The sequence below is a fragment of the Serratia sp. PL7 genome (genome assembly GCF_945957435.1).
Genome location: NZ_CAMFLB010000001.1, coordinates 1,482,910 through 1,594,136 on the forward strand (window position 1 = coordinate 1,482,910; position 111,227 = coordinate 1,594,136).

Below are 111,227 nucleotides of genomic sequence, written 5' to 3' on the forward strand. Positions count from 1 at the left end.
CCGGCGATCTCGGCGGCCCGGACTGGGCAGCGCTGAAGCGCCTGATCGGCATCGGCATGCCGGTGGCGCTGGCGCTGTTCTTCGAAGTCACGCTGTTCGCCGTGGTGGCGTTGCTGGTTTCGCCGCTCGGGATCGTCGCGGTCGCCGGCCACCAGATCGCGCTTAACTTCAGCGCGCTGATGTTCGTGCTGCCGCTGTCGCTGGGCGTCGGCGCCACCATCCGCGTCGGTTATCGTCTGGGGGAAGGCTCGGTCGAAGGCGCGCGCGTCGCCGCCTATTCCGCCATCGGCGTCGGCATCACCATGGCCGTCTGCACCGCGCTGTTTACCGCCACCTTGCGCGAACCGATCGCCCTGCTGTACAACGACAGCCCGGCGGTGGTGGCTATGGCCTCGCAGCTGATGCTGTTGGCGGCGCTGTACCAAATTTCGGACTCGATCCAGGTGATCGGCAGCGGCGTGCTACGTGGTTATAAAGACACCCGAGCGATCTTCTTCATCACCTTTATCGCTTATTGGGTATTGGGCCTGCCGAGCGGCTATCTGCTGGCGTTAACCGACGTGGTGGTGCCGGCAATGGGGCCAAGCGGCTTCTGGATCGGCTTTATCATTGGCCTGACCTTCGCCGCCATCATGATGGCGCTGCGTATGCGCTGGCTGCAGAAACAGCCGACCGCCGTCATCCTGCAGCGATCCACGCGCTGAATTCGCTCCCGGCCGGTTTCATCCCCGGCCGGGCTGCGGTTTGCGGAAAAAAACGCCGGACTGCGCACAACCTCAGCAATCGCGTGAAATACCGAATAAAATTGCGCTTTTCCCCTTGCCAGCGCGCAGGTAGCTCGTTAATATTCGTCCCCGCTGTCAGCCATGACAGACAGGAAAAGATGCGTCCGTAGCTCAGTTGGTTAGAGCACCACCTTGACATGGTGGGGGTCGGTGGTTCGAGTCCACTCGGACGCACCAAATTCCAGAAGCAGTACAGTGCGTCCGTAGCTCAGTTGGTTAGAGCACCACCTTGACATGGTGGGGGTCGGTGGTTCGAGTCCACTCGGACGCACCAAATTCCAGAAGCAGTGCAGTGCGTCCGTAGCTCAGTTGGTTAGAGCACCACCTTGACATGGTGGGGGTCGGTGGTTCGAGTCCACTCGGACGCACCATATTGCTGATTTATCTCTCCCCCTATCGCGTTATACTTCCCGTTGTTTCGTCTCTGCTCGACCGCTCGATTTCTCATGTCGATTGCGCCGAACTACCGCCATCCACCATCAGGAACGCCACATGACCACCTTCACCGCCAAAACCGCCTTTTTACCGCTCGACAATGGCCTTGCCCGCCGTGAAGGGGTGATGAGCGACGGTTCGCCGGCGGCGGAAGTGCGTTTCGAGGCCGGCGCCTTTGGCCAACTGCAAAAGCCCCCGCATGCGCTGCAAACCCGGGTGATATCGGGTGAATTCGAGTTCACCCTCGGCGGCGATACGCGGACAGTACGGGCCGGCGAGAGCCTAATCCTGCCGGCCAACGTCGCCAGCGGCTGCTTCTGCCTGAGCGCCGGCGTGCTGCTGGAAATCCCGCAAACGCGCTAAGCCGTATTTACAGCAAGGTTATTTGCGCAACAAGCTGTACGCAACGCGTTGCATTTGCGCCACATTTGCCCCCGTTTTGACATATCCGCCACACCGCTGCGGTTTTTTATTTTGTTTCCCGCCGCTTAGCCTTTATAATGCGCAACGTCTATCAGTTGAATGGTTTCAGCCCTTGATCTGCGAAAACGCAATAACAACACGATTTCATCTCACCCCGTTGCGCAGCATCTCCGCGCCCCCGCGCGGGCTGAATTTTTCCGCCCCACTTCAACTGTCGTCACCTATCCTTAACTATGTTTTTCACCACCAGGCACGGCTCAAATTCCCTATCGGCGTAAATAGCGCCGGTCAAATTCGTTTTTTTATCCATCACAACTTGTAGAAAACTCCGCCATGAAAAAGACCAAAATTGTTTGTACCATCGGTCCAAAAACCGAATCGGAAGAAATGCTGACCAACCTGCTCAATGCGGGCATGAACGTGATGCGTCTCAACTTCTCTCACGGCGACTATGAAGAGCACGGCAACCGCATCAAGAACATGCGCGCCGTGATGGCGAAAACCGGTATCAACGCCGGCATCCTGCTGGATACCAAAGGCCCGGAAATTCGCACCATGAAATTGGAAGGCGGTAAAGACGCCTCGCTGGTCGCCGGCCAAACCTTCACCTTCACCACCGACCAGAGTGTGATCGGCAACAGCGATCGCGTAGCGGTCACCTATGCCGGCTTCGCCGCCGACCTGAAGATCGGTAACACCGTGCTGGTTGACGACGGCCTGATCGGCATGGAAGTCACCAACGTGACCGAGAACGAAGTCGTTTGTAAGGTGCTGAACAACGGCGATCTGGGCGAGAACAAAGGCGTCAACCTGCCGGGCGTGTCCATCCAGCTGCCTGCGCTGGCCGAAAAAGACAAACGCGACCTGATCTTCGGCTGCGAGCAAGGCGTCGACTTCGTGGCGGCGTCCTTCATCCGTAAACGTTCCGACGTGCTGGAGATCCGCGAGCACCTGAAAGCGCACGGCGGCGAGCAGATCCAGATCATCTCCAAGATCGAGAACCAGGAAGGCCTGAACAACTTCGACGAAATCCTCGAAGCGTCCGACGGCATCATGGTTGCCCGCGGCGATCTGGGCGTGGAGATCCCGGTCGAAGAAGTGATCTTCGCCCAGAAGATGATGATCGAAAAATGCAACCGTGCGCGAAAAGTGGTGATCACCGCCACCCAGATGCTCGATTCCATGATCAAAAACCCGCGCCCTACCCGTGCGGAAGCCGGCGACGTTGCCAACGCCATCCTGGACGGTACCGATGCTGTCATGCTGTCCGGCGAGAGCGCCAAGGGCAAATATCCGCTGGAAGCGGTCAACATCATGGCGACCATCTGCGAGCGCACCGATCGCGTGATGCCAAGCCGCATCGACTCCCTGAACGATCGCCGCAAGCTGCGCATCACCGAAGCGGTGTGCCGTGGCGCGGTTGAAACCGCCGAGAAACTGGACGCGCCGCTGATCGTCGTCGCCACCAGCGGCGGCAAGTCAGCGAAATCCGTGCGTAAATACTTCCCGAACGCGGTGATCCTGGCGCTGACCACCAATGAGACTACCGCGCATCAGCTGGTGCTGAGCAAAGGCGTCATCCCGCAGATGGTCAAGGAAATCGCTTCTACCGACGACTTCTACCGCATCGGTAAAGAAGCCGCGCTGGCCAGCGGCCTGGCGCAAAAAGGCGACGTCGTGGTGATGGTTTCCGGCGCGCTGGTGCCGAGCGGCACCACCAACACTGCCTCGGTACACGTGCTGTAATATAAAACGTGACATAATTGCCTTGATCAAAACGCCGCTTTGCGGCGTTTTTTTTATCAGCAGTAACCTATTTTTCTCAAAACGCAACCGCGGACCGCTCATTATTTAGCTAATAAAGAATCGGAGTAGTCCCATGGAAGCCGGCTGTTTTCCCTCGTTTTTTTAACTAATTTGTAAAACCAGATGCAAGTTTGAGCGAACGATCAAAATAAAGCACCTCAACACTAAAAAATTATTCTCTTTCGAAAAAAGTTTGTGTAATACTTGTAACGCTACATGGAGATTAACTCAATCTAGAGGGTGTTATAATGAATCGTACTAAACTGGTACTGGGCGCGGTAATCCTGGGTTCCACTCTGCTGGCTGGCTGCTCTAGCAACGCTAAAATCGATCAACTGTCTTCTGACGTTCAGACTCTGAACGCTAAAGTTGATCAGCTGAGCAACGACGTGAACGCAATGCGTTCTGACGTTCAAGCTGCTAAAGACGACGCAGCACGCGCTAACCAGCGTCTGGACAACCAAGCTCACGCTTACAAAAAGTAAGATAGCTTTGGTTATTGAAAACGGCGCACATTGTGCGCCGTTTTTTTTCGCCTGTATCCTGGACTGATTTTTCCTGCATAGCGGGCAAAAAAAGAGGTTCAGCACGCTGAACCCCTCTTCGACCGCTCAATCTTGCAAACTTAGTTCACCGAACTGATTGGCGCTGCCTTGAATGGGCTCTTATTCGCCGCAGGCGCCGCTGCAGGCGTTAAACTCACCTCAGACGGACTCTCCCCTACGTTGACCAGCACCGGCATGCCAGAACGGCGTACAACCGCGCTATCGAACACGGCGCGATCGGTCTGACCATCCGCAGCAAAGGCTTTCTCCGCTTTAGACAACGCGATCGGCATGGTCTGCGGATCGTCGCTTTCTACCCGCGACAGCGGCTGGTGCACTTCCACATAGCGTTTGCCGTCCGGCTCAACCGAAATCTTCACCGGATCGTTGATCACCTGCACCCGTGTACCACGCGGCACCTGATTGAACAGCGCTTCGATGTCCGTCGGACGCAGGCGAATGCAGCCGGAGCTGACACGCATGCCGATACCGAAGTTGGCGTTGGTGCCGTGGATCAGGTATTCACCGCGCCCCATCGCCAGACGCAGGGCGAACAGCCCCATCGGGTTCTCAGGCCCGGCCGGCACCACTGCAGGCAGCGTCACGCCCTGGGACTGATAGCGCTTGCGGATGTTGGCGGTGGGCGTCCAGGTCGGGTTAGGGATCTTCTGGCTGATGGAGGTCACTTCCAGCGGCGTGTGCATCCCGGTCTGGCCGATGCCGATCGGATAGACGATCACTTTGTTCTCGCCTTTCGGGTAGTAGTAAAGACGCAGCTCGGCCAGATTGACGATAATCCCTTCACGCTTAGTGTCAGGCAGCAGCATTTGGGTCGGAATGGTCAGTACCGTGCCTGGCTTGGGCAGGAACGGGTCGGTGCCAGGGTTGGCTTCCAGCATGCCCAGCAGGCCAATCTTGTAGTCGGCGGCGATCGCCTCCAGCGGACGGCCGTCGTTTGGTACGGTATAAGTGGTGTTTTCACCGATCAGACGGCTGTCTGGCGGCGGCAGCGGGTACTCGGTCGCACTGGCGGCCTGCGTGCCGGCCAGTACGGTGGCGAAGACCATGCCCATTAAACTCAACGCACGTTTCATTATCATCCCTATATTTTTTATGACGGTTCGCCCCCAAGGCTAACGAGCGCCCGACGGTGGGTAAATCAGACAATACCTGATTAATACTAGCAACGCTGGCATCAAAGGCAATAAGTTCTCTAAAAATCAACACGTTATAACGTAATCACCATCGTTGATTGTCAACGAAACGTCAATAGGTAAGCTGCTGAAATATCACTGAATTGGGGGATGGTTCCTGGGGAAAACAACGGATTGTAAAGACTCATTGACAAAGCGAATATATCAATGAGCCTTGAGGAGAAAGGCGTTAAGGATCAGGCCAGCTGCGCCGCTTTACTGCGAATGGCACGGATCATCGCCTCCAGCCCCTGCGAGCGTGAAGGCGTCAGATGTTGGCTGAGCGCCAGTTCGCCGAAAAACGGCCGCACATCGAGCTCGACAATCTGCTGCGGCGTCAATTGGCGATACAGAATAAACACCACCGCCAGCAGGCCTTTGACGATCGCCGCATCGCTGTCGCCGTGAAACTCGACCTGCCCCTGCTCATCGAGACGCATCACGATCCACACCTGGCTCTGACAGCCGGAAATCAGGTTGCCGGCCTGCCGCTCGGCCTCGTCCAGCGGCGGCAATTTGGCGCCGAGTTCAATCACGTACAGATATTTCTCCTCCCAGTTCAGACAGCGGGAGAAATTACGCACCAATTTATCTTTGTCCGGCAAATTCGCCATGGGGATCCTTTTGTACCGCCGGGGACGCGCCCCGGCCTAACCTAATAGCTGATGAATGCGTTGCAGCCCGGCCACCAGCCGGTCCACCTCTTCGCGGGTATTATATAACGCCAGCGAAGCGCGGCACATGCTCGGCACCTGATAAAACGCCATCAGTGGCATGGCGCAGTGATGGCCGGTGCGAATGGCGATGCCATACTGATCGAGGAAGCTGCCGACGTCATAGGCGTGGTGTTCTCCCAAATTAAAGGCGATCACCCCGGCCCGATGTGCCGGACCATAGATTTTCAGCGTCGGCACCTGCTTGAGCGCCTCGAGCGCGTAGTGCATCAGCGACTGTTCATAATCGTGGATCGCATTCAGACCCAGGGCTTCGACGTAATCGAACGCCGCCCCCAGCCCCATGATGCCGGCGGTGTTCGGCGAACCCGCCTCGAAGCGCCACGGCGGATCGGCGAAGGTGGTGCCCGCCGTCAGGCTGACCTGGCGGATCATCGAGCCGCCCCCTTCCCACGGTGGCATCTGCTGCAGCAGCGCCTGGCGGCCATACAGCATGCCGATACCGGAAGGGCCGTACAGCTTGTGGCCGGAAAACACGTAAAAATCGCAGTCCAGCGCCTGAACATCGACGCGCTGGTGCATCACCGCCTGCGCGCCGTCCACCAGCACCGTCAGATCCGGCGCCAGGGCTCTGGCGCGGGCGATGATGTCGCGCACCGGGTTGACGGTGCCTAGCACATTGGAGACCTCGGTCAGCGCCAGCAGTTTGCAGGACGCGTCGACCAGCTCCGGCAACCGCGCCAGATCCAGCGTGCCGTCGGGCTGCAGCGGCCAAACCCGCAGCTGCAACCCACGCTCCTGCGCCAGCATCTGCCAGGGCACGATGTTGGCGTGGTGTTCCATCTCGGTGATGAGAATCGCATCGCCCGGCTGCAGCAGGTGGCGGCCAAAGCTGTTGGCCACCAGGTTGATGCCTTCGGTGGTGCCCTTGACGAACACCATCTCTTCCGCCGAGGCGGCGTTGATAAAGCGCGCCGCCTGTTCCCGCACCGCTTCCATCTGCTGAGTCGCCTCAGCGCTCAAGGTGTGAATGCCGCGATGCACCGCGGCATAGCCGTGGCGATAGAAATCCAGCTCGCGGTCGATCACCACCTGCGGTTTCTGCGCGCTGGCGGCGCTGTCGAGATAGGCCAGCGGTTGGCCGTTCACCTCACGCGCCAGCAGCGGGAAATCGCCGCGCACGCGTTCAATCGGATAACTCATGCAGCCTCCCCCGGCAGGCGCTGGGCGATGCGTGCCAGCACCCGCTCCCGGATGATGTCGTTGGCGATGCCTTCGGTCAGCTCGGCGGCGAAGGCGAAGATGATCATCTGCTGTGCCGCGTGCTTGTCGATACCGCGCGACTGCAGATAGAACAGCTGCTCTTCATCGATGCGCCCTACGGTGGCGCCGTGGCTGCACTTGACGTCGTCGGCGTAGATCTCCAACTGCGGCTTGGTGTCCACTTCCGCCACCTTACCCAACAGCAGGTTATGGTTGGTCATCTGGCCGTCGGTTTTAATCGCGTGCTTGGCCACTTTGATCATGCCGTTGAACACCGCCTTGCCGCGATCGCTGACCACGGTTTTATGCAGCTGGCGGCTTTCGCAATAGCCCTTGTTGTGCTCCAGATAGGTACGGGTATCGCAGATCTCTTTGCCCACCGGCAGCACCAGGCTGTTGATTACCAGGTTCGCGCCTTCGCCGTTCAGCTGCGCGCTGGTGTTATGCCGCGTCAAGCCGGCGCCCAGCAGGAAGCTGTCGCTTTTCACCCGCGCGTCGCGGCCAATGACCAAATCGTTATGGGCAAAGTGGTAGCTTGGCTGGCTCTCAAACGCCAGCTTGCAATGCAACAGTCCGGCGTTGTCCGCCACGTTGGCGGTCAGGCGTGCGCCGGTGAAGTGCGCGGCCTCGCCCAGGCTGACGTAGTGTTCGATCACTTCCGCCTCGGCCCCGCGCCCAATCTCCAGATGATGGCGGTGATGCACGGTGTTCACTTCCCCGCTGGCGCCGCGTCCGCTGCTGATATGCAGCAGGTACAGCGGGCGAACCGGGGCCTTGCCGGCCGGCAGGCGAATCAGGCTGGTTTCCTGCGCCAGGCTTTCGGTCAGGTGCAGGAAAATTTCCGGTTGGATCGCCTCCGGCAGCGCCTGTGGCGTGCCGTAGGCGGTCAACTCGAACTGGTAATCACCCAGATCGTCATCGCTCAGCGCGGCGCTGTAGCGGCCGTCGATAAACACCAGCCGGCAGGCATCGATGCCGAGCGCCAGCGCCTCGAGCTGCTCTGCGCTCACCAATGCGGGCTGCGGCTCGAGGAACTGCTGCTCCAGCAGGCTCTCCAGCGGCGTGTATTTCCAGTTTTCATGCTTGCGCGTCGGCCAGCCGAGGCGCAGCGCCTGCTGCCAGTGCGCCAGCGCATGCGGCGAACGCTCGCCACCGCGGCCTTCGAACAGGCGATACAGCTGCTGCAGCGCGTTTGAATTACTGTTGGTCGGTAAGCCAGCCATAGCCCTGCTCCTCCAACTGTTTTACCAGCGAGAAATCGCCGGATTTGACGATGCGCCCCTGGGACAGCACGTGTACGTAATCCGGCTGGATGTAGTCCAGAATGCGCTGGTAGTGGGTGACGATGATAAAGGCGCGCTTGCCGTCCCGCAGCGAATTGACGCCGTTGGCGACGATCTTGAGCGCATCAATGTCCAGACCGGAGTCGGTTTCATCGAGAATGCACAGATCCGGCTCCAGCGCCGCCATCTGCAGAATGTCGTTGCGCTTTTTCTCACCGCCGGAAAAGCCGACGTTGACCGAACGGGTCAGCAGGTCGGCCGGCATGTCCAGCAGCGCGATTTTCTCTTCGATGAAATCGGCGAAGTCAAAGCGATCCAGCGGCTCCTGCTCGCGGTATTTGCGCACCGCGTTGACCGAGGTCTGCAGGAAGAAGTGGTTGCTGACGCCGGGGATCTCCACCGGGTACTGGAAGGCCAGAAACACGCCCTCGCCGGCGCGGTCTTCCGGATCAAGCTCCAGCAGATCCTTGCCCTTGAAGGTGACTTCCCCTTCGGTCACTTCGTACTCTTCACGCCCGGCCAGCGTGGCGGACAGCGTGCTCTTGCCCGAGCCGTTCGGCCCCATGATGGCATGCACTTCGCCCGGCTTGATCTCCAGATCCAATCCCTTGAGGATCTCGTTGCCTTCCACGCTGACTTTCAAATTCTTGATGCTTAACATGCTGTGTCCTCAGATAGCGCCGACGGCGCTAAAAATGCGGCGATTAACCCACGCTGTGTTCCAGGCTGATGGCCAGAAGTTTCTGCGCCTCGACGGCGAACTCCAGCGGCAGCTCGGAGAAAACGTCCTTGCAGAAACCGTTGACGATCATCGAAATGGCGTCATCCTCGCTGATGCCGCGCTGCAGGCAGTAGAACAGCTGGTCGTCGCCGATCTTCGAGGTGGTGGCTTCGTGCTCCAGCTGAGCGCTGTTGTTGCGCGCTTCAACGTAAGGGAACGTGTGGGCACCGCTGTCCGGTCCGATCAGCATCGAGTCGCACTGGGTAAAGTTACGGGCGTTTTCCGCCCCCGGCAGGATTTTCACCAGGCCGCGATAGGTGTTCTCGCTGTGGCCGGCGGAGATGCCTTTGGCGATGATGGTCGACTTGGTGTTTTTGCCGATGTGGATCATCTTGGTGCCGGTGTCCGCCTGCTGATGGCCGCTGGTCAGCGCCACCGAGAAGAATTCGCCGATCGAGTTGTCGCCCTGCAGGATCACGCTCGGGTATTTCCAGGTGATGGCCGAGCCGGTTTCCGACTGGGTCCAGGACATTTTCGAGCCGGCGCCTTCGCACAGCGCGCGCTTGGTGACGAAGTTGAGGATACCGCCCTTGCTCTCACCGCCGGAGAACCAGTTCTGCACCGTCGAGTATTTCACTTCGGCGTCTTTATGCAGGATCACTTCCACCACCGCCGCGTGCAGCTGATAGCTGTCGCGCACCGGGGCAGAACAGCCTTCGATATAGCTGACATAGCTGCCTTCGTCGGCGATCAGGATGGTGCGCTCGAACTGGCCGGTTTTGGCGGCGTTGATACGGAAATAGGTCGACAGCTCCATCGGGCAGCGCACGCCTTTCGGCACATAGACGAAGGTGCCGTCAGAGGCCACCGCGGCGTTCAGCGCAGCGAAGAAATTATCGTTGGACGGCACTACGCGCCCCAGGTACTGACGCACCAGATCCGGGTATTCCTGAATCGCTTCGCCGAACGAGCAGAAGATCACCCCGCTCTCCGCCAGTTTTTCACGGTAAGTGGTAGCGACCGATACTGAGTCGAAGATGGCGTCCACCGCCACCTCGCTGCCCTCGCGCACCGGCACGCCGAGCTGATTGAACGCCAGCTCCACTTCGCTGGTCAGGTAATCTTTTTCCGTCGCCGCGCCCGGTTGCTGCTCGGCGCCGGGTTGCGAACCGCAGGCGTCGTCGCAGCTGCCGCAGGACGGCGCCGAATAGTAACTGTAGTCCTGGTAGTTAAGGCGTTCGTAATTGGCCTTCAGCCAGTGCGGCTCTTCCATCTGCAGCCAGGCGCGGTAGGCCTCGAGGCGGAATTCCAGCATCCACTCGGGTTCGTTGCGCTTGGCCGAGATGGCGCGAACCACCTCTTCGTTGATGCCTTTGGCCAACTCATCGGTTGCCAGCTGGGTGAAGAAACCTTCTTTGTAGCGACCTTCGCTGACCCAAGCCTGCACTTCATTAGGCATTTCTACATTGCTTCGTGTCATGTTGATTGCATCGCTCAAACGCCAAAGCTCTCGCCGCACCCGCAGGCATGCTGAGCTTTAGGGTTGTTGAATTTGAATATCTGATTCAGCCCTTCGCGGACGTAATCTACCGTGGTGCCATCGATGAACGGCATGGCCTTCAGCGGCACATAGAGTTTGGCGCCGTCGCGCTCAAACAGCAGATCGTCATCGGCGGGTTCGCGGGTCAGATCCAGCACATAGGCAAAGCCGGCGCAGCCGGATTGTTTCACCCCTAGCTGCAGCCCTTTCACCTGCGGATCCTGCTGCATCAGTTTCGTTATTTGTCGTACGGCGCTGTCGCTGAGCGAAATGCCTTGCCAGACATTTTCATCCAGAGAAAAGGTGCCGACATTTTCCGTTTGCATAGGGTCTACCTCACACTCGTGTTTGGCCACAGCCAATCTGGGTTGCTTATATGTTAGTGATAACGATTATCACTTCAACCGTTTGTTTTGCGGGGGTATCCACCGCGAGCGCGGTTTTTCGCTGCGGCGTGCGGCAAGCCAGCGGGACATTCGTGGTGGCTTGCGGCATCTGGCGGCAAGGTGTGCATGCTATCCCTATGAATTTGTTCTTTATCCTGCATCACCGTACCGCACTCCCCGGTGGCCCGTCAGCGTTACAGTGCCGCGGTACACTGCCGATCTAAACATTCATAGAAAATACCTATTTCTGCATTCTGTCTGTCGTAAATGTGCGTTTATCGGCATTTCGTGGCGCGGCACCAGCGCGCGCCCCTCAGGTTAAAGTTTAGTCGCTCAGGATTAAATTGGGTCGTCGGCGGCCTTTTACACCCCCACGATGAAAAAACGCCGCGCCGGGGATTGATCGGCAACGCGGCAATTTATATGATAATGATTATCATTCAATTTGAATTTGAGCGCGAAGCCAATGACTCTTTCGATCAACGCATGGTTGCTGGGCAAGATTGATGACTACAAATTCAGCGTGCGCGACGCCACGGTGGACTTTTATATGGCCGAAGCGGCGCTGCGGCGCCCGGAATGCAATATCGACCACCTGAAGCGGTACAACAGCGTCAGCCTCACCATGGCCAATCTGTGCCTGGAGAACGGCGATGACGACAGCTACCTGCACGCGCTCAGCAAGCTGCACAACCGGCTGATCGTCGAGATCAACAATCCGCAGCGCTGCCAGCTGTTTCGGGTGCAAAGCTACCACTTCGCCCGCCACACGCTGACGCTGATCTGCCAAAAATATGCGATGGAAGGCACCTGGGAGAAGGCAAACGCGTTTCAGAAGGACTTCGTCAAACGCGTGCCGTTTCAGCTGTAAAGCGAAAGGCTCCGCAGGCCGGCAGCCTGCGGAAACCGGCGAGAATCAGTCGATGACCGCCGTGGTCAGACGCGAGGTGCAGCACAGCCGATCGCGCGCGTCGAAGATCTCGATTTGCCACACCTGATGGCGACGGCCGACGTGCAGTGCGCGACATACCCCGCGCACCTGGCCATCGAACACCGCGCGCAGGTGGTTGGCGTTGATCTCCAGCCCCACCACTTTCTGCTCGCCCTCACTGCACAGGTAACCGGCCATCGATCCCATCGATTCCGCCAGCACCACCGACGCCCCGCCGTGCAACAGCCCGAACGGCTGGCGGGTACGGCCATCGACCGGCATGGTGGCCTCGAGGAAATCCTCGCCCAATTGGGTAAACTCGATGCCCACATGGCTGACCATGCAGCCGTCGCCGGCGCGGTTCAGCTGCTCCAGCGATGTTTCACGTTTCCACAATTTCACTCAATCATCTCCAGAAGTGCCTGTAATGGGTGGCGCACGCCATTGCCCTCGATGCGTTTCACCTGACTGCGGCAGGAATAACCGGTCGCCAGGCAGCGCTGCCGCGGCAAACGCTGTAGCGTCGGGTGCCATGATAGCTCATAAATGCCGAGCGAGTTTTGCAGGTTCTTGGCTTCATGGCCGTAAGTCCCCGCCATGCCGCAGCAGCCGACGCTGACATTCTCCAGTTTGGCGCCGAAACGGGCGAAGATCGCCGCCCACTGTTGGCCGCTGGCCGGCAGCGCGGTGGTTTCGGTGCAGTGACCGAACAGATACCAGGGTTCGCCGGTCGCCGGCTGTTCGGCGCGATCCGCGATCCGCTGCTGCAACCATTCATGCACCAGCTGCACCTGGAAATCGCCGCGCTCAGCGCCGAGGATCTCGCGGTATTCGTCGCGATAGCACAGCACCAGCGCCGGATCGACACCCACCAGCGGCATGCCGAGCTGCGCCACGCGGTTGAGGAAATCGGCGGTTTTGCGCGCGGTGCGGGCGAACCGCGTCAGGAAGCCCTTCACATGCTGCGCCTTGCCGTTCGGCGAGAACGGCAGCAGCACCGGTTTATAGCCGAGCTTTTCCACCAGCCGAACGAAATCCGCCACCACTTTGGCGTCGTAATAGCTGGTGAACGGATCCTGAACAATCAGCACGTGTTCTTCGCGTTGCTCGGCGTTCAACCCTTCCAACTGTTCCAGCGTCAGCGTGGTCGCGCGGTGGCCGGACAGCTGCTGACGCAGCGTCGGGCTGGACAACAGCGGCAGATCGACCATGCCGACGGCGTTGCGGCTCATCTCCCGCAGCCACGGCTGGCGGAAGAAGAAGTTGAACACCTTCGCCGCGCGGGCCATCAACGGGGTATAGCTCTCCACGCCGGCGACCATGTAGTCGCTCACCGGGCGCAGGTAGCGGGTATGGTAAAGCTGCAGGAAGCGCGAACGGAACCCCGGCACGTCAATTTTGATCGGGCACTGGGTGGAACAGGCCTTGCAGGCCAGACAGCCGGACATCGCCTCTTTCACTTCGTGCGAAAAGTCGTACTCCCCCTTGCCGGCATGCCAGCTGTTGCGGGTCTTTTCGATCAGGCCACGCAAGCTGAGGCGCTGCTGCGGCAGCTGTTTCTCCAGCGCCAACGGATCGACGCCCTGCTCGGCCAACAGACGCAGCCACTCGCGCACCAGCGTCGCCCGCCCTTTCGGCGAATGGATGCGGTTGCCGCTGATCTTCATCGACGGGCACATCGGGCTGCGCACGTCGAAGTTGAAGCACAGACCGTTGCCGTTACACTCCAGCGCGCCGCGGAACGAGGTGCGCACCTCGACCGGGATCTGGCGATCGAAGGTGCCGCGTTTGACCGCGTCCACCTGCATCATCGGCGCATCCACCGCCAGCGGCGAACAGATCTTGCCCGGGTTAAGACGGTTATCCGGATCGAACGCCGTCTTGATACGGCGCAGCTCCTCGTACAGCGTTTCCCCGAAGAATTCAGGGCTGTACTCGGCGCGGAACCCCTTGCCGTGCTCGCCCCACAGCAGGCCGCCGTATTTGGCAGTGAGCGCCACCACCCGATCGGAGATCTGCTTCATCAGCACTTCCTGCTGCGGGTCGCACATGTCGAGCGCCGGGCGCACGTGCAACACCCCGGCGTCGACGTGGCCGAACATGCCGTAGCTCAGGTTGTGGTCGTCAAGCAGTTGACGGAATTCGACGATATAGTCCGCCAGGTGTTGCGGCGGCACACAGGTATCCTCGGCAAACGGAATCGGCTTGGCGCGCCCCTTGGCGTTGCCCAGCAGCCCGACCGCCTTCTTGCGCATGTTGTAAATGCGCTCGATGCCAGCCAGATCGCCGCAGATCTGGTACCCGATCACGCCGCCCTGCCGCTGCGCGATCAGTTCATCCAGCCGTTGGCACAGAGCCTCCATCTGGCCGTCGATCAGCGCCCGATCGTCGCCGGCGAACTCGACGATGTTCAGCCCGAGCATTTCTTTATCCGGCACGTCGGCGATCAGTTCGTTCACCGAGTGCCAAACAATGTCTTCACGCGCCAGATTCAGCACCTTGGAATCGATGGTTTCCACCGACAGCGCCTTGGCCTCGACCATAAAGGGCGCATTGCGCAGCGCCGAGTCGAAGGAGTCGTACTTCACGTTGACCAGGCGGCGCACTTTCGGCAGCGGCGTGATATCCAGCCGCGCCTCGGTGATAAACGCCAGCGTGCCTTCGGCGCCGGTCAGGATGCGCGTCAGATCGAAGGTTTGCAGATCGTCGCTCAGCACGTGGCGCAGATCGTAACCGGTGAGGAAGCGGTTGAGCTTGGGGAATTTCTCCAGGATCAATGCGCGCTGCTCACGGCAGCGATTGAGCACCGTGCGGTAAATGCGCCCTTCCGCGGTCTCTTCCAGAGCAATCGTTTCCGCCAGCGCCGTCGGCATGGCGCGGGTATCGATCATCTCGCCGCCCAGCAGCACCGCCCGCAGGCCCAACACGTGATCGGAGGTTTTGCCGTATACCAGCGAACCTTGGCCGGAGGCGTCGGTGTTGATCATGCCGCCCAGCGTGGCGCGGTTGCTGGTGGACAGTTCCGGCGAGAAGAAGTAGCCGAACGGCCGCAGGTATTGATTCAGCTGATCCTTGATCACGCCGGCTTCGACTTTCACCCAGCCTTGTTCGACGTTGATCTCCAGAATGCGGTTCATATGGCGCGACATATCGACCACGATGCCGGTATTGAGCGACTGGCCGTTGGTGCCAGTGCCGCCGCCGCGCGGGCTGAAGGTCAGCGTATTGAATCGCTCTTCCCCGGCCAGACGCGCAATCAGCGCCACGTCAGCGGTGGAACGGGGGAACACCACCGCATCGGGCAACAGCTGATAGATACTGTTGTCGGTGGCCATCGTCAGGCGGTCGGCGTAGCTGGTGGCGGTATCGCCGTTGAATCCGTTTTGCTTCAGTGCTTCCAAAAAGTCGAGCACCCGTTGAACGAGGCCGGGCGCCTGAGAAATCTGTGGGATCATTCGCTTTTTTGACCCTGTCCGTCTATTTTTTATGCGCTGATGTACGCTGAATCGGGCCTTTAATTCAGACCCACCCTATTTTTTAGTGACACTAAAAACTAACATACTCGTTTAGTGAAGGCATTCACATTATTACCGCCCTGCGAGCGCCGCCACAGGCGGCCGCCCGGCGGCGATAAACCGACCGACAGGCACCCCGATTCGCCGGTGCCAGGGATTTAATTGACCAGGATGAGAAGCCACTGATGCCACTCCCGCAATCGCGTTACGACTTACCGCGAATTATTTTCGGCGTGCTGTTTATCGCCATCATGATCGTTGCCTGTTTTTGGGTGATCCAACCGTTTATTCTCGGCTTCGCCTGGGCGGGCATGGTGGTGATCGCCACCTGGCCGTTGCTGCTCAAACTGCAAAAGCTGCTGTGGGGCCGTCGCTCGCTGGCGGTGTTGGTCATGACCCTGCTGCTGATCCTGCTGTTCATTCTGCCGATTTCCCTGCTGATCAGCAGCGTGGTGGATAACAGCGCGCCGCTGATCGCCTGGGCCAGTTCACCCGGCAAGCTGCACATTCCCGATCTCGCCTGGTTGCAGTCCGTGCCGATGATCGGCGACAGGCTCTATACCAGCTACCACACATTGGTTAACGCCGGCGGCGCTGCGCTGCTGGCGAAGGTACAGCCGTACTTCGGTCAAACCGCCACCTGGTTCGTGGCGCAGGCGGCGCATATCGGCCGTCTGCTGCTGCACTGCGCGCTGATGCTGCTGTTCAGCGCCTTGTTGTATGCGCGCGGCGAGCAGGTGGCGCTGGGTATCCGTCACTTTGCGGTACGCCTCGGCTCCAAACGCGGCGATGCGGCGGTGCTACTGGGCGGCCAGGCGATCCGCGCCGTCGCGCTGGGCGTGGTGGTGACGGCGTTGGTGCAGTCGGTGCTGGGCGGCATCGGTCTGGCGGTGAGCGGCATACCAGCCGCCACCCTGCTGACGATGCTGATCTTTATCTGCTGCGTGGCACAATTGGGGCCGCTGTTGGTGCTGGTGCCGGCCATCATCTGGCTGTACTGGCACGGCGACACCACCTGGGGCACCGTACTGCTGGTCTGGAGCTGCGTGGTGGCCACGCTGGATAACGTGCTGCGCCCGGTGCTGATCCGCATGGGCGCCGACCTGCCGCTGCTGCTGATCCTGTCCGGCGTTATCGGCGGTTTGCTGGCCTTCGGCATGATTGGCCTGTTCATCGGCCCGGTGGTGTTGGCGGTATCTTATCGCCTGCTGACGGCCTGGATGGATGAAGCCCCGGAGCCGACCACCGCGCCGGAGCAAGTCATCGAAGATCTGGAAAAACGCTAATCCCCCCCTTCCGCCCGCATCGTCGGGCGGAACATTTCACTCAGGTCATTATTCCTACCTCATTCGAGTAATATCTCCGCCAAATATAATGCCGCCCTATATTGATTACGGTACAGCGAATGAAAGGTGCAATGTAAATCCCTGTTTGTTGCAAGCGGCAAAAAGAGATAACTCCCACAAATAAAATGTGATGGCGCTATCGATTAGGATGATTCTTAATGACTAGTCGTGTTCAAAAATCTAGTATTATGGCCATCTATTGCTTCAAATCACTGATTTTAAAGCAACCTTTCTGAACAATGTAATGCCATACATGTGAATTGCTGTGTGTAGTCTTTGCCCATCTCCTACGGTGGGCTTTTTTTTATTCTTTTTTCGTCGAATTGATTATTTTACGCGCCGTTATTTACATTCGGAAATAAAAAGGCCGCAGCGTTAACTGCGGCCCGGCGTTAACGCCTCAGCGAGGCCGAGACATTATTTCTTTTTCGACAAATTGATCCAGGTCTGCACCACGGTGTCTGGGTTGAGCGACAGGCTGTCGATGCCCTGCTCCATCAGCCACTCGGCGAAGTCTTCATGGTCAGACGGGCCCTGGCCGCAGATGCCGACGTATTTGCCGTGGCGTTTGGCCGCCTGAATCGCCATCGACAGCAGCGCTTTCACCGCCTCGTTGCGCTCGTCGAACAGTTCCGACACCACGCCGGAGTCACGATCCAGCCCCAGCGCCAGCTGGGTCATGTCGTTGGAACCGATAGAGAAGCCGTCGAAGTGCTCGAGGAACTGATCCGCCAACAGCGCATTGGACGGGATCTCGCACATCATGATCACTTTCAGCCCGTTTTCACCGCGCTTCAGCCCCTGACGCGCCAGCTCCGCCACCACCGCTTCCGCCTGGGCCACGGTGCGCACGAACGGCACCATGATTTCGACGTTGGTCAGCCCCATTTCGTTACGCACGCGTTTCACCGCCTCGCACTCCAGCGCGAAGCAATCGCGGAAGCTGTCGGCCACGTAACGGCCGGCGCCGCGGAAGCCCAGCATCGGGTTCTCTTCGTGCGGTTCATACTTATCGCCGCCCACCAGGTTGGCGTACTCGTTGGATTTGAAGTCGGACAGGCGCACGATCACACGCTTCGGCCAGAAGGCGGCACCCAGCGTCGCGATCCCTTCTGTCAGGCGGCCAACGTAGAACTCGACCGGGTGGTCGTAACCCTGCATTAACGCGCGAATTTCGTTTTGCAGCGCCGGCGTCTGCTGATCGAACTCCAGCAGCGCGCGCGGGTGCACACCGATCATGCGGTTGATGATAAATTCCAGCCGCGCCAGGCCCACGCCTTCATTTGGCAAACGCGCAAAGTCGAAAGCGCGATCCGGGTTGCCGACGTTCATCATGATCTTCAGCGGCAGATCCGGCAGCTCGGTCACTTCGGAGCTCTGCACGCTGAAATCCAGCATGTCGCTGTAAACGAAGCCGGTGTCGCCTTCCGCACAGGAAACGGTGACTTTCTGGCCGTCTTTCAGCACATCGGTGGCGTGGCCGCAGCCTACCACCGCCGGGATGCCCAACTCACGGGCGATGATCGCCGCGTGACAGGTGCGCCCGCCGCGGTTGGTGACGATCGCGGCGGCCTTCTTCATGATCGGCTCCCAGTCCGGGTCGGTCATGTCGGTCACCAGCACGTCGCCCGGCAGGATGCGATCCATTTCGCTGATGTCGTGGATCACTTTCACCGGACCGGCGCCGATGCGATGACCGATGGCGCGGCCTTCCACCAGCACCGGGCTAGTGCCATTCAGCTGGTAGCGCTCCATGGTTTGTTCGTTGGAGCGAACGGTTTCCGGACGCGCCTGCACGATCAGCAGCTTGCCGGAATGGCCGTCTTTCGCCCATTCGATATCCATCGGGCGGCCGTAATGTTTTTCGATCAGGATCGCCTGCTGCGCCAGCGCCTGCACTTCGTCATCCGTCAGCGAGAAACGGCTGCGCTGCGCTTCAGGCACGTCTTCGATGCGCACCTGTTTGCCGTGATCCTGCGACGGTGCGTACACCATGCGGATCTTTTTCGAGCCCAGGTTGCGGCGCACGATCGCCGGCTTGCCTTTTTGCAGCGTCGGTTTGTGCACGTAGAACTCATCCGGGTTCACCGCGCCCTGCACCACCATTTCACCCAGACCGAAGGCGGAGGTGATGAACACCACCTGATCAAAGCCGGACTCGGTATCGATGGTGAACATCACGCCCGAGGAGGCCAGATCCGAGCGCACCATGCGCTGTACGCCCGCCGACAGCGCCACGCCGCGGTGGTCATAGCCCTGGTGCACGCGATAAGAGATAGCGCGGTCGTTGAACAGCGAGGCGAACACGTGCTTGATCGCCACCATTACGGCGTCGATGCCCTGCACGTTGAGGAAGGTTTCCTGCTGGCCGGCGAAGGACGCGTCCGGCATGTCTTCCGCCGTGGCGGAGGAGCGCACCGCAAAGGAAGCTTCCGGTTCGCCGTCGGCGAGCTGTTGGTAAGCCTGATGAATTTCACGCTCGAACTCGGCGTGGAACGGCGTGTCGATCACCCATTGGCGGATCTGGGCGCCGGCCTTGGCCAGTTGGGCAACGTCGTCAACGTCGGTCTGATCCAGTAGCTGATAGATGCGCTGGTTAACACCGCTTTGTTCGAGGAAATCGTTAAACGCCTGTGCGGTGGTGGCAAAACCGTTCGGCACGGCCACGCCCAAATCGGAAAGATTGGTGATCATTTCACCGAGGGAGGCGTTTTTGCCGCCGACACGGTCAACGTCGTGCATGCCAAGCTGGTTGTACCAAAGCACATTACGCAAGTCTGGGCCATTGTTGGACATCGAGACAATCCTTATTGCTATCAGTAGGGTAAAGACGGATTTAATTCGCTTGCTTTACGGCGCCGCTAACACGGAGCCGAATCAGACTAGCACACTGATCTGAGGAAAATGGAAAGGTGAATCGATCAACCCACTGAAGAAAGTGGTTTTTAAGAGAATGTCCTAACCGGCTGATTTGGCAGGGAACCGTTCCCAATCGCACGAAAAGCTTAGTTCTCAACAAATTACGTTCTTTTTAAACTTCTGTTTTAATGACCGCGCAAACGCTACCGTTTTTGGTGAAAATAACGGCAAATTTACGTTTCGGGTCGAAAAACCTCGTTGCGCCACAATTTTTACCGCCGGCAAAACGCGCTTTTCTTCACGCGCCGGCGCAAAGCGCTTTACCGTCCCGCCGTCACAATTTTTTCCCTCCCCCCTTTACCGACGGATCGTCCGCGGCCCATGATATTGACAGTGATGACAGCAGGAACACCGTTTTCAGGTAAGGAGCCTCGGGTGGAAAGAAGCGTTTTTTATATTTCGGATGGTACGGCGATCACCGCCGAAGTGTTGGGGCACGCGGTGCTGTCGCAGTTTCCGGTCACGGCGACCACCTTTACCCTGCCGTTCGTCGAAACCGAGGCGCGCGCGCGTGCAGTTCGCCAGCAAATCGATGATATTTATAATCAAACCGGCGTGCGGCCACTGGTGTTTTACTCCATCATCTCGCCGGAAGTGCGCGATGTGATCGTGCAGAGCCAGGGCTTCTGCCAGGATATCGTGCAGGCGCTGGTCGGCCCGCTGCAGGGCGAGCTGGAAGTGGAACCGACGCCGGTGCCGAACCGCACCCACGGCCTGACCGCCAGCAACCTCGGCAAGTACGACGCGCGCATTGCCGCCATCGACTATACCCTGGCGCATGACGACGGCATTTCGCTGCGCAACCTCGATCAGGCGCAGGTGATCCTGCTCGGCGTGTCGCGCTGCGGCAAAACCCCCACCAGCCTTTATCTGGCGATGCAGTTCGGTATTCGCGCCGCCAACTATCCGTTTATCGCCGACGATATGGATAATTTGCACCTGCCGGCCTCGCTGAAACCGTTTCAGCATAAATTATTCGGCCTGACCATCGATCCGGAACGCCTGGCGGCGATCCGTGAAGAGCGGCGTGAAAACAGCCGTTACGCTTCATTACGCCAGTGCCGCATGGAGATCGCCGAGGTCGAGGCGCTGTTCCGCAAAAATCAGATCCGCTACCTCAATACCACCAATTATTCTGTCGAAGAGATTTCCACCAAAATCCTCGACATCCTCGGTATGAGTCGCCGCATGTTCTGATCATTTTCTCGCGGGGCCGCCGTGCCCCGCCGCCTGCCGTTTATTTCAACAGCAGCTGATTTTTTTGTGCTTTTTTTCGCGGTTTTGATCAACAGAACACAATCTCTACGGTTGAATTCAGCGCTTTTTGCGTTATTGTGATCGCCATCACTTCCCGGCACTCCTGCCGCAGAGAAGAACAGTTTCCAGGGAACAACATGCACAAAACAGATGAACTGCGGACCGCGCGCATCGACAGCCTCGTCACGCCGCAAGCGTTGGCAGACAAGCTGCCGATCTCGGCGGCCGTCGCCGACAACGTGACAGCGTCACGAAAACGCATTGAAAAAATCCTCACCGGTGAAGACCGCCGCCTGCTGGTGGTGATCGGCCCCTGCTCCATCCACGATCTCGACGCCGCCGTCGATTACGCTGGCCGGTTGAACGCCCTGCGCGAACGCTACCAGGATCGTCTGGAAATCGTGATGCGTACCTACTTCGAAAAACCGCGTACCGTCGTCGGCTGGAAAGGCCTGATCTCCGATCCGGCGCTGGACGGCACCTTCCAGGTCAACCGCGGCATCGAAATGGCGCGCCGCCTGCTGCTGGAAGTGAACCAGCTCGGCCTGCCGACCGCCACCGAATTCCTGGACATGGTCGTCGGCCAATACATCGCCGATCTGATCAGCTGGGGCGCCATCGGTGCGCGCACCACCGAAAGCCAGATCCACCGTGAAATGGCCTCGGCGCTCTCCTGCCCGGTCGGCTTCAAAAACGGCACCGACGGCAACACCCGCATCGCCATCGACGCCATTCGCGCGGCGCGCGCCGGGCACATGTTCCTGTCGCCGGACAAACATGGCCAGATGACCATCTACCAGACCAGCGGCAACCCGTACGGCCACATCATCATGCGCGGCGGAAAAACGCCGAACTACCACGCCAGCGACATCGCCGCCGCCTGTGACTGCCTGCGCGAGTTCGATCTGCCTGAACACCTGGTGATCGACTTCAGCCACGGCAACTGCCAGAAAATGCACCGTCGCCAGCTGGAAGTGGCCGACAACGTCTGCCAGCAGATCCGCGCCGGCTCCGCCGCCATCACCGGCGTGATGGCGGAAAGCTTCCTGGTGGAAGGCACGCAGAAAATCGTCGCCGGCCAGCCGCTGACCTATGGCCAGTCGATCACCGATCCTTGCCTGAGCTGGTCCGACAGCGAGCAGTTGCTGGCGATGCTGGCGGATGCGGTTGATAGCCGTTTCTAACCCAGTAGAGGCCGGGGCCACGCCCCCGGCTTTATTCCTTCTGCCCCGCTCATCTATACTGATTGCAACGCTTTAGCGCCCGCCGAAACGCACTGGGAGCCCCGGCATGATTCACTCTCTGTTATCCATCCCCTGCGTCACGCTGCAGGGCGAGCAAAAAACGCTGGGCGATTTCCCGGCGCGCGCTTACCTGGTGGTCAACACCGCCAGCAAGTGCGGCTTCACCCCGCAATACCGTGGGCTGGAAAATTTGTGGCAATACTATCGCGAACGCGGCCTGGTGGTGCTCGGCTTCCCCTGCAACCAGTTTGGTTCTCAGGAGCCGGGCAGTCCGCTGGAGATCGCCAACTTTTGCAGCCTCAACTACGGCGTCAGTTTCCCGCTGTTCAGCAAGATAGACGTTAACGGTCCCGGCGCGCACCCGCTGTTCAATGAGCTGAAACGCCTGGCACCCGGCATTCTGGGCAGCCGCCGCATCAAGTGGAATTTCACCAAATTCCTGCTCACCGCCGACGGCCAGCGTATCACGCGCTTTGCGCCGATCACTAAGCCCGAGCGTTTGTTTGACCGCATCGAAACCCTGCTGAAATAACGCCCCTTTTTTACGGGCCGAGTGCGCTCGGCCCGCCGCCGGATGTCCGTTCGACAAAAAGGTTCCATCGGTAAGAAAATTTTCCTTGATGTAACCTTTCCTTCACATGATAATGATTCTCAGTTTGATATTAATTACCATTTAATGGTCTGTTTTATAAGCACAATGATGATGGATACTGCCAACACGCCTACCCCCGCCGCCGCGGCCCCGACCGAGCACAGCGCAAACGCGCCGCCCAGCTACGACAGCGCACAGCTGCTCGGCACCGACGGCATCGCGTTCATTACCCATCAGGGCCAGCGCTATCAGCTGCGGCAAACCAAAGCCGGGAAATTGATCCTGACCAAATAACCATAGAACCCTCAAACGCCAGCCACCCCGATCGGTTGATCCAGGCAGCCAGCAAATCTATTGATATGTTTTATTACATACGGAGAGTTGCACCATGCCTCTGACATTTTCCACCCGGCTGCGTTTTTCCGCTTTGAGTCTGGCGATTGCCTGCGCTCTGCCTACGGTGGCCTTGGCACAAAACACCAGCACAACACCCTCTTCCAACGCGGCGCCGGCTAAAAAAGCCAAAGCCGCCGACGAGACCATGACCGTGGTCGCCACCGGCAACCAACGCAGCAGCTTTGAAGCGCCGATGATGGTCACGGTCATCGAAGGCAACTCGCCAGAAAGCCAGACCGCCACCTCGGCCGCCGATATGCTGCGCCGCGTGCCGGGCATCACCGTGAACGGCACCGGGCGCAGCAACGGTCAGGACGTAACGATGCGCGGCTACGGCAAAAACGGCGTGCTGACGCTGGTTGACGGCATCCGCCAGGGGACCGATACCGGCCACATCGGCGGCACCTTCCTCGATCCGGCGCTGGTCAAGCGCATTGAAATCGTGCGCGGTCCCTCTGCGTTGCTGTATGGCAGCGGCGCGCTGGGCGGCGTCATCGCCTACGAGACCGTCGATGCCGCCGATCTGCTGCTGCCGGGCCACGATACCGGGTTCCGCGTCTACGGCACCGCCGGCAGCGGCGATCACAGCCTGGGCATGGGCGCCAGCGCCTACGGCAAGACCGATAACCTCGACGGTTTGCTGTCGTTCGGCACCCGCGACGTCGGTAATCTGCGTCAGGGCAACGGCTTCGATGCGCCTAACGACGAAACCATCAGCAACGTGCTGGCAAAAGGCACCTGGAAAATCGACGACAATCAGTCATTGAGCGGCGATCTGCGCTACTACAACAACAGCGCCCAGGAGCCGAAAAACCCGCAGACGCCGGGCAGCTCGAGCGGCAACCCGATGACCAACCGCTCCACCATCCAGCGTGATGCCGCTCTGAGCTATAAGCTCAAGCCGGTCGGCCAGGATTGGCTGGACGCCACCGCCAAGCTGTACACCTCGGAAGTCAAAATCAATGCGCACAACGCCGGTGCGACCGACGAATTCCGCAAGCAGACCACCAACGGCGGCAAGCTGGAAAACCGCACGCGTCTGTTCGCCGACAGCTTTGCGTCACACCTGCTGACCTACGGCTCCGAAGTGTATGAACAGAAACAGCAGCCGGGCGGCGCCACCACCAGTTTCCCGCAGGCCAAGATCAACTTCGCCTCCGGCTGGCTGCAGGATGAAATCACGCTGCGCGACATTCCGATCACCGTGCTGGCCGGCACGCGCTACGACGATTACAAAGGCAGCAGCCAGGGCCACGAAGACGTCAAGGCCGACAAATGGTCGTCCCGCGGGGCCCTGAGCTACTCGCCGACCGACTGGCTGATGCTGTTCGGCTCCTATTCCCAGGCCTTCCGCGCCCCGACCATGGGCGAGATGTACAACGATTCGCGTCACTTCCCCGGCAACTATTGGGTGCCTAATCCGAATCTGCGGCCGGAAACCACCAGCACCACCGAAGCCGGTTTCGGCTTGCGCTTCGACGATCTGCTGCTGGCGGATGACAGCCTGCAATTCAAGGCCAGTTACTTCGATACCGACGCCAAAGACTATATCTTCATGTATGTCACTCGCACGCAGACCGCCTCAGCGAATATCTCTCGCGCCAAGATTTGGGGTTGGGACACCTCGCTGAACTACCAGACCAAGTGGTTTAACTGGGATCTGGCTTACAACCGCACACGCGGCAAGGACAAGTCTCGCAATGGCGAATTGAACGCGAAAAGCGGCGATTGGCTGGCCGACATCAGCCCGGATACCGTCACCAGTTCGCTGGACGTGCCGCTGGGCGAAACCGGTTTGTCCGCCGGCTGGGTCGCCACCTTCGCCGAACGCGCCACCCGCGTACAAACGGGGACGCCGGAGCAAGGCGGCTATGGCGTCAACGACTTCTATCTGAGCTACAAGGGCCGCGATCGACTGCAGGGCATGACCACCACCGTGGTACTGGGCAACGCCTTCGACAAAGAATATTACTCGCCGCAGGGCGTCCCGCAGGATGGCCGCAACGCCAAACTGCTGGTCAGCTACCAGTGGTAATCATTTGACTATCTGGCGGACAACCCGGTTGTCCGCCGTTCGCATTACAGCGCAGGAGAATCCCGCATGAGCAACACCCTATACGAACGCTACCAACAGGCCAAAATCGACCACCCCGGCAAATACGCCCGCGATCTGGCGGCGATCCTTGGCGTCAGCGAAGCGGAGCTGACGCACGCCCGCGTCGGCCACGACACTCGCCGCCTGCAGGCCGACGCGCGCACCCTGCTGACCGAGCTTGAGCAAGTGGGCGTCACCAAATCCATCACCCGCAACAGCTATGCGGTGCATGAGCAGATGGGCCGCTACCGCAACCAGCACCTCAACGGCCACGCCGGGCTGATCCTCAACCCGCGCGAGCTGGATCTGCGCCTGTTCCTCAACCACTGGACCAGCGTTTTCGCTATGAGCGAAACCAACAAACGCGGTGTGCGCCACAGCATCCAGTTCTTCGACCAACAGGGCGATGCGCTGCACAAGGTCTACACCACCGAAGAGACCGATCTGCCGGCCTGGATGGCGCTGGTGGAGCGCCACCTGAGCGAAGAAAACCCGGCGCTGGCGCTGCAACCCGCCGAGGTGAGCACCGCGGATGAAACGACGCAGGATCATGCCAAAATCGACGGTGAATGGCGCGCGATGACCGACGTTCACCAGTTCTTCCAGCTGCTGAGCCGCAATAAGCTCACGCGTCAGCAGGCGTTCCGCGCCGTCGGCGACGATCTGGCCTATCAGGTAGACAACAGCGCGCTCTCGCAGCTGCTGCAAGCGGCGCAGCAGCAGCAAAACGAGATCATGATCTTCGTCGGCAACCGCGGCTGCGTGCAGATCTTCACCGGCCAGATCGAACGTTTGATGCCGCAGGAAGGCTGGATCAACGTGTTCAACCGCCGCTTCACGCTGCACCTGATTGAAGACGCCATCGCCGAAAGCTGGATCACCCGCAAACCGACCAAGGACGGCATCGTCACCAGCCTGGAGCTGTTCGCCGCCGATGGCACGCAGATTGCGCAGCTGTATGGCCAGCGTACCGAAGGGCAGCCGGAACAAACCCAGTGGCGCGAGCAGGTTGCCGCGCTCGCCGCCAAGGACATCGCCGCATGAAATCTTCCTTGATCCGCCGCCTGACGCTGATGATGACGCTGGCGCTGCCGCTCACCGCCGCGGCGGCGCAGCGCATCGTCTCGATCGGCGGCGACGTGACGGAAATCGCCTTCGCGCTCGGCGCCGGCGACGACGTGATCGCCCGTGACAGCACCAGTCTGCATCCGGAGGCGGTGAAAAAGCTGCCGGACGTCGGCTACATGCGCCAACTGAACGCCGAAGGCATTTTGGCGCTGAAACCGACGCTGGTGCTGACGACCGAGCTGGCGCAGCCGGCGCTGGTGCTCAAACAGTTGGCGGACAGCGGCGTCAAAGTGGTCAGCGTGCCGGGTGACACCACCCTGCAGGCGGTGCCGCAGAAAATCGCTACGATCGCCGCCGCGTTGCAACGCGTTGAGCAAGGCAAACAGCTGAGCGAGCGCTATCAACAGCAGCTGGCGGCGGTCGATACCTCTCCGCTGCCGGTCAAGGTGCTGTTCGTGATGAGCCACGGCGGCATTACGCCGATGGCTGCCGGGCAACACACCGCCGCCGACGCGGTGATCGCCGCCGCCGGACTGAAAAACGCCATGCAGGGCTTTGACCGCTACCGTCCGCTGTCGCAGGAAGGCGTCATCGCCAGCGCGCCGGATCTGTTGCTGGTCACCACCGACGGCGTGCGCACCCTCGGCGGCGAACAGCAGCTGTGGACGCTGCCGGGCCTGGCGTTGACGCCGGCGGGCAAGCAGCGCCGCGTACTGATCGTCGATGACATGGCGCTGCTGGGCTTCGGTCTGGAAACGCCGGCGGCGCTGGCCAAACTGCGCCACGCGGCGGAGCAAAAGTAATGCGCAGTCGCACTTCGCCTCAGTTGGCCATCATCGGCCTGCTGGTGCTGCTGACGTTGCTGGCGCTGGTCGCCGCCAACCTGGGCGCGCTGACGCTGTCGTTTCGCACCCTGTGGCGCGAACCCTTCAGCGACGCCGCCTGGCACATCTGGCTGAACATTCGTCTGCCGCGCGTGCTGCTGGCAGTAGTGATCGGCTGCGCATTGGCAGTGTCCGGCGCGGTGATGCAGGGGCTGTTCCGCAACCCGCTGGCGGATCCGAGCCTTCTGGGCATCAGCAGCGGCGGCGCGCTGTTTGTCGCCCTGTTCATCGTGATGCCGCTGGCGTTGCCGGTGACGATCGCGCTATACGGCCATATGCTGGCGGCGTTCCTCGGCAGCCTGCTGGTATCGCTTTTGATCTACGGCATCAGCCGCAGCGGGCACGGCAATCTGTCGCGGCTGCTGCTGGCGGGCATCGCCATCAACGCCCTGTGCATGGCGGCCATCGGCGTGCTCTCCTACATCAGCAGCGATCAACAGCTGCGCCAGTTCTCGCTGTGGATGATGGGCAGCCTCAGCCAGTCGCAGTGGCCGACGCTGGCCGTTTCCGCCTCGCTGATCCTGCCTACGGCGCTGCTGACGCTGTTGCAGGCGCGCCGGCTGAATCTGTTGCAGCTGGGGGACGAAGAGGCCCACTACCTCGGGGTGAACGTCCAGCGCGCCAAGCTGCAGCTGCTGTTGCTGAGCGCCCTGCTGATCGGCGCAGCGGTAGCGATGAGCGGCGTGATCGGCTTCGTCGGTCTGGTGGTGCCACATCTGGTGCGCATGCGCCTTGGCGGCGATCACCGCTGGCTACTGCCCTGCTCCGCGCTGGGCGGCGCCTGCCTGCTGCTGGTCAGCGATACGCTGGCGCGCACACTGGTGGCGCCGGCCGAAATGCCGGTAGGCTTGATGACCAGCCTGATCGGCGGTCCTTACTTCTTATGGCTGGTGATGCGCCAGCGGGAGCGAACCGGTGGATAACGCCGCCTGCCTGACAGCCCGAGAGCTGCGTTACAGCCTCGGTACGCGCCGCTTGATCAACGACGTTTCGCTCAGCCTCGCCAGCGGTGAGATGGTGGCGATTATCGGCCCTAACGGCGCCGGCAAATCGACGCTGCTGCGCTTGCTGACCGGCTATCTGACGCCGGACTGCGGCGAATGCCGGCTGCTCGACCGCCCGCTGGAACACTGGGCGCCGCAGCAGTTGGCCAAAGTCCGAGCCGTGATGCGCCAATACAGCGATCTGGCGTTTCCCTTCAGCGTGGAAGAAGTGGTCAGCATGGGGCGATCGCCGCACGGCAAACGCGACGAGCATCAGGCGATCCAACAGGTGATGGAACAAACCGACTGCCTGGCGCTGGCGCAGCGCGATTACCGCCGGTTGTCCGGTGGCGAACAGCAGCGGGTGCAGTTGGCGCGGGTGTTGGCGCAGCTGTGGCAACCGCAACCGTCTCCCGCCTGGCTGTTTCTCGACGAGCCGACCTCGGCGCTGGATCTGTATCACCAGCAGCACACCCTGCGCCTGCTGCGCTCGCTGACACGTCAACAGCCGCTGGGCGTCTGCTGCGTGCTGCACGATCTCAATCTGGCGGCGCTGTACGCCGATAGGATCCTGCTGTTGCATCAGGGCCGCCTGGTGGCGAGCGGCACGCCGCAAGAGGTCCTGCAGACGGAGATCCTCACCCGCTGGTATCAGGCCGATCTCGGCGTGGTGCATCATCCCGAAGTGTCTCTGCCGCAGGTCTATCTGCGACAATGAAACGTTCAAGGGCGCCATGAGGCGTAATGCCGCTCAGTTAATCCTGAGTGGCATTTTTTTATCCAGCCTCTGGGCGTTCTGTGCTGGGGAATTGCCGTAAATGTCCGCATTTCTCTGTGGCCAATATGAACGGCAATTGGAGGGGCCGATGGCGCGACCCCTCCACCCGCGCCTTCGCTTAACACCATCTGTCCGCTACGCGGATACCCTCGCCGCGTCTTCGTTGTCGGGCGGGTCTGCTGCGACAAACGTCCCTGTTAGTCTCGCCTCAACTGGCCTTCCCTGGCCGGTTGACCCTGACAACGCCGTCTTGCTCGGCAGCCGGTGATGCGCGCCCAAGGTCAACACCTGAGCTGGCTGCTACCGGGAAATCTGTCGCTTATGAGGTTCTGGTAGAGAAGTTGGAGATGAGCGCGGTGTTGGGCGCCCTTGAAGACGCCGAACGCAGGCATAGCGCATTAGGCGAAACCGCCATGGACGGCGGTTTCAGGTGAGACAGGCAGGGACGCCTGTCGCAACCGGCCTCAATGCGGTATGGCGGAGAGAGGGGAGTTGGCAAAGCCAACCGTCTGATAGGGCAAAGGCGCGGGTTGCCAGGGGCCGCGCCTTCGGCCCCTGGCTCGGTCGAGGTGTGAGAGCCACATGGGGCATCTCACTTTTATCGACCGAAAATTTCACGAACGCCTGCATAAAAACGCTAACTGACCAGCATTACGCCATGAGGCGCCCTTTTTCATCTCAACTGGAGCAGGAAATCTCCAGATGTTTGCCCCAATCCGGCGGCAGCGCAGCAAGATAGTCATACTCCGGCGCATCGTCGAACGGTCTCAGCAGAGCCTGATGCAACCGCTGCAAACGGCCCACGTCGTCTTTCTCCGCATCCTCAATCGCCTGCTGCGCCAGATAGTTGCGCAGGATCAGGCGCGGGTTCACCGCCTTCATCGCCCGTTGCCGTTCCGCATCGCTGACCTGTTCCTGTTGCAAGCGCTGACGATACTGCTGATACCAGGCGTCGAACGCCGCACGGTCGATAAACTCGTCGCGCAGCGGCGACTGCGCCTGCTGCTGTTCGGTCTCGCTCAACAAGCGGAACGTGCGGGTATAGTCCCGCCCTTCCTGCGCCATCAGGCTCAACAGACCGGTGAGCACGTCATTATCCTGCGCCGTCGGCGTGAAGAAGCCGAGTTTGGCGCGCATCTGTTCACCGTAGGCGCGCATCAGCGCCGGCTCATATGCCGACAGCGCCTGCTGCAGCTGCTCGGTGGTCATCAACCCAGACAGGGTTTGTGCCAGGCGATGCAGGTTCCACAGCGCCACCGCCGGCTGATTGTCGAAGGCGTAACGCCCCTGGTGATCGGAGTGGTTGCAGATATAGCCGGGCTGGTAGTCGTCCAGGAAGCCATAAGGGCCGTAATCGATGGTGATACCGAGAATCGACATATTGTCGGTGTTCATCACGCCGTGGGCGAAACCGACGGTTTGCCAATGGGCGATCAAACGCGCCGTGCGTTCGACCACGTCGGTAAACCACAGCAGGTAACGCTCAGCCAGATCCTGCAACTGTGGCCAGTGACGGGCGATGACGAAATCCGCCAGCTGCCGCACTTGCTCCGGCTGTTTACGGTAATAAAAGTGTTCGAAGTGGCCGAAGCGCACATGGCTTTCCGCCACTCGCATCAGCATGGCGCCGCGTTCTGGCTGCTCGCGATATACCGGTTGCTGGCTGGTGACGATAGTCAACGCTCGGGTGGTGGGGATCCCCAGATGGTGCAGCGCCTCAGAGGCAAGAAACTCGCGGATAACCGAACGCAGCACCGCGCGGCCATCCCCCATGCGTGAATATGGCGTTAGCCCGGCCCCCTTCAAGTGCCAATCGCGGTGGCTGCCATCCGCCATGACCTGTTCGCCCAGCAAAATGCCGCGGCCATCACCCAGTTGCCCGGCCCATACGCCGAACTGGTGGCCGCTGTACACCTGTGCCAGCGGCTGCATGCCGGGCAGCAGCGATTCTCCCGCCCAAATGGGGGTTTTATCCTGGGTAAACCAGCTTTCATCCAGCCCCAGCTCGCGTGCCAGCGGCTCGCTGTGGTACAGCAGGCGTGCATCCTTGAGCGGTGTCGGGTTCAGGGCGGTGTAGAAACCGGGTAACTGTTGGTAGTAAGCGTTATCGAACTGCGGCATAGGCCCTCCGTTTCAGCGTAGTGTAGAGCCTGAACGGGCGGATTAACACCGAAGGAATGCAGGGAGAACGCATCCGCCTGTCACCAGGGCGGATGCGGGGAGTTTGGCGTTGCCCCTCAGCTGAGGAAACGCGCTTTAACGTCGGCTGACAAACGCAGTTATCAGCATAAAGCGATGGCGAATAACGGCGACGGGATCACAGTAACCTCACCCCGTGCATTATTTACCTCATTGTGTGTAGTTTTTTATATCACTTCTTAATTATTGAACTCGCTGGGCCTCGCCAGCAAAGCTTGCAGATTATCCACACCAACGCTGGGCCATAAAAAACCTTGCAGGCCTAAAACACCGGCGTATCTGAGTTTATTAAAGTACTCTTTTTTCTCTATTCCTCCGACGATTACGCCTTTACATAACAGGTTGATATTCTTTAACAACGAGTCGATGACCACGTCATATCCCTGATGGGTAAACAGCTGCCAGTAAAAACGCTTGTCTATCTTTACATAATCAAACAAACCATCGTACAGCGCGGTCAACGTGGCTTTACCGGAACCGAAATCATCGAGCCACAGCGAAAACATTTCGCTTAATCGCCGCACGCTCGGGTTGTTCCTCCCGGCCGAAAGATTCGGAAAACTCTCACTGATTTCAAATGCAATAAAAGGATATTGCCCGATCCGTTGACATAACGCCGAATCAGAAAGAATAAGTTCGACGATGGTTTCTTCGATATTGATGGTCAACTGCACGTTGTTACCGGTAAACCAAGCCGCATGCTGCTCCGCAAGTTTCAATTGCTCATTAAATAACTCAATCCTTTGTTCAGACGTCAATAAATTAATCCCAATTTCGGCCGGCATGGCTAAATCACCGTCGAGACTGTTGAAACGGCTCAACATTTCAACCGCCAACAGCCCGCCCTCCATTGAGTAAACAGGTTGCAAAACATAGCTACTAATAAAGTCAGCTTCGAGTTGGATGTTCATTTTAATGCCACAGGATGAATGGCTAGCGTATCATCGTATATCAATATATTTTATCGATCAATCCCTCTGGGATTAATCGGAAATATCAATGTAAATACCCATGAAATATCATTTAATTGATAGATTAAAGCTATACGACAATCGTGAAAGGCGCAAAGAAAAGCAGCCTGACTTATGCCATAGCGATCGCCAAACGCGTTATGTGAAAAGGTATTTGGCTTAAGTTGAATGGATTGGCGGATAAATTTGACTTATCTCCCTTGTTTTATTTAAGAAAAATCTTAAATAAAGTAAAATAATCTTTCCTCCTTAACGCGGATTTTTCCTACCGTTAACGACGACTGATTAAATTTAATAACGCATCAATTCCGCCCGTTATTCTCGGCATTGAAAATGTAAAAAAGTGCCCATCTTGATTTTCAGAAAATCTGCGCTACGCCCCTGCTAAACGCCGATTTCAGCGATAAAAAAAGGGATGAGCACGCTCATCCCCTTCACCATTCCCACTCCGGTTAACGGATCGTTTCGCTCAGCCATTGCCGCAACTCGGCTAATTCGGCCGCCTGTTGAGGATACTCCGCCATCAGTCGGTCACAGCAGGCGGCGACGGGCTCACTGCGGTACGCGCAGCCCACCAGCATGTCCGCCAACCGCTGCAGCGGAGCGGGATTCAGGCTATCGGTGAACACCTGCGCGCGAACAATCGCCCCCTTCTCCACATCGAAGAACAAGTCTACGCCGCCCCAGACGAAACGCTCGTTAAGCAAGTGGCTGAACGCCGGCGCCTTGCCAAAATTCCATTCCCAACTGCTCTGTTTGGTGAACTGCGCGGCAAAATCGGGCAGATCGGGGAACACGTCCGGCGAAATAATCTCCGGCTCGACCGTCTCGCCATAGTGGGCGAAGAAGGCCTGTACGATGGCGTCGCATACCTGCGCATGGCTGATGCCCGGCAAAAACTCCGCCAGATTGGCGACGCGCGAACGCACCGAGGTAATTCCCTTGGCCTGCAGCTTTTTGGGATCCGGATTGAGATAGTCCGCCAACCGTTCCAGATCGGCATTCAGCAGCAGCGTACCGTGATGGAAACCGCGATCCTGCGTTTCTCGATAGGCCGAGCCGGATATTTTGCGCGGCCCGTCGGCGGTTTCCATCACCAGATCGTTACGCCCCGACGCGCTGGCCGCCACGCCCAGCTCCCGCAGCGCTTGCAGAATGATGTCGGTCGAGACGCTCTTGTCGTAGCCCGGCTTGCCGGCCATAAAGGTGAAGCAGGTATTGCCCAGGTCGTGAAATACCGCCCCGCCGCCGCTGCTGCGCCGCGCCAGCCGAATGCCATCCTGCTCCATGCGCCGGGTATTGCACTCTTTCCAGGGGTTCTGCGACTGACCAATCACCACCGTTTCGGCATTGCGCCACAGGAAGAGAATTTTTTGCGTGGTCATTTCGCGGAAGATGCACTCTTCCACTGCCAGGTTGAACCAGGGATCGTAGGAGTCGGAGATCAGTAAACGCAGGCTGTTCATGGCAGGCACCGTTCAAAACACGAGATGCCGCCATGATACACCAAATCAACGGGTTAAGGTTAAATGCGTCGCGCCTGCCAGTACACACGCTTCCAATAGACGTTATCGAGCGAGGAGCGGATCACCCCGCGGCTGGTCGAAGCGTGGATAAACTGGTCATTGGTATCGTAAATGCCGACATGCAGGCCGTTCTCACCGCCGCCGGTTTTGAAAAACACCAGATCGCCCGGCATCAACTCATCGCGTGAGACCTTGGTACCCAGTGAGGTCTGTTCTTCGGTCGAACGCGGCAGTTGCATGTCGAAGCGATCGCGGAACGTGCGGTAAACAAAGCCGGAGCAATCTACGCCGCCGCGATCCAGGCCGCCGTAACGGTATGGCGTACCGTACCACTGGCGCAGTTGTTCATTGAGTTGGGCCACCACCACGATAGAATCCGCCAGGCGGCCGCTGGGCGGCGGCGCATGGCTGCTGCAACCGGCGAGGATCAAACTGGCTAATAAAAACCACACACGCATCCGCATAATATCCCTTCATTGAACACGTTGCCGCATTATGCCATCCGGTACACCACCACACCGCCTGCGAGGCAAAGCCGGCACCACGTAAGGAGAGCGCTATTTGGCGTTAATTTATCTCCCGCACGGGGAAAAAGGCAAGCGCCATGAGGGAGATAATAGCAGGATCGCCGGTTTAGCCCCTATTCCGGCGATTTTGTCTCGGATTTGCTGTTAATCAGCCCGACGCCGAACAGAATAAACAGCGTGCCCAACGTTTTCAGCAGCGTAGCGGACTCGTTAAACCACGGCAGGATCACCGCCGCCAGGTAGACCAGCGCGTAGCTAACGCTCAACAGAGGATAAGCACGATTTAACGGCAGATGGCGCAGCGCGAAAAACCAACACAGCATCGACAGCGCATAGCCGAAGATGCCGCCGCCCACCGCCAGCAGCGGTAGCCAGTAATTGCCGATCAACGCCAACGAGACATCGGCGAACGACATCAGCGGGATCTGCACCATGCCCCACTTCATCAGCAACTGCGCCAGCGTCACCAGCAGTACGCTGGCGGCGCCCCAGGCATAGCCCTTCATGAATGCACGCTCATCAGCAGGATCCCCAGCATAATCGACGCCACGCCGCACCAGTGGCGAGCGCTCGTCGGCTCATGAAACAGCCAGCGCGCCGCCAGCGTCACCATCACGAAGTTAAGGCTGAGCATCGGGTAAGCCAGGCTGAGCGGCAGACGCTGCAGCACATTGAGCCACACCGCCATGCCCAGCCCCAGCAGCAGCACCGCCAGCGCCAGCCAGCGCAGCGTCTGTTTCAGCCGCGCCTCGCCCGCCCGTTCCCAACAGTGCGCCGCCTGTTTCTGGCACAGCTGCCCACCACAGGTGAGCAGACTGACCACTATCACCAACAGAAAACCGATCATGGTTGCTGTTTATACCACATCAGCACCAGGCGGTTCATGCGATCCACCTTGTCTGCGGCAGGCAGTTCCTGCGGCAGCGCTTCGCCACGTGACAGTTGCAGCACCAACGATACGTTCCCCTGCTTACGCGCCTGCGCCAGCCACTGCGGGAAATCGGCATCGCTGATCAGGTGGCCTTTGGCGTCCGGATACTCCAGACCATAGGCCACCTCGCCTTTCTGGCTGTACATCAGCACGTCGCTGCGCTTCAGCTCCCAGGCCAGGCCGGCCGCCAACCCAACGCTGTCGCTTAGCACGTAACGACTGTCGCCCAGCTCGGCCATCGTGGCGCGGGCGAAGTTTTGCGGCAGTTTGGAATCGGTCACCTGTTGCGGAATGGCGTAACCGATCACCAGGCACAGCAGCACCGGGCAAGCCGCCGCCCAGCGCCATTGGCGGCCGTTATCGCGTGCGGAAACCAGTGCGAACAGCAGCCAACCACCGAAGGCGATCAGGCCGAGCACCACTTTCGGCCACTCTTGGGGAGTAAACAGATGCGCTTTCGGCAGCAGACCGGAGCTCAACACCACCAGCGCCACGATGCCAATCAGCCCGAACAGGCCGTTCAACCAGGCATTGGCCTTGAACAGCTTGGCGCGCAGCGTGGCGGTATAGTCTTCCGCATAGGCGGTCATCAGCAGCGCCAGCGGCGCCATGCACGGCAGAATGTAGGTCGGCAGCTTGCCTTTGGCGATGCTGAAGAAGATCAACGGCATCATCGCCCAACTCAGCAGGAAGAACAGCTCCGGGCGCTGCACGCGCTCGCGCCAACCTTTGAGCAGCGCGCCGGGCAGCAGCGCCAGCCAAGGCAGCACCGCCGCCAGCAGAACCGGCAGGTAATACCAGAACGGCGCCTTGTGTTGAGCATTATCTTCGGCGAAACGCTGAATATGCTCGACCCAGAAGAAATAATTCCAGAAGTCGGGTTCGCGTTGCGCGATCGCCAGCGCCCACGGCAGGCTGAGCAGCGTCGCGGTCACGATCGCCACCGGGCCATAGCACAGCAGATCCTTGATGCGGCGTTGCTGGATAACGATCGGGATCACCGCGATCACCGGCACCGCCAGTGCCAGGAAGCCCTTGGTCATAAAGCCCATGCCGCAGGCCAAGCCCAGCAGTGCGTAAGCGCCCAGTTTTCCCTTGACCGAGGAGGCCTTCAGCGTCAGGTAATAACTGACCATCGCCGCCGCCAGCCACAGCGAGATCATCGGATCCAGCACGCTGTAGGTGCCGATGCTGAACACCAGCACCATCGACAGGAACATCAGCGCCGCCAGGCTGGCGCGGCGCGCATTGCGCCACATCAGCATCGCCAGCGCGAACACCAGCAGCGCGGTCATGCCGGTGCTGAACACCGAGCCGAAACGCACCGCAAAGTTGTTTTCGCCAAACAGCCACTGGCTGATGTTATTGAACCAGTAACCCGCTACCGGCTTTTCGAAATAACGCAGCCCCAGCAGGTGCGGCACCACCCAATCGCCGCGCTGCAGCATTTCACGACTGATCTCGGCATAACGCGTCTCATCCGGCTGCCACAGCAGGCGGCCGTTAAGCGGGATCAGGTAAACCAGAGCAAAAAAAACGGCCAGCAGAATGGCCCAGGATCCTTTTAGCGCCTTCATGTAACGTCCTTCACATCGGTTTGACAGCCCAGCCAACCTTCGCGGCCGGGGAAAGGAGCACGCTTGATGCGGCCCAACGGCAGTGACGCCAAATCTTGTGGTAACAGCGCGCTAAGCGGACAGAATTCGATGCCCTGCTGCCGTGCGCGTTGCAATAACTGTTCGAACATCGCCGCTTGCGACATGCCTTCCACTTCGGTGTGAATGGTGTACACCGGCACGCCGCGATCGTTCTCGATGGCGCGCAGAATGTAGTCGTTGAAGTCGGCCATGCTGACTTCGCTGCCGATCACTTCGTCGAAAGTCGGCAACGTCACCGGGATCTGCACCGTGCCGTGGCGCCCGTCGCTCAGCACCGGACGGAACGGATGGGTGCCGCGGCAATCGCTGTTGTAATGAAAGCCGAAGCGCTGCTTGACCTCCAGCACGCGCGTATCGGCACGCCAGCCCGCCACGGCGGAGCATTTCACCGGCTGGCCGGTGCAGGCGCTCAGGGCGTCGACGCCCCGCTGCACCTGTTCGGTCAGTTGCGCTTCGCTCCACTTGCCAACCTTGGCCTGCCACCCTTGGTGATCCCAGGCGTGCAGCCCGACTTCGTGGCCGGCTTCGGCGGTGCGCTTCATCAGCGGCCCCAGCGCGCGTGAAATGTTGCGCCCCGGCCAGGCGGTACCGGCCAGCAGAATATCCAGCCCATACAGCGAGGCGGCGTTCGAACGCAGCATTTTCCACAGAAATTTCGGACGCAAAAGGCGCCAAAGATGGCGCCCCATGTTGTCCGGTCCCACGCTGAAGAAGAAGCTGGCCTGAATGTCGTACTTGTCGAACAGGTCCAGCAACTGCGGCACCCCTTCACGGGTGCCGCTGAAGGTATCTACATCAACCCGCAGACCGACTTTCTTCATGCACCGTTCCCTTCCTGAACGGTAGTGCGCAAGAAGTAGTCCAGCGTATCGGCGACGGTTTGCTTCATCTCGATGGTTGGCTGCCAGCCCAGCAGGCGGTGAGCGTTCTTGATGCTCGGCGTGCGGTGCTCGACGTCCTGGTAACCTTTACCGTAGTAGCTGCTGCTCTCCACGTCCTTGAAGCCGGCAAACGGCGGGAAGCGGTCGCGCAGCGGGTGGTTGTTGAAGCTTTCCAGCAGCATTTCCGCCAGCTCGCGGATGCTCGCTTCGTTGGTCGGGTTGCCGATGTTGACGATCTGGCCGTCGCACAGGCCATCACGGTTCTCAATGATGCGGAACAGCGCTTCGATGCCGTCGTTGATGTCGGTGAAGCAACGTTTCTGTGCGCCGCCGTCCATCAGTTTGATCGGCGAACCTTCCACCAGGTTGAGGATCAGCTGGGTGATGGCGCGGGAAGACCCGATGCGCGCGGCGTCCAGGTTATCCAGACGCGGCCCCATCCAGTTGAACGGACGGAACAGCGTGAACTTCAGGCCTTCTTTGGCGCCGTAAGCCCAGATCACCCGATCCAGCAGCTGTTTGGAGACCGAGTAGATCCAGCGTTGTTTATTGATTGGCCCGACGATCAGACGCGAATGGTCTTCATCGAACTCTTTGTCGTCGCACATGCCGTACACTTCTGAGGTGGACGGGAAGATGATGCGCTTGTTGTATTTCACGCAGTCGCGAACGATCTTCAGGTTCTCTTCGAAGTCAAGCTCGAACACGCGCAGCGGGTTACGGGTGTATTCGATCGGCGTCGCGATCGCCACCAGCGGCAGCACCACGTCGCATTTCTTGATGTGATACTCGATCCACTCGGAGTGGATGCTGATGTCGCCTTCCACGAAGTGGAAACGCGGGTTGTCGAGGAAGCGGCTGATGGCGTCAGAGCCGATATCCAGGCCGTAGATGTCGTAGCGATCGTCACGCAGCAGGCGTTCGGTCAGATGGTTACCGATGAAGCCGTTAACCCCGAGGATCAGCACGCGAGTACGGCGTTTCATTACGGCATTCGGCTTGGCGGCCAGGCGCACGTCGGTGACGATGCCCATTTCTTGCGCCAGGCGGCTGCCCTGCACGTACAGACCGCTGTCGTTCTGGCCGGCGACGATCTCCAGCGCGCCTTCGCCACAGGCGATGACCAGCGGCGAGGTGCTCAGCACGGTGCCCGGTTGTTTATCATGTTGGGTATCCAGCACGCGGGAGCGCCAGACGATCAGCTTGCGCTGGCCGAGGTAGCTGAATGCGCCCGGGTACGGTTCGGTGACGGCGCGTACCAGGTTGTTGATCTCTTTGGCGGACTTGTGCCACAGGATCTCGCCGTCCGCTGCGGTGCGGCGGCCGAAGTAGCTGGCCTGAGACTCATCCTGCTTGGTGAAGGTGGCGGTGCCGTTCTTCAGCTTCGGCAGCTGCTCTTGCAACACGACCTGCGCGGCTTCCAGCACTTTTTTGTGCAGCGTCAGCGCGGTGTCGTTGTCTGCGATGGTCACTTTCTGCTGACCGACGATGTCGCCGGCATCCGGGCGTTTCACCATCTTGTGCAGCGTGGCGCCGGTTTCGGTTTCGCCATTCACCAGCGCCCAGTTCACCGGGGCGCGGCCACGGTAGTGCGGCAGCAACGAACCGTGCAGGTTGAAACCGCCCTGCGGCGCCAGCGACAAGATCTCGTCGCTCAGCATGTGGCGATAGTAGAACGAGAAGATCACGTCCGGCTGCAGTGCGCGGATGCGGTCAACCCATAGCGGGTGATTTACGTCTTCCGGCGCATAGACCGGCAGATCCAATTCGGCGCCCAAACGGGCCACGGAGGAGAAGAAATTGTTCTCACCAGGGTCGTCGGTGTGCGTGAATACGGCCTGCACGTCATAACCCGCCTCAGTCAGCGCTTTCAGACCTGCGCAGCCAATATCGTGGTAAGCAAATACAATAGCTTTCATCATTCTTCTTCCTGAGTATTGTGGTCCTGCTGTGCACCGACCACTTTCTGAACAAAATAGCGAGGACGCGCACGCACGTCGGTATAGATGCGGCCGATGTATTCACCCAGTAGCCCCATGCCGACAAACTGGGCGCCGATAAAGGTGAACAGCACGGCGAAGAGGGTGAACACACCGCCGGCGGCCCATTCAGGGCCGAGCAGCAGACGCAGCGCAATCAGCACCAGCGCCAGCACAAACCCGGACAGCGCCACGATGCTGCCGACCACGCTGAGCAAACGCAGCGGCGTAGTGGTCAGGCAGGTGATCAGGTCGTACATCAGGTTGATCAGCTTCATCAGGCTGTACTTGGAGTCGCCAAACTCACGTTCGGCGTGACGCACGTCGATCTCGGTCGTGCGACGGGCGAAGGTGTTCGCCAGAATCGGGATAAAGGTGCTGCGCTCGTGGCAGTGCAGCATCGCCTCAACGATATGACGACGGTAGGCACGCAGCATGCAGCCATAGTCCCCCATCGACTTGCCGGTGGCGCGTTGAATCATCATATTGATCACGCGCGAGGCGCTTTTGCGGAACCAGGAGTCTTGACGGTTGGCGCGCACGGTGCCCACCACGTCATAGCCCTCTTCCGCCACGCTGACCAGACGAGGGATCTCCTCCGGCGGGTTCTGCAGATCGGCGTCCAGCGTAATCACCAAATCGCCGGTCACCTGATTGAAACCGGCCATAATGGCCGAGTGCTGGCCATAGTTGCGGTTCAGCAGGACAGCGACCACGTTGCTGTCCGGCTTTTCCGCCGCCGCAGTCAGCATGTCGGCGGAATTGTCGCTGCTGCCATCGTCGACGAGGATGATTTCATAGGGTTGAGATAACTGCTTACAGGCGGCAGTAGTGCGTTCCAGCAACGCCGGCAGGCTTTCCTGCTCGTTGTATACCGGGATGACTATCGACACTTTTTTAATCGGTTCAACGCGAGACACGTAAAGACTCCACAACAGAAGACAAGGCATTGACCACGCGATCCACGTCGGCGTCGGTCATATCAGGGAATAGCGGTAAGGTGCACAGCCGCGCCGAGTTCCATTCGGTATTCGGCAATGAAAGCTGCGGATAGCGCTCACGGTAGAATTTCTGGGTGTGCGCGGCACGGAAATGCAGCCCGGTGCCGATGCCAACCTCTTTCAGGCGCTCCATCAGCTGGTCGCGATCGAGGCCGCAGCGCTCGGGATCGACGCGCACCATAAACAGGTGCCAGGCGTGGTCATGCGGATAATCCGGCACGCCCAACGGTTGGAACGGCGAGCCTTCCAGCGCGCTCAGGTAGCGCTGCGCCAGCGCCTTGCGACGCGCGTTCAGCTCGGCGAAGCGCGAAAGTTGCACCACGGCGATCGCCGCGTGAATGTCGGACAGATTGTATTTGTACCCCGGTTCCACCACTTCGGCCTGCGGTTTGCGGCCAAGCTGCTGGCGATCGAAGGCATCGACGGCCAGACCGTGGAACTTCAGGCAACGCAGGCGATCCGCCAGCGCATCGTCGTCGGTGGCGATCAGGCCGCCTTCGGCGCAGGTCACGTTTTTGATCGCATGGAAAGAGAAAATCGCCGTGCCGCGCGCGCCGACCCATTCGCCGTTGTAGCGCGTGCCGACCGCGTGGGCGGCGTCTTCGATCAGCGGCAGACCATGGCGTTCGGCCACGGCGCGCAGCGCATCCATCTGCAGGGGGGCACCGGCGTAATGCACCGGAACAATCGCTTTGGTATTCGGGGTGATGGCAGCCTCGACGTCGGCGGCGCTGACCATCAACGTATCGCGGTCAACATCGATCATCACCGGCGTGGCGCCCAGCAGCTCGATCATGTTGAGGGTGGAGACCCAGGTTTGCGAAGGGGTGATGACTTCGTCGCCAGGGCCGACGCCAAGCGCCATCAACGTGATGTGCATGCCCGCCGTGGCGGAACTGACGGCGATCGCATGTTTACAGCCGAAGGTGGAACAGAAGTCGCTTTCCAGCTGCTGGTTTTGCGGCCCGGTGGTGATCCAACCGGAACGCAACACTTTCTCTACCGCGGCGATTTCTTCATCGCCGATGGCCGGACGAGAGAAAGGCAAAAATTGATCCATAGTTAACCCCAAACGTATCGAACTGCTTTTGATGACACTGTAAATCCCTTTCGTTTAACGGATATTAAACGCCAGAGAAGAATCGTTTCCGTGGATTAACTGCCAATGTAAGGCCGCAAGCTTAACTAAACCTTAAGACGAGACTTGTCATCAGTGGGTCAACTGATTGGTGGGTGTCGCCATCATCTATTTAAAATTATTATGAAAATCAATTTCTTATATTTATTAATAATTATTTACGTATTTTATTTTTGCCGAATCAAGCGTAGCACGTCATCGACGTTTTTCAAGAAAATCGATAAGAAAGTGAGAGGCAGCCCAATAATAGCCGATGATTACCCGGCTATTTATATTCACTACGTTTAGTTTTCGTTTACATTTATGCCGCCGGGGCGAATTAAGCCGTGCGGGTCATGATCCAACGCTGGTTCCCCACCCATTGCAGGTGGAAATCCACTTCATAGATCTGCGACAACAGTGCGGGCACCATCACCTCACGGGTGATGCCCTGCGCGACCAACTGCCCAGCGTGCAACAACCAAACCCGATCGGCCTGCTGCAGGGTATGATTCAGATCGTGCGCACACACTAGCGCGCTGCGCCCACTTTGGCAGAATTCGCGCAGCAGGCGATCCAGCGCAACCTTTTGCGCCACATCCAGGCTATTGGTCGGTTCATCCAGCAACAACAATCGGCTATGCGGGTTGACGCTGGGCCACACCTGCAGCAATACCGCCGCCAGTCGCACCCGTTGCCATTCGCCGCCGGAAAGCTGCGCCAGCATGCGTGACAGTTTATCCACCAGCTTCAACCGCTGGCACAGATAGAGGATGGCTTGCTCCACCTCGGTTTGCGCCGCGCCGGCAGGCCGGTGCAACGCCAAATACTGAAACACCGGCATGAGCGACACCGGCGGCTGTTGCTGGCTGAGATAACCGCGTCGGTGCGCCAGCTCGTCGCCCGAATAACCGGACAGCGCGCGTCCGTCCAGGCAGACTTCGCCCTGCCCCGGCAGCATGCCCGCCGCCCGGGCCAGCAAGGTGCTCTTCCCTGCGCCATTTGGGCCGATCAGGTGAACCTGCAACCCGCCGTCAATCTGTGCCGTAAAAGGCGCCAGGCGCCCCGCCACCCCAACCTCAACGAGTTGCAGCATCCGTATTATCCCGCCAGCGCTTGTTTCACCGCCGCCACCAGCGCCGGATCCTCTGGCGTGGTGTCAGGCGAGAAGCGCTGGATCACCGTGCCGTCGCGTGCGATAAGGAATTTCTCGAAGTTCCACAGAATATCGCCGGTGTGCTTCGGCGCACGCCCTTTGCTGGTCATCCGCGCCAGGAACTCGCTGCCTTCCGGGGCGACAGCTTCCGGCTGGGCGGCAATCAACGCCTGATACAGCGGATGACGGCCTTCGCCGTTCACCTCAATCTTGGCGAACATCGGGAATTGCACGCCGAAGGTTCCGCGGCAAAACGCCAGGATCTCTTCGTTGCTGCCCGGCTCCTGACCCAGAAATTCATTGGACGGGAACCCCAGAACTTCCAGCCCCCGATCGCGATAGGTTTCGTACAGCGCTTCCAGCCCTTCGTACTGCTTGGTCAGGCCGCACTCCGAGGCTACGTTGACCACCAGCAGCACCTTGTCCTGATAGCTCCCCAGCGTGGTGGCCTGATTCTCGATAGTCTGTAACGGCAGATTGTAGATTGGCTTACTCATCGGTTGTCATCCTTTGGTTTTTTAATGGCAGGTGAATAAAGAAAACTACCTTACGCCCTTTGTCCGGGTCAGTAACCAGATAAATAGCGGCGCCCCCAGCGTGGCGGTCACCACGCCGATCGGCAGCTCGGCCGCCAGCAGCGCAACGCGGGCCACCACATCGGCCACCAGCAACACGCCGGCCCCCGCCAGCGCGCAGGCCGGCAACAGATAGCGTTGGTCAGTCAGGCCCGTGAGCCGCAAAATATGCGGGATCACCAGGCCGACGAAGCCGATCACCCCGGCCAGCGCCACGCTGACACCGACCAGCCAGCCGATCGCCAGCACCAGCAGATTGCGCCACAGATGCAGCGACAGCCCGAGCTGTCGCGCCTGCACCTCGCCCAGCGCCATCAGATTGAGCACCCGCCCCTGGCCACACAGCCACAGCAACACCGGCAGCAGCGCCAGCACCAGCCACTTTTGGCGCCAGTCTACGCCGCCGAAGCCGCCCATCATCCAGTACATCAGCTGCCGCAGATCGAGACTGGTACTGAAATAAACGGCCCAGGTCATCAGCGCGCTACACACGATGCCCAGCGCCACGCCGACCAGCAACAACCGCGCATTGGTCAAGCGTCGCCGGCGAGCAAAGCCCAACAGCAAGAAAGTCATCGCCAGCGCACCGACTATCGCGGCGGCGCTCATCAGCGCCACCGGCAACAAACCGTGCCCCAATAACACCGTCAGCACCAGCGCGACACCGGCGCCGTTAGCGACGCCCAGCAGACCGGGCTCCGCCAGCGGGTTTTCAAACAGCGCCTGCATCACCGCGCCCGCCACCGCCAGGGCCGCGCCGACCAGCATCACCGCCAGCGCGCGCGGCAAACGCAGTTGCCAAACGAACAGTTGCGCCCGTTCGCTGAACCATTCTGACGGCCATATCCATTGGTCGCCGGCGCAAAGGCTGAACAGTAAAGCCACCGCCACGCCCAGCGCCAACAGACTGACCTGGCGTTTATCGCAGTAACGTTGATGTTGCAACAGTAAGGTGAAGGTACGGCTGGTTGGCATGGCGCGGCGATTCCCTGCCGGCCGCTGTCGTGGCCGGATAATTGACGTCTGAGTCGAATATTAGGGGGTTAACGCCGCAAGGGGAAGCCTTGCGTAGGCGATGGCGCAGGAAAGCAGCGGCTGGTCCTGCCCGTCATCGCAACGATGATGGCAAAACCAGCCGCCGATAAACTCAGGGATTAACGATGCGGGCCGGCGTTGCCCGGTGGATAAGGCTGACCGCGGGCGTCATCACGGCGGTCATGGTCACCACGATCGTCATGACGGCGGTCGTGGTCGCGATTATCGCGATCGCCGTGGAACGGATTGCCGCTGCGTGCCGGCTGGCGATGTTCATAGCCACGCGGCGGCGAAGGTTGCCAGCGTCCGCCGTCCCAGTACAGACCGCGCGCATTGCGCTCCCCCAGACCTCGGCCCTGGTGCGCATGCCACCACTGCGGTGGGCGCCAGTCGTAGCCATCCCAGTAGTAGCCGCGGCGGTCCTGATCCCCCAGGTGCAGAGAAACGCCCGGCACGTTGATATCGACGGACACATCGGCCTGCGCCGCCAGCGGCAGCAACAGCGGGATACACACCAGCAACAGGATTTTTTTCATTTTACCTTCTCACTCTATTTTTCTTGCTGCAGTGGTTATATCAGCGCATTTATTTAACGACTATCTCATCGATACCTATTTTCAGATCGTTTTCGACGGCCTTACACAATCCCTACACTGTTTGCCGCCGCCTTTAATTATCATAGCCACTGACAAGGCTTAACGAATTGCTGACATCGCTTAAGCGACGCGACAATTATAATTAACCGGATTCCCATCGGAGGATAATAAAATGATTAAACGTATAGGTAGGTTGTTAGCCGTTGTAGCCTTGGCCTCAAGCCTCAGCGCCTGCTGCTGGGGCCCTCACTGGGGCGGCGGCCACCGCGGCGATGGCCCTGGCCATTATTACGGCCGTTACTGAGGAGAGAAAATAGATTCACTCATCAACAATAATAAGATATAAGAATATTCCGCAACTGAGGTTAAATTAATCCCTCCATACCGACTTAACGAACAAATTTAATAGTCGCCTTGAGAATTAGGAATAAACTGAATTTTGTCCCAGAAAAGAAAAAGGCCGCGCAAGCGGCCTTTTTTGATGTCACGTCACTCACCCTTTCGGGCTGGCGTTTTCTACCCGGCTTTTCAGCTTCTGCCCCGGACGGAAGGTCACCACGCGGCGCGCCGTAATCGGAATGTCTTCGCCGGTCTTCGGGTTACGCCCCGGACGTTGGTTCTTGTCACGCAGATCAAAGTTGCCAAAACCCGACAGTTTTACCTGTTCGCCATTCTCAAGGGCCCGACGGACCTCTTCAAAGAACAGTTCCACCAGGTCTTTGGCGTCCCGTTTGCTAAGCCCAAGCTTCTCAAACAGGTGTTCTGACATTTCAGCTTTAGTAAGCGCCATAGGTTCAATCCCTCAAGGATGCTTGGAATCGCTGTTTTAGAGCCTCTACGCATTTTGCAACGGTAGCGGCTATCTCCTCTTCTTCCAGTGTACGAGCGGTATCCTGCAATACCAGACTGATAGCCAGGCTCTTGTCACCTTCTGCCACGCCCTTGCCACGGTACACGTCAAACAAGTTTACGCCAACTACCTGATTTGCGCCAACTTTCTTACACTCGGCCAAAATATCTTCTGCGGGGACGTTTTCAGCCACCACAACAGCGATATCACGGCGGTTTGCCGGGAAGCGCGAAATCTCCCGCGCCTGAGGCACGGCGCGGCTCGCAAGCTTGTTCCACTCCAGTTCAAACACCACGGTGCGGCCGTTAAGATCCAGTTTACGTTCAAGTTCCGGGTGAACCACACCGATGAAACCAACGCGTTCGCCGTGCAAATAAATCGCCGCACTTTGCCCTGGATGCAGGGCCGGATTGGCTTCCGCCCGGAACTGAATTTCGGATAATTTACCGGTCAGCTCGAGGACAGACTCCAGATCCCCTTTTAAATCATAGAAGTCGACGGGCTTGCGCGCCAGATCCCAATGTTCATCGTGCGTATGGCCGGCGATCACGCCTGCCAGCATGACGTCCTGACGGATACCCAGATTTGCCGCACTATCAGGCACAAAGCGCAGGCCGCTTTCGAACAGGCGCAGACGCGTCTGCTGGCGGTTCTGGTTGTACACTACCGCGGACAGCAAGCCGGTCCACAGCGACAGGCGCATGGCCGACATTTCGACCGAAATCGGGCTCGGCAGGATCAGCGCTTCTTCATTCGGATGCAGCAACGCCTGCACTTTCGGATCGACGAAGCTATAGGTGATCGCTTCCTGATAACCGTGATCGACCAGCATGGTCTTCACGCGCTTGAGCGTCAGATCGGCTTCGCGATGCTGGGTCATCACCAGATCGGCACGCACCGGCACATCCGGGATGTTGTCGTAGCCGTAAACACGCGCCACTTCTTCCACCAGATCCTCTTCGATCTCCATATCGAAACGCCAGCTCGGCGCGATCGCTTGCCAGCTGTCGCCCTGCTCGGTCACCTGACAACCCAGGCGGCGCAGAATGTCGCTGACCTGCTCGCTCGGCACCACGTGGCCGATCAGGCGATCCAACTTCTCGCGGCGCAGCGTGATGGTGGCGCGCTTTGGCAATTCGTTTTCATCGGTCACGTCAATAATCGGACCGGCCTGGCCGCCACAGATGTCGAGCAGCAGGCGCGTGGCGCGCTCCATCGCTTTGTACTGCAGCGCCGGATCGACACCGCGCTCATAGCGATGAGAAGCATCGGTGTGCAGGCCGTGACGGCGCGCGCGACCGGTGATCGATAGCGGGCTGAAGAAAGCGCACTCCAGCAGCACGTCCTGGGTTTCCCCGTTGACGCCGGAATGCTCGCCGCCGAAGATGCCGCCCATCGCCAACGCTTTTTGATGATCGGCGATCACTAAGGTGTCGGCGTTCAGTTTGGCTTCGTTACCGTCCAGCAGCGTCAAGGTTTCCCCTTCTTCCGCCATGCGCACCACGATGCCGCCGTCGATGCGGCTCAGATCGAAGGCGTGCATCGGCTGGCCAAGTTCCAACAGCACATAGTTGGTGACGTCGACGACGGCATCGATAGAACGGATACCGCAACGACGCAGTTTTTCACGCATCCACAGCGGGCTTGGCGCCTTGACGTCGATGCCTTTCACCACGCGGCCCAGATAACGCGGGCACGCCTGCGGCGCGTCAACGCGGATCGGCAGCGTGGCGTCGATAGTGGCAGCCACCGGGCTCATATCCGGCTCGGTCAGCGCAACCTGGTTCAGTACGCCCACGTCACGCGCAACGCCGATGATGCCCAGGCAGTCGGCGCGGTTCGGCGTGACGCTGATCTCGATGGTGCTGTCGTTCAGTTTCAGATAGTCGCGGATGTCGGTGCCGATCGGCGCATCCAGCGGCAGCTCAATGATGCCGTCATGATCGTCGGAAATGCCCAGCTCGGAGAATGAGCACAGCATGCCTTCCGAAGGCTCGCCGCGCAGCTTGGCGGCCTTGATTTTGAAGTCGCCCGGCAGCACCGCGCCCACGGTGGCAACCGCCACTTTCAGGCCGGTACGGCAGTTCGGCGCACCGCAGACGATGTCGAGCAAGCGATCGCCGCCCACGTTAACTTTAGTGACGCGCAGTTTATCGGCGTTCGGGTGCTGACCGCACTCGACCACTTCACCCACCACGACGCCGTTAAACGCGCCGGCAACCGGATCCACGCCGTCCACTTCCAAACCGGCCATGGTGATTTGATCGGATAATGCTTCGCTGCTGATGGCCGGGTTTACCCACTCGCGCAACCAGAGTTCACTGAATTTCATGTGATATTCCCGCCTTACTTAAACTGTTTGAGGAAACGCAGATCGTTTTCGAAGAATGCGCGCAGGTCGGTGACGCCGTAACGCAGCATCGTCAGGCGCTCCATGCCCATACCGAAGGCGAAGCCGGAGTAAACTTCCGGATCGATGCCCACGTTGCGCAGCACGTTCGGATGCACCATGCCGCAGCCCAGCACTTCCAGCCATTTGCCGTTCTTGCCCATCACGTCCACTTCAGCGGACGGTTCGGTGAACGGGAAGTAGGACGGACGGAAACGAACCTGCAGATCTTCTTCAAAGAAGTTGTTCAGGAAATCGTGCAGCGTGCCCTTCAGGTTAGTGAAGCTGATGTCTTTATCGACGATCAGCCCTTCCATCTGGTGGAACATCGGGGTGTGGGTCTGATCGTAGTCATTACGATAAACGCGGCCCGGCGCAATGATGCGGATCGGCGGCTGCTGGTTCTTCATGGTGCGGATCTGCACGCCGGAGGTCTGAGTGCGCAGCAGGCGCGTAGCGTCGAACCAGAAAGTATCGTGGTCGGCGCGCGCCGGGTGATGCCCTGGAATGTTCAGCGCGTCGAAGTTATGGTAATCGTCTTCAATCTCCGGGCCGGTGGCAACGGAGAAGCCCAGCTCGCCGAAGAAGGTTTCGATGCGGTCGATGGTGCGGGTCACCGGATGCAAACCGCCGTTTTCCATACGACGGCCCGGCAGGGAGACGTCGATGGTTTCAGCCGCCAGACGCGCGTTCAGCGCGGCGCTTTCCAGCGCGTTCTTACGCGCGTTCAGGGCGTCTTGCACCTCTTGCTTGGCCTGGTTGATCACCGCGCCGGCCGCCGGGCGGTCTTCCGCCGGTACGTCGCGCAGAGACTGCATCTGCAAGGTGAAATGACCTTTCTTGCCAAAATATTCGACGCGTACCAAATCTAACGCGGCAACATCCTGGGCATCTTCTACGGCTGCCTTGGCACTGGCAACCAGCTCTGCGAGATGTGGCATTGCTTTCCTCTTCCTCTGGCCGGGATGGCCCTAAGTAATTGTTATCTATTATTCGAACACGCCTTTGAGCAATCTTCAAAGACTTTTCAATGCGTTGTCGGCCGGATGGCTCACCTGCGCGGCACAGGGCCGGCTGAGTACCCGCCGTTCTCACCGCAACGCTTTGCAAGGCGAGCCGATGGCCAAAAACAAAAAAGCCTCCACGAGGGAGGCTTAGGCGCTACTTTTCGTTTCTTTTCTTACGCGCAAAGCCTCCTGAAATCAGGCGCTAAAGTAAAAAAAGAAACGAAAAATAGCTGCGTGCATGATTGCGGTACCTTGTCGATGATTGACCACCAGTGATATAGCGGCGGGCAATGAAAGTCAATATTTGTCGCTGAAACCAAAGATTAAAAGAGGGAGCAAGCTCCCTCTTCTACTGACTTACGCCAGAGCTGCTTTCGCTTTCTCAACCAGTGCGCCGAAGGCCACTTTGTCGAAGACTGCGATGTCAGCCAGGATCTTACGGTCAATTTCGATCGACGCTTTTTTCAAGCCGTTGATGAACTTGCTGTAAGACAGACCGTTCTGACGAGCAGCTGCGTTGATACGTGCAATCCACAGCTGACGGAACTGACGCTTACGTTGACGACGGTCACGGTAAGCATACTGGCCTGCTTTGATTACTGCCTGGAAGGCAACACGATATACGCGCGAACGGGCACCGTAGTAACCTTTCGCCTGCTTCATAATTTTCTTGTGACGTGCGCGTGCAATTACACCACGTTTTACGCGAGCCATATGCTCTCTCCTAAAGTCTTATTCTAAATTCAAAAAAAATGGCTTATGCGTACGGCAGGCACGCGGTAACCAGGACCAGATCGTTTTTAGACACCATGCCTTTCGGACGCAGGTGACGTTTACGCTTGGTTGCTTTTTTGGTCAGAATATGACGCAGGTTGGCATGTTTACGCTTAAAACCACCGCTGCCGGTTTTTTTGAAGCGCTTGGCTGCACCACGTACAGTTTTAATCTTTGGCATTTTAATTAAATCCACTTCGCATTGTTAAACAACGAATCAGTTGGGCGAATAAAACCCACACAGCGCAAGCGCCGCGCGGGTTCCATTACTTGTAAGCCTTACTGTTTCTTCTTAGGAGCGAGCACCATAATCATCTGGCGGCCTTCGATCTTCGTAGGGAAGGATTCGACCACTGCCAGATCCATATCTTCACACAGGTCTTTACGGACGCGGTTAAGCACTTCCATACCGATCTGCTGGTGCGCCATCTCACGCCCACGGAAACGCAGGGTGATTTTGGCTTTATCGCCATCTTCCAGAAAGCGAATCAGGTTGCGTAGTTTGACCTGATAGTCGCCATCATCGGTGCCAGGACGGAATTTGATTTCCTTAACCTGGATAACTTTTTGCTTCTTCTTCTGTTCTTTCGTCGACTTGCTCTTCTCGTAGAGGAATTTGCCGTAATCCATGATTCGGCAAACTGGCGGTTCGGCATTTGGGCTGATTTCTACTAAATCAACGCCCGCTTCCTCAGCTTTTTCAAGAGCTTCATTCAGACTGACAATACCAATCTGCTCGCCATCGACGCCGGTTAGGCGAACTTCTTGCGCGCGAATTTCTCTGTTAATGCGATTAGGACGCGCCGGTTGAACTCGTTTTCCGCCTTTAATACTTTATTCCTCCAGTTGATGAAGACTACGGCTGCGAATCTCTTTCAGCAGCTTGTCTACGACTTCGTTTACGTCCAGGCTTCCCAAGTCTTTGCCACGGCGGGTACGAACGGCAACTTTGCCTGCTTCGACCTCTTTGTCACCGCACACCAACATGTAAGGGACTCGACGTAAAGTATGTTCGCGAATTTTAAAGCCAATCTTCTCATTTCTCAAGTCCGCTTTCACGCGAATACCTGCATCCTGCAGTTTTTTGGTCAATTGCTGGACGTAATCAGACTGGCTATCGGTGATATTCATCACCACCACCTGCACCGGAGCGATCCAGGTCGGGTAGAACCCGGCATATTCTTCGGTAAGGATACCGATGAAGCGTTCCATGGAGCCCAAAATGGCGCGGTGAATCATTACCGGCACGACGCGATCGTTGTTTTCGCCAACGTACGATGCGCCTAAACGGCCCGGCAAGAAGAAATCGAGCTGCACGGTACCACATTGCCATGCGCGATCCAAACAATCATGCAGGGTAAATTCAATTTTCGGTCCGTAGAAGGCGCCCTCACCCGGCTGATATTCAAACGGAATGCCGTTCTCGGTCAGCGCGGCGGCCAGGTCTTCTTCCGCACGGGTCCACATGTCGTCGGTGCCGATGCGTTTTTCCGGACGCGTGGACAGCTTGACGGCAATCTTGTCGAAGCCGAAAGTGCCGTACACGTCATACACCATGCGGATACATTCGTTCACTTCGGCGCGCACCTGCTCTTCGGTACAGAAGATGTGGGCGTCATCCTGCGTGAAGCCGCGCACGCGCATCAAGCCATGCAGGGAACCCGAAGGCTCGTTGCGGTGGCAGCTGCCGAATTCCCCCATGCGCAGCGGCAAATCACGGTACGACTTCAGGCCCTGGTTGAAGATCTGCACGTGACCCGGGCAGTTCATCGGCTTGATGCAGTATTCGCGGTTTTCCGACGCGGTGGTGAACATGGCGTCTTTGTAGTTTTCCCAGTGGCCGGTTTTTTCCCACAGCACGCGGTCCATCATGAACGGACCTTTCACTTCCTGGTACTGATACTCTTTGAGCTTCATGCGCACGAAGGCTTCCAGCTCGCGGAAGATAGTCCAACCGTCGTTGTGCCAGAACACCATACCCGGCGCTTCTTCCTGCATGTGATACAGGTCGAGCTGTTTGCCGATCTTGCGGTGATCGCGCTTGGCCGCTTCTTCCAGACGCTGCAGGTAGGCGTTCAGCTGCTTCTTGTCTGCCCAGGCGGTACCGTAGATACGCTGCAGCATTTTGTTTTTGCTGTCGCCGCGCCAGTAAGCGCCGGAGGTTTTCTGCAGTTTGAAATGGTGGCAGAAACGCATGTTCGGCACGTGCGGGCCGCGGCACATGTCGATGTATTCTTCGTGGTGATACAGGCCCGGACGATCGTCATGGCTGATGTTCTCATCCAGGATCGCCACTTTATAGATTTCGCCGCGCTCAGCGAAGGTGTCACGGGCTTCTTGCCAGCTGACCTTCTTCTTGATGACGTCGTAATCCTTATCGGCCAACTCGTGCATCCGCTTTTCCAGCAGATCCAGGTCTTCCTGCGTCAGGGTGCGGTCGATGTCCACGTCATAATAAAAACCGTTGTCGATCACCGGACCGATCGCCATTTTGGTATCCGGCCACAGCTGCTTGATCGCATGACCCAGCAGGTGCGCGCAGGAGTGGCGCATGATTTCCAGACCGTCTTCATCTTTGATGGTGATGATGGCCAGCTGCGCATCTGATTCGATCAGATCGCCGGCGTCAACCAGCTCGCCGTTGACGCGGCCGGCGATACAGGCTTTCGCCAGGCCAGGGCCGATATCGCGCGCGACATCCATCGGGGAAACGGGGTGGTCGAAATGACGCTGACTTCCGTCAGGAAGGGTAATAACAGGCATTAATAATTCCTTATCTACAGTGGTGACCCACACGACAGATCACATGAAGAAATACAATATTGTTTAACTACATGATGTTATCGACGCTATCCAGCTTTACCCTGCCAGATATGTACACTCATATGTACACAATTTGAAATGTACTATGTTGTTACGCCATAACGGGATGAGTAGTCTATCACTAGAGAAAGGCCATCATCTACAAGAGGATTTACAAACCCTCCCCTTATCTATACTTCCACTATCGTCCTCTAAAGGGATATCAGTATGTGTGGCCGTTTTGCTCAAATTCAAACTCGTGCAGATTATCTAGATGCTCTGGCATCCGATCTGGAATTTACTGGCGCATTGGATAACGTGCCGATTGCACGTTACAACGTGGCGCCAGGCACTCGCGTACTGATTTTGAGTCAGCTTGGCGACGAGCTACACCTTGATCCTGTTGACTGGGGGTATGGCCCTGATTGGTGGCGTGAAATGAAGCGTCAGCCGGTTATCAATGCTCGCGTTGAAACAGCCGCCACCAGCAGAATGTTCAAGCCGCTATGGAATCACGGTCGCGCGCTAGTGATGGCAGATGGCTGGTACGAGTGGAAGAAAGACAAGCACGACGCCAAAGTAAAGCAGCCCTATTTCATCTATCACGAATCGAAAGCACCTATATTTTTCGCCGCAATAAGCCGCCATCACCCCGATGCTAAAGAGCATCCTGATGATGACGGTTTTGTCATTGTGACCAGCGCCAGCGATTCGGGTCTGCTCGATATTCATGACCGGCGGCCTGTCGTTCTACCACCAGCAGCGGCACGGGAATGGATGAGCCCGGACATCACATCAGCGAGAGCTGAAGAACTCGCGAACGAAGCGGCCGCACCTCCCGATGATTTCGCCTGGCATCCTGTAGGAAAATCAGTCGGCAATATCCGCAATGACAGCGCTGAGCTGATTAAGCCTATCGCCAATCCACTGGTTTAATAAACCCGAGCGCGCGGCAGATCACTAAGCCGTGTAGTGTATGCCGGTGACAGTAGCTCACGCTTCATTGACCACACCTGATGCGCTCCTTGACCAGCGAACCACAATTTCGCCCTACCCGAATTGTTTATCCGATCAAGCACGCCCATGAGCTGTTCACTGTTATGCCGTGGTTTGTACTCATCGAACAGCCCTAACTGAGCCACGCCTTGGCTGTAAAAATCCTGCAGCATCACCCCGCCTTTTTGATACCGATGACCGGGTTGCCAAATCGCATCAAGGCAACGCATAGCCGCGGCGATAATGTCGCGAGTATCCTGTGTGGGTACGCTCAGTTTTATGCTTGCGGTGTTGCCATAGTATTCCTCATTGATGGCAAATGGGCTGGTTTTGAGCCACGCGCTGACATGCCGGCAATACTGATGCTCCTCCCTCAGCTTCTCCGCGGCACGCGTCGCGTACATGCATATAGCTTGATGCATCTGGTCATACTCGGTGATCCGATCACCAAAGCTGCGGCTGCAGATGATCTGTTGTTTTGTCGGCGCAAACTCCTCCAACTCGAGACAAGGTTGGCCGCGTAGCTCTCGCACCGTTCGCTCTATCACAACGCTGAAATGCTTGCGGATCATCGTAGTGCTTGCATCGGCCAGTTGTAGTGCCGTTTCTATCCCCATCATGTTGAGTTTTTTCGATATCCGGCGTCCGATACCCCAGACCTCATCGACAGGAACTAGGCCCATCAATTTGCGCTGGCGCCCTTCATTGGATAGATCCACTACTCCGCCGGTCTTGTCCCACTTCTTCGCCGCGAAGTTTGCCAGCTTGGCTAACGTCTTGGTTTGGGCAATGCCAACGCCCACGGTTAGCCCTGTGTTGCGCAGTACCTTGGCCCTCACCTGACGACCGAAAGTATTCAGATCAATGCAGTTACGAACGCCAGTCAGATCAAGGAAACTTTCGTCAATTGAATACACTTCCACGCGAGGCGCCATCTCTTCTAAAACAGCCATCACACGCTGAGACATGTCTGCGTATAACTCATAGTTGCTGCTGAACGCGATGCCCCCTGCACGCTCAAATTCCCGCTTAATTTTGAAATAGGGCTCTCCCATCTTTAGCCCTAACGCCTTCGCTTCTTTGCTCCTGGCTACGACACATCCGTCGTTATTCGACAGAACGACCACAGGACGCCCTCGCAGATCTGGGCGCCACAACGTTTCGCAGCTCGCGTAGAAGCTGTTCACATCAGCAAGCGCGTACATCACTTGAGCCTCGTTATCGACGACACAACAACGCCCATCACCTCCAGATCGTCGCCACCATCATGGAGCAAGATCGGCTCATACTTCGGGTTCATAGGTTCCAGTTGCGCGCGAGGATGCAAACAAAGGCGTTTTACGGTGAACTCGCCGGCTATGCTAGCAATCACTATATCGCCATGAGCCGGACTGATGCTGCGGTCAACCACAAGCATAGAGCCCTCAGTGATCCCGGCCTCAAGCATGGAGTCACCTGTCGCATAGAGAAAATAGGTCGCATTGGGATGGCTGATGCAGTACTCATTTAGATCGATACGCGAACTGACGTAATCTGCCGCAGGGCTGGGAAACCCCGCCGGCACCTTGTCGGCGAACAGCGGGATTTTGAGCTTGGTTGGGTTTGGTGTTGGATAAAAGAAAGTCATAATGTTGCCTTGTTACTGTGTTTTTATACAGTATATGCGCAAGATTTTGACGGGGGAAAGTTCGGATTTTTGTTAGAAAGGTAGGATATTGATCGATAAAGAAAGATAGTTTTGCTGAATCGCCGGGGTCCTTCCCGGCATATGTTACGCAATGCGTGATAGGATCAGCGCATCTGCTGATTGAGCAGAGTTCAGAATCGTGAAATCTCGGAACGAACCATCGCAGTTTTGCATCACAGAACCGGTGAATGCCGGGTTTCCGATTATCACGGGCGTAGCTGAACGCATCGCATAGAGCGCACCTGTTGTCGCCGTTGCTGGCGTCCCAATACGGCCGTTGTCGAACGGCGTCACAACGCCCGCGCTGACATCGAAAAATGCGGCAGACGGCTGATAATCGATGTACGGAGTTTTAACGGCACTGACCGCACCGCCGGCACTGCTGGGACTCGTATACGCGCTATCGCGTGTTCCGTAGCGATACGCCTCATCCTGAGTCGGTGTTTTTTGGATACGGCAATAGGCCATCGGCAAATTACCGATCACCGCGCCGAGTGTCAGACCAACCGCATCAGTCGGATCTGTATCTTTCCCTACACAACTGACAACGTATGAATTGCCAACCTGAACCGTGATATTACTGGCAGACTGGAGATAGCCTGCGACTGATGAGTTGACTTGTACGCGAACAGAGCCCGTTGCCGAATTCCATTGCGGCAGCCATGAGCCAGCTTGAGATACGCTGATAAAATCTGGGCCGGAAAGGTTATAGATTTTCTGTACTGAAACACCATCACCGGCCAGTTTGAGGCCAAATCTAGGCGTTAATGAAACGGCGATATTTTCATACATGCCGTTATCAACAAGCAATTTAAAACGAGCCAGACAGCCGGCTTCGTCTGGAATAATACCGCCATCGGCAAGAACGCGAGCTTTATGAGTATTAAAAAGCGTTGTCGCATTCAAAATGAGTCCACTCAGATCAATCGGTGCCCAGCGGCTAGTGTTGAATGCTACGCCGGTATTAATGCCTGTTGCCATTTTAAAAATCTCCGGTTAAAGGAATGCGGTCGAGTGTTGCCCAGTTATAAATTGGCACTGGGTTACTGTTTTTTGTGATGTAGCGTGATACCCATGGTGACGAATCATGAACACATACCAGTGGGTATATGCTTCCATTATTTGCCGGGGTAGTATTTGTGAAACCAACCAGCAAATGATCTGTAGATGACGGTGCCTGGTTCAGGGTGAGGCGGACAATATCGCTGCCTACAATCTCTACAGACACCACCGACGCGCTACCAGATTCGAGGGAATAACCCTTGCCAGCGCAGTCGCCAAGGAAGTCGGTGTCGATGACCAGCGGCGGGAACGGCACATAATACTTAACGTCAATCACGTTGCCGTTGACAGCGATACTCTGCACCCGTGTACCCTTCCATGTCCCCTTTTTGGCAGGGTCATAAAGATGCCAATAGACCGCCTTTTCAATAGCCTCACCCTGCAACACTTTGCCGTATTGGTTCAAATGCGACAGTGAGCCGTCGTTATATAGCCAGTTGAGCCAGTATTTCGTTCCACACATAATAGAGTTGCTATGCTGGCGCACATATGTGAGCTGATCGGTGGCGGTAACTGAATACGGCTGAACAACTATCGGATCGCCAATCGGGTTACCCTCATCATCTACATCGTTGGCTTTTGTATTGATGCGGCTGCCAACTTGGTCAATCACGATAATCGGGCCGGTTGTGGCGCCAGTGATGCCTTTGAAGTCCGTAAGACAATCATTAAAATACGGGCCAAGCAATGACAGGTAACTCCCCGGCGTTGGGCAATTTCCGTTGTCGTTATCGGTCTCCCCGTGCTCAAACAAGATGAAGTCGTTGCGGAGAGGCTTACCGATTGACAGTGACAGCTCAGTAATGCGTGACAACATTGCCAGACTCTTCGTGTAAGCGAACGTCCCTTTTGAAATCCCAGATAGCGGCTGGCCGCCAGCGTTGCACGGCGCATTAATAATCGTCGGCAGATTCATGCCCGCATCACGCATTTCGTACATCAGGCCGTTTGCGAGTGGGATGTTATGCCCCTGCCGGTCGATGTTGTAGCCCATGTCCGTGATGCGGTCTAAATCGGTCTGGCTAACTGGTGCGCTGTTGCCGTCAGCGCGGCCTGACGGAGACAAACAGCGCCCGCGTAACAATGGGTCAGCGCCGACAACTCGAATATTTTGGGATGGCTTGTCAAATGCAGCACCCAAACTCTGCCCCAAACAGATGTAGCAAAGAATGTATGCCGCGGTTACTGGAATTTCGCGAATGCTTGGGATGAACAGTAAACCTGAACTGCCAGTGCCATCGTCTTTTTCAAAAGTGAAAAGCGCGGCATTATCAGAAACCGGCCTGGCACTGGTGACGTAATAATCATTCCACACCTGAGCCCCTTTCCAGAACAGGGCGGGCTTGCCGTTTACCATCTTAATATCGGCTGACGTTTTCCCGATCGCATCCTGCAGCGGCCCATCAACGCCTGGGATAAACCATTCACCGCGTCGATTTATGCGACCAAACCCAGCCCTGCCAGTCTCATCGGTAAACACATGTGCGGTATCGCGATATTTTACAGCTTGCCCGCGTGGTATTAACTGGCTGACGTGCGCTTGTAGTGATTCGCTTAATCCGGCAAAATGCGCGGCATTATCAGCATCGAAATACTGCAATGCCTTTTTCCCGGTGATGTCTGTTATTACATGCGATAGTCCTTTGTAATACGCACCAACAGCCCGAGGGATTAACTGATAAACATAATCCTGAATTGCCGCCTGCATCCCGGCAAGCCATAGCCCACGATCTTTGTCTATAGCTAATGCGCCATCAATTTCATTACCTACATAGAAGGAGAATTTACCATTACCTTTCAGCGTGTAATAGAGTCTCAAAAGATTAAACTCATCAACGCCTGACATGGCATTTTCTGCAACATGGCCAACCTCACTGATGAAGTGCGTACTTGGATAACTTTTTTCTGTTTTTATTGGCACGCCAGCAACGTTCTGCCATACATCAGCAATGTTATTGATGTCGTCAGTCCAGACAAAATAAAATGCTCCAACTGGAATTTCACCAGATGCAATAGCAGAACTCGCCTCAGCCTCCGTCCATGGATGTCCAAGTGGAGCAATATTAGCCAATGCACCTGCCCACGTATATCTTTCAACCCCAAATCTATCAACATAAGTTTTTGCGTCTGAGTTTACTATTTGGTCTACTTTCCCGGCGTTAAATTGAAAATCTTGCACCGCTTCGCTAGGGATTTGATTTGTAGTTGGTGTGGTAGCCATTTATTCAGTTACCTCGTAATTATACATTTCATCGTTGTATTCAGACATGGTTAACGAGGTAGTCCCGTCGCCATTCGGTTTCTTTTCCGTGATCGTCCATTTCGTTGCATCCATCTCCACCTGCGAGGCGATGACGTAACGAGATGGCGACTGTGTGTTGTAGCCGTCATAGAGGTTGAGGGTTATTTCTGGTACTGCTGCAATGAAGCCAAATATGCTATCTGTGCGAGGAAATGCCTGGACGCGCGCTGTAGGCGCACCGATTGCATCAGTGATGACGACAAACATATCCCCAGCCCATTCGATACGTTCGCTTGTGTCAAAGTTGTTACCGTTGCGCGCGACGATATAACCATCCTGCTGGTTAGCGTCGTAGATATCGGCTACTTGCACCATCTGGCCGACATTCACCCACTCTCCATCGGCAAGCGCACGAATAGCCATGGTTTGGCGTGAATACAGCAGCCGGCGAACTTCTTTCAATGCCCGATCCCGCGCCTGGAAAGAATTGCGGATAAACAGCATATCGAATTTCTTCGCCTTTACCGGCTCCCCTTCTTCAATCGAGTTGCCGACGATCCGGTAGCGGATGAATGCCTGTTTATTCGTGATCGGGTTGCGATACTTGACCTCTACCCCATCAAAACCACCGGGTAGAGTCATGTCGTAGGAAAGGCTGTAATCCTCCGCTTTCATGTTGGCGCGGTTGAACACCGTTGTTGCGCTTGGCTTACGCTCATCGCGCGTAAAGGACAACACTCCGCCATCCCAAAACGCGGTTACGGTCGCCGCATCACATATTGTCTGAATTCGAGAGCCCAGCGAGATGTCTTCGTCATCGAAGGTGTAATCGAAGTAGCCCAGGCGCTGATCCGGCAACGATGCCGCGATAGAGTAAAGCTCGTAGATGTCGATGCTCGACTCTGGCTGACCGCCAATCTTTAGCCAGGTATGCAATACAGCGTCTGCAAAAGAACGTGACGGCCTTTCGGTGTAATCGACAGTCTGGGTCGCAAGGTCATAACTGATAACGTGACGGGTGATGAGCGCGTTGTATTTTCGATCTCGTGCACTTGTCGCCCTCTCAGTTGCCGTGACAGTCACTGTTACCAGAGTATCGCTTGGGTAAACGACATTCTCTCTTATTCGGACGCTGTGAATGGCCTCTACTTTCAACACGCTATGGTCATTACTGTTGTTAGTACGCCTGAAAGATACAGCGTAACGACCATAGCCAGCAGTTGGTGTTATTTTGAACGTGGAGTATTTGTTGTCACTTTGCTCATCGTCGTTGCTTACGCCAAAGTTAAATCCTTCAATCGTCCCTGGTATCGCGCTGTTATTATCGTCAACCTGCCAGATTGTTACGTCTGTTCTCGCATAATCGCCAGATCCGAGCTGTCCATTAAGATGCACCCACAGCTGACTCCCCGGTACAGGGGAGAACGAAGGCCCGATAACCAAAGCTTCATTATCATTTAATGTGAAAATTGCCGGGTTTATCACTGTGCCACTTGGCAAACTAGAAAAATCTGGGCCAGATAAATTTCCGATTGTGAACTCATATAATGGGCTTGGCACTGAAGGCGGATTGGTCGGTATGGTCCTCGCAGAAAATATATCGCCACTTACCGTTATATTCTTTGTCACCGTACCTTGTGCTGATTCATAGGTGACGTTTACAACAAAGGTTACAGAGTGAGGAAAGGCGAGATCATAGAAATAGTCGAACTCGTCCTGTTTAATTATCTGTATAACTGCCTCACCTGCAATAAAGTAAGCATCATTCACGCTTGTTGATGTCGCCGTTTCTGCTGGGAAATCACCGCTCTCGTTAGGCCCAGGAAGCTCCTGGCCGTCGATGTCGTCGAAAGCGAACCCCTCATTGATTAGTGGGATGTTCTCGCCTGGCTGGTAGATACGGTATGAGGCGCCAGCCAGCGCGCCGAGGTTAGATTCTGAGTATCTAACAGACGTGACGTCATATTGACCAAGCCCAAAGTTCATCCACTCGATGACCTTCTTGATGTTGTTGTCGTACTCGAATAACGACTCTTGAATCAGATCAGGGAACGCGCGCACCTGGCCGTAGTTGTCAGGCTTTGCCTCGCCGTTGCGCGCGATGTTGGTTTGTCCTTTCAGGCTGTTGTTTGGTGACGTTTTCGCATTACTTCCTGCTGCTACGCTGGTGCTTGGTTGTCCGATGAGTGATGAAAGAATTTTTTGAGTAAATTTTATCGGGTTAAAGTGCTCTAAAGGATTGAGGATTGTTCCAAGCGTGCCGTTTTTCGGTTGGTCGAACACGTTGATCACGTCGCCATCGTTGAGAGGAAAATTCAACTCATCATCATGCTGCAGCTTTACGCCGTTACGCAGAATTTCGACATCGCAATGAAGGTTGGCCGATTTCAGCCAAGGATAGAACATGCTGCCGGCGGGCCGATTATGACGTTCTTTCGGCAACCCTGGCACACGCTGAACTTCGATCAACGGCATAGTCGTAAAACTCCAATTTGGTGAAAACTCGTTCCAGTGTCCGCAGCTTGTCAAAGCGCACATGCCCCGATTCGCCGCGGCTATGAAATGCTTGCCCATCAATGACTAAACCGACGTGAGCTGGCTGAGCGCCGTAATAAGCGATAAAAATGCTACTGTCGGACGCTTTCTCGACCTGGTGCCAGAACACAACATCACCGGAAAAGCACGTCAGGAAGTCGCTGCCGGCTTCGTAGTCCGCTGTTTGGTGTATCTCTATGCCAAGCACGTGCCGGTAATAAAGCACCACCAGCCCCCAGCAATCAGCCTCGTTGAACGAGCACGCCCGATCGCGCCATGGTTTTCCATCCATGGCACAGATGAAGTCAGATTTATGCATTGGCAAGCCCTGGGAAGTCGGTTGTGTTGTAGAGGAACCCGATATTGTTGTTCAGGGGGTTTTGCAGCGTCAGCGAGCACGTAACATCGCTTTCGTCCATTGCTACATCCTTCACATAGAGCGTCCACGACTTCAGAGGCGTATTCATGTCCGCCGCATCGAAACGCTGATACATGGCAGAGATTGGCGTTATGCGTGAGTGCGCGCGCCACTGCTTAAGTTGCTGTTTAAAGTCCTGAGCCAGACGCCCAAACTTGGCTGTAGAGTTGATCACAGGCGTGCTACTCTGTTGGCTCTCTGCAACCTCCATTCTGCATGGCGAATACACCTGGCCAGCGAATGTCTTCGGGTATATCTGGTTAGCCACCAGCCGGAGAACGCCAAATGCCGGATGGCTAAACGTCATCGTGTCGTAGATGATCCGGTTGGGCCGCTGTGACTGAAATTCTCGTAAGGTAGGCATTCAATACTCCGGCATGTCGCGGTTAACCACTTCATCAATGATCCCCCACTGGCCTGGAGGAAGCTCAACAATGACGTCTGAGAATTCATCATCCGGGTTGTAGACCTTCCGGGTGATTACGCTCGCCGTCCATGTCGTTGTGTTGCCGTTGATGCTCGTTTGAACCGGCGGCGCCACGAAATGCAGTTCCTGCATCTGCAGGCCAGAGCCACCCAGATTGCACAGCATCGTGAACCACTGATTGCCGTTATCCAGGTAGCGAGGGCTGCGATACCACTGCTCGAACGCTCGATCCTCCTGGAGAGTGAAAATCCACGTCAGCGACCAGGTGGTTTTGAGGTCATCTGTTAGGCGCTGGAATATCGGCGCACCCACTGCCGGCTGATCGGCGCGAAACCCGGCATCAATTGTGCGGCTCTTGTTGGCCTTCTGGGGAAGGGATAGCCAGTCGGGATAAGGTATTGCCACGGTTTTCTCCCGGTAATAAAAAACCCGCCGAAGCGGGTTGTGAGGTTTGATTTCTGCTATTCAGTGGCTTTACGAGGCGCCTGGTGATACCGGGATATTCCCTGGCTGATTTCACCACCCTGCTGCAGATCTGCCAGCACAATGCGCACTACATCACCACCATCCGCCCCCCTGCTAGCCTGGGCATCCATCACACCAGCGCCAGATGAGTAGTTTTCGATGATGATGGTTGGCGCCGTACTTCCGCCGGCCGTCATCTGCTTATTGCTGATCACCTTGCCGTTATCACCGGGTATCATGTACTGCTTACCTGTGCTGGCTTGGTAAATCTCAGGAAGACCGCCCTCGCCAACTTGGTACATGCTGCCCGACCTTACAGGGCCGCCATTCTTTCGCTTCCCTGCCAAGCTGCTAGACAGCGCCATAGCAGCAACAACTGCGCCGATACCAATCGCTGCAGCTCCACCGAATGAACCGATAGAAGCAACGATAGCCGCTGGCGTCCAGGCGGTTGTGGTCGCCGCCGCCGCCGCTGTGCTCGCTGCTGTCGTCGTAGCCGTTCCAGCAACCTGCGCGGCAGTGGTGGCGGCGATAGCCGAAGTTTGCGCTGTTGAGCCCATAACTGCCGATTTAACCCAATCAACTCCCATCTGAACAAAGGCATTCACCAGGCTATTAAGGACGGTTGAACCAAGCGAACGCGCTGCCTCTTCCGCGCTCATGCTGCCGGTGATAATGCCAGTGAAGGCATTGGATGCGTTGCCGCCGAGTGCATCCAGTGACGCAGCTAGTGCCTCATTCCCTGCGTTCTGATTGCGGAATATCTCCCATTGTGCCGCGATCCGCTGTTGTTCGTACTGAGTATTCGCCGCCCTCATCAACTCAAGTCCACGCTGGGTGATTACCCCTTTCTCAGTCTCGAACTGTTGGATCAGCGCCAACTTTTGCGCGTTTTCATTGGCAAGCTGCTGCACTGGGTCAACCATGCCGGCGGCTTGCTGTTGAGGGCTTACCACAGCTTCAGCCCGGATTTTTGCCAAGTTAACCTGATGCTGTTGCTCCAGTTGCTCAGCCGTGGTGTTGTACTGCTCCTGGCTGATTTTCTTGGCCGCTAACGCCGTGTTTAAGTCCTTCACGTCCTGATCATAGCTGGCATTCTCTTTGGCTTCTGGCAGGAGCTTCTCTGCAGCCGCCTGCGCCTTGATAGCGTTGGCCGTATCCCACTTTTTGGCAGCGTAAGCACCAGCCTCAGCGATCTGGGCCTGTGTAGCTCCTTTACCAAGAGATAGTTGAGCATTGAGGATCGCTTGCTCGCGGCTCCATTCACTTGCTGAATCTGCCGCAAGTTCAGACTGTTTCCTCAGATTTTCTACCTTCTGAGCAACGCTTTCCGCCTGGTTGGCTGATTTTTTACCCTCAGCATTGCTTTCTTTCTGGGCTTTGGTATTCCGCTCTATCTCGGCATACTGATCTTGGAGTTTCTTCACTCGCGGATCATTCTTAGATATACCAGCATCTTCAGCATCATACACTGCCTGTAGCCTGGCCCTTGCTTCCCCTTCTAGTTTCGATAGTTCTATGCGACGCTGAGAACGCTTCACCAATGCATCTTGCTTAGGGTTTGCAGTGCCAGAATTATTGAAATTAATCATGCCATTGGCTGCGTTTTCTGAAGCTTTTGCAACCGAATTCAAGTCGCCGATCAGTGTGGCCGCTTTGTTACTGAGTGCCGCTAACGCCTGATTTTGTTCTGACCAGCCATCAAGCCCAAGCCATGACCACGTCCTTGCTCTTCGTGCATACATTTCGCCAGTTGACGTGAGATCTGCAATCTTCTGTGATGCCGTCTCTGTTTTGCCACTTAGCCTATCTATTGCTGCGCTGATGGAGTCAATAACCTTCACCATGGTTGCGCTAGCGCCCATAGCTTCGTTCATTTTCCCAATTAGATTTTGAAGGGAAATCGTAAGGGAGTTGCTCGCCTGATCCATCGTTCTTGGAAGCTTCGAGAATTCATCGTTAACTGCCGATGACTGCTTCATGATTGCATTAAGTGCATCCTGAGCGCTCAACTTCCCCTCGAGCATTGCTTGTCGCAACTGCCCCATTGATAGCCCCATCCCTGCGCCAATCTGTCTAGCAAGTTCAGGCATTTGTTCAAGGATAGAGTTAAATTCTTCAGCTCTTACAGTGCCGGAGGAAATAGACTGGCCGAATTGTCTTAATGCATTTGCCATCTCTTCTGTAGAAGATCCGCCAACTCGCCCTATTTTCTGAAGCGTATCGGTTAATGCAAGTATTTGGGTGTTTGTTGCTCCAGTCCCTTTTAGCGAAGAGGTCATCGCTTCCCACAGCTTTGCCGTATCCCTAAGGCTAGCGCCAGTAGTCGATGCTATGGCCGTCAACGCTTCAAACGTAGACATTGCTGTTGCGGCGTCAGTTGATAGCCTGAGGATCCGTGACTGAAGTTGCGTAATGTTATCGGCGACTGTCAAAAAAGCCTTGCCGTAATCGATAATCAAAGCAACTGATATTGCACTAGCAACACCGCTCAACACTGATTTAAACCCAGACATAGACCGACCAGCACTATCGGCAGAGGATGTCAGTCCATCAACAGCTTTAGATGAGCGATTGGCTTGTTTTTCCATCTCCCCTAACACGACAGCTGCTTGACGGCTACCTGTGACCATTTTTGCAGTTTCAATATCAACTTGGTAAACCAAGCTACCGCCGTCCTGCTCTGCCATGTTCTTTTCTCCGGGCATAAAAAAACCTCGCGAGTGCGAGGTTGATAAAATGTTGGGTATTGTCTAGCGGCAGATTTCGATAACTGATCGTTCATCTTGGCCGGGAAGAATTTTTTCGCTTAGCACATAGTTTACTTTCCCTGAAACCGCCCCGGCCTCTGTTTTGTAGAAAACAGCGAAGTCTTTATATCCTTTGAAACTATTCTGGTTGGTAGACATGCCGCAAACAACTCCCTTACTGGTTCCATTGGATAATTTAACGACCCTGACTAATTTCATGTCTTTAAATTTAACAGCCTCATTATTTGGAGTTGAAGCTGTTATTTCCTTCTGTGCGAAGTCATAGGCATCTTGCTCATCGCCTCCGCACCCTGATAACGCAACAGTCAGCATCACGGTGAAAAAAATCTTCTTCACATCCCTATCCCCATCAATCAAAGATGACCAGAGCTTAGCAAAGGGCGCGAAGTCGGCAACTAAAACAGTAGAAAGTCACTTCAGTTTCTTCTGCAACTCATAGACTTCGAGACCAATCTTAAGCAGGCTTTGAGCAACCTCTGCAGGGTCTACCCCAAGCCTTTTCGCCTCTTTTTCAATATATGCATACGCTTCGTCAGATACATCTATTGAAACAGGCAATTCACCCCTTTCATTTCTTTCATTTTTAAAATCGTGAGTGTCGCCGAAAGCCAGCCACTCGAATGGAACCTGCATAGCATTTGCTAGACGTGCAACGACTGGCTTGCTTGGTTTATTTACCCCAGCTTCATATCTTGATATCTGGGCTGCCGCAACACCGGATTGCTTCGCCAGCTCATTCTGGGACCAACCAATCATCGCTCTACGCTCAATGATTCTTGAAGCAACAGAGTTATCGTTAGTCATAGTTAGTATTGACACCTCATCAAAACGGCTTTAGCATCATCATACATGACTAGTTATGACTTTTGTATACTCAACATAACAAGTTATGTCTGGTGTACTTGACACCAAAGAGCGAAGCCCCAGCTGCGGGAACAGCCAGGGCTTCTGATTTGTCCCCCATCCCCACAAGGATAAAAGACATGAACAGTATATCAATTCTTGAAGCAGTTAACACTTCGTCCGTCCAGTTCCATGGGCAACCTATCATCACGGCTATGGTCGCCGGCGTGGCCTATGTGGCAATGAAGCCTATCGTTGAAAATCTCGGCATGAGCTGGTCGACTCAGCAGACCAAGCTTATGAAGCAACAGGATAAATTCAACTGTGTTCATATGAACATGGTTGCCGCAGATCGAAAATTTAGAGACCTTTTGTGCCTGCCACTTCGAAAGCTCAACGGCTGGCTGTTCAGCATCAACCCGTCAAAGGTGCGCGCCGACATCCGCGACAAGCTGATCGCCTATCAGGAAGAATGCTTCACCGTTTTGCACGACTACTGGACGAAAGGCGCCGCCGTTCGGAGGCCAGGAACAACCGTCGATGAAAGAACGCCACTGCGCGATGCGGTGAATATGCTCGTCAGCAAGAAGCATCTGATGTACCCGGAGGCGTATTCCATCATCCACCAGCGCTTCGCCGTAGAGAGCATAGAGGACTTAACGCCTGAGCAGATCCCGCAGGCTATCGAGTACGTTCACCGCGTCGTGCTTGATGGCGAATATCTGGGTAAACAAATAGAACTACAGATGCCAGCCAGACAATTCGACGATAGCGAACTCTACCAACTTGTTTGCCTCTGGAGCGTGGCTCTATTGATAAGACAGGACACTCAGAAGATAACCGAATCCCTGGCACCACTTGGACTTCCGATAGCTGTTAAGGTGAATGCAAACGCCAACGATCTGGATGGGTTTATACGCAGCGCCGGCCTGCTGCTTCTGCGTGAGAGCAGTCATATAGCTAAACAGGTTAACCCACCGCTGAACTGGCGACTTGAGATAACGCGTATGCAGTCAGCACTTCACTGATTAATAGCCCTCATTTTTGGGGGCTAGAACGCAAAAAGCCCACTCAGGTGGGCTACTAAATAGTGTTTAATTTTCATTTAGCTGTTTTACAATCACTTCCTTAAAAGCTTCTTTAAGCAACTCGCTCGCCTGTTCTGCTGTTACTGGATCACGGAATTTCTCAAGACCAGTCAAAAAGCCGATGCTCCCATCCATAAAGTTGATTCTTTCAATAGTAAGTGGCACAGAGAAATAAAGTTTCTCCGCTCCTGCTAGGATTGTAAACTGCAAATTAAAATCAATTTCATTATTTTTCATTCGCAATTCATCAAATTGCGTAACTTCATTATTCTGAATAGCTTTCAAGTCCTCCATCTTAACGGATGTCAAGCTTAAAAAACATGAAACAACTTGATTAAGATGGTCAATTAATTGCTTTCTAATGATTTCTTTGCTATTTAAAATTTCATTTACATAGTAGGCCAGAGTATTATCCATATTCTCCACTTTTTCCTGAATATTCCAGTTATAGATGCGGGTTTAAAGGATGTTTTATAAACATTGAATTTCAATCATAAACTTATACTATTCTTGCTGCAAGGTACCATATACAACATAGAACTTTTCCCATATTGTCAAAAATTCCTTCCCCCATCTACGGTGAGTCTGCCTGCTATTCGCCTTTGGCATTAATGACTGCTTGAAATCCATAGTTAAGGCTGCCGCGCAGAAGACTGGCATCGTCCGTGACGATGAAGAGCAATGCTGCTACGACACAGGCCAGGTAGTTTTGATTAGTTAACAACGTTACGATTTTTATCATGGTTACCTCCTCTGATTTTTTGTGAAGTAAGGTTGCAACAAAAATCAAAGATAGACCACGAAAAAGGGCCGCAAAACGAGGCAGAAAACCACCGGTGACCAAAAGCAAAAACCCACCTCTTGGGTGGGCTTTGTTAAACAGGTCTAATTAGTCTTCTTCGATCAAGGAAGAAACTAATTTTTCTACCTCTTCTGCATCCTGAATGCAGACTACAGCAGCAACGCGATTAATTTTTTGTGAAAGCTTGTAATCCGCAGAAACTCTGTGGAAATGCTGAGTTTTGAGCTTTAACCCTATTTTTTTAACCAGCACAGGGTCGAAACCATGATCTTGAGCCGCCTCACCACTACAAAGATAGGTGTAGAACCTTGCGTGCGTGCCACCAGGTATCTTCACACCCTGTTTATCGACTGTGGGAACTGAGCCACCAACCACTCGTAGCGCAGAATGATACATGCAATAGTAGGCTCTACTTACGGCATTGCGAGTCCATTGCTCACCGGATTTAGCAATGGAAGCCTTCGCCAATTCCATAAAGCAATCGTGATTTACAGGCATTCTTTACCACCTGGTTCAAAGAACCCAACGCAGCAACCTGTCTCTAACCCAGCATCGATCATTTCGTCTAACAATTCATTGTTCAAAGCTTGAATGTAGTCTGCATCGTCTGTATTTACAAACAAACAGAACCCCATCAAACCTTCATCATCATCATCTACTCGACTGATATCTGAGGGCAGACGATGGCGCTCGGCTACTGACATAACGACTTTCGCTACAGCACTTACCTGTTTTGCCTTGTCTCCATACCCAAGCATGCGCTCATACATAGCTATTGCCTGCGTGGCTGGTTCGCTCAGTTGTATTTCCATAGCTCTTACCATGGGAACCACCTTATCCAGCAACTCCATATCAGCCCAAAAGGCTCCGATAATCAATGCCTCGACCAGCAATGCTGGCTCTCGGACAACCAAAGAGCGTTTGAGAATCTCCAACTGCTTGCTGTGGAAGGTCTTATTTCCAACTACTCTGGAGAAATTCCCCCACGACACAGCATCATAAGGTGCTAGAGCCAGGGCCCTCTCGAGCAGTGAGTACCCTTCTTCAAGATCGTCACATACGACCCTAACCAGCCCTTCGATAGAGAGCCCCTGATAGCGATCTGGCAACTTTCTTGCTTCTACGATAACCCTTCTAACCTCGATGTCACTGAGCAAGTTCTCTCCTTTGATAAGAGAGGGGGTCAGTATGTCGATCAGCTCGCCAGATTTTGGTTGTGGGACTATCATCATTCTTCTTATGTGCTGTTTTTAGTGACAAAAAATGCAACGCTTAAGGCATTGCATCAAAATTCGACCTTACGTACGCTTCGAAGTGTATTACCTTAGTCATATTCTTTCAATGTCGACAGCACGTTTTCTCACCGTCTATTGCTCTCTATTGCTCTCTATTGCTGTCTATTCGCCCTGTAGTGAGCCCATAAAATCCATCGCATATCCCCATGCATGCAAAACTCGCTGCTGTAGTTTGGTTCTGCTGCGATTTTGGGCTATCGATTTTTTTGCGTTTTCATCATCGCCTGCCAGCGCTTCTCATCTTCGTCCATCACCTGATCGTACTCTTCGCGCGTGAAGCCTTTCTGCTCTGGGTACTTTGCCGCCAGCAGCAACTGAAACTCAGTCATCGAAAGGCGCTCTGCTTCGGCGCGAGGCATGTGGAAGTGGTTCCGTGCTGCGCTGATGTACTCGAAGGCGTTGAACTCGTTCACGTAGCTGTTCGACTCGTGTCGCTGCAGCTTGCGGATCTTTGCTTTACCGATGATACCGTGAGTGATCAGTGATTGGCCGATTACGATGATATCGCTCGCCGGCATCTTGCCGCGGCGAAACACGAAAGCCCTTTTCCCTCGTTTGCTTGGTCGCAACTCCCCCACCAGCGCGCTAAGGTCATCATCACAGCATGCCTGCATGACGATCATCCCGGCGAATATTGCTGAGCTACTGAATGACGGTGCGTTGATGTATGCCAGCAACCACCCAGGAACCTCACCGTATGCCTCTGCAGCGGCTTCAAGTAACCGTGGCGCCTCACTGGTATGGAGCTCAGCAAAGCGCTCTACAATCTCCGCTGGCGAGCCTATACGGGTCATGTTTGCGAACGAAGGTCGAAGGAAGTAATCGCGATCGGCATCGGTGATGACCATCTCGCCTAATTCAGTGATTGGTGTCATTTTATATCCATATTGACGAGCATCCCTGCCCGATCTACGTCACGAAGGCAGGCCAGGAATGGCTATCTGTCCGTGCTTCTCTACTTGTTCAATACGCGCTAAAAGCTGCGGCTTCTTCACCCTGCCCCAGCGATTAAGCAATCGACCTGACATACTGGCGACATCTTTCTCTTTCATGTACTCCAGCATTACCGCGTTGCGCTCGGCTTCATAACTGGCGCTATATTTCTTCAGTTCACTACTCATCCAATTGAAGGCATTGATGTAGCCCTCTTTGATGCCAGCAGCCTTAGCGCCACTAAAACCCATCACAAGCATTACGAAACCACTGAAGTCCATTCGGTAGTATTTCTGCTTCTTGTCAAATATCCCTAAGTCATTGATTTTCTCGACAGCGCAAAAATGCGCAGCGCGGAAATCATCAGAGAAATGCCCTTTTTCGATTGCACGAACTACATCAGACGGCCGCTTTCCGAATGCTTTGGCGATCATGAAAGTGTCAGTAATTGGCTCGCCCTCTTCGGCGGATACCATTTCGCGGAAGTCTATTCCATTAACTACAGTTGGATGCGTCATCGGATTTACCTTTTAGTGATGAACCTTGTCGCACAGGAAACGGCCCCAAGAAGGCTCCGACTGCCAGCCGGTTCCTCAAGGGTCATCCTGAAAGGTTCTTGGTTTGACTACTGCGCGTGCGGTGCGCGATGAATTTCAGGTACAAAAAAGCCCCGCATGAGCAGGGCTAGTCTTTGTCAGATCGACGGTCGGTTTCCCGACCATTTGCTATGCGGTGACAGTGATCGCGCTGGTAGATATTTTGGCGCCATCGTTGGTGGTAAACGTGATTGTGGCCGCGCCGGCAGAAACGCCAGTAACGAGACCTGACTGATTGACGGTGGCCTTACCGGTTGCCGAGGATGACCAGGTGCCGGTTTTGTCGCTTGCATCAGCCGGCGCCACGGTGGCGGTAAGCTGCTGAGTAGCCCCTACAGCAATGCTTGCTGTTGCTGGCGCCACTGTCACACCGGTAACCGGTACATCCGCGGCGACTTCAAATACGACAGTATCGGCATCAGCAACTTTCCACTCGCCGGAGAAAGTGGAGATGTCGCTCGTGCCAAAATCACCAGACCACGATGTGGTGTTGAAGTAGCCCATGATGTAGGTGCCGGAATCTTCGCCGACGAAATCGAATCGCACCCAAATCGACGGCTGCCGGCCAGCCTGCACTTCATCGAAAATGTACTTGGAGATGTTGAGAGCGCCGATCTCAGTGGTTTTGTCTTTACGGCGGAATTCACCTTCACCGGAAATGGTGAAATCCATGTTGGTTACCAGATTCTCCACCAACCCTTTCGCGTCGTCAGCTTCAGACGTCACGGAGTTTGGCGAGAAGTCGAAGCCCTTGGTGGTCAGCGCGCCGAGGCGCTTCCAGTCACTCAGTGCCGGCAGCGTGTCAGCACAGCCGAAAGCCATACGCAGCACCGCGACTTTACCGATCAGCTTGCCGGTATCATTTGCACAACCTTGCATGTGTTACCTCTTCAAATAAAAAAGGCCGCCCAGAGGCAGCCTGATGGATAGATATGTGCGTTATTCGCCGTAGGTGCAGCAGACTAAAAGTCTGTAGATTAATCGCCCCTCTGCTGATGGGATTGGCGTTGGAGAGCCTCCAAGCAGACGCATGGCGCCAACACAGCTATCATCGCCCTGCTGGCTGTTGATGTAGTCGGCGATTTTGTTCGCCGCGGCATCTGCTTCTGCGTTCTTTCCTTTGGCCCCGACAACATCGACCATTACGAAGAAATCTCCGCCGCGGTCGTATTGAATATCTGAACCACCGCCAGGACGGAACACGATGAAGGCGTCGGATAACTTGCCCGTGTCGTTCCACATCAGCGTTTGGATGGTGAGCCCCGCGGTTAGGCCTGCATTCTCGAAAAGATTTCGTAGGCGGAGATACATTGGAGGTGTCACAGCATCATCTCCTTCTTGATTATCTCGTCCACCTGCCGGCGAGTTTTCTCTGCGGCCTTGGTGAGGAATTTAGGTTCACCAGCAGGATCCCAGTAATTGCCGCGGTTGTTTGGCCTTGGGAGCCCCTTCATGATGCCACTTGCATTATGGACATAGACCGCATAATTCGCTGAGTAGCCGATGCGTCCCGTAATTCGTGTACCGTTAATCATTGTCTCCTGGTACTGCGAATTTATCAGGTTGCCGATGTTCACCGGGGTCATCAACGCTGCTTCATTAGCGATTATCATCACGGCAGATTTGATTGCCCTGACCGCCTTTCTCGTCCTGACATCCTCAACCACGGAATCAAGGCGCCGCTGGGCCTCTTTGATGCCTTTTATTTTTACGCCCATCGCTATGCTCCCGTCAGAATGGCTATATCCTCAGCCAGCCGCTCAAACGTATCGGCATAGCGGATCACCTGCACCACCTCATCGGCACCCGCGGCGATCGGGTCTACCATGGTAGACACACCGATAAGCAGATAGTCGCCTTTCTTGGCTTCAGTGAATTCAGTCCATACCGTGTTTTTTACAGTGATTTCCGAACCGATATTGTTCAGCTTCGCCGAGAGTCCGCCCTGGTAATCGCACATGATAATTTCAGGCGGAGCCCAGCCAAGAGGATCGCCCGCTTCGCTATTGCCAAGATTGCGCCAGATGGTGGCCTCAGCCGTGTATGACCAGTTGGCTATTGATGACATGTCATTCTCTCCAGCTAATCACCGCAGGCCGTTCTGCCGCGATTTTCGGGCAATTAAATTTCCACTCACCGCGGTCGTTAACGAATCCCGTGCTTTGCCTGGCCGTATCAGTCTTCACCCAGACGCGCTCAAAAGGCTTTGGTAATCGTTCGGCGACAGGTATCCATGACATCAACCACCACCGCACATGCAGCCGCCCTTGCCAATCCATACACCGGCAAAAGCCTTGTTTGTTGGGTCAGGTGGAACCAGGCCTGTAGCGCACCCTTTTTTGTCCAACCCGCGCAGCAGGTTCAGCGCCCCCTTCCAACGATCGCTAAATGACTGATAGCGGAACGAACGCGATGCCCCGCTTGGCGCCGTTTGAGAGCTGATGTATTTATCTCCCTGGCCTAATCCCATAAGCCCGAGAAGATAGAGTTGGATGAGTAACGCTGTTGATGCTGGGTAATTCGCATCCAAACAATCCTGAATGCTATTCACCTGCTCCACCAGCGCATCCAGGACGAAATCAGGCAAAGTGATACCCTGTGACTCCAGATATTCCTTGGCCTTTTCTTTAGTCACCATGGCTGATTCCTGTAAGAAGAAGCCCCGCCGAAACGGGGCATAAAAAAACCGCCTTAGCGGCGGCTGTTATTCAGCAGGGAACAGATTTTCGAGCTCGCCTTCCGGCAACAGTTCAGCGAGCTTTTCTTCGCCGAGGTTGCCTTTGAACTCAATCCCCAGATCAGTGAGCCGCGCCTTGATAGCATCCTTGCGCGACTTTGTTTCGTTGCCGGCATCAGGGGTGGCCGGGGTCAGTTCACCGCCGGCCTCGCCACGCATCAATCGCACGTTAGATTTCAGCGCTGGGTGAAGCTTTTCCAGTTCCAACACGTCCCCGATCTCTACGCCATTCCAGGGGCGAATAACTTCGTATTTAGCCATGTTCCCCCCTTACGCCAGATTGGCGCAGTAAACAACGCCGGAAAGCCCCTGATCGTCCGCAGTGATTTGCAGACCTTCAGCAGACATGATCTGGAAGTTGTAGTTAACGTTAGGCAGAGGGCGCGGCAGCGGAACAACACCCACAGCCATGCCGACCAGCGGAGAGATCACATCACGGCGACGGACGTAAGCGACGAACTCATTACCCTTCAGTGCAAAGGTCATGCGAATTTCTTTAACCGGTGCAAATGGCAGTACCGCCTGCAATACAGTGCCACTCACAACGCCGTTGACCACGTATGGCTGCGCCAGGTTTGCCCAGATTTCTGGGGATACCCACATCACGTCGTACTGAGCGACTTTGTTGGCGCGCGCCAGCGCACCGAATGCACCTTTGCCGAAGAACTCGAACAACTGAGTCATCGTTGCTGCAGTCAGATCGATGTTTGCGCCGCCGGCACCAGCCCCCAGATTGAGCTTTTTGGTGTTGCGGTGGTTTTTAATGCCCTGCGCAGGATAGGACTGAACCTGGATGTTAGGATCACCGTTGAGGTAATAGTTGACGCGCTTCTGGTTGAACTTACGCATCTTAGCCATTTGCGAGTCCAACACCAGATCGATACCCACGGTGTTCAGCCCGGCAGCATGACGCCAGTTCACACCATAGCCGGCAGTGAATACCGGAATTGGGTCGCCATCGCTGGCGTATTCTGTGTGGTCAAAGGAGAACGGCGCCTGGCCATCAATGCTTACCGACACATCATCAGCAATATCACCTACCACGCTATACAGCTTGGCAGTTTTGCCGACGGACAGAACCGTTTGAACGCCGGCCAGATCGTTGATGATTTCCATGCCAACTTCCTGATCGCGCAGTTGCAGTACCTGGCGATCAATTTCAGCCCAGAAATCACGAGTAAAGCCACCAGCAGCGTTTACTGCCAACCACTCCTGTGTCATGTGGGCGCGGTTGGCAGCGATCATGGCGTTATGATTGGCGTTCCACATATTGCGGTTCGCCCACAGCTCATTCCAGTGACCGCCGAGGCGGCTATTAGCAGCCAATGTCTCTTTGGAGAAATACATGTGCGTTTATCCTTCTTTTAAGCGCCAGCGGCGACAGTGCCAACGCGCATACGCACGCGGATGAAATCGGTAGCGCCGGCGGCGATGGTGGCTTCATCCTGGCTGTAACCGATCACTGAGTCAGTGTCAGCAGTTGCCAGGGTGAATTGGCCGTTAGCGCCAAGCTTGATCGGGCTATCTTTCTTGTACGCGCCAGGTACGCAGAGCAGCGCCAGTTCACGGCCTTCTTCCACGTAGTTGCCTACAGCGGAGTCGCCAGCAGGAACCGCCTCGGTGATTTTCGGCCCTTGATGGTAGGCAACATCGATGATGTAGATGCGACCCTTTAGCGCGGTAGCCTGAGCGAATTCATCGCTGGCGTTGATGACAGCAGCAGTGCCTGGCAGAAGTGCCGCGGCAGTGGTGCGGGTTTCGGTCTTATACAGCGACTTTCCGTCGATGTTTACGCGACGATAACGTGGCATTGGATAGCCCCCTTATTTGAAGTATGCATCTGCGGCGGGTGCGCCGGATTCTTGCTGATGCTGGCCTGAGTTACCTGCCAGCGGCGCCGATTCGCCCAGCGTTTTAAACATCGCTTCCAGCGCTTCGCCTTGCAGCGCGTTTGCCACAATTTCGCCGTGAACTTTCGCCACTGCTTCACGCTTGGTTTTCTCTTCTGCGCGGGAGTTGGCAGTAAGAGTTTCGGCTAGTTGGGTATGGTTGGCCTGCAGCGCTTCAACTTTCTCGGTAATAGGCTTGAGCGCCTCGGCGAAGTTGGCGGCCAGGCCTTTGCCGATTTCGGTGATCAGCTCTTGTTTCTCTTCAGTGGTTAAAGGCATGTCGCCCTCCGTTTGGTGGTTGGTTGCAGGTTGTCCCTGCGGATTGAAAAGGGATTTAACTTTGTTGGCGACGACCGTCACCCAGGATTCCTGACGCGCAACCGGCGTGCCGGTTTCATCAAAGGTGATTTTTCCGCCCTCCGATGTGTAGCCATAAACCTGGGCAGCGCCGCCGTTGCGGATGATCACCACCTGTGAGTCGGTGAAGTCTGCCACCCAGGCATATTCATTTTCGCCGGGAGCAAATCTTTCTTTTGCTGCGCGGTCGAGACGTTGCTCACGATCCCGGTAGGATTCGCCAATCAGCGCGCCAGAGTTGGCCTTTAACGGCGTGGCAAGGTCAGCGTTAACCATCAGACCAACGCCCTGCTCAGGTGTCGCTGCGCCCACTTCATGCAGCAAGATTGCGTCATGATCCATGCAGTGAATCTTCGCCACCCACTTGGCGCCTGTTGCCTTCTGTTGCTCATTGGGCTCAAGCTGGTCGAGAAACACCGCAACGCTGGTGTGAATAGGTGGAACATCTTCGCCGCGCTCAATGGCCTCTACGCGGGAGATGAGCTCCCTGCCTCCCTCGCTCTGGTTGGCGATCTGGGTATCAACCCACTTCTCCAGGTAAATCCGGTTGCCAGATTTCTTCACATTGCGATTCCAGGCGCCGATATGGCCCTGGTTGATACCTTCAGGAGAAAAGGCAGAGATGAATGCGCCATTTAGCTGAGGATGCCCCAGCGGCGCCAGCGTGCCTTCAAGCCCTTGATAGTGAGCATCGATTTCGCTGGCCGTGTACAGCCCATCATTCATGACCACGTTTGCCGGCAGTGTGTAGCTCGGCAAAACAAGATGCTCGCGGCCGTTGTATGACTCCCGCCGAATTGCCTGGCTGTTGACCTTCGTAGTGACGTTAACTTGAACTTTCATGGATTAACCCTCTGCCCATTTGTAGCCTCTCTCCTTCATGTCGTTGAACGTCTGCTTGGCCTTGTCGATGACCGAAGGAGTGAGAGGGTTTCCTTTGTCATCCACCAGCACGGAAAGCTGCGAGCATTTGCAGTTGATGGCGTTTCCGTTCTTCGTGTACCACGCCCTAACTTCATCCTGCGTGTACAGATGAGCATGCCTGGCGGCGTGCGTTGCTCGGGTGGTAGGGCTTAACGCAGAGATGTGAAGCAGCTTTGTTTTGATGCCATAGCGGTCTTGCGCATCCTGAGCTTCATCCCACCGCGCGCGCCGCAGTGCGGTCGTGATCTCAGTCCTGGCAATGCGATTCGCGCGTCGGGTTTCAATGCCGGTTTGCTCATTGAGGTTTTTGGCTACGTCCCGCGGGTTTAGCCCTCTGGCAATGCCATCAGTCAGAATTCGCGCCATATCGCTCTTAACCTGAGCGCTGAGCCCTTTCATCTCTTCGAACTCGCGCGCTCTGACCAGAATCAAACGCAGCTGATAGGGCTCACTCAACAAGATGTTGGGAACATCCTGCTGGCCGGCGGCATAAGCGGAGGATTGCTGAGAGAGGTTGTAATACTCCTGCGCTGTCCCTCGCTGGTAAGCCACTGACACATAGCGGCCAAAGAACCACAGATTGAACTCCCCGCCCTCCAGCAGAATTTCGTCCACCAGCGCTTCACCGTTCTGCAACAGCATCGACAGAAGCCCCTGATCAAGACGGAAGGTGTAGCGCTCGTTTACGACGGGTTCGGAGGGGATGCGGTTGAGGATGTCGATGTAGCCTTTCGTTATCAAATTCATACGCTTTACAAACTCACGCATGGCGCCACGCTCTAACTTATCAACTCCTGTGGGATCTTTAATGTTGCTCGGCAGGATTGGAGGCTTAGGTTTCGTCGTCATCCCCAGTCTCTCCAAGAGGCTCGCCGCCTTCAGTTTCAAATCCTGCAGCAGTGCGAATTTCCTCACCGCTGAACGGCGCCGTATCACCGCTTTCAACCATAGCCTTGTTCACCTCTGCCATGGCCTTGGAGTCCGCCAGGCGTTCAGCGCGAGTCTGTTGATTGAGATCATCCCAGATGACTGTTTTCTGGCCGACAGAATCGATAATTCTCAGGTCGATCAGCTTGTCGCAGAAGTCCTCAATTTCGAACGACAGAACACCGCGGCGACTCTGGCAGCGCCCGTTCATGTACTTTTGGTCTTCGGTGCTTGAGCGTTCAGCCTGTTGGTTGCCTACCAGTATTCGTGATGGAATATCAACGCCGGCAGAAGCCGTTTGCAGGTTCACGCTATAGGTTGGGCTTGGATCAGACACAGGGGAAACAAGGGAGGTAACAGCTGCACCCTGTAGGCTCATCAGCACATCGTTGCCGCGGTTCATCTCGCGCGCGGCTTCGTTGAACTTGTCCTGCAATTCGTCAACGCTGACGCCATACATAGACGCCAGACTGCCGAAGTCGATCTCTTTGTCGAAGCTAAGCGCCAACTGCCGCGCTGCGTTCTTCAGGAATGACTCACCGGAACCGCCCTCTACTTTCTCCAGGCTGACGAATGCGTTGTATGCTGGCTCAAGGAACCCGATAGCGTCGTCGGTGTAGTCGCCAAGGATGAAGATCCGATCTGGATGGATTTCGACACGGCGCGTGGAGCCATTTGAAAGCCGCTCTGTGTATTGCCACATCTTCGGCTGGCCGTATGTTTGCGAGTTAAGCCCGGTATCCCACTCGCTCACGTTTAGTGAACCAGCCCAGGCTACCGTGACTTTTTCGAGCCCTCGGCCTCTGGTTACTTCGGTATTCCATGGTTTGTTGTCGCGGACGTGCAGCAAAATGCCAGAGTAACGCCCGACAAGCCGCCGGCGGTCAGCCTCTGCAAAAGCGCGCCATAACCGGTTCGTGAATACCGGTTTGAGTTTTTTCTCCCAGGCAGTTTCCGCGCGCTTCTCGTCGGCCTTATCACCTTCGATGATCCCCGGGTTGGTCTGCCAGCATTTGCCCACCAGCTTTTCCACGGCGCCATGCGCAATACCACCGCGGCGATACAGTGAATAAAGATTCTCGTAAGTGATCTGCTCAGGAAAGCCGTATTCGCACCAGGCGGAGCCGCGTTTATTATCCAGGCCCATAGACGGCCCAAGCATCGCCATACGAGCACGCTCAATCCTGGCGTCGTTCAACGCGTGGTTGACGGCCAGTTGGAGATTTTTGTTCATGTGGTTTCCGTTTGGAGTGGTTTACCGAAGTCGCTTAGGGATCAGCATCCCAACGGACTGAGATTTGCGTTTGATATGTCCATCCAAGCTATAGCGTATCCCATCCCAACAGTGCTCATTGCCATCTGCCAGTTTTGGTAACACTTCCCCGGTGATACGGTCAGTTTTGTAAGACCAGAGCCGTGCCTCGCGCGCCACGTTCTTGCAGCGAGGATGAATGATTATTTCGTCAAAGCCACGGAGATGGGCGATCCCGTCCTCAACGCTCCCCTGCCACTTTTCAGCAGCTGAAATATTGAATCCCTGTCTCTTGAGATAACTGATTGTCTCCGGGCGCGCTGAGTCGGCCTTAATGGGCCAGTCACGCACACCGGGGATGGTGTCGTACAGCTCAGGCATGTGGTCAAGTTCGGTATGCTGACCATATGCCTCATATTCGATGTAAAGGCGGTTATGCAGAATGAATGAACGCACCAACGTATTCGGGTCTTTAGCGAAACCGAAGTCGGCACCGAAGAACAGGCGTTCCGCCTCTTTCCAGATATTGTCGGAAAATTCAGCAATCCGATATTTGCCGGCCAGTACCTGCTTATCCGAGTTTTCGAGGTAAGCCCCTTCCCATACCCATGCGTATGTTGCCGGGTCAAGACGGCGCTCATCGTTCAGCCGTTCACCTTCCAGCACATCGGGGAACCAGGGATTATCCGTGTAGTTCATCTCAACGGTAATGCAGTCATCGCCAGCCTCTTTGCGAAAACGCTTATCAGTGGCGCTACCGTCGCGCTCTGGGTTCCACGTCACCCAAATCTCTGAGCCTTCCTCACGAACGGTGGGGCTCAGCTTCTGCCAGGCAATTTCGCTGACTGATTCAGCCTCATCAACCCAGCAAAGCAAAATCCGCGCCTTCGACTTGATGCTATCGAGGTTATGCCGCAGACCACAGAACACATAATTCACGCTCTTATCGATGGTTCGGATGTACTTCTCACCAATATCGAAATTGGCTGCTAACCATGGCACCGACAGGATCGCCTGCTTAACCTCTTGCATGCTCGACTCTTCCAGTGAGTTCATGAACTCACGAGCACACAAGATCACTCCTGCTTCGCCATTCATCATCGCCTGATAGGCTTTAACTGCTGTCATCATGGCAAAAGTGCGTGTCTTAGCACTACCGCGTCCACCGTGTGAGCAGCGATAGCGCTTATTGATGGCCGTGAATAATGGAGCTAGCTTTGCTGGGATCGGTAGTTGTACTGCTTCACTCATGCTTTTGGCTCAACGGGGATGAGTTGAATCACGGTGGGCTTTGGCGTCATGGTTCCATCTGATGACTTGTGGTCTAGCGTCTCTTTGAATGCGTTCACTTCGATATGCTTACCAAGCAATTCAAGGTTCTTCACCTTATCCGGCCATTTAATCTTTTTGAGAGTCGCCGCAGAGTTTCCTTCTGCAGCCATCTCCAAAATATCCAGGCCGGATAACGTAGTGCGCCAAACTGTAGGCCATTCAGACACAGGTTTTAGTTCGCCAGAGCTGTTGAGTATGTCGAGAACATCCATCCGATCTATCTCAACCAAGCGATTTAGGACATATGTCGCATTTATGCCAACCAGATCATTGCGCTGAACCTTTAGTTCAGAGATCCTTAACTGAATGTCAGGTTTTGACAGGTTTTCGGACGCAGTGCGGTTAGCTGTTTTAGTGCTGTACCCCGCCCGAATAGCCGCTTGCGTGGCGTTCAAATCGATGAGGTACTCGCGACAGAACATTTCTTGTTTGTCTGTGAGTGCCATAATTTACCTATTAGCGAGGTTTAAAAGTGACTTCAAAGCAGATTTATTACCGCAACAGAGGCCATGATGAAGAGACATATATTTTTTTGGATAGGCTAGACGACGGAACGTACTCTGTCCGTGCAGGATCATCGCACCCTGTGAGCCATTTTAAATGGGAAGGTGAGGAAACGACTCAAACAGTTGAAGAGTTCCTCCGCAATAACCCTTCTTATACTGATAGAGTTAACCAACTTATCTCTGAGTTTGAATCTACCTCTTAATTTATGTATTCAGGAACCAATCCATCACATCTGAGAACTGGTTCCTGATCCCTCGACCGAGATTGAAATTCATCACGCTTTGCTCGCTTGCATTCAGCTCCTTCACTGATGCCATGTTGAGAAGCGATTTCACTCAAAGGCATCAAGCCAGTTCGGTACGCAGATTCGATGGCATCCCCATCTGGTTTGGTCATTCGTTATGCCTCTTTATTTGTGACCGAGATCAATTTATTTCGAGTTGAACATTAAGTTAGCGCCCCAATATATGTTTAGGCATCTGCCTTTTAAAATAAGGAATTTAACAATGACTACGACTCAACAGCAAAGAAAGCCAGCCTATAAAATAGGCGATCAAGTTGTCATAAAGTCCGGTGGCCCGACTATGACAGTTGAAAAACCAGTTTATAATGTCGACCGCGTGTTCGTTGGCACTTATAAATGCCAGTGGTTTGCAGGGAAGAAACTAGATTTTGGCACCTTCCCTGAGGCGTCATTAGACCCTTACATCCCAAAGCCGTAAACCCGAACCTTCAAATGCTATCTGTTAACGATATATCTATATGGATGATGAGCTCATTACAAGAGCATGGGTGTTTATATCAGCAGGATGTAGTTGATTACCTAGTTAAAGCAGGGAATGAGCAGCATCTAAAGGAAAATGCAGATGGTAACCAAGTCCTTTCAACCAAAATTGTTAATAAATTTCGAGTTGATAGTGGCGAGAATGTTGTTTGGGTAAAGCCTGATAAGTACTGGCGATATCGTGTCGCTGAAGATGAAGACGGGCGAGAAGCCCGCGGTTAACAATAAGGGCGAAATTTCGCCCTTATTTACATCATCACGATGTACCTATCCAGGAAAGTTGAAAAAAAACCACCAGGGCGGGTTCAGTCATTTCTTGCCGTTGGCCTCAGACATCTGCTGGTATCGCGGGTCGTTTGGCCCTGGGAATTTGTGGCTCTGGCTGCGGTAATGCTGTAGGCGCTCGCGGAAAAGCTCGCGTAGGTGTTCAGGCTGTTCCGCCTCCACCTGAGCCGGCACGATCGGCATGTTCATGCGCTCTTTGTACGCCACGCCTGACGCCGCAAGGTCTACGTTCACCTTGTCCATTTCTTCTTTTGGCAGATTGCCGAGATTGTATGACATGAAGCCCTCCTATTCGGGAGGATTATACATCATCACGCAGCAGCCTCGGAAAGCTGCTCTGTGATGGGCAACAAAAAACCGCCCGTAGGCGGTTAGAATGCAATGAACCTTACTCTAACTATCTGACCCGCAATCGGGGCAAGCATGGTAAAGGTCATCTAAATCTTCGTTATCATGTAGCCAGTTTTCGAATGAATCAATATCAGGCTCGCCTTCAGGGGAAACGTCAACATTTTCGTCATAGCTTTCTGCATCAGAATCACTTAGCTTCACTGTGTAAAACGCTTCCCTGCAATCGCAGCATGGGAATAATCTTTCTTCTCTCATGGTAACTCCTTTTTTTTACGTTTTAAGAAAATACCACGTGAACAGTGATGAAATAAATCATTATCAGAGCCACTTGGAAAAGGTAATGGCTTCTGTAATGCCGATGGTGTTAGCAATCCGCCTCCGGGCGGGCCACTGCACGGCAGGCCCACATGCAGGCTTCCTGCATCTTGGTGCGGGCGATAGCCAGACAGCGCATGGCTTCCATGCGGTTGTTCTCCTCCGGGGAGCCAGCCTCTACCGCCTCCAGCATGAGGTGTGTGCGTTCAAGGTCGAGTTGTTCGCAAAAATTACGGCTGATGTCTTTCAGATCGTTCATTTGCGCGATATCGTCGGCGGTCAACGTGCGGTATCCCTTCACAGTGCTGCCATCTTGAAGTTTAGCTTCGCTCATTGTTTTTCCCGGCGGCTTCCCGCCATTGGTTCAGCGTGGCCACCTGGCCAGCGCAGATTGCTAATGCTGTTTGAAGCGCCAGCGCGTAACTCACCGCGTCGCCCCAGGTGTCACCTTGTAGGCTTGGCTGCTCGCATGGGGTGAAAACTGACTCAGGGGGTAACAGGACGACTTGCTGGGGTGTCGGTAGCGTTCTGCTGCAGGAGCTCAACAACAGCGGCAGGCATAGGGCTATTCCCACATTTACTGCCTTTAAGTGCATCACGCAATTTCCTCTGGTAGGTTTCGCCCTGCTGGCGTAGTAGCTGTTCTCTTTGTTGTTGCTCCGCGGCCAAGGCCCTGTTCTTCCTGTCTTGTGCTTGCAGGGTGGATATCAGTCCTGACTGCTGCGCCAGCGTCTTTTCCTGCTGTTTAACCTGCTCATCGGCCTTTACTGCATTGCTGTGGAAGTAAAACGCCAGCCTACTGGCAACAATCAGCGCCACCAGCAACAGGCCGATCGCCATCGTGCGGAAGCTGAATGAGGTGTTCATGACAAAAACATCTCGCGTTCTGCTACACGGCGTGTAACCAGGCCATCAAGCCGTTTACCGCCAGCATTTACCCATTTACCGAACTCGTCGGCAGCGCCTTGCTTTTCTCCAGTGTTCAGCTTCTTCAGAAGCGTGGATGTGCTCAGCGACCGCAAGCCGAGGTTATACGCAAAGCTCACCAGCGCATCGAATTGGCCCTGAGTGATTTTCACCTTCACCAGCTGATTAACGCCCTGCTCATACTGCACAACGCCGCATTTCAGCAGCCGATCGGCTGTAGCCTGATCAATCTGCATTCCTGGGCCGACTTTCTTACCGTCTACCGGCTGTGTCCATCCGTAGCCAATCGTCCAGACGCCAACCGAATCCTGATAGGCTTTCAGCCGCAGGCCTTCAAAACGCTTGATCAGCTCAATGCCGCTTTTACTTATCTGCATTCTGATTGCCCCCGCCGAAGCGATTACCCACGTAACCAGACAAGAACGAGCTGAGTTTCTTCACGCCGACAAAGCCGATGAATCCACCGATGCCAACCGTTAAGGCTTTAGGCACGTCGAAGTAATCCAGGGCTGAGTAAGTGGTCAGCGCCAGGGCGCCACACATCAAACCTTCGAATATGGTCTCTTTCCAACTGCTGCCGGCATACGCCATCCGAAGTACAGCCATCACGACAGCCATGACGACGCCACCAATAGGCACGTCACCGCGCCACCAGGCCGCAAGAATGTCGCTGAGCTCTGCCCAGTTGTGAGGATTGTTTGGCATCTTCATGACTCCACCTCCCGGTTATCGGGCTGTGCTGTAGACTTAAAATAAAAAAGGCCGTGCATTAGCACAGCCCTGAATGATTGAGAGGCTCTATCACTCTCTGAAAGGTTTACACACAAATTCCAATGTGATTTTTGGATTGTAGATGTTCAAAAAAACAGGGTTACTATCCATTTGAATAAATATCAAGCTTGTCTCTCCGTCGACTTTTCTACCGAATACTAGGCTTTCCCCACCTTCGGTAGCATCCACCCTGTCAATGAAACGGAATACTGCTCCGCTTATAGTCACCGTTTGCGATGTTCCATTCATCAGCGCAGAAATTCTCGTGCCAGCCTTCGTGCTGCACTCCAACCTGAGCATCGGATTAATGTTTTCCTTCTCAGCAGATGGAGCGCGATAACTTTCCTCCGCCTCAGCTGCATATTTTGCCTTTGCTTTGGTGATACGCTGTTCTGTACTTTCCTGCACACACCCACTCACAGAAGTAATTGCAAGTAAAACAAATAAAATCCTATTAATCACGTAATGTTTCTCTATTATTCAATCAATTCAGTATTTTGGCACATTACTCGGTGTTGATATAGGGTTTTGCAGGCCATCCTGTGAGAGTTCAGCCACCAGCCGTAAACGCTGCCGGTAAGAGGGTGCCGTATGTGTCGTCCGTTGGCTGGGGCTGAAATGCAAAAAGGCCACCGAATGGTGGCCTCTAGTGTTGCTAAGTATGGCTATTCTGATTTTAACTTTTCGTATGATTCATTCATTTTTTTCACTGCACTGAGCACATCTGAATCGTTACGCATCACCCATTGATAGCCGTATTGGCTAACAGGATTCATTGACTGATAAGTCACTCCGATTTCAAATAAAGAAACACCATCACTCAATTGCGATTTAGCTTTGTAAACACCATAGAGAAACAAAACGACAACAATTGCGATAATCCCTAAAATGATTTTTTTCATCCGATCCACCTTCCATAATCTCACTTGGATTTTACTTCAGGTTCAGCATCAGCTCCAGCAAAAATCCCCGGCGTTTATAGCCAGGGATAATTTGTTTGCGCAGACCTCTCAGCCTGCATGGTTGGAGTTCCAGTCAACCCGACGAAGTTACCAACTTGGCGGAATCAGTGTTCAGGAGCCGCCTCGTTTATCCTGAATCACCGCTCTTCGCTTTACGCTCCCGAGCATAGCTGAAAATATATACTTTGATTTCCCGTTTTGCAACTTTATTTTCCAATTAAGCCGCTGTAGCTAGAAATTCTTTCTCCATTTCTCGCTTTATTGCATAAAACACTTCCTCTTCGAGTATCTCTTCGCACCAGATAACTCTCTTTCTCGCTGCCTGTACATCCGCCCCGGTTTCACGCTCTATCATGCGAGCAATATCTTGCGGGCGTTTGCGGCTGCAATAGCGTTTAATGGCCACTGAGCGAATCGGGCTATCTCGTTTTATCGTTTTGCTCATCACAGACTCAACAAAAGCGGCATCATCTGATTCTTTGGCGAGAGCGATGATGTTGCTTGCTGATGTACCTGGAATGACAAGTTCACGCGACTTCTTGAATAGCTCTTCTCCTCGATAGCCTTGTGCGTGAAGGGCTTCAACCACTTCAACGATTCGATTGGATTGTCCCTCGCTCCATTCCGTTCGGATCATCAAGCGACCAATGACGTTTACGCAACCTGCCGGCGAATCGTCACCGCCAAGATGCCTCCCCCATAGAGTCAGCATGTATCGCGTCCAAACCCGCTGTGCTGGAGTGATTGTTTTCTTACCCTTGCACCACACGCGACGCAAATCAGATTGGCGCTGGACAAACGGCAGAAGGTAGATTGCATCGGGCTTACTCATGCCTTCCTCCAGGTTTTGCTGATTTAATGCTTTGGATGTTTTGCTTTGAGGTGTGAAATTGCTCTGCGATGGTTTTGGTGCTGATGCCGATACCGACGAGCATTCTTATCGATATGACATCGTCCAGACTCAGTGATGATCGTTGCCTTGCCATCAGGCTGCCTCCAGTTGTTGCTTACGGAGTTTTTCGTAATGCTTCGCCCGACGCGTGAAGATTGACTTCACTCGCTGCAGGTAAGCGATATCGAATTTCCGTGGTGTATTGTCGTGCTCGATTCGTTTAACGCGGAATGCGCTAATCTTCTCGATGAGGTTTATTCGGTAGGGGATCAGGTTTCCTGACAGGTCTCGGTTGCAATGGACGCACCCGGCGTGATTGTTGAATACGTTGAAGCGAAGATGTGGCGCAGCGCCTCTGGAACGATAGTGACTGGCATCTACTGCGCCGCCCCGTACGCCGTAATTAAGCGGCCTGCCACATGCGATGCATGGTTTCCCGTAGTCTCGCCAAAATACAAAGCGATTTACCGCTGCCTGTGCCTCTCTGTTCCATTCTGATTTTGTCTTTAGCCTTTCCCTTCTCTGCCGTAGCTCATCGCGCTGTAGACGCTCCTGCTTGCGTTTTTCGCGCAAAGCAATCTCTTCATCGCGCTTCTTGTTGAAGGCAATGGCGCATTTGTAGTTGTGGCAGACTTTTTGAAGGGAGCTTCTGGGAAGGTATTCAGTGGAGCAGATGGGGCATATTTTAGGCTTCGGCGGCTTGATGCCTTTAGCCAATTTTCCCCTCCCAGTAGCCACTCGGCCACGTCCAGGGTTTCCACCATACTGAAGTGCTAACCCAGCGCTCTACTTTCCCTTCCCAGTGAATAAATTCTCCGCAGAATGGACAAACCCTATCTTCGGTGAATGCGTTCAGGCTTTGAACTGTTCTGCCATCCAGGTAACGATTCCCACATTCTGGGCAGTGAGGGATTTCTCTCCAGCTACTCATCACCTTCCTCCGCGTTTCCGATCACCTCATCTGCTTGACGGTCTATCTCGTCGTTGCAATGCTGGCAGATGTAGCACTCATCCGCAGCCAACACCGATAAGCAGCTGCAGCAGATATCTGTGCCGTACTTCTTCGGCACTTTCATAATTTCCGGGATTGTTGTAGTAATCATCGCACGCACCTCATCAGCAGAAACAGAACGGCATTACCCGGCCATGCGAGGCTGAGTAGCAGCATCTTTGTGGTGGATAGTGTTGGCTCGTATTTGCAGAAGAACTCGAAGCTGCGGCCAGCGATGAAGCAGTAAGCGCAGGCGGCTATTACTCCGATAAGAATTAATATCGCTATCATGGCTTTCTCCTGGCGCGACGACGCAGCCACATGCTGTCGGCTAATGTCGCGGTATAATTGAATGTCGGTGTCAATTCGGGATTGGTACGGGGCTTTCTGGTCTTGCGGTGGTCAGTCTTGAATATCAGGTTATCCATTATGATTTGCGTTGGACTTCGCTGTGTCATGCGGCTCTGTCTCCATATCGATTAGCCCACTCGATAGCGAGCCGGGATTCATCGCTGAACTTGACACCATGCTCAGCACCAAACGCGTTTATCAGCTCAATGAGGTCGCGCATTTCGCCAACGGTCATCTTGCTTGTTGATTGCCCCAGAACGACGAAGCCGCCGTCTATGCCAGGAACCGTTTCTTGCTTCTTCAGCGCAGCAGTGAAAACACACTTCCAGCTCTCAGAGCTCATCCTCTTTCCATACCAAATGACCTGCTCGGAGATGTCGCGCAGGGTTGCCCAGAGTTTTGCGTTCTGGTCTAGACTTCTGGTTGGCTCTTGGATGGTTACTGCGAGGGGTTTATCTGGATTTAGTGGAATGTTGTCGATGAAGTTTTTCAGGTTCTGGCGTATCTGTGGGCTTCTTAGGTAGAAGGCCTGCTTTTGCATTGTTATCCCTTATAATTTCCACTCATGCTTAACATGACGTACCCAGGCAGGTAGTCTCCAACATCTGCGATATGGATTACGATTCTGGATATATGCCTGCCGGTATATGCACCATCCCATTCATGCAGTCTAAGGATGTCTCCAGCTTCATAGTGGCGGTCGTCCTTTCTTAATTCGGCAAGCTTCAGTCCTTGCGATACGGCCTCGTAATGCTGAGGAAGAATTTTCAGATGATGTTCCATACTATTTACCTGTGATTGGTAATTCTGGTAGTGGCATCCAGTGGGTTGGCTCTTGCTGCAGTGAATCGCCATCAAAGAAGTAATGATATGGCCCATCGCCATCATCACCGATACAGCCATCTTCGATATGACCGTCGTAACTGCCAAAATACAGCAGAACTCGCTTATCCAATTCTGGCATTCGCTCACTGCACGCTATCCATCGCTCCTGGGATTTACCTGAGCTTTCCATTTCGATTTCATGGATGTGTTGCCACATAAGCAGAGCCAGTTCTCGCACCTTGTCTTTTCCGAGAGAATGAACAGCAGCAACAAGTTCGCCCATTTCGTTTTTGTTTAAAGGCTTCATGCCTAATCCCCTTTGATTGATAGGCCGATAGAATTGAGTAAATTCTCAACCTGCTTTTGTGAATACGCCGGATAGCTGTGGTCAGCATAAACACATGATGGCCTTGGAAGCCCAACCACGATGTTTGCTCGGCTGGCCTGCCAGACATGCCATATGACTTCCACGTGTCTTTGGTCGTGGCTATCTGTTGGATGACAGCCGTAAGCGTCATCAAAATACTTTTCAAACTGCTTCCGACTCTCTTCTTGTTGCTTATCCATGGTTGTCTCCTTTGCTTGGCAGGTCAGCGCCAGCCAGATGCTTCTTTGGTTTGTTGTTCGTTCTGCGCATAACGCATCGCAGCCTCTTCTTGGTCGATGTTTACGAAGTGACCATTCTTCCAGCCCATGTAAAATGTCTTTGGCTGTCCGGAGCGATATTTCCCGATGATGATTTCGGCAATGCCTTTCATGTTGCTGTGCTCATCGTAAACTTCGTCGCGATACGGGAAGATAATCACGTCAGCGTCCTGCTCAATGGAGCTTGAGTCCTTCAGGTCTGCCATGCTTGGTCGTTTGTCTGCCCGATTTTCTGGGCCGCGGTTTAGCTGCGCCAAAAGAATTACAGGAACCTTGCTGCGCAGACAGAACTGCTTCAGCTTGCGCGTCATTTCCCCGATGGCGATGTCGTTACGCTCTGCTTTTGGCTTTGTGATAAGACCGAGATAATCGATAGCGAGGAAGCTTAATCCGCCGTCCATGTTCATCCGATCTGCGTGGGCAATAGCAGCGTCAACGGTAAAGGCGCCATCAATTACGTAGTTGTTTTCGTCCATCAGTGTGCCGGTTGCGCCGGTGAGCTTCGTGTATTGCTCTTGAATCATGTTCAGCGGGTTGCGTAGCGTGCTGATGGATAATCCTGCGCGATCCGCGACATGACGCTCTACCACCTGCATGTCAGACATCTCCATAGACACCAGCAAGCCCTTACCCTTCTGCCTACCAATCGAGTTAGCAATGTTGATTGCTAGCTCCGTCTTGCCCATGCCAGGGCGGCCAGCGATGATGATTAAGTCTGTGCGGTCGAATCCGCCATACTCATCATCCAGCGGGTCGATTCCCGTTTTCAGGTACATCCCGGAATCAGCGCCCTGCATTCGCTTTTCAAGCACGTCCATGTAGTCAGGCAGCAAATCACCGATGCGGCGAGGAAGCTTGTCGTTGGTCTCGAACTGCACTTTTGAAAGAACGCTCGCCACTTCTGCGGTTCGCTCGTTAATATCATGTGCGCCGACGCTTTGCAGAATTGAGATTGCTTGCTGCAGATCGCTAATGCCTTTGCGGATCATCCAGCATTGACGGACACGTTTTGCCCAGGCCCGGATGTTAGCTGCAGATTTGCATCGCGCCGCCACGCTCAACACTAAGTCCTTGCTTGAATCGGAAAGACTATCTTGAACGGTGAACTGGTCGATTGGTTCGGCCTGATTCAGGAGGGTGACGATTACTTGATACATCTGGCGGAGGTGGAAATTTTCAAAGGCTTCTGCAGGTAACTTGCCGGCGACTTCTCGGCAGTCGATATGGTCGCCCTTGATCATCATTGAGCCGACCAACTGCTCTTCAAACTCGTAGCTTTCCATCAGTCCTCCCGGGAAAGAATTTCGTCAATCTTCTCTTGGCGAAGTGCGGTTTCAATGCCGTATCGCTTGCCTTCTGGATTGTCGCCACAAGCCCACTTCGTTGGCGTGTAGCCATGGGCGAGATAGCCATTCAGGAACGTGTTGATCTCTGTTGGCTGGCTGCCAATCTCCTTGCACTGCTTCAGGTATGACTGCCAGAGGCGCTTCAATCCACTCTCGACTGTGGTCGATACATTGCGAATTTTTGGGAGCCCATGCTTATCGGCTTTGCAGTTCCAGGTGTCGCGCAGTCTTTCACGATCGAAAGCTGGCATTGTAGAGCGAGGATTTGTTCCCTTAGCTCGCGGATTGGTGCCCTTCTGCCGTGGGGTTAATTTTTCTTCCAATGACAACCCCACTGCGTGGGTTTGGGTAATGTTTCTTTCTTTCTTTTGAATAGTTTCTTTTGTGTTTAGCTGAGTTGGCGAATGCCCATTAGCTGAAGTGGCTAAACTTTTATTAGCTGACTTGGCTAATGTTTCGCTGCCTTGGCTAATATCGCAATTCCAGTCAGAAACTACCTTATTTATCCCGATTTGCGTTCCGCTGGTTACGATGATGTTCATCATGATCATCTCGTTTTTTGCAGTGCAAACATGGGTGTGATGAATGCCGGTCATGCTGGAAATTTGTGTGTTTGTGATCCGGTCTGTTTTCTTTCCGAATCCATATGTCTTACGGATGATCGCAAACGCAATCTTGAGCTGGCGAGCGGTTAAATTAGCTCTCAGGATGGCTTCTAGCAGCTCGTTAGCTATGCGGGTATACCCATCATCAGTATCAGCCACGCGTTGCTCCATGACCTCTTGATAAGGTTTACGGTAGTCGGATAATTTTCTAACGACGCCCATTCTTCTTCACCCCTGCCAATGCAATCCGATATTCACCAATGAACCGAGCAGCAAAGCTTCGGTTATTGGCGGCTGCAACAACGATTCCTTCCGGTGAATCAGGATGCCGTCGTTCCTCTTCTGTCTTGTAAATTCGGCGATTTTTTGCCATAATTTCCTCCAGTGGTTATCTCCAAACATCACTATCACGCCTCGAAAGCTGCAACTTCCGGGGCGTTTTCTTTTGGTGACAGATATCCAGCCAGGCGCTTAGCCAACTCCGCCATTTCTTCGTCTGCTATCCCATAGTTCAGGACAGCCAGCGCCATGCTCATAGTCTCCAGCAAGCCTGATTTCCACCGGCTAACCTGTGACTCATGAACACCCATGGCGTCAGCAAATTTGCGCTGACCCATTACTGCGATTTTGTTCAGAAGCGACGAGTGAATCTTCATCGCCGTCTTGCGTGTGCTTGCAGTTTCCATGCGTAATACTTCCTTTGTTGATAAATGATTAATCGCGACTAAGCTCGGCTTAGTCTTCAAATGCTCCACACTGGCGGAGCTGGTCAGGGATGTTAAAGAGCGGTGGTGCTTATGCTGCAAATGAAGCTGTTAACTCAGGCCAGATCTCGAACCAATCATTTGGGTGAAGATCCTTTCGCGATACTTGGCCACCAGAGTTGCTTTCGATCCGCACTGAAAGCGCTGCGCCTAGTTTTTGCTTATTGGAAATCGCCTTGCGCAGATAGCCTACAGAGGTGTTGCACTGGCCAGCGAAGGCCTTCTGTTGCTCAATGCCAAGGGAGTTCAGGTAAAGCTGAAGCTTTTCCATTCATGTCACTCCTTGCTGTATTCACGAAAAGTATACTTGCAAGTAAAGTTACTTGCAATACTCAGAGGTCATTTACCTAGAAATACCTTCGGGTAAGATGAGGCGATGCAAAAAGAAGACAAGTCTCATGTATTTGAGCGCCGCAGAAAGAAGCTGCAGGAGATAATAGATTCCCTGGGCACGCAAAAGGCCTTGTCTGAGAAGACGGGTATAGCAGAATCAGTTATTTCCAGGATGCTCTATCCTGCTGGAAAGAGTGGTAAAAGAAACATAGGCGAACAGGCTGTCCGCGACATAGAGAGCGGCCTGGGTCGCCCCACGGGTTGGTTTGATGGCATAGTTCAAGATGCTAATTATGATGATGCTCACAATATCAATACGTATGGTGTGCAACACATAAAAACTATCTCGACTAAGAAGTATCCCTTGATAGGATGGGGTGACGTTTCCACCTGGTCTGACAAGATGCATGAGATAGAACAAAGAGCAACGACATGGTTGCCATCAATAAAAGACTATGGAGAGCGGGCTTTTTGGCTTGAAGTTAAGGATGACACAATGGCCGGCTCCACTGGAGTCAACTATCCGAAGGGATCTTTGATACTTGTTGAGCCGTATTTGAACCAACATATTTCTTCTGGGGACAAAGTGATAGCCCGCAAAATTGGCGGGAGCGAATCAGACCTAACCTTCCGGTTCTTCTATGAGGATGGTGGAAACAGATGGCTAAGAGCTGCCATGCCTGGATTCCCTCATCTCGATGGAGACGAATACGACATAGTAGGAGTTGTGGTTGGCGCCTGGTTAAACTAACCAGCAACCACGTCAGGCCCGGCTAATGCCGGGTTTTTTGTTTTCTAAATCCCGCCAAAATCAGATCTCCGTCAAATTCCAGAAAATAATTTACCTAAAATTTCAACGACTTTACCTCAATCGACAAAATACTTTACTTTCAGGTATAGACATAAACTTTACTTGCGAGTACATTTCTAATCACAGCAGGACGCTGACCAGCCAAACGGAATATTGGCAACGCTCTTTAACAATCATGGGAATTTCTCCTGCCAGTGTAGGAGACCAAAGCGAAGTGGCTTTGGGGTGTGGTGAATGCGCAGGCTGATGCGCAGGTGCTAGGCAGCGCTTACCGCGAGATATGGAAATTGCCGCCATATCAATGCAAGCCGGAGATCAGCGCCGGCCACCACACCACCAAAGCCACTTACTGGAGGTAGTTATGACAACAATCATCGTTAAGCCAGCGAAAGAAAACAGCAAGACGCGTCGCTATCGCCAGCGTGGTGAAGTGATGGCAAAACGCCGCGAAGATGCGGATACAGCGAAGAAGTTAAGCAAAGCCTGGGCGAAGTTAACCCGGGTCGAGTTACCGGCCAAGAAGCCTATTTATAGCGGTTCATGCTGCTTGCCAGAAGTGGCGATGTTCGCAGCTGGGCATCGCAAATCAAAATCAGTAACGGCGAGGTAATGATGCCACTAGACCATGGAATTCTTAATTTACCGCTCATCAAGCGCGGCAATTTCCATAAAGAACTTGAAGACCATTTGAAAGCAGAAAAACAACGCAAAGCGCGAGAGATTTGCGATGCCAAAGCGGAATTTGAAGAAGCAAAGCGAGTGGCAAAATCATTGTTTGAAGTGATGGACGCAGACTTGATTAAGCAGGAAGCAAAACGCCGAGGGATAAGGACTTCAGAGCTAAAGCAGGTATTGCGTGACATAAGGGACTTCAAGCCTCGGCTAGCACCAAAAGCTTTCGAGATATTCATCAAAGCCGCCTAGCGGCTTTTTTTACGCCTAAAAGTAGAGGTAAGCATGAGCTTCAGAGGAAAGGTTTGGTTTTGGATGTTGGTTTCATGCGCCCTCTTCTGGTGTGGCGTGATTATTGGATTGATGAGGGTTATGTGATGGGTGGATTTAAAGGAACTCCGGGGCCGTGGAAGGTGAATGTAATAGGTCAGCACTGGAATAACAAATCGCTTACTCATCTGGAAGTAACGTTCGGAAGCGATGGTGAGTGTGTCTGCGACACGGTTTATAAAATTGATGATGCTAACCTAATCGCTGCTGCGCCAAAGCTTCTTGAGGCGCTGCAGGATGCTCTTCATGCACATGATAAGCATGGTGAGTATGTGGAATGGGATTTTGCACGAGAAGCAATCCAAGAAGCGTTAGGCAACTGACCATCACAAAGCTCATATCCGTGTGAGCTGATGATGTATCTGTACGAAGACATAACCCCTCTTATCATCACTTAGGCCGCCATTGTGCGGCCATTTTTTTAACTGGAGAAAGTATGGAAAAACAAAATCAGACCTTCGAAGAAGTTGTTCGCCCACTGATTAAATGGCTTGCAGAAAATGTAAACCCTCACCATTCGGTTGTTGTTACCAGCACTCATGCCGAGTTGTTACAAAGTGAGCAAGCAGTATCTACAGACGAATATCTGCAGGATTAACTAACAGCCGCCTAAGTGCGGCTTTTTTTTACCCATCGCTAAGCCAATTTACGATTTGGTTCAGCAATGAATACCTATCAATCAACATATCAAAGGAAAAGCCCATGATGTACGCCATCGCAGGGCAGTCCGGCATGGGCTGCTCCAATAACTTTCTTCTCAAAATGCAGCATCACAAATCAAACATCCTGACCAGCGCTAGCTTTACGCCTCCACCTCGCAAGAGCTGGCTGGATAAGCTGATCGAAATCTTACGCACCGAGGGTCGGCCATGAATGTAGCCCAGAGAATGGAAGTTGAAAAAATCGTTTCTAATTTCACCGAAGAAGATAACGAAGCGGTTTATGAAGAAGTTGAGCGCCTCGATAAGCAGATGCGGATTGGTTACATGGAGAAAATGCTTAGAGAGCATCTTCCGCATTGTGAAGCAGAGATATTCGCGCTGGCTGCTGACTCATCCGAGTTTCAGGAGATAGCCAGCAAAGCAATTTGGGATTGTCTGACAGAGATTGTGAAGCGTGAGCGGGCTGTCGAGATATACCGGAACAAACACAGATACGACGAGGTAGCGTGATGAGCTTCAGCATCATTGAATTCGTGAAGCAGCAGGAGCCGTTATTTAGCGGCGCGCTGACTGACCAATCAGTTACATGGGCTAAGGAAAGCCAGTTCGCGATGCAGCTTTTCCAGAAGAATGATTTCCTGACGAAAACGGCGATAGGGAATCCGGCAAGTGCGCAGAGCGCGATCATCAACGTAGCGGCCATTGGCATTTCACTTAACCCGGCATCAAAGCTAGCTTATCTAGTTCCTAGAGATGGAGCTGTATGCCTAGATATCAGTTATATGGGTCTAATGCACATCGCTCAGCAGTCTGGCGCTGTACAGTGGTGTCAAGCGCTGATAGTACGGAAGAATGACAAGTTCACTCGTACAGCGATTGATCGAGCCCCACTACACGAATTCAGCGATTTTTCGACTGCAGAGGAACGCGGTGAAATTGTTGGCGCATATTGCGTAGCTAAGACAGCCGAAGGTGATTACCTAACCCACACGATGCCGATTGCTTCAATCTTTAGCATCAGAGACCGTTCTTCTGGCTGGAAGGCGTATGTAGCTAAGCGCATTAAATCTACTCCGTGGGCTACCGATGAAGAGCAGATGATCCTCAAGACCGTGGTAAAGCAGGCCGTTAAATACTGGCCACGACGTGACCGCCTGGATGCAGCCATCGATTATGTGAACACGGAGGCTGGTGAGGGAATCAACTTCAACCAGGAACAATCTCGTCCTGAGAAGGATGTCACTGGCATTACCCCTGAACAGTCAGATCGAATTAACTCAATCCTTATCTCTGTAGATTCGACTTTCGATAGCCTGAAGAAAGCTTGTCTATCAATGACCGGGCGCCACGTGGAAAGCCAAGCAGATTTGACCAGCTCCGAGGCGGATAAGCTTATTTCCAGCCTAGAGCGGAAACTTGCCGCTAAGGAGGCGGCAAATGCTGCATAACGATCTTGCTTCTGCTCGGCTTGGGTTTGATGTTTCGGCAATATCGCAGGGAAGCGATGAATGGAAGAAGTGCAGACTGGCCTGCATAACAGCTTCACGCGTCGGCGACATCCTGACCGAACCGCGTGCCAAGGCCGACAAAGAGGCTGGATTGCTTTCAGGCATGGCCGAATCATACATGATGGATTTGATCGCTGAGGTCTGCACCGGAGCAATACCTGATGAAATACCTGCTCGCCCCCTGCTGTGGGGCAAGAAGCACGAAGAAGCAGCACGCATGCTGTTTGAATTCGAAAACGATTTAACCATCGAACTACCGCCTATCTACTACAAAGACGAAACCATGCGTTGCGCTTGCTCTCCAGATGGCATGTGCAGTGATGGGAGAGGACTTGAACTTAAATCACCTTACACCTCTTCTCAATACATTCGCTTTCGCCTTGGCGGGCTGGATGCGGTAAAGAAAGAGTATATGGCTCAGGTTCAGTATTCGATGTGGGTAACAGGTTGTGATGAGTGGTGGTTTAGCAATTACGACCCTCGCATGAAAAAAGAAAACATGCACTCAATCATCATCCCGAAGGACAATGAATACCAGGATGCTTTTGAGACAAAAATCCCACAGTTCATCGCAAGGATGGACGAGGCGTTGGCTGTTATGGGGTTTGAATTCTTCGACCAATGGAGGTAAGCCATGTCAGATCGCTGGCAGGACTACGAAAGAAAATATCTCCGGCAAGCAACCAAAGACACGGAAGTAGAAATCATCGCAAGGAAGCTTGAACGAAGCGAGTCTGCGGTAATTAGAGAGGCTCGCCGGTTGAAGCTAAGGCGCATCGGAGGAACCTCGCTGCATTACCGAAACAAGAAGCAGCCGCTTCGAAAATGGCGGCATCTAATCAAGCCATGCGACAAATGGAGCCAACAAGAGTTGGCTCTTTTTTTTACCCATTCAAACCAGCAGATAGCCGAAATAACCGGTCGCTCAGTTGAGTTAATCGGAGATAGGCGCTTGCTAGAAAACCTCCGGCGCAATGGCTGGCTAACCAAAAACTGAGACAACTCATGTTCGGATTATTTCTTCTCATCTGTTCAGCAGGTGCGGATTCGTGCAGCTATGAATCAGCTGGCTACATCTACCCGGATTACCAGAACTGTACTGCTGACATCTCCGCGCAAAACCTCCCCTCTTCTTACGAATGCCTGCCAGTTGATGCTGTGGTGCGGGCTAAGGATGACCTATGACCGAAGTATTGACCTATGAAGCCCTGAAGGCTAAGCACGATGCGCTGGAGGTTCGCCTGAGAAACGCCCTGTCCAGTGAGCAAGAATCCATTCAACGTGATCATGCAGCCAATCAAACCATCGATGCGCTGGCTGTGGAGAATGCGGCGTTGATAAATTCTTCAGTATGCACTCTACAAGATGGTCGGCCACAGCATGGTTTTTATGCAAGCGAATGGTTTATTGCCAAGTTAAAAAATGGTCAGTACGCAGCCCTCAAGGCATTGCCAGAGGAGTATTCACACGATTATCGAACCAATGATGGCACCTATTACACAAAGGATTGGGTGGTGGGATGGATGCAGACTCCTGACACTGAATATCGACCAAATGTGAAAACCCCGGCCACTGACGCAGCACTTGCAACTATCCGGAATGAGGCTACCGCGCGAGCCCTCAAGCATCTGTGTGACTGCCAGCTTATCAGCGCTACGGTCGCGGAACTTAAAGCTGACGAGCTGCGGGAGGCCAAATGATGGAAATCTTCGACCTCGAAAACGTCTACGACGAGCAGATCAGCCCGCTGATGCAGAAAATCATTGCCATCTGCAAAGAAAATAACATGCCAATGATCGCCTCCTTTGCGTTCAAGAATTGCGAAGAGAGAAACCTTGGCTGCTGCACAACCATCCTTAACTATTTCGATGATCGCAAAGTTGCTGAGTTTACTCAGGCGGTGCGCATCATTCAAAAAAATCCGCAGGTATTCGGTTTCGCGATTACTTCCGGGGAGGCCAAATGAAAGAGCGCCCAGTGATGCCAGCAAATGAACTGAAGCCACTTTCAGATTGGTTGCTAAGCGGAGAATACCTGCCGGAGTTTATGCGCGACTTCCATGCCCAAAAAGATGTGTTCAAGGCAATGCACCACGTCATCGTAAACGCCAACCAAAACGGCAACGCGCGCGATGGTCATATCTACGTTGTTGATACCTTCCTTTGGTACATGGCTCGCTGCGGTTACACCCTGCAGAGAAGCCGTAAACAGGTCGAATTTCGCAGTATGGAAGATGACATCGGCAAGATGAGAAGTGCTGTTCATGAAGCTTTTACAAAAGTGATGTCTGGTGACAGCGCTAGGGAGGTGGAGCGTGGGTAACAAATCGATCAACAAATGTCAGGTTATGCATGCTCAGCGATGCCAGCGTCGCGGTGCGAGAGGGAAGTACAAGCACATGCCGAGTCGCCGCCTTATCAGAAACTTAATCGTAGAGAAAATAATTAACGAAATTCTGCGCGAAGAACGCGAGCGGGCCGAGGCCCAGGAGAAAGCATTATGAGCATGTTCATCGGTGTGATTCGCACACTAATTTTTGTCGCGTCAGTGCTTCTGGTTTCTGCCATGAAAATCACTGTATCGGGGCCTTTCGGTTACTTCATCGCTGGCGTGTTACTCAGCCTCTTCTGCTGGGCCATTCTGAAGGCGCTGGACTACATCAAGGAATACCGGCATGGATAATAAGAGCGAACTGAGCAAGCCAACTGCGTGCCGCAATAAGCACACCGGCAGAACTTTCAACGCGACCGAAAACACGGAGCCGCAGATTTACGAATCGCTCTACTCGCAAGAGTACGTCTCCGCCCTGCTGGAGAAATCGAAAGAAAAAGATGAGCGCGCCATTGCTTGCGTTAATGCATTCGACGGCATCGAAACTGAACGCATTGCGGGTAAAAGCCTGGGTGAGTTTTTGGCCGGTGAACTTTACCTAAACAAAGCAGAGCCTAAGCAGGATGGAAGCTTTGGGTTCACGTTCTCTGGGCTTGCCGTGCAACTGATGGCCGATTGCTTCGCTGACCAGTTTAAATCCTCTGGCGCCATCAACTATCTCGAACTGCTTTTCGAGCATGCAGAAGTCGGAGAGATGACCGTAACCATGCAACGCGTTGAAGGATTAACTCCGGCGCAGAAACTTGCAGCGGCAGAGCAGCGCATCGCCGAGCTGGAAGCCATTCGGGCGGCCGCCGAAAAACTGGTGCGCTGCAAAGGTCGCTACCACAGCGAGCAAAACTACCGGGCACTGGCCGCGCTGTTTGGTGTTACCACTCCTGACCTTCCACCTGTTGACGGGGATAGCGAAGCGGTAATCGCTGAATTACGCGCCAAGCTGGCTACGCCGGTGCGGTTGCCTGGCGCACTCATTCCGGCAGTCCATGCAAGCGGGGAACCGTTCATGCGCCCTGAGCCATTCGGATTTTATCTGAACCGAGACGATGTGATTAAGAAGCTGCGCGCCGCTGGCTTCACCGTACAGGGGGATGAGTAGCCATGACCGTCATGACCATAGAGCGCGTTCGCCGTGTTAGTCACCTGCTGGAGACACACGGCATGCCACGGCTTTACTGCCCGGAATGTGGCGAGTATCTGGAGGGAGGTAGTGGAGAGCTTCAGGACTGCCACTGCGGATGGAAGCAACCAATCTACGTAAGGGAGGATGCATGACACTAACGACTGAGCAGTTGAGAGCGCGCGCTAAGTTCTGGCGCGAAAAGGCAGTAGAGGCGAAGTGGGAATCCGTGAGCATCGCTCAGGACATGCTGCTGAACGCCGATGCATTTGACGAACTGGCGGCTAACCGGGAGGCGCAGCCGGTGGTGGTTGCGTGGCAGCACAAGGGAGAGCCGTGGCGAATTATTCTTGATAGAGACATTGAAGAGGTGCGTAAATCCTCTGGTTCATGGAGTCCGCTGTTCACCGCTCCGCCAGCACCAGCCAACGCAAATGCCGTGGCATGGGAAATGCGCTACTGGAACAGCGGCCACAACATGTGGCACGACTGGGAGCGCATCACAGCAGAGCAACACGCAGAGATGAGCGTACAGCACGCGGCTGATAACGATTACGAGTTTCGCGTGTTGTACGATGCCCCGCCATCGCCAGTGGTGCCGGAGGGCTTCAAACTCATGCCGCTGGAAATTACCGACGAAATCGCCGAAGCCATCGCCATGGAAGCTCGTTGCTGCGGCGGGATTGCTCTATGCATCTATGAATCTGCACTGGCTGCTGCCAAGCAGGGTGGTGCAGATAAAATATAAACACTCCTTTACTTAAATCAATATGAGAAAGAGGCTATTATTGAGTTTATGATGAGAAATAAAGCTTAAGGATAAAAATTGAACACCATAGATGTACAGTCTTGGCTGCAAATCATAGATATCGCATCAAAATATATCATTCCGGTAGTTGTTGCATTATCTGCCGCGCACTTTTCAACCAAATTTACTTTAAATAAATTTTATAAAGAAAAATGGTGGGAAAAAAGACTAGAGGCATTTTCTGAAATAATCAACATTGCCTATCGTATAAAGATGAGTGACGATTACTTCTTAAAATTGGAGTATGCAAGGATGGGTGATACCGATCCATGGTTTAAACCTCACCCTAAAGACATAGAAAGCAAATTAATATCAGAATACTGGATAGACATTCAAGAATTAGAAAGAATAGCACAGCTATCTGATTTCACATTAACTTCAAATGTGAAAATCATTCTAGATAACTATGTTTCCGCAAGAAATAAAATGAAGGATGCATGGTATGAAGACTCTATAGATAGCTTAGAAGCATCTGAGAGCACTATGAAAATATCCAGAAAGCTACTTAGTGACTTAGTCTCAGAAGCAAAAACTGAATTAAAGACAAATTAGTCAAACTAAACATTGGAATATACGAAAACCCCGCTTTAAAGCGGGGTTTTTAGCTGGAGTATAAAATGCCTATAAATAACTTGCCAATTCAGCCAGTATTGATCACCCGAGAAGGTATACAGCAGCAGTTGGGCGGTATATCACGAACCACATTTTGGCGCAGGAAAAAGCAGTGGGAAAAGGCTGGTACACCGTTCCCTAAACCAGCGCCTGGCACCAATCCAATCCATGGCGGCGAGCAGTATAGATATTGCGACGTGATACGATTTTTCCGCGCTCAAGGCCTCATTGATGAAACGCAGGACGCCACATGAGCGGCCCAAATATCCAGCGCATTTTGCTGCTCTTTGAGATATGAATGCTGGTCATATACCGCCAGAACACCACCGAGCTTATGCCCCAGCACCTTTTCGGATACGTGGGGCTCAATCCCTAGTTCGCTCATTTTAGTTTTAGCTGTACGTCGTAGGTCATGCATTGCCCAGTCATGAACTCCCATCTCATTCCTAAGCTGTTCCGCCATGTTCAATAGAACACCTGCTGACATAGGGCGATCGCCCTGCACAATCGCCGGCGGGAACAATTGCGATATGTTCGGGTATAGCGACATAGCCTCCTCAATTAGCTTTGCGGCATCCCCTGATAGTCCTCTCACAAACGGCTGGCGCGTTTTTGAATTTTCCGCAGGAACGCGCCACGTTCTGTTTTTCACATCAAACTCGCCCTTCTTTGCCTTCCTTAGCTCAACTCCCCGACATCCTGTAAGCAGCAACAATTTAATGAAGATCTTGTTCTGGTGAACAATCCGAGAACCTTCAAGAGCCAGCCAAAAAGCTCCTATTTCATCATCGCTGAAATACCGTTTAACCACGCCGACAGGTTTTCCAACATCACTAATTCGCAATGCGGCGATCGGATTAACACGAATCTTCTCCGTTCTCAGGCAATACGAAAACACCTGCTTTAGCTTTGAAAGCATGATCCCTGCAAAGGTTTCCGCCCCATTCGTTCTCATCCTTTTGAAAACTGGCTGCCAGTGAGATATCTGCATTTCATCCACAATCATATCGCCGACATATGGGATTACATGCCGCTCAAATGCCCTCTCCCAATACTGCAATTTCACAAGGCGCTGAGCCTGAGCGCTGGTAGTCCAATGTGATAGACAGTCTTTCACAGAGGCTGAGCCAGCGATCTCCTCCAGCGTCATGGATTTCACTGTGATGGGGTCTTTCCCTTCGGCCAAGACGCGCTTGGCCTCTTGAACCATATCGCGCGCTTCTTTGAGCGAAATTTCGTCGTAACTTCCAAGCGTCATGCGGCGTGCCTTACCTGCGTACCGGTATCGGTACTGGAAGACAATCAGCCCAAGTGGGGTTATACGGATAGACAGGCCGCCGCCGTCAGGCATCTCGATCAGTTTTGGGATGGGTTTTCCATTAAGCTTGCGGAGTTTGGCATCGGTGAGCACTGTGTACATCTCCAATTATGTACACAGGTATGTACACAATTTTAGTGGCTTGGATTGAAATCACATGAAACGGATTGAATCACTAGCCAAGGGCTTTTTCAAGCACCACAGTGAGTTGATGGGGTAATTTGAAACAGAATGGAATCAGGTGAACTGCCGAGCATTGCTTACACGACAGATCACATGCAGTACGAAAATTGGATTTTGGGTTTGGTCAGCCAGGTTTCAGATCTCGCCCACAATTGCCAGATTGAAACCTCACTGGGTATACAGAATGGAACGCATACCTTCTCAGCCGCATTCGGCTAAGCGAATAGTATCACTAAAATTGTTCCGGATAAATAAAGTGCAACCGCCCTCACACTTTCGCCTCATTCGATGCCAAAACGCCTTTCAGATAGCTGAGGGTAGCCAACAGACACAGGCCGTAGCCCAACAGTTCGCACCCCTCTTCCACCATGTTTTTCACCACTCGGTTGTAGCCGTCCAGCATCAGCGTTTGCCACAGCGCGCTCATGCCGAACAGGCGTGAAAACACCAGAATGCACAGCAGGCCGGCGCACATCATGCCGTAGCCGGGATGCGTCACGAAATAGGCCAGACCGCGCACCGTGGCCGCAATATGCCGTGCCGCATGCCACAGGCAGGCCAAGGCGACCGCCAGTGCGAACCACACCCAGGCGCCATGCCACAACGCATCGAACGCGAAGTCCATCTCGCGGATCAGCATGCAGAGAAAGAAGCCGCCAACCAGCAGCCAGGCGGAACGCCGTTCAGCCTGTCGCCGGGCCGCGGCGAAAAAACCGCCGGAGATGGCGAGCAGCAACAGTTCCTGTGCCGCTTCGGTCAGCGAGGTTTCATGAACGAAGTTATGCAGCCAGTGCACATCGATAAACACCAGGCCGACCAATGCCGCCATGAAGGCGGCGGAAAGCGCGAATGCGCCGATTTTCCCCAGTAAAAGATGCAGTTCTTGTTTCATAATCACACTCATTATTATTTACAGCGCATCTATGGTATCCACCTGTTCTCAGGGATCGTGGCAATTGGTGCCTAATGCCCTGAGCCACGCGAAAGGTGGTCGTTAATTACGCCGAAACAATAAAAAAACCCCGGCACCTGGGCCGGGGTGGGGCCAGTCTTTCCTGGCTGTCACTTCATCGTCGTCAGTATTCCAGGCTCTCATCCATCTATCATCGAGACGCGCAAAGGAGCCCGAAGATTACGCCTGCGCAGGTGATACCGCGATACGGCGGGCATTGGTGTTAACGCCCCACAAGCCTGCCAACGCACTGACCACTGCGCCAATCAACAGCGCAAAGAATGACCATAATGCAGCCCGCGACAATTCGTCTGCAGCAGCGGCAGCCTGTTCGCGCGCCTTCTGTTTCAGCTCCACATACTCCTGTTTTGCCTGATTGATTTTTGCTTCGGCGTCATCCAAACGCTGATTAACCAGCTGCGCAGTTTTATTTTTGGCTTCGACCAAATTCTTCACCGTCTGGTCCACTTCCTGCGGCGTCATATCGGTATTTTCTGCCAAGGCCTTTTTCAGGGCGTCTTGATCCACATCTTGCGAGATGGCCTCACCCTGTTTTTTAAGCTTGGCGACCAGTTGATTAATAATGGCGTCGCTATTGTCAGGCTGAAGTGCCAGGGCTTTTACTGCGTCCGCCAAATCAGTTTTGGCCGCATTCAACTGCTGTTGCATGAATTCAGGCTGCAATGACGGGATACCGCTTTTTTTAAGCGCCGTAACCACATCGCCTTGCAGCTGTTCAGGTTCCAAGGTTGTGTCAATGCCCAACTTGTCAAACACTTTACCGCCGGCGTCCGCCAATCCGGATGCCCCTTTGCCAATCGCTGAACCGGCGCCGGAGAGCAAGCTGCCGGAGGTCGACGCGATAGCGCCCAGCGCATTGCCGGTCGCCTTCACTGCAGACCCGACCAGCATCCCACCCAGTACCGCCGCCACAATCAGTGACGTAGCCCAGACCAGGAAGCCATGAATAAGTCCGTCATTAGCAGCCAAACGCCCAGCAATAAAAGCGCCGGCGGCCAAACTAATAATGATTGAAACAGCGGACCAAATCACTACGGTGGTACCGGCGCCGTTTATCGGATCGTCTGATGTCGGATCCACGATGGAGAATCCAAGACTGGTGCCTAACGTCGACAGCAACAGTGAAACAGCCAATACGGTGATCACGCCGCCGATGACGCTGCCCCAGGAGATTTTTTTCGCCGCTACCCATTCTTTTGCCACTTCCATAGTAAAACTCCTTTTAAGTTTTCGATTATAAAGAAATGCCAGAAAGCCTTACCATTATAGACTCGCTTCATCAATCAGGCGGTTAAAGGGTGAAAACAGTTAAAAATAATTAATGATAATAACATCAAGAGTGCGTCTACTCTCAGCGGCGATACGCTGACAGACCGTCTTAGCATCACTATTCTTACGCTATCCACCAGTGAACAGGGTCTTAGCGCACAACATGAACCGGTTACTCGCAGCCCTCATCGTGGCGTGCGCGGCATTGGCGACGTTATATGGGCTGGTGCATTTTGGCGCACGTTCGGTGCCGCGCGCGATCGCGGTCAACGAAGCGCCGCTGGGGTGTGAGGATGAACCTGAGCTCGCCGGCGAGTGCGGCGATGACGATGAGTCTCCCGCCGACCAATTTCGCCGGCCGGCGGCACTGAACGCCCGGGCCGACGGTTAATTAACGTTACGAGCTATCCCCATTGCCGCCAGGCGTACGGCAGGCTAGGCTGTTCAGCTCATGGGCCGCCGTTTGGCGGCTTGAACGTTGCACAGGGAGTCTATTTTATGACGGGTATTTTGCAGTTATTCCAGGCCATCGGACTGGGTTTGGTGCTGCTGTTGCCGCTGGCCAACCCGCTGACCACGGTGGCGTTGCTGCTCGGGTTGTCCGGCAATATGACGCGCGAAGAGCGTAATCAGCAGTCGCTGATGGCCTCGGTTTATGTGTTCTGCATCATGACGGTGGCGTTTTACGCCGGGCAGGTGGTGATGAACACCTTCGGCATTTCGATCCCCGGCCTGCGCATCGCCGGCGGCCTGATCGTCGCCTTCATCGGTTTTCGCATGCTGTTCCCGCAGCAGAGCCCCGAAGACGCGCCGGAGGTGGAGAGCAAGTCGCACGAGCTGCGCCACAAGACGTCGGCCAACATCGCCTTCGTGCCGCTGGCCATGCCGAGCACCGCCGGGCCGGGCACCATCGCGATGATCATCAGCTCGGCGTCGAGCGTCAAAGCGAACTCGCTGGGCTTTGAACCCTGGGTGTTGGCCGTGGCGCCGGTCGCCATCTTCCTGACGGTCGCGGTGATCCTGTGGGCCTGCCTGCTCAGTTCCGGCGCCATCATGCGGTTGGTGGGAAAAAGCGGCATCGAGGCGATCTCGCGCCTGATGGGCTTCCTGCTGGTGTGCATGGGCGTTCAGTTCATCATCAACGGCGTGCTGGAGATCATCTCCACCTATACACCGACCGCCGCCTGACCATGAAAAACGGGCGCGACATCGCGCCCGTTGCCGTTATTTCCCCGCCGGCGCCTGCGCGCCCAAAATGCCCTTGCCTTCCGGCACTTCGGTAAAGCGACTGAGGATCTCGCTGTAGGTCTTGGCCGGGTCCAGATCCGGGAACTGCGTCGGATAGATAAACTTCGCCAGATACTCCAGCCCGACGATGTTGTACGGGTGGTTGTAGAAGTTATGGTAGATGCCGTAGAACCGCCCTTCCTTCACCGCCGACACCTGCGAGAACCCCGGGCGCTGTTTCATACGGTTGAAAGCCTCATCCACCTGCTGCTGCGTCACGCCATAGCCGAACGGCACCGCGGCATTGGTCTTGCTGGCCCACTGCGAGCCGGAAACGATATACGCATCCGGTTTCATACTGATCACTTTTTCCAGCGCCACGTCGCCGGTCGCACCCGGCAGCAGCGCAGAACCGATGTTACGCGCGCCGACCGCTTCGACCAACGCGCCCCAGCCGACGTGCGCATGGGTGAAGCAGCAGGATTCCAGGCCATTCAGACCGGCCTTGGCTTCGAAGAACACCAACGGTTTGGGTGCCACCGCCTGCGTTTTGGCCAGAATGGCCTGATAATGCTGCTGATAATAATCGGTATATTGCTTGGCTTCGCTTTCACGGTTGAGGGTTTCCCCCAACAGCGTCACGCTTTTCGGCGTGTTTTCCACCGGCTTGAGCATGGTATCGATAAACAGCACCGGCACGTTCAGCGCCTTCAGCTTATCCAGCACGCCGGTTTGGCTCAGCGAAGGCTTGGAGCGCAGCTGGGCGATCATCAGATCGGGGCGCTTGGCGATCACGCTCTCCAGATTCACTTCGCCTTTATCGCTGAATCCCATATCGATGATGTTTTTCGCCGCCGGCCATTTGCTCTGCAAGATTTCCCAGGTCGCCGCGTCGCTTTTCTTCAGCAGGTTATTCCAGGCCACCAGCCGGCCGAACGGGTTGGCGCGATCGAGCAGCGCCAGCGTGAGAATGTCGCGCCCGTCCTGCACCACGATGCGTTTCGGTTCCTGCGGGAGGGTGACCGTCTGGCCAGAGGTGTCGGTCAGGGTCAACGGATAGGTAGTGGCCATCGCCGGAGAGGCGAGTAAGGCGGCGCAGACCAGCGCCGGCAAAGTGATTCGACGGTGCACGAAAGACTCCTTAGTCATGAATACATTCAGGAAATACTAATGAGAATGGCTTGCATTATCAAAGATAACGCCCAGCATGCCGGCGATTAATTGCAAAGGGATGTGTAAAGGAAGGATAAGAGGCGCACCGGAGCCGGCGCGCCCAGGGGATCACATCAGGCCGTAGATCAGCGCCGACAGCGCAATCAAGCCCATCACCAGCACGAAGACGTTGCTCGCCGCGCGATATTGGCGCATGGCCGGCACCGCACGCACCGCGTACATCGGCAGGATGAACAGGATCGCTGCAATCAGCGGGCCGCTGATGGTTTCGATGATGTGCAGCGCGCTGGGGTTCCACACCGTCGCCGCCCAGGTGAGCAGGAACAGTGCCACCGCCGAGATGCGGTGCGTCATGCGCGAGCTGAGCGGCTTGCCGACCGCGCGCGTGACGCCATCGATCAGGCTGGTCGCCCCTTCCGTCACCCCCAGCGAGGTGCCGAGATAGGATTTAGCCATTGCCAGCATTGCCATCACCGGGCCGAGATAGGCGATCAGCGGGTTGGAAAACTTGTTGGCCAGCGTGGTCAGCACCGTGATGTTCTGATCTTTCGCCTGCTGCATGTCTTCATGGGACAGGCTCAGCACGCAGCTGAACACGAAAAACAGCACGGTAACGCAGATCAGCACATAGCTGTAGCGCATGATGCGCGCGCAGCGGCGCTCCGCCTTGTCGCCATACAGGCTCTTCTGGGTCGAGGCGAAGGAGGAAATGATCGGCGCATGGCTGAAGGAAAACACCATCACCGGCACCGCCAGCCACAGTGAATGCCACAGCCCCGGCGTGTCGAAGCGGGTGGTGGCCAGGCCGTGCACGAAGTTGGCGGTATTCCAGCTCGGCATCAGGTACAGCGAAATACCCATCAGGAACACCAGCAGCGGGAACACCAGCATGCCCATCGCCGCCACGATGCTGTCTTTGCCACGCAGCAGCACCAGATTGAGCACTACGACCACCGCCAGACTCAGCCAGATACGCGGCAGCGGCGCCACGTGGAACTGGTGGATCAGGAAGCTGTCCAGCGCGTTGGTGATCGAAATGCTGTACACCAGCACGATCGGGAAGAACGCCATCAGATACAGCATCATGATGATTTTTCCGGCCAGCACGCCGAAGTGTTCCACTACCACATCGTGAATATTGCCGTCGCGGCTGGAGCCAGAAAGCACGAAGCGGCTGAGCGCGCGGTGCGGCAAATAGGTCAACGGGAAAGCGAACAGCGCCATCAACAGCAGCACCAGCGGGCCGTTCAAACCGGCGTTGATCGGCAAGAACAATGTGCCGGCGCCCACCGCGGTGGCATAAAGACCGAACATCCAGACGGTGTCGGTTTTGTTCCATTTGGCAGGCTGAGCGGCCGTCAGCGTGCCTGAATCGGGAGAAATCGTACTCATGAGACAGCCTACCTTAATCTGCAGCGCCAACGATTGCGCCTAACGGGATATCCTTCTCCGCGAATTTTTTAATAGTAATCAGTGAATTAAAGCGATATTTCATACTTACGCCTGATGAAAGGACGGCAAAGGATAATGAAAAATCCGCTGCGGGTCTATGTTTTATCGGCTGAACGGATGATTTGCGAACAGAAAATGCTGAAAAAACCGGCACGGGCAGGAAAAACTAAGGGCTCCTTGCGGAGCCCTTAAGCGGTTTACTTCTTCGCGTCCGGATGGTCCGGCACCTCGGCGCTGCCCATCTCCTTCTCGTCGCGGATCATCGAGCGGTCTTTACGCACGTCGGCCACGTCGGAGGCGCTCACCGGTTTGGCGCTGTTGCCCCAGCTGGTACGGATGAAGTTCACCACGTCCGCCACCTGCTGATCGTTCAGACGCCAGCCAAACGGCGGCATGGTGATGTTGGACACCGCGCCCTGCACCGCCGGCGTGGTGTTACCGGTCAGCACGATGTGGATCAGCGAGGTCGCGTCCTCGGTCTGCACCACCGGGTTGCCCTTCAGCGACGGGAAGGCGCGCTTATAGCCCACGCCGTCGGTGCGGTGGCAGGCCGCGCAGTTATCGACATACAGCGCCGCGCCGGGCTTGCTGTCGTCACCGCGCCACAGATCCTTGGCCACGCTGTCTTCGACCGGCGCCGCCTGCTGCTTGCCGTCTTTCGGCGGCAGCGATTTCAGGTAGCGGGCGATGGCGGTCAGATCGTCGTCGCTCAGGTATTGCAGGCTGTGCTCCACCACGTCGCTCATGCCGCCAAACACGATCGCCTTGTCGTTACGGCCGGTTTTCAGGAACTCGGTCAGCTCGGCTTCGCTCCAGCTGCCCAGGCCATCCTTACGGTCGCTGCGCAAGCTGGAAGCCACCCAGCCGTCGATCGGCGCGTTGCTGCCGGACAGGTAGTCGTCGCTTTCGCTGTTGCTCAGCGCTTTTTCCTGCATGGTGATGCTGCGCGGGGTATGGCAGGCACCGCAGTGGCCCAGGCCTTCCACCAGGTAGCGGCCGCGCTCAATCACCGGATCGGCCTTGGCGTCAGCGACGAAATCCGCCGGCGACGGCGCGAACATGCCGCGCCAGATGCTCAGCGGCCAGCGCATCGACAGCGGCCACGGGATGTCGGAATCCTTGTTGGCCTGCTCCACCGGCTGCACGCCGTGCATGAAATAGGCATACATGGCGCGCATGTCGTCCTCTTTCACCAGCGCGAACGACGGGTACGGCATCGCCGGGTACAGGGTGCTGCCGTTTTTGGCTACGCCCTTACGCACCGCGTTGTCGAAATCCTCGAAGCTGTAATCGCCGATGCCGGTTTTCTTGTCCGGCGTGATGTTGGTGGAGTAAATGGTGCCGATCGGCGTCTCCATCGCCAGACCGCCGGCGAAGGTTTTGCCGCTCTTGCCGTCGGTGTGGCAAGCCACGCAGTCGCCGGCGCGCGCCAGGTATTCACCGCGCTTGATCAGCTCGCTGCTGACGGTGGCATCCTGCGCCCAAACGGAAAAACTCACTGCACTGAGAACCAGTGCCGGTACAAATGCTTTCATCGTTCGCCGTCCTTATGCCTGCACCAATGGGCCTGGGTTTTTCAGATACTGCTCGCGAATGGCGCGGGCAGACCAGTAAGCCAGCGCCGCCACGGTGCCGGTCGGGTTGTAGCCCAGCCCTTGCGGGAAGGCCGATGCGCCGATCGAGAACACGTTGTGCACGTCCCAGCTCTGCAGATAGCGGTTGACCGCGCTGGTCTTCGGATCTTCCCCCATTACCGCGCCGCCGTTCATATGGGTGGTCTGGTAGCTGGTGGTGTCGAAGTGGCTGTTGGCGTTTTTCGGGCTGCCGGCGATCAGTTTCGGGTTCATCGCCTTGGCGATCGGCGCCATCTTGTCGTACATGAACTGCGCCATCTTGATGTCGTTTTCCTGCCAGTCGAACGTCATGCGCAGCAGCGGCTGGCCAAAGACGTTCTTGTAGTTGGGATCGAGATCCAGATAGTTGTTGCGGTACGACTGGTGCGCGCCGTGGGCGTCCATCGAAACGTGGTGGGTGTAGGCATCCGCCACCGCCGCTTTCCATTTGCTGCCCCAGGCCGGGGTGCCCGGAGGCGTCGGCAGGCCGGAGATCGGCTTGGTGCCAGCCTGGTTGACCCAGAACGGCGAACCGCCGACGAAGCCTTCTTTGGCATGGTCGAAGTTATCGGCGTTGAAGTCGTCCACGCCCACGCCGTTGCCGCCGGCGCCGATGAACGGGTTGGTGAACACGTCTTTATCGAAGAACGCCTTGATGGTGGTCATGTTCTGGTAGGCGAAGTTGCGCCCGATCACGCCTTCGCCGGTCACCGGATCGTAAGGCTTGCCGATGCCGGACAGCAGCATCAGGTGCACGTTGTGGAACTGGAACGCGCCCAGGATCACCAGATCGGCCGGCTGTTCAATCTCGCGGCCCTGCGCATCGACGTAGTTCACGCC

Annotated in this window: 130 protein-coding genes, 3 tRNA genes, 1 other RNA gene, 1 pseudogene and 1 other annotated feature (2 of these 136 only partly in view); of the genes and pseudogenes, 42 read left to right on the forward strand and 93 right to left on the reverse strand. The window is 55.0% G+C overall.

Translation table 11 applies throughout. From position 1 onward, the window contains the following. From N6G83_RS06900 to N6G83_RS06930, 7 genes are all read left to right on the forward strand, one after another. Positions 1–704, forward strand: the 3' portion of a protein-coding gene (locus tag N6G83_RS06900) for an MATE family efflux transporter (protein WP_043141143.1). The gene continues 673 nt to the left of window position 1, outside the view; 704 of the gene's 1,377 nt are visible here — the last part of the coding sequence; its start codon lies beyond the left edge, outside the window; the stop codon is at positions 702–704. A 181-nt stretch (positions 705–885) separates the two neighbouring features. After that, positions 886–962, forward strand: a tRNA-Val gene (locus tag N6G83_RS06905). A gap of 20 nt (positions 963–982) precedes the next feature. Continuing rightward, positions 983–1,059, forward strand: a tRNA-Val gene (locus N6G83_RS06910). Between the two features lie 20 nt (positions 1,060–1,079). Further along, positions 1,080–1,156 (forward strand) — tRNA-Val (locus N6G83_RS06915). Between the two features lie 121 nt (positions 1,157–1,277). Continuing rightward, positions 1,278–1,583, forward strand: a complete 306-nt coding sequence (locus N6G83_RS06920) for a cupin (protein WP_025302650.1) — start codon at positions 1,278–1,280, stop codon at positions 1,581–1,583. 393 nt (positions 1,584–1,976) lie between these two features. Next, positions 1,977–3,389, forward strand: coding sequence for a pyruvate kinase PykF (gene pykF / locus N6G83_RS06925; protein WP_025302649.1), 1,413 nt, complete (start codon positions 1,977–1,979; stop codon positions 3,387–3,389). A gap of 308 nt (positions 3,390–3,697) precedes the next feature. Next, positions 3,698–3,934: a major outer membrane lipoprotein gene (locus N6G83_RS06930; RefSeq protein ID WP_004931354.1), complete on the forward strand. Its 237-nt coding sequence runs from the start codon at positions 3,698–3,700 to the stop codon at positions 3,932–3,934. Positions 3,935–4,074: 140 nt separating this feature from the next. Here N6G83_RS06930 and N6G83_RS06935 read toward each other — a convergent pair whose 3' ends face one another. The 7 genes from N6G83_RS06935 to sufA form a co-directional block, all read right to left on the reverse strand. Further along, the gene (locus N6G83_RS06935; protein WP_025302648.1) at positions 4,075–5,088 is read right to left on the reverse strand and encodes a L,D-transpeptidase family protein; all 1,014 of its coding nucleotides are present in this window, start codon (positions 5,086–5,088) and stop codon (positions 4,075–4,077) included. Between the two features lie 296 nt (positions 5,089–5,384). After that, positions 5,385–5,801: a cysteine desulfuration protein SufE gene (gene sufE, locus N6G83_RS06940; protein WP_260514961.1), complete on the reverse strand. Its 417-nt coding sequence runs from the start codon at positions 5,799–5,801 to the stop codon at positions 5,385–5,387. A 36-nt stretch (positions 5,802–5,837) separates the two neighbouring features. Then, complete coding sequence (gene sufS, locus N6G83_RS06945; protein WP_043141139.1) at positions 5,838–7,064, reverse strand: cysteine desulfurase SufS; 1,227 nt, start codon at positions 7,062–7,064, stop codon at positions 5,838–5,840. Continuing rightward, positions 7,061–8,347: a Fe-S cluster assembly protein SufD gene (gene sufD, locus N6G83_RS06950; RefSeq protein WP_260514962.1), complete on the reverse strand. Its 1,287-nt coding sequence runs from the start codon at positions 8,345–8,347 to the stop codon at positions 7,061–7,063. The genes sufS and sufD overlap by 4 nt, the downstream gene beginning before the upstream one ends. Beyond that, positions 8,322–9,068: a Fe-S cluster assembly ATPase SufC gene (gene sufC, locus N6G83_RS06955; RefSeq protein ID WP_016927936.1), complete on the reverse strand. Its 747-nt coding sequence runs from the start codon at positions 9,066–9,068 to the stop codon at positions 8,322–8,324. The genes sufD and sufC overlap by 26 nt, the downstream gene beginning before the upstream one ends. 43 nt (positions 9,069–9,111) lie before the next feature. Further along, on the reverse strand, positions 9,112–10,608 hold the full coding sequence (gene sufB / locus N6G83_RS06960) for a Fe-S cluster assembly protein SufB (protein ID WP_025302644.1): 1,497 nt from the start codon (positions 10,606–10,608) through the stop codon (positions 9,112–9,114). A 14-nt stretch (positions 10,609–10,622) separates the two neighbouring features. Next, a complete protein-coding gene (gene sufA, locus N6G83_RS06965) occupies positions 10,623–10,994 on the reverse strand; it encodes a Fe-S cluster assembly scaffold SufA (RefSeq protein WP_004931368.1) in 372 nt (123 codons plus the stop codon). A 526-nt stretch (positions 10,995–11,520) separates the two neighbouring features. On the opposite strand from sufA, the gene N6G83_RS06970 reads away from it, so the two are divergent. After that, positions 11,521–11,925: a hypothetical protein gene (locus N6G83_RS06970; RefSeq protein WP_004931369.1), complete on the forward strand. Its 405-nt coding sequence runs from the start codon at positions 11,521–11,523 to the stop codon at positions 11,923–11,925. A gap of 45 nt (positions 11,926–11,970) precedes the next feature. Here N6G83_RS06970 and menI read toward each other — a convergent pair whose 3' ends face one another. Together menI and N6G83_RS06980 are read right to left on the reverse strand one after the other, a co-directional pair. After that, on the reverse strand, positions 11,971–12,387 hold the full coding sequence (gene menI, locus N6G83_RS06975) for a 1,4-dihydroxy-2-naphthoyl-CoA hydrolase (protein WP_016927938.1): 417 nt from the start codon (positions 12,385–12,387) through the stop codon (positions 11,971–11,973). Next, a complete protein-coding gene (locus N6G83_RS06980) occupies positions 12,384–15,440 on the reverse strand; it encodes an FAD-binding and (Fe-S)-binding domain-containing protein (RefSeq protein WP_260514966.1) in 3,057 nt (1,018 codons plus the stop codon). Before N6G83_RS06980 ends, menI begins: the two co-directional genes overlap by 4 nt. 245 nt (positions 15,441–15,685) lie before the next feature. On the opposite strand from N6G83_RS06980, the gene ydiK reads away from it, so the two are divergent. Together ydiK and rprA are read left to right on the forward strand one after the other, a co-directional pair. After that, complete coding sequence (gene ydiK, locus N6G83_RS06985) at positions 15,686–16,786, forward strand: AI-2E family transporter YdiK (protein WP_025302642.1); 1,101 nt, start codon at positions 15,686–15,688, stop codon at positions 16,784–16,786. Positions 16,787–17,042: 256 nt separating this feature from the next. Beyond that, positions 17,043–17,154: antisense sRNA RprA (gene rprA, locus N6G83_RS06990), an RNA gene on the forward strand. Positions 17,155–17,263: 109 nt separating this feature from the next. On the opposite strand, the gene ppsA is transcribed toward rprA, so the two are convergent. Continuing rightward, positions 17,264–19,642 (reverse strand): phosphoenolpyruvate synthase, encoded by a 2,379-nt coding sequence (ppsA, locus tag N6G83_RS06995; RefSeq protein WP_043141130.1) that lies wholly within the window; start codon positions 19,640–19,642, stop codon positions 17,264–17,266. 459 nt (positions 19,643–20,101) lie between these two features. Here ppsA and N6G83_RS07000 point away from each other — a divergent pair, with 459 nt between their 5' ends. The 9 genes from N6G83_RS07000 to N6G83_RS07040 all read left to right on the forward strand — a co-directional run bounded on the left by N6G83_RS07000 (position 20,102) and on the right by N6G83_RS07040 (position 29,002). Then, positions 20,102–20,962, forward strand: a complete 861-nt coding sequence (locus tag N6G83_RS07000) for a pyruvate, water dikinase regulatory protein (RefSeq protein ID WP_161781785.1) — start codon at positions 20,102–20,104, stop codon at positions 20,960–20,962. Positions 20,963–21,159: 197 nt separating this feature from the next. Then, on the forward strand, positions 21,160–22,206 hold the full coding sequence (locus N6G83_RS07005; protein WP_060447243.1) for a 3-deoxy-7-phosphoheptulonate synthase: 1,047 nt from the start codon (positions 21,160–21,162) through the stop codon (positions 22,204–22,206). A 106-nt stretch (positions 22,207–22,312) separates the two neighbouring features. Further along, positions 22,313–22,798, forward strand: a complete 486-nt coding sequence (locus tag N6G83_RS07010) for a glutathione peroxidase (protein ID WP_025302639.1) — start codon at positions 22,313–22,315, stop codon at positions 22,796–22,798. A gap of 171 nt (positions 22,799–22,969) precedes the next feature. After that, positions 22,970–23,152 carry a hemin uptake protein HemP gene (hemP, locus tag N6G83_RS07015; RefSeq protein WP_043141213.1) on the forward strand — a complete coding sequence of 61 codons (183 nt, stop codon included), beginning with the start codon at positions 22,970–22,972 and terminating at the stop codon, positions 23,150–23,152. Between the two features lie 94 nt (positions 23,153–23,246). After that, positions 23,247–25,289 (forward strand): TonB-dependent hemoglobin/transferrin/lactoferrin family receptor, encoded by a 2,043-nt coding sequence (locus tag N6G83_RS07020; RefSeq protein WP_043141123.1) that lies wholly within the window; start codon positions 23,247–23,249, stop codon positions 25,287–25,289. A gap of 66 nt (positions 25,290–25,355) precedes the next feature. Next, positions 25,356–26,393, forward strand: a complete 1,038-nt coding sequence (locus N6G83_RS07025) for a hemin-degrading factor (RefSeq protein WP_060447245.1) — start codon at positions 25,356–25,358, stop codon at positions 26,391–26,393. Continuing rightward, entirely contained in the window at positions 26,390–27,220 is an 831-nt protein-coding gene (locus N6G83_RS07030) for a hemin ABC transporter substrate-binding protein (protein WP_089180833.1), read from the forward strand. The genes N6G83_RS07025 and N6G83_RS07030 overlap by 4 nt, the downstream gene beginning before the upstream one ends. After that, the gene (locus tag N6G83_RS07035) at positions 27,220–28,224 is read left to right on the forward strand and encodes a FecCD family ABC transporter permease (protein WP_089180832.1); all 1,005 of its coding nucleotides are present in this window, start codon (positions 27,220–27,222) and stop codon (positions 28,222–28,224) included. The genes N6G83_RS07030 and N6G83_RS07035 overlap by 1 nt, the downstream gene beginning before the upstream one ends. Further along, entirely contained in the window at positions 28,217–29,002 is a 786-nt protein-coding gene (locus tag N6G83_RS07040) for a heme ABC transporter ATP-binding protein (protein WP_025302633.1), read from the forward strand. Before N6G83_RS07035 ends, N6G83_RS07040 begins: the two co-directional genes overlap by 8 nt. Before the next feature lie 738 nt (positions 29,003–29,740). On the opposite strand, the gene N6G83_RS07045 is transcribed toward N6G83_RS07040, so the two are convergent. The 23 genes from N6G83_RS07045 to thrS form a co-directional block, all read right to left on the reverse strand. Continuing rightward, positions 29,741–31,183: a protein adenylyltransferase SelO gene (locus N6G83_RS07045; RefSeq protein WP_127146145.1), complete on the reverse strand. Its 1,443-nt coding sequence runs from the start codon at positions 31,181–31,183 to the stop codon at positions 29,741–29,743. Positions 31,184–31,440: 257 nt separating this feature from the next. Beyond that, a complete protein-coding gene (locus tag N6G83_RS07050; RefSeq protein ID WP_197770169.1) occupies positions 31,441–32,172 on the reverse strand; it encodes an EAL domain-containing protein in 732 nt (243 codons plus the stop codon). A gap of 512 nt (positions 32,173–32,684) precedes the next feature. After that, on the reverse strand, positions 32,685–33,698 hold the full coding sequence (locus tag N6G83_RS07055; RefSeq protein ID WP_167324269.1) for a lipoate--protein ligase A: 1,014 nt from the start codon (positions 33,696–33,698) through the stop codon (positions 32,685–32,687). A 59-nt stretch (positions 33,699–33,757) separates the two neighbouring features. Then, on the reverse strand, positions 33,758–34,222 hold the full coding sequence (locus N6G83_RS07060) for an NlpC/P60 family protein (RefSeq protein WP_016927954.1): 465 nt from the start codon (positions 34,220–34,222) through the stop codon (positions 33,758–33,760). Between the two features lie 176 nt (positions 34,223–34,398). After that, a complete protein-coding gene (gene arnF, locus N6G83_RS07065; RefSeq protein WP_049205166.1) occupies positions 34,399–34,791 on the reverse strand; it encodes a 4-amino-4-deoxy-L-arabinose-phosphoundecaprenol flippase subunit ArnF in 393 nt (130 codons plus the stop codon). Beyond that, complete coding sequence (arnE, locus tag N6G83_RS07070) at positions 34,788–35,132, reverse strand: 4-amino-4-deoxy-L-arabinose-phosphoundecaprenol flippase subunit ArnE (RefSeq protein ID WP_060432951.1); 345 nt, start codon at positions 35,130–35,132, stop codon at positions 34,788–34,790. The genes arnF and arnE overlap by 4 nt, the downstream gene beginning before the upstream one ends. Further along, positions 35,129–36,793: a lipid IV(A) 4-amino-4-deoxy-L-arabinosyltransferase gene (gene arnT, locus N6G83_RS07075; RefSeq protein ID WP_127146148.1), complete on the reverse strand. Its 1,665-nt coding sequence runs from the start codon at positions 36,791–36,793 to the stop codon at positions 35,129–35,131. Before arnT ends, arnE begins: the two co-directional genes overlap by 4 nt. After that, a complete protein-coding gene (arnD, locus tag N6G83_RS07080) occupies positions 36,790–37,695 on the reverse strand; it encodes a 4-deoxy-4-formamido-L-arabinose-phosphoundecaprenol deformylase (protein ID WP_025302626.1) in 906 nt (301 codons plus the stop codon). The genes arnT and arnD overlap by 4 nt, the downstream gene beginning before the upstream one ends. Then, entirely contained in the window at positions 37,692–39,674 is a 1,983-nt protein-coding gene (gene arnA / locus N6G83_RS07085) for a bifunctional UDP-4-amino-4-deoxy-L-arabinose formyltransferase/UDP-glucuronic acid oxidase ArnA (protein WP_049210229.1), read from the reverse strand. The genes arnD and arnA overlap by 4 nt, the downstream gene beginning before the upstream one ends. Beyond that, positions 39,674–40,654, reverse strand: coding sequence for an undecaprenyl-phosphate 4-deoxy-4-formamido-L-arabinose transferase (arnC, locus tag N6G83_RS07090; protein ID WP_025302624.1), 981 nt, complete (start codon positions 40,652–40,654; stop codon positions 39,674–39,676). Before arnC ends, arnA begins: the two co-directional genes overlap by 1 nt. Beyond that, positions 40,641–41,795, reverse strand: a complete 1,155-nt coding sequence (arnB, locus tag N6G83_RS07095) for a UDP-4-amino-4-deoxy-L-arabinose aminotransferase (protein ID WP_025302623.1) — start codon at positions 41,793–41,795, stop codon at positions 40,641–40,643. The genes arnC and arnB overlap by 14 nt, the downstream gene beginning before the upstream one ends. A gap of 397 nt (positions 41,796–42,192) precedes the next feature. Further along, a complete protein-coding gene (btuD, locus tag N6G83_RS07100) occupies positions 42,193–42,948 on the reverse strand; it encodes a vitamin B12 ABC transporter ATP-binding protein BtuD (RefSeq protein ID WP_049205168.1) in 756 nt (251 codons plus the stop codon). Positions 42,949–42,953: 5 nt separating this feature from the next. After that, positions 42,954–43,505 (reverse strand): glutathione peroxidase, encoded by a 552-nt coding sequence (locus N6G83_RS07105; protein ID WP_025302621.1) that lies wholly within the window; start codon positions 43,503–43,505, stop codon positions 42,954–42,956. A gap of 45 nt (positions 43,506–43,550) precedes the next feature. Further along, positions 43,551–44,558, reverse strand: coding sequence for a vitamin B12 ABC transporter permease BtuC (gene btuC, locus N6G83_RS07110; protein WP_025302620.1), 1,008 nt, complete (start codon positions 44,556–44,558; stop codon positions 43,551–43,553). A 179-nt stretch (positions 44,559–44,737) separates the two neighbouring features. Next, the gene (locus N6G83_RS07115) at positions 44,738–45,154 is read right to left on the reverse strand and encodes a DUF2502 domain-containing protein (protein WP_025302619.1); all 417 of its coding nucleotides are present in this window, start codon (positions 45,152–45,154) and stop codon (positions 44,738–44,740) included. 553 nt (positions 45,155–45,707) lie between these two features. Continuing rightward, positions 45,708–46,004: an integration host factor subunit alpha gene (gene ihfA, locus N6G83_RS07120; RefSeq protein WP_004931414.1), complete on the reverse strand. Its 297-nt coding sequence runs from the start codon at positions 46,002–46,004 to the stop codon at positions 45,708–45,710. Positions 46,005–46,008: 4 nt separating this feature from the next. After that, positions 46,009–48,396, reverse strand: coding sequence for a phenylalanine--tRNA ligase subunit beta (gene pheT, locus N6G83_RS07125; RefSeq protein WP_025302618.1), 2,388 nt, complete (start codon positions 48,394–48,396; stop codon positions 46,009–46,011). A 14-nt stretch (positions 48,397–48,410) separates the two neighbouring features. After that, positions 48,411–49,394: a phenylalanine--tRNA ligase subunit alpha gene (pheS, locus tag N6G83_RS07130; protein WP_043143373.1), complete on the reverse strand. Its 984-nt coding sequence runs from the start codon at positions 49,392–49,394 to the stop codon at positions 48,411–48,413. A 187-nt stretch (positions 49,395–49,581) separates the two neighbouring features. Beyond that, positions 49,582–49,704 (reverse strand) — a sequence feature (Phe leader region). Then, positions 49,656–49,700, reverse strand: coding sequence for a pheST operon leader peptide PheM (pheM, locus tag N6G83_RS07135; protein WP_121626058.1), 45 nt, complete (start codon positions 49,698–49,700; stop codon positions 49,656–49,658). Its footprint overlaps the feature before it by 45 nt. A gap of 113 nt (positions 49,705–49,817) precedes the next feature. Beyond that, positions 49,818–50,174, reverse strand: a complete 357-nt coding sequence (gene rplT / locus N6G83_RS07140) for a 50S ribosomal protein L20 (RefSeq protein WP_004931417.1) — start codon at positions 50,172–50,174, stop codon at positions 49,818–49,820. Between the two features lie 43 nt (positions 50,175–50,217). Continuing rightward, positions 50,218–50,415: a 50S ribosomal protein L35 gene (gene rpmI, locus N6G83_RS07145; protein ID WP_004931418.1), complete on the reverse strand. Its 198-nt coding sequence runs from the start codon at positions 50,413–50,415 to the stop codon at positions 50,218–50,220. A gap of 98 nt (positions 50,416–50,513) precedes the next feature. After that, positions 50,514–51,065 carry a translation initiation factor IF-3 gene (infC, locus tag N6G83_RS07150; RefSeq protein ID WP_048233542.1) on the reverse strand — a complete coding sequence of 184 codons (552 nt, stop codon included), beginning with the start codon at positions 51,063–51,065 and terminating at the stop codon, positions 50,514–50,516. Positions 51,066–51,068: 3 nt separating this feature from the next. Then, positions 51,069–52,997, reverse strand: a complete 1,929-nt coding sequence (thrS, locus tag N6G83_RS07155) for a threonine--tRNA ligase (protein WP_004931421.1) — start codon at positions 52,995–52,997, stop codon at positions 51,069–51,071. 267 nt (positions 52,998–53,264) lie between these two features. Here thrS and N6G83_RS07160 point away from each other — a divergent pair, with 267 nt between their 5' ends. After that, positions 53,265–53,972 (forward strand): SOS response-associated peptidase family protein, encoded by a 708-nt coding sequence (locus N6G83_RS07160; protein WP_260514972.1) that lies wholly within the window; start codon positions 53,265–53,267, stop codon positions 53,970–53,972. On the opposite strand, the gene umuC is transcribed toward N6G83_RS07160, so the two are convergent. From umuC to N6G83_RS07215, 11 genes are all read right to left on the reverse strand, one after another. Next, positions 53,969–55,237 carry a translesion error-prone DNA polymerase V subunit UmuC gene (gene umuC / locus N6G83_RS07165; RefSeq protein WP_260514973.1) on the reverse strand — a complete coding sequence of 423 codons (1,269 nt, stop codon included), beginning with the start codon at positions 55,235–55,237 and terminating at the stop codon, positions 53,969–53,971. The two genes, N6G83_RS07160 and umuC, sit on opposite strands and share 4 nt — an antisense overlap. Beyond that, on the reverse strand, positions 55,237–55,659 hold the full coding sequence (umuD, locus tag N6G83_RS07170; protein WP_033637997.1) for a translesion error-prone DNA polymerase V autoproteolytic subunit: 423 nt from the start codon (positions 55,657–55,659) through the stop codon (positions 55,237–55,239). The genes umuC and umuD overlap by 1 nt, the downstream gene beginning before the upstream one ends. A 144-nt stretch (positions 55,660–55,803) precedes the next feature. Further along, entirely contained in the window at positions 55,804–56,700 is an 897-nt protein-coding gene (locus N6G83_RS07175; RefSeq protein WP_260514975.1) for a hypothetical protein, read from the reverse strand. 1 nt (position 56,701) lies between these two features. Next, positions 56,702–59,002 (reverse strand): hypothetical protein, encoded by a 2,301-nt coding sequence (locus tag N6G83_RS07180; protein WP_260514976.1) that lies wholly within the window; start codon positions 59,000–59,002, stop codon positions 56,702–56,704. Next, a complete protein-coding gene (locus N6G83_RS07185) occupies positions 59,003–61,498 on the reverse strand; it encodes a host specificity factor TipJ family phage tail protein (protein ID WP_260514977.1) in 2,496 nt (831 codons plus the stop codon). Then, complete coding sequence (locus N6G83_RS07190) at positions 61,446–61,877, reverse strand: C40 family peptidase (RefSeq protein WP_260514978.1); 432 nt, start codon at positions 61,875–61,877, stop codon at positions 61,446–61,448. Before N6G83_RS07190 ends, N6G83_RS07185 begins: the two co-directional genes overlap by 53 nt. Then, positions 61,870–62,340 (reverse strand): hypothetical protein, encoded by a 471-nt coding sequence (locus N6G83_RS07195; RefSeq protein WP_260514980.1) that lies wholly within the window; start codon positions 62,338–62,340, stop codon positions 61,870–61,872. Before N6G83_RS07195 ends, N6G83_RS07190 begins: the two co-directional genes overlap by 8 nt. Beyond that, positions 62,341–62,808, reverse strand: a complete 468-nt coding sequence (locus tag N6G83_RS07200) for a hypothetical protein (RefSeq protein ID WP_260514981.1) — start codon at positions 62,806–62,808, stop codon at positions 62,341–62,343. A gap of 56 nt (positions 62,809–62,864) precedes the next feature. Beyond that, entirely contained in the window at positions 62,865–65,558 is a 2,694-nt protein-coding gene (locus N6G83_RS07205; protein ID WP_260514982.1) for a tape measure protein, read from the reverse strand. A 63-nt stretch (positions 65,559–65,621) separates the two neighbouring features. Next, on the reverse strand, positions 65,622–65,975 hold the full coding sequence (locus N6G83_RS07210; protein WP_260514991.1) for a hypothetical protein: 354 nt from the start codon (positions 65,973–65,975) through the stop codon (positions 65,622–65,624). A 75-nt stretch (positions 65,976–66,050) separates the two neighbouring features. Continuing rightward, positions 66,051–66,443 (reverse strand): helix-turn-helix domain-containing protein, encoded by a 393-nt coding sequence (locus N6G83_RS07215; protein WP_260514992.1) that lies wholly within the window; start codon positions 66,441–66,443, stop codon positions 66,051–66,053. 179 nt (positions 66,444–66,622) lie between these two features. On the opposite strand from N6G83_RS07215, the gene N6G83_RS07220 reads away from it, so the two are divergent. Then, positions 66,623–67,510 (forward strand): phage antirepressor N-terminal domain-containing protein, encoded by an 888-nt coding sequence (locus N6G83_RS07220; protein WP_260514994.1) that lies wholly within the window; start codon positions 66,623–66,625, stop codon positions 67,508–67,510. 66 nt (positions 67,511–67,576) lie between these two features. On the opposite strand, the gene N6G83_RS07225 is transcribed toward N6G83_RS07220, so the two are convergent. From N6G83_RS07225 to N6G83_RS54910, 20 genes and pseudogenes are all read right to left on the reverse strand, one after another. Continuing rightward, entirely contained in the window at positions 67,577–67,987 is a 411-nt protein-coding gene (locus N6G83_RS07225; RefSeq protein ID WP_260514996.1) for a hypothetical protein, read from the reverse strand. Positions 67,988–68,162: 175 nt separating this feature from the next. After that, positions 68,163–68,420 (reverse strand): hypothetical protein, encoded by a 258-nt coding sequence (locus N6G83_RS07230; protein WP_260514997.1) that lies wholly within the window; start codon positions 68,418–68,420, stop codon positions 68,163–68,165. A 39-nt stretch (positions 68,421–68,459) separates the two neighbouring features. Continuing rightward, entirely contained in the window at positions 68,460–68,870 is a 411-nt protein-coding gene (locus tag N6G83_RS07235; RefSeq protein WP_260514998.1) for a hypothetical protein, read from the reverse strand. Beyond that, on the reverse strand, positions 68,861–69,529 hold the full coding sequence (locus N6G83_RS07240) for a hypothetical protein (protein WP_260514999.1): 669 nt from the start codon (positions 69,527–69,529) through the stop codon (positions 68,861–68,863). Before N6G83_RS07240 ends, N6G83_RS07235 begins: the two co-directional genes overlap by 10 nt. A gap of 332 nt (positions 69,530–69,861) precedes the next feature. Further along, positions 69,862–70,542: a DUF6246 family protein gene (locus tag N6G83_RS07245; protein WP_260515000.1), complete on the reverse strand. Its 681-nt coding sequence runs from the start codon at positions 70,540–70,542 to the stop codon at positions 69,862–69,864. Positions 70,543–70,581: 39 nt separating this feature from the next. Continuing rightward, complete coding sequence (locus N6G83_RS07250) at positions 70,582–71,118, reverse strand: Rha family transcriptional regulator (RefSeq protein WP_197802422.1); 537 nt, start codon at positions 71,116–71,118, stop codon at positions 70,582–70,584. A gap of 207 nt (positions 71,119–71,325) precedes the next feature. Continuing rightward, positions 71,326–72,075, reverse strand: coding sequence for an Ig-like domain-containing protein (locus tag N6G83_RS07255; RefSeq protein ID WP_260515001.1), 750 nt, complete (start codon positions 72,073–72,075; stop codon positions 71,326–71,328). Between the two features lie 60 nt (positions 72,076–72,135). Continuing rightward, positions 72,136–72,519, reverse strand: coding sequence for a hypothetical protein (locus N6G83_RS07260; RefSeq protein ID WP_260515002.1), 384 nt, complete (start codon positions 72,517–72,519; stop codon positions 72,136–72,138). Beyond that, positions 72,516–72,914, reverse strand: a complete 399-nt coding sequence (locus N6G83_RS07265; protein ID WP_260515003.1) for an HK97 gp10 family phage protein — start codon at positions 72,912–72,914, stop codon at positions 72,516–72,518. Before N6G83_RS07265 ends, N6G83_RS07260 begins: the two co-directional genes overlap by 4 nt. A gap of 2 nt (positions 72,915–72,916) precedes the next feature. Next, positions 72,917–73,264, reverse strand: coding sequence for a hypothetical protein (locus N6G83_RS07270; protein WP_216701437.1), 348 nt, complete (start codon positions 73,262–73,264; stop codon positions 72,917–72,919). A gap of 171 nt (positions 73,265–73,435) precedes the next feature. Then, the gene (locus N6G83_RS07275) at positions 73,436–73,834 is read right to left on the reverse strand and encodes a hypothetical protein (protein WP_126178766.1); all 399 of its coding nucleotides are present in this window, start codon (positions 73,832–73,834) and stop codon (positions 73,436–73,438) included. Positions 73,835–73,900: 66 nt separating this feature from the next. Next, a complete protein-coding gene (locus tag N6G83_RS07280; RefSeq protein WP_060387668.1) occupies positions 73,901–74,194 on the reverse strand; it encodes a hypothetical protein in 294 nt (97 codons plus the stop codon). A gap of 9 nt (positions 74,195–74,203) precedes the next feature. Next, on the reverse strand, positions 74,204–75,280 hold the full coding sequence (locus tag N6G83_RS07285) for a major capsid protein (protein ID WP_260515004.1): 1,077 nt from the start codon (positions 75,278–75,280) through the stop codon (positions 74,204–74,206). 17 nt (positions 75,281–75,297) lie between these two features. Beyond that, positions 75,298–75,744, reverse strand: coding sequence for a hypothetical protein (locus tag N6G83_RS07290; protein WP_260515005.1), 447 nt, complete (start codon positions 75,742–75,744; stop codon positions 75,298–75,300). Positions 75,745–75,756: 12 nt separating this feature from the next. Then, positions 75,757–77,022 carry a hypothetical protein gene (locus N6G83_RS07295; protein WP_141173910.1) on the reverse strand — a complete coding sequence of 422 codons (1,266 nt, stop codon included), beginning with the start codon at positions 77,020–77,022 and terminating at the stop codon, positions 75,757–75,759. A 3-nt stretch (positions 77,023–77,025) separates the two neighbouring features. Beyond that, positions 77,026–77,952 (reverse strand): phage head morphogenesis protein, encoded by a 927-nt coding sequence (locus N6G83_RS07300; RefSeq protein ID WP_260515006.1) that lies wholly within the window; start codon positions 77,950–77,952, stop codon positions 77,026–77,028. Continuing rightward, positions 77,936–79,264 (reverse strand): DUF1073 domain-containing protein, encoded by a 1,329-nt coding sequence (locus N6G83_RS07305; protein ID WP_260515007.1) that lies wholly within the window; start codon positions 79,262–79,264, stop codon positions 77,936–77,938. Before N6G83_RS07305 ends, N6G83_RS07300 begins: the two co-directional genes overlap by 17 nt. A gap of 21 nt (positions 79,265–79,285) precedes the next feature. Next, positions 79,286–80,533 carry a PBSX family phage terminase large subunit gene (locus N6G83_RS07310; RefSeq protein WP_260515008.1) on the reverse strand — a complete coding sequence of 416 codons (1,248 nt, stop codon included), beginning with the start codon at positions 80,531–80,533 and terminating at the stop codon, positions 79,286–79,288. Further along, entirely contained in the window at positions 80,530–81,060 is a 531-nt protein-coding gene (locus tag N6G83_RS07315; RefSeq protein WP_260515009.1) for a terminase small subunit, read from the reverse strand. The genes N6G83_RS07310 and N6G83_RS07315 overlap by 4 nt, the downstream gene beginning before the upstream one ends. Before the next feature lie 277 nt (positions 81,061–81,337). Further along, positions 81,338–81,517, reverse strand: a pseudogene (locus tag N6G83_RS54910) (hypothetical protein); the annotation flags it as partial. A gap of 110 nt (positions 81,518–81,627) precedes the next feature. Between N6G83_RS54910 and N6G83_RS07320 the strand changes: the two are divergent. Together N6G83_RS07320 and N6G83_RS07325 are read left to right on the forward strand one after the other, a co-directional pair. Then, on the forward strand, positions 81,628–81,843 hold the full coding sequence (locus N6G83_RS07320) for a YodC family protein (protein WP_260515010.1): 216 nt from the start codon (positions 81,628–81,630) through the stop codon (positions 81,841–81,843). A gap of 14 nt (positions 81,844–81,857) precedes the next feature. After that, entirely contained in the window at positions 81,858–82,127 is a 270-nt protein-coding gene (locus N6G83_RS07325) for a DUF6953 family protein (RefSeq protein WP_409529433.1), read from the forward strand. Positions 82,128–82,214: 87 nt separating this feature from the next. Here the strand turns inward: N6G83_RS07325 and N6G83_RS07330 are convergent, their stop codons facing one another. The 22 genes from N6G83_RS07330 to N6G83_RS07435 form a co-directional block, all read right to left on the reverse strand. Beyond that, positions 82,215–82,469, reverse strand: a complete 255-nt coding sequence (locus N6G83_RS07330) for a DNA polymerase III subunit theta (protein WP_260515012.1) — start codon at positions 82,467–82,469, stop codon at positions 82,215–82,217. Positions 82,470–82,583: 114 nt separating this feature from the next. Then, positions 82,584–82,796, reverse strand: coding sequence for a hypothetical protein (locus tag N6G83_RS07335; RefSeq protein ID WP_260515013.1), 213 nt, complete (start codon positions 82,794–82,796; stop codon positions 82,584–82,586). Positions 82,797–82,905: 109 nt separating this feature from the next. Further along, positions 82,906–83,190 (reverse strand): hypothetical protein, encoded by a 285-nt coding sequence (locus N6G83_RS07340; protein WP_260515014.1) that lies wholly within the window; start codon positions 83,188–83,190, stop codon positions 82,906–82,908. Continuing rightward, positions 83,177–83,452: an Rz1-like lysis system protein LysC gene (lysC, locus tag N6G83_RS07345; RefSeq protein WP_260515015.1), complete on the reverse strand. Its 276-nt coding sequence runs from the start codon at positions 83,450–83,452 to the stop codon at positions 83,177–83,179. The genes N6G83_RS07340 and lysC overlap by 14 nt, the downstream gene beginning before the upstream one ends. Further along, positions 83,343–83,723, reverse strand: a complete 381-nt coding sequence (locus N6G83_RS07350) for a hypothetical protein (RefSeq protein WP_260515016.1) — start codon at positions 83,721–83,723, stop codon at positions 83,343–83,345. Before N6G83_RS07350 ends, lysC begins: the two co-directional genes overlap by 110 nt. Continuing rightward, positions 83,720–84,160, reverse strand: coding sequence for a lysozyme (locus tag N6G83_RS07355; protein WP_260515017.1), 441 nt, complete (start codon positions 84,158–84,160; stop codon positions 83,720–83,722). The genes N6G83_RS07350 and N6G83_RS07355 overlap by 4 nt, the downstream gene beginning before the upstream one ends. Continuing rightward, entirely contained in the window at positions 84,147–84,494 is a 348-nt protein-coding gene (locus N6G83_RS07360; RefSeq protein ID WP_049188550.1) for a phage holin, lambda family, read from the reverse strand. The genes N6G83_RS07355 and N6G83_RS07360 overlap by 14 nt, the downstream gene beginning before the upstream one ends. A 90-nt stretch (positions 84,495–84,584) precedes the next feature. Then, positions 84,585–85,016, reverse strand: a complete 432-nt coding sequence (locus N6G83_RS07365; protein ID WP_260515018.1) for a hypothetical protein — start codon at positions 85,014–85,016, stop codon at positions 84,585–84,587. A gap of 203 nt (positions 85,017–85,219) precedes the next feature. After that, on the reverse strand, positions 85,220–85,456 hold the full coding sequence (locus N6G83_RS07370) for a hypothetical protein (RefSeq protein ID WP_154870894.1): 237 nt from the start codon (positions 85,454–85,456) through the stop codon (positions 85,220–85,222). 277 nt (positions 85,457–85,733) lie between these two features. Continuing rightward, positions 85,734–86,348, reverse strand: coding sequence for a hypothetical protein (locus tag N6G83_RS07375; protein WP_260515019.1), 615 nt, complete (start codon positions 86,346–86,348; stop codon positions 85,734–85,736). A gap of 153 nt (positions 86,349–86,501) precedes the next feature. Next, positions 86,502–87,125 carry a recombination protein NinG gene (locus tag N6G83_RS07380; protein ID WP_260515020.1) on the reverse strand — a complete coding sequence of 208 codons (624 nt, stop codon included), beginning with the start codon at positions 87,123–87,125 and terminating at the stop codon, positions 86,502–86,504. A gap of 206 nt (positions 87,126–87,331) precedes the next feature. Beyond that, the gene (locus N6G83_RS07385; RefSeq protein WP_260515021.1) at positions 87,332–87,511 is read right to left on the reverse strand and encodes a hypothetical protein; all 180 of its coding nucleotides are present in this window, start codon (positions 87,509–87,511) and stop codon (positions 87,332–87,334) included. A 175-nt stretch (positions 87,512–87,686) separates the two neighbouring features. Further along, positions 87,687–87,857 carry a NinE family protein gene (locus N6G83_RS07390; protein ID WP_147827203.1) on the reverse strand — a complete coding sequence of 57 codons (171 nt, stop codon included), beginning with the start codon at positions 87,855–87,857 and terminating at the stop codon, positions 87,687–87,689. Beyond that, positions 87,854–88,291, reverse strand: a complete 438-nt coding sequence (locus tag N6G83_RS07395; protein ID WP_260515023.1) for a recombination protein NinB — start codon at positions 88,289–88,291, stop codon at positions 87,854–87,856. Before N6G83_RS07395 ends, N6G83_RS07390 begins: the two co-directional genes overlap by 4 nt. Positions 88,292–88,293: 2 nt before the next feature. Continuing rightward, on the reverse strand, positions 88,294–88,533 hold the full coding sequence (locus tag N6G83_RS07400; protein WP_260515025.1) for a DUF3850 domain-containing protein: 240 nt from the start codon (positions 88,531–88,533) through the stop codon (positions 88,294–88,296). A gap of 1 nt (position 88,534) precedes the next feature. Then, positions 88,535–88,882 carry a DUF551 domain-containing protein gene (locus N6G83_RS07405; RefSeq protein WP_260515027.1) on the reverse strand — a complete coding sequence of 116 codons (348 nt, stop codon included), beginning with the start codon at positions 88,880–88,882 and terminating at the stop codon, positions 88,535–88,537. 2 nt (positions 88,883–88,884) lie between these two features. Beyond that, on the reverse strand, positions 88,885–89,142 hold the full coding sequence (locus N6G83_RS07410) for a hypothetical protein (RefSeq protein WP_260515028.1): 258 nt from the start codon (positions 89,140–89,142) through the stop codon (positions 88,885–88,887). A gap of 23 nt (positions 89,143–89,165) precedes the next feature. Then, positions 89,166–90,503, reverse strand: a complete 1,338-nt coding sequence (locus tag N6G83_RS07415; RefSeq protein ID WP_260515029.1) for a replicative DNA helicase — start codon at positions 90,501–90,503, stop codon at positions 89,166–89,168. Beyond that, positions 90,503–91,393: a replication protein gene (locus tag N6G83_RS07420; protein ID WP_260515031.1), complete on the reverse strand. Its 891-nt coding sequence runs from the start codon at positions 91,391–91,393 to the stop codon at positions 90,503–90,505. The genes N6G83_RS07415 and N6G83_RS07420 overlap by 1 nt, the downstream gene beginning before the upstream one ends. Continuing rightward, entirely contained in the window at positions 91,380–91,544 is a 165-nt protein-coding gene (locus N6G83_RS07425) for a hypothetical protein (RefSeq protein WP_165877134.1), read from the reverse strand. Before N6G83_RS07425 ends, N6G83_RS07420 begins: the two co-directional genes overlap by 14 nt. A gap of 34 nt (positions 91,545–91,578) precedes the next feature. After that, positions 91,579–91,857, reverse strand: a complete 279-nt coding sequence (locus N6G83_RS07430; RefSeq protein WP_038876083.1) for a CII family transcriptional regulator — start codon at positions 91,855–91,857, stop codon at positions 91,579–91,581. A gap of 109 nt (positions 91,858–91,966) precedes the next feature. Then, complete coding sequence (locus N6G83_RS07435) at positions 91,967–92,206, reverse strand: helix-turn-helix domain-containing protein (RefSeq protein WP_260515034.1); 240 nt, start codon at positions 92,204–92,206, stop codon at positions 91,967–91,969. Between the two features lie 105 nt (positions 92,207–92,311). Between N6G83_RS07435 and N6G83_RS07440 the strand changes: the two genes are divergently transcribed. The 17 genes from N6G83_RS07440 to N6G83_RS07520 all read left to right on the forward strand — a co-directional run bounded on the left by N6G83_RS07440 (position 92,312) and on the right by N6G83_RS07520 (position 101,119). Next, a complete protein-coding gene (locus N6G83_RS07440; protein ID WP_260515035.1) occupies positions 92,312–93,019 on the forward strand; it encodes a S24 family peptidase in 708 nt (235 codons plus the stop codon). A gap of 421 nt (positions 93,020–93,440) precedes the next feature. Then, entirely contained in the window at positions 93,441–93,689 is a 249-nt protein-coding gene (locus N6G83_RS07445) for a hypothetical protein (protein WP_260515036.1), read from the forward strand. Continuing rightward, positions 93,689–94,003, forward strand: coding sequence for a hypothetical protein (locus N6G83_RS07450; protein WP_260515038.1), 315 nt, complete (start codon positions 93,689–93,691; stop codon positions 94,001–94,003). Before N6G83_RS07445 ends, N6G83_RS07450 begins: the two co-directional genes overlap by 1 nt. A 59-nt stretch (positions 94,004–94,062) precedes the next feature. Further along, positions 94,063–94,404, forward strand: coding sequence for a hypothetical protein (locus tag N6G83_RS07455; protein WP_260515039.1), 342 nt, complete (start codon positions 94,063–94,065; stop codon positions 94,402–94,404). 113 nt (positions 94,405–94,517) lie between these two features. Continuing rightward, positions 94,518–94,679 carry a hypothetical protein gene (locus N6G83_RS07460; RefSeq protein ID WP_260515041.1) on the forward strand — a complete coding sequence of 54 codons (162 nt, stop codon included), beginning with the start codon at positions 94,518–94,520 and terminating at the stop codon, positions 94,677–94,679. A gap of 104 nt (positions 94,680–94,783) precedes the next feature. Beyond that, the gene (locus tag N6G83_RS07465) at positions 94,784–94,954 is read left to right on the forward strand and encodes a hypothetical protein (protein WP_260515042.1); all 171 of its coding nucleotides are present in this window, start codon (positions 94,784–94,786) and stop codon (positions 94,952–94,954) included. Continuing rightward, positions 94,951–95,253 carry a hypothetical protein gene (locus N6G83_RS07470; RefSeq protein WP_260515043.1) on the forward strand — a complete coding sequence of 101 codons (303 nt, stop codon included), beginning with the start codon at positions 94,951–94,953 and terminating at the stop codon, positions 95,251–95,253. The genes N6G83_RS07465 and N6G83_RS07470 overlap by 4 nt, the downstream gene beginning before the upstream one ends. Next, the gene (locus tag N6G83_RS07475) at positions 95,253–96,191 is read left to right on the forward strand and encodes a RecT family recombinase (protein WP_260515044.1); all 939 of its coding nucleotides are present in this window, start codon (positions 95,253–95,255) and stop codon (positions 96,189–96,191) included. The genes N6G83_RS07470 and N6G83_RS07475 overlap by 1 nt, the downstream gene beginning before the upstream one ends. Beyond that, positions 96,184–96,882: a lambda exonuclease family protein gene (locus tag N6G83_RS07480; protein ID WP_409529438.1), complete on the forward strand. Its 699-nt coding sequence runs from the start codon at positions 96,184–96,186 to the stop codon at positions 96,880–96,882. The genes N6G83_RS07475 and N6G83_RS07480 overlap by 8 nt, the downstream gene beginning before the upstream one ends. Positions 96,883–96,885: 3 nt before the next feature. Then, positions 96,886–97,248, forward strand: a complete 363-nt coding sequence (locus tag N6G83_RS07485) for a hypothetical protein (protein ID WP_260515048.1) — start codon at positions 96,886–96,888, stop codon at positions 97,246–97,248. Between the two features lie 184 nt (positions 97,249–97,432). Beyond that, entirely contained in the window at positions 97,433–97,951 is a 519-nt protein-coding gene (locus N6G83_RS07490) for a hypothetical protein (protein ID WP_260515049.1), read from the forward strand. After that, a complete protein-coding gene (locus tag N6G83_RS07495) occupies positions 97,948–98,217 on the forward strand; it encodes a hypothetical protein (protein ID WP_260515051.1) in 270 nt (89 codons plus the stop codon). Before N6G83_RS07490 ends, N6G83_RS07495 begins: the two co-directional genes overlap by 4 nt. Further along, positions 98,214–98,573, forward strand: a complete 360-nt coding sequence (locus tag N6G83_RS07500) for a hypothetical protein (RefSeq protein WP_260515052.1) — start codon at positions 98,214–98,216, stop codon at positions 98,571–98,573. Before N6G83_RS07495 ends, N6G83_RS07500 begins: the two co-directional genes overlap by 4 nt. Positions 98,574–98,750: 177 nt before the next feature. Further along, the gene (locus N6G83_RS07505) at positions 98,751–98,933 is read left to right on the forward strand and encodes a hypothetical protein (RefSeq protein ID WP_260515053.1); all 183 of its coding nucleotides are present in this window, start codon (positions 98,751–98,753) and stop codon (positions 98,931–98,933) included. Beyond that, the gene (locus N6G83_RS07510) at positions 98,926–99,738 is read left to right on the forward strand and encodes a hypothetical protein (RefSeq protein WP_260515055.1); all 813 of its coding nucleotides are present in this window, start codon (positions 98,926–98,928) and stop codon (positions 99,736–99,738) included. The genes N6G83_RS07505 and N6G83_RS07510 overlap by 8 nt, the downstream gene beginning before the upstream one ends. Before the next feature lie 172 nt (positions 99,739–99,910). Continuing rightward, positions 99,911–100,507 carry a hypothetical protein gene (locus N6G83_RS07515; RefSeq protein WP_260515057.1) on the forward strand — a complete coding sequence of 199 codons (597 nt, stop codon included), beginning with the start codon at positions 99,911–99,913 and terminating at the stop codon, positions 100,505–100,507. Positions 100,508–100,585: 78 nt separating this feature from the next. Beyond that, positions 100,586–101,119, forward strand: coding sequence for a hypothetical protein (locus N6G83_RS07520; protein ID WP_260515058.1), 534 nt, complete (start codon positions 100,586–100,588; stop codon positions 101,117–101,119). Between the two features lie 277 nt (positions 101,120–101,396). Here N6G83_RS07520 and N6G83_RS07525 read toward each other — a convergent pair whose 3' ends face one another. From N6G83_RS07525 to N6G83_RS07535, 3 genes are all read right to left on the reverse strand, one after another. Next, positions 101,397–102,599 (reverse strand): site-specific integrase, encoded by a 1,203-nt coding sequence (locus tag N6G83_RS07525; RefSeq protein ID WP_260515060.1) that lies wholly within the window; start codon positions 102,597–102,599, stop codon positions 101,397–101,399. A gap of 349 nt (positions 102,600–102,948) precedes the next feature. Further along, a complete protein-coding gene (locus N6G83_RS07530) occupies positions 102,949–103,572 on the reverse strand; it encodes a hypothetical protein (RefSeq protein WP_025302616.1) in 624 nt (207 codons plus the stop codon). 240 nt (positions 103,573–103,812) lie between these two features. After that, positions 103,813–104,862, reverse strand: coding sequence for a YrzE family protein (locus N6G83_RS07535; protein WP_043143370.1), 1,050 nt, complete (start codon positions 104,860–104,862; stop codon positions 103,813–103,815). A gap of 223 nt (positions 104,863–105,085) precedes the next feature. On the opposite strand from N6G83_RS07535, the gene N6G83_RS07540 reads away from it, so the two are divergent. Together N6G83_RS07540 and N6G83_RS07545 are read left to right on the forward strand one after the other, a co-directional pair. After that, complete coding sequence (locus N6G83_RS07540) at positions 105,086–105,313, forward strand: hypothetical protein (RefSeq protein ID WP_065424057.1); 228 nt, start codon at positions 105,086–105,088, stop codon at positions 105,311–105,313. 107 nt (positions 105,314–105,420) lie between these two features. Then, positions 105,421–106,110: a MarC family NAAT transporter gene (locus N6G83_RS07545; protein ID WP_033642874.1), complete on the forward strand. Its 690-nt coding sequence runs from the start codon at positions 105,421–105,423 to the stop codon at positions 106,108–106,110. 36 nt (positions 106,111–106,146) lie between these two features. Here N6G83_RS07545 and N6G83_RS07550 read toward each other — a convergent pair whose 3' ends face one another. From N6G83_RS07550 to N6G83_RS07565, 4 genes are all read right to left on the reverse strand, one after another. Beyond that, entirely contained in the window at positions 106,147–107,280 is a 1,134-nt protein-coding gene (locus tag N6G83_RS07550; protein ID WP_049209398.1) for an ABC transporter substrate-binding protein, read from the reverse strand. 150 nt (positions 107,281–107,430) lie between these two features. Continuing rightward, positions 107,431–108,714 carry a serine/threonine protein kinase gene (locus N6G83_RS07555; protein WP_043143391.1) on the reverse strand — a complete coding sequence of 428 codons (1,284 nt, stop codon included), beginning with the start codon at positions 108,712–108,714 and terminating at the stop codon, positions 107,431–107,433. A gap of 257 nt (positions 108,715–108,971) precedes the next feature. Next, positions 108,972–110,309, reverse strand: a complete 1,338-nt coding sequence (locus N6G83_RS07560; RefSeq protein ID WP_043143369.1) for a c-type cytochrome — start codon at positions 110,307–110,309, stop codon at positions 108,972–108,974. A gap of 12 nt (positions 110,310–110,321) precedes the next feature. Next, positions 110,322–111,227, reverse strand: the 3' portion of a protein-coding gene (locus N6G83_RS07565) for a GMC family oxidoreductase (RefSeq protein ID WP_089195820.1). It continues 876 nt past the right edge of the window; only the last 906 of its 1,782 coding nucleotides appear in the window; its start codon lies off the right edge, out of view; the stop codon is at positions 110,322–110,324.

Bases quoted from the DNA above. Each gene is read 5' to 3' on its own strand.
- N6G83_RS07495 (WP_260515051.1), top strand. From the start codon at position 97,948: ATGATGGAAATCTTCGACCTCGAAAACGTCTACGACGAGCAGATCAGC.
- sufB (WP_025302644.1), bottom strand. From the start codon at position 10,608: ATGACACGAAGCAATGTAGAAATGCCTAATGAAGTGCAGGCTTGGGTC.
- N6G83_RS07175 (WP_260514975.1), bottom strand. From the start codon at position 56,700: ATGGCAACAGGCATTAATACCGGCGTAGCATTCAACACTAGCCGCTGG.
- N6G83_RS07360 (WP_049188550.1), bottom strand. From the start codon at position 84,494: ATGAAGATGCCAAACAATCCTCACAACTGGGCAGAGCTCAGCGACATT.
- N6G83_RS07395 (WP_260515023.1), bottom strand. From the start codon at position 88,291: ATGCAAAAGCAGGCCTTCTACCTAAGAAGCCCACAGATACGCCAGAAC.
- N6G83_RS07180 (WP_260514976.1), bottom strand. From the start codon at position 59,002: ATGGCTACCACACCAACTACAAATCAAATCCCTAGCGAAGCGGTGCAA.
- N6G83_RS07265 (WP_260515003.1), bottom strand. From the start codon at position 72,914: ATGGGCGTAAAAATAAAAGGCATCAAAGAGGCCCAGCGGCGCCTTGAT.
- N6G83_RS07245 (WP_260515000.1), bottom strand. From the start codon at position 70,542: ATGACACCAATCACTGAATTAGGCGAGATGGTCATCACCGATGCCGAT.
- N6G83_RS07105 (WP_025302621.1), bottom strand. From the start codon at position 43,505: ATGAGTAAGCCAATCTACAATCTGCCGTTACAGACTATCGAGAATCAG.
- arnE (WP_060432951.1), bottom strand. From the start codon at position 35,132: ATGATCGGTTTTCTGTTGGTGATAGTGGTCAGTCTGCTCACCTGTGGT.
- N6G83_RS07325 (WP_409529433.1), top strand. From the start codon at position 81,858: ATGCTATCTGTTAACGATATATCTATATGGATGATGAGCTCATTACAA.
- rpmI (WP_004931418.1), bottom strand. From the start codon at position 50,415: ATGCCAAAGATTAAAACTGTACGTGGTGCAGCCAAGCGCTTCAAAAAA.
- N6G83_RS07205 (WP_260514982.1), bottom strand. From the start codon at position 65,558: ATGGCAGAGCAGGACGGCGGTAGCTTGGTTTACCAAGTTGATATTGAA.
- N6G83_RS07280 (WP_060387668.1), bottom strand. From the start codon at position 74,194: ATGGCTAAATACGAAGTTATTCGCCCCTGGAATGGCGTAGAGATCGGG.
- N6G83_RS07445 (WP_260515036.1), top strand. From the start codon at position 93,441: ATGACAACAATCATCGTTAAGCCAGCGAAAGAAAACAGCAAGACGCGT.
- N6G83_RS07540 (WP_065424057.1), top strand. From the start codon at position 105,086: ATGAACCGGTTACTCGCAGCCCTCATCGTGGCGTGCGCGGCATTGGCG.
- N6G83_RS07320 (WP_260515010.1), top strand. From the start codon at position 81,628: ATGACTACGACTCAACAGCAAAGAAAGCCAGCCTATAAAATAGGCGAT.
- N6G83_RS07295 (WP_141173910.1), bottom strand. From the start codon at position 77,022: ATGAAAGTTCAAGTTAACGTCACTACGAAGGTCAACAGCCAGGCAATT.
- ydiK (WP_025302642.1), top strand. From the start codon at position 15,686: ATGCCACTCCCGCAATCGCGTTACGACTTACCGCGAATTATTTTCGGC.
- N6G83_RS07515 (WP_260515057.1), top strand. From the start codon at position 99,911: ATGACACTAACGACTGAGCAGTTGAGAGCGCGCGCTAAGTTCTGGCGC.
- N6G83_RS07460 (WP_260515041.1), top strand. From the start codon at position 94,518: ATGGAAAAACAAAATCAGACCTTCGAAGAAGTTGTTCGCCCACTGATT.
- N6G83_RS07505 (WP_260515053.1), top strand. From the start codon at position 98,751: ATGAGCATGTTCATCGGTGTGATTCGCACACTAATTTTTGTCGCGTCA.
- N6G83_RS07270 (WP_216701437.1), bottom strand. From the start codon at position 73,264: ATGTCATCAATAGCCAACTGGTCATACACGGCTGAGGCCACCATCTGG.
- N6G83_RS07005 (WP_060447243.1), top strand. From the start codon at position 21,160: ATGCACAAAACAGATGAACTGCGGACCGCGCGCATCGACAGCCTCGTC.
- N6G83_RS06970 (WP_004931369.1), top strand. From the start codon at position 11,521: ATGACTCTTTCGATCAACGCATGGTTGCTGGGCAAGATTGATGACTAC.
- N6G83_RS07010 (WP_025302639.1), top strand. From the start codon at position 22,313: ATGATTCACTCTCTGTTATCCATCCCCTGCGTCACGCTGCAGGGCGAG.
- N6G83_RS07250 (WP_197802422.1), bottom strand. From the start codon at position 71,118: ATGACGCATCCAACTGTAGTTAATGGAATAGACTTCCGCGAAATGGTA.
- N6G83_RS07060 (WP_016927954.1), bottom strand. From the start codon at position 34,222: ATGCGGATGCGTGTGTGGTTTTTATTAGCCAGTTTGATCCTCGCCGGT.
- N6G83_RS07470 (WP_260515043.1), top strand. From the start codon at position 94,951: ATGAATGTAGCCCAGAGAATGGAAGTTGAAAAAATCGTTTCTAATTTC.
- N6G83_RS07020 (WP_043141123.1), top strand. From the start codon at position 23,247: ATGCCTCTGACATTTTCCACCCGGCTGCGTTTTTCCGCTTTGAGTCTG.
- N6G83_RS07195 (WP_260514980.1), bottom strand. From the start codon at position 62,340: ATGCCTACCTTACGAGAATTTCAGTCACAGCGGCCCAACCGGATCATC.
- N6G83_RS07425 (WP_165877134.1), bottom strand. From the start codon at position 91,544: ATGGCAAAAAATCGCCGAATTTACAAGACAGAAGAGGAACGACGGCAT.
- N6G83_RS07535 (WP_043143370.1), bottom strand. From the start codon at position 104,862: ATGGAAGTGGCAAAAGAATGGGTAGCGGCGAAAAAAATCTCCTGGGGC.
- N6G83_RS07290 (WP_260515005.1), bottom strand. From the start codon at position 75,744: ATGCCACGTTATCGTCGCGTAAACATCGACGGAAAGTCGCTGTATAAG.
- lysC (WP_260515015.1), bottom strand. From the start codon at position 83,452: ATGCACTTAAAGGCAGTAAATGTGGGAATAGCCCTATGCCTGCCGCTG.
- N6G83_RS07340 (WP_260515014.1), bottom strand. From the start codon at position 83,190: ATGAGCGAAGCTAAACTTCAAGATGGCAGCACTGTGAAGGGATACCGC.
- N6G83_RS07510 (WP_260515055.1), top strand. From the start codon at position 98,926: ATGGATAATAAGAGCGAACTGAGCAAGCCAACTGCGTGCCGCAATAAG.
- N6G83_RS07310 (WP_260515008.1), bottom strand. From the start codon at position 80,533: ATGAGTGAAGCAGTACAACTACCGATCCCAGCAAAGCTAGCTCCATTA.
- N6G83_RS07485 (WP_260515048.1), top strand. From the start codon at position 96,886: ATGTCAGATCGCTGGCAGGACTACGAAAGAAAATATCTCCGGCAAGCA.
- rplT (WP_004931417.1), bottom strand. From the start codon at position 50,174: ATGGCTCGCGTAAAACGTGGTGTAATTGCACGCGCACGTCACAAGAAA.
- N6G83_RS07415 (WP_260515029.1), bottom strand. From the start codon at position 90,503: ATGGAAAGCTACGAGTTTGAAGAGCAGTTGGTCGGCTCAATGATGATC.
- N6G83_RS07305 (WP_260515007.1), bottom strand. From the start codon at position 79,264: ATGAACAAAAATCTCCAACTGGCCGTCAACCACGCGTTGAACGACGCC.
- N6G83_RS06920 (WP_025302650.1), top strand. From the start codon at position 1,278: ATGACCACCTTCACCGCCAAAACCGCCTTTTTACCGCTCGACAATGGC.
- N6G83_RS07370 (WP_154870894.1), bottom strand. From the start codon at position 85,456: ATGAAAAAAATCATTTTAGGGATTATCGCAATTGTTGTCGTTTTGTTT.
- arnB (WP_025302623.1), bottom strand. From the start codon at position 41,795: ATGGATCAATTTTTGCCTTTCTCTCGTCCGGCCATCGGCGATGAAGAA.
- N6G83_RS07235 (WP_260514998.1), bottom strand. From the start codon at position 68,870: ATGCCTGTAAATCACGATTGCTTTATGGAATTGGCGAAGGCTTCCATT.
- N6G83_RS06930 (WP_004931354.1), top strand. From the start codon at position 3,698: ATGAATCGTACTAAACTGGTACTGGGCGCGGTAATCCTGGGTTCCACT.
- N6G83_RS07255 (WP_260515001.1), bottom strand. From the start codon at position 72,075: ATGCAAGGTTGTGCAAATGATACCGGCAAGCTGATCGGTAAAGTCGCG.
- N6G83_RS07215 (WP_260514992.1), bottom strand. From the start codon at position 66,443: ATGACTAACGATAACTCTGTTGCTTCAAGAATCATTGAGCGTAGAGCG.
- N6G83_RS06980 (WP_260514966.1), bottom strand. From the start codon at position 15,440: ATGATCCCACAGATTTCTCAGGCGCCCGGCCTCGTTCAACGGGTGCTC.
- umuC (WP_260514973.1), bottom strand. From the start codon at position 55,237: ATGTACGCGCTTGCTGATGTGAACAGCTTCTACGCGAGCTGCGAAACG.
- pykF (WP_025302649.1), top strand. From the start codon at position 1,977: ATGAAAAAGACCAAAATTGTTTGTACCATCGGTCCAAAAACCGAATCG.
- N6G83_RS06935 (WP_025302648.1), bottom strand. From the start codon at position 5,088: ATGAAACGTGCGTTGAGTTTAATGGGCATGGTCTTCGCCACCGTACTG.
- N6G83_RS07435 (WP_260515034.1), bottom strand. From the start codon at position 92,206: ATGGAAAAGCTTCAGCTTTACCTGAACTCCCTTGGCATTGAGCAACAG.
- pheS (WP_043143373.1), bottom strand. From the start codon at position 49,394: ATGCCACATCTCGCAGAGCTGGTTGCCAGTGCCAAGGCAGCCGTAGAA.
- btuC (WP_025302620.1), bottom strand. From the start codon at position 44,558: ATGCCAACCAGCCGTACCTTCACCTTACTGTTGCAACATCAACGTTAC.
- arnA (WP_049210229.1), bottom strand. From the start codon at position 39,674: ATGAAAGCTATTGTATTTGCTTACCACGATATTGGCTGCGCAGGTCTG.
- N6G83_RS07050 (WP_197770169.1), bottom strand. From the start codon at position 32,172: ATGAACATCCAACTCGAAGCTGACTTTATTAGTAGCTATGTTTTGCAA.
- N6G83_RS07185 (WP_260514977.1), bottom strand. From the start codon at position 61,498: ATGCCGTTGATCGAAGTTCAGCGTGTGCCAGGGTTGCCGAAAGAACGT.
- N6G83_RS07045 (WP_127146145.1), bottom strand. From the start codon at position 31,183: ATGCCGCAGTTCGATAACGCTTACTACCAACAGTTACCCGGTTTCTAC.
- ppsA (WP_043141130.1), bottom strand. From the start codon at position 19,642: ATGTCCAACAATGGCCCAGACTTGCGTAATGTGCTTTGGTACAACCAG.
- N6G83_RS07490 (WP_260515049.1), top strand. From the start codon at position 97,433: ATGACCGAAGTATTGACCTATGAAGCCCTGAAGGCTAAGCACGATGCG.
- N6G83_RS07350 (WP_260515016.1), bottom strand. From the start codon at position 83,723: ATGAACACCTCATTCAGCTTCCGCACGATGGCGATCGGCCTGTTGCTG.
- N6G83_RS07410 (WP_260515028.1), bottom strand. From the start codon at position 89,142: ATGGATAAGCAACAAGAAGAGAGTCGGAAGCAGTTTGAAAAGTATTTT.
- N6G83_RS07390 (WP_147827203.1), bottom strand. From the start codon at position 87,857: ATGACACAGCGAAGTCCAACGCAAATCATAATGGATAACCTGATATTC.
- arnF (WP_049205166.1), bottom strand. From the start codon at position 34,791: ATGAAGGGCTATGCCTGGGGCGCCGCCAGCGTACTGCTGGTGACGCTG.
- N6G83_RS07025 (WP_060447245.1), top strand. From the start codon at position 25,356: ATGAGCAACACCCTATACGAACGCTACCAACAGGCCAAAATCGACCAC.
- N6G83_RS07030 (WP_089180833.1), top strand. From the start codon at position 26,390: ATGAAATCTTCCTTGATCCGCCGCCTGACGCTGATGATGACGCTGGCG.
- N6G83_RS07275 (WP_126178766.1), bottom strand. From the start codon at position 73,834: ATGGTGACTAAAGAAAAGGCCAAGGAATATCTGGAGTCACAGGGTATC.
- N6G83_RS07300 (WP_260515006.1), bottom strand. From the start codon at position 77,952: ATGACGACGAAACCTAAGCCTCCAATCCTGCCGAGCAACATTAAAGAT.
- ihfA (WP_004931414.1), bottom strand. From the start codon at position 46,004: ATGGCGCTTACTAAAGCTGAAATGTCAGAACACCTGTTTGAGAAGCTT.
- N6G83_RS07055 (WP_167324269.1), bottom strand. From the start codon at position 33,698: ATGAACAGCCTGCGTTTACTGATCTCCGACTCCTACGATCCCTGGTTC.
- N6G83_RS07330 (WP_260515012.1), bottom strand. From the start codon at position 82,469: ATGTCATACAATCTCGGCAATCTGCCAAAAGAAGAAATGGACAAGGTG.
- sufC (WP_016927936.1), bottom strand. From the start codon at position 9,068: ATGTTAAGCATCAAGAATTTGAAAGTCAGCGTGGAAGGCAACGAGATC.
- N6G83_RS07430 (WP_038876083.1), bottom strand. From the start codon at position 91,857: ATGGAAACTGCAAGCACACGCAAGACGGCGATGAAGATTCACTCGTCG.
- N6G83_RS07530 (WP_025302616.1), bottom strand. From the start codon at position 103,572: ATGAAACAAGAACTGCATCTTTTACTGGGGAAAATCGGCGCATTCGCG.
- N6G83_RS07555 (WP_043143391.1), bottom strand. From the start codon at position 108,714: ATGAGTACGATTTCTCCCGATTCAGGCACGCTGACGGCCGCTCAGCCT.
- N6G83_RS07525 (WP_260515060.1), bottom strand. From the start codon at position 102,599: ATGTACACAGTGCTCACCGATGCCAAACTCCGCAAGCTTAATGGAAAA.
- arnD (WP_025302626.1), bottom strand. From the start codon at position 37,695: ATGAAGAAAGTCGGTCTGCGGGTTGATGTAGATACCTTCAGCGGCACC.
- sufA (WP_004931368.1), bottom strand. From the start codon at position 10,994: ATGCAAACGGAAAATGTCGGCACCTTTTCTCTGGATGAAAATGTCTGG.
- sufD (WP_260514962.1), bottom strand. From the start codon at position 8,347: ATGGCTGGCTTACCGACCAACAGTAATTCAAACGCGCTGCAGCAGCTG.
- hemP (WP_043141213.1), top strand. From the start codon at position 22,970: ATGGATACTGCCAACACGCCTACCCCCGCCGCCGCGGCCCCGACCGAG.
- N6G83_RS07355 (WP_260515017.1), bottom strand. From the start codon at position 84,160: ATGCAGATAAGTAAAAGCGGCATTGAGCTGATCAAGCGTTTTGAAGGC.
- N6G83_RS07400 (WP_260515025.1), bottom strand. From the start codon at position 88,533: ATGGAACATCATCTGAAAATTCTTCCTCAGCATTACGAGGCCGTATCG.
- thrS (WP_004931421.1), bottom strand. From the start codon at position 52,997: ATGCCTGTTATTACCCTTCCTGACGGAAGTCAGCGTCATTTCGACCAC.
- N6G83_RS07440 (WP_260515035.1), top strand. From the start codon at position 92,312: ATGCAAAAAGAAGACAAGTCTCATGTATTTGAGCGCCGCAGAAAGAAG.
- N6G83_RS07315 (WP_260515009.1), bottom strand. From the start codon at position 81,060: ATGGCACTCACAGACAAACAAGAAATGTTCTGTCGCGAGTACCTCATC.
- N6G83_RS07475 (WP_260515044.1), top strand. From the start codon at position 95,253: ATGAGCTTCAGCATCATTGAATTCGTGAAGCAGCAGGAGCCGTTATTT.
- N6G83_RS07160 (WP_260514972.1), top strand. From the start codon at position 53,265: ATGTGTGGCCGTTTTGCTCAAATTCAAACTCGTGCAGATTATCTAGAT.
- N6G83_RS07375 (WP_260515019.1), bottom strand. From the start codon at position 86,348: ATGAGTAAGCCCGATGCAATCTACCTTCTGCCGTTTGTCCAGCGCCAA.
- sufE (WP_260514961.1), bottom strand. From the start codon at position 5,801: ATGGCGAATTTGCCGGACAAAGATAAATTGGTGCGTAATTTCTCCCGC.
- sufS (WP_043141139.1), bottom strand. From the start codon at position 7,064: ATGAGTTATCCGATTGAACGCGTGCGCGGCGATTTCCCGCTGCTGGCG.
- N6G83_RS07115 (WP_025302619.1), bottom strand. From the start codon at position 45,154: ATGAAAAAAATCCTGTTGCTGGTGTGTATCCCGCTGTTGCTGCCGCTG.
- umuD (WP_033637997.1), bottom strand. From the start codon at position 55,659: ATGACTTTCTTTTATCCAACACCAAACCCAACCAAGCTCAAAATCCCG.
- N6G83_RS07385 (WP_260515021.1), bottom strand. From the start codon at position 87,511: ATGATTACTACAACAATCCCGGAAATTATGAAAGTGCCGAAGAAGTAC.
- N6G83_RS07450 (WP_260515038.1), top strand. From the start codon at position 93,689: ATGATGCCACTAGACCATGGAATTCTTAATTTACCGCTCATCAAGCGC.
- N6G83_RS07500 (WP_260515052.1), top strand. From the start codon at position 98,214: ATGAAAGAGCGCCCAGTGATGCCAGCAAATGAACTGAAGCCACTTTCA.
- N6G83_RS07035 (WP_089180832.1), top strand. From the start codon at position 27,220: ATGCGCAGTCGCACTTCGCCTCAGTTGGCCATCATCGGCCTGCTGGTG.
- N6G83_RS07335 (WP_260515013.1), bottom strand. From the start codon at position 82,796: ATGAGAGAAGAAAGATTATTCCCATGCTGCGATTGCAGGGAAGCGTTT.
- arnT (WP_127146148.1), bottom strand. From the start codon at position 36,793: ATGAAGGCGCTAAAAGGATCCTGGGCCATTCTGCTGGCCGTTTTTTTT.
- btuD (WP_049205168.1), bottom strand. From the start codon at position 42,948: ATGCTGCAACTCGTTGAGGTTGGGGTGGCGGGGCGCCTGGCGCCTTTT.
- pheT (WP_025302618.1), bottom strand. From the start codon at position 48,396: ATGAAATTCAGTGAACTCTGGTTGCGCGAGTGGGTAAACCCGGCCATC.
- N6G83_RS07405 (WP_260515027.1), bottom strand. From the start codon at position 88,882: ATGAAGCCTTTAAACAAAAACGAAATGGGCGAACTTGTTGCTGCTGTT.
- N6G83_RS07220 (WP_260514994.1), top strand. From the start codon at position 66,623: ATGAACAGTATATCAATTCTTGAAGCAGTTAACACTTCGTCCGTCCAG.
- N6G83_RS07545 (WP_033642874.1), top strand. From the start codon at position 105,421: ATGACGGGTATTTTGCAGTTATTCCAGGCCATCGGACTGGGTTTGGTG.
- N6G83_RS07465 (WP_260515042.1), top strand. From the start codon at position 94,784: ATGATGTACGCCATCGCAGGGCAGTCCGGCATGGGCTGCTCCAATAAC.
- N6G83_RS07285 (WP_260515004.1), bottom strand. From the start codon at position 75,280: ATGTATTTCTCCAAAGAGACATTGGCTGCTAATAGCCGCCTCGGCGGT.
- N6G83_RS07225 (WP_260514996.1), bottom strand. From the start codon at position 67,987: ATGGATAATACTCTGGCCTACTATGTAAATGAAATTTTAAATAGCAAA.
- N6G83_RS07420 (WP_260515031.1), bottom strand. From the start codon at position 91,393: ATGGGCGTCGTTAGAAAATTATCCGACTACCGTAAACCTTATCAAGAG.
- N6G83_RS07000 (WP_161781785.1), top strand. From the start codon at position 20,102: ATGACAGCAGGAACACCGTTTTCAGGTAAGGAGCCTCGGGTGGAAAGA.
- N6G83_RS07560 (WP_043143369.1), bottom strand. From the start codon at position 110,309: ATGAAAGCATTTGTACCGGCACTGGTTCTCAGTGCAGTGAGTTTTTCC.
- N6G83_RS07190 (WP_260514978.1), bottom strand. From the start codon at position 61,877: ATGCATAAATCTGACTTCATCTGTGCCATGGATGGAAAACCATGGCGC.